Here is a 115,343-nt window from a genome sequence, read left to right as displayed (position 1 = left end):
GGACAGCCAAGACATTCCCTTAAAGCTGATTTACAAAGTCAAGCACAGCAAGCAGACAGTTGTCTTGCTAGATGCGATCGCAGATCCGACCTTAGCCAATGACTCGTATATTGTTCGTCAACAGCCCAAAAGTATTTTGTGCAGCCCGATTTTGCATCAAGGGAAGTTGATGGGCATTTTATATCTAGAAAATAATTTAGCAACAGGAGCATTCACGAGCGATCGCGTCGAACTTCTGAATTTACTTTGCACTCAAGCTGCTATTTCTCTAGAAAATGCCCAACTTTATGAGCGTTCTCAGGAATATGCTCAGCAACTAGAGCAATCATTTGCTGAATTGAGTGCGAGTAACTCTCGGTTTGAGAAACTTGTAGATAATGTGCCTGGAGTTGTTTATCAATACCAGATAGCTGCTGATGGTGCAATGTCTCTGGCTTACATCAGTGCAGAATGTTATGAACTCTACGAAATTACGCCAGAGCAAGCGATCGCTAATGTGCAGTTAATCTTTGAGCGAATACATCCAGATGATGTTGCCAGCTACCAAGATTCTATTGCAGATTCAATTCAAACAATGACTCCTTGGCAATGGTCAGGTCGAATTTTCACACTATCTGGAATTCCTAAATGGATTTATGGAGAAGCTCGAATAGAAAAAAAAGCTGATGGTACTTTGGTATGGGATGGATTGTTGTTGGATATTAGCGAACAGCAAGCTGCACTTCGTGAACGTCAAGTTGCTGAACTTGCTTTGCAACAAAAATCCCTTGACTTACAGCAAGCACTGCAAGACTTACAACAAGCTCAATTACAAATGATCCAAAGTGAGAAAATGTCTGCGTTAGGTAACTTAGTTGCTGGTGTGGCTCACGAAATGAATAATCCTTTGGGCTTTATTGTTGCCAGTCTCAAACAAGCTAAACCTACATTCGCTGATATTGTTGAACACTTAAAGCTTTATCAAGAAACTTTGCCCAATCAGAGCGAAGAAATTCGTGATCATGCCGAAGAAATTGACTTGGAATATAGCTTAGAAGACTTTCCTAAAATGCTTGATTCCATGACTATTGCATGTGACAGGCTGAAAAATATCAGTACCAGTTTACGTACTTTTTCTCGTGCCGATCAAGATTACAAAGTTCCATTTAATCTTCATCAAGGTCTTGATAGCACAATTTTAATTCTCAAACATCGCCTGAAAGCTAACGAACAACGTCCAGCAATTTCTGTTGTTACCAACTACGGCAATTTACCTCAAGTTGAATGTTTCCCAGGGCAATTAAATCAAGTATTTATGAACATTTTGGCTAATGCTATTGACGCTTTAGAAGAATCGAATCACAGTCGCAGCTTTGAAGAAATCAACGCTAAACAAAACCTAATTACCATTACCACTTCAGTAGAAAATAATCTCGTTAAAATTGCTATATCTGATAATGGTAAGGGGATGACTGAAGAAGTCAAACAGAAAATATTCGACCATTTATTTACGACAAAATCTGTTGGTAAAGGTACAGGTTTAGGACTGGCGATCGCGCGACAAATTGTTGTTGAACGCCATAGCGGAACTATTGAAGTCACATCAGTTTTAGGACAGGGAACAGAATTTTTAATCACATTACCTGTAAAATTTTAGCTTTCATAAGTCAAAAATAACAATCTAGATTGCTATATTGGAATATCAATTTGTCAATATTCCGAATCTTGAATTTTATCTAGGATAAACACAAGTGTAGTTACAGCAAATACATAAAACTGATAAAGGATGACTTTACCTAGTTAGTTTCAAAGGTGAAAATTTCTGACATTCATTTAGGCTCAAGCAATGGCTAAAACTACTAATATTCTTCCGGTACAATTAAAAAGGCGATCGCTCCTGCTACTCATTATCGTAATTACCTTATCTATCGTCATTGGAATCACAGCAATCACTAGTTATAAAATCTTAAGACTAATGCTCTTAGAAAGCCTGAAACAACAAGCACTATTAAAAACAGAGCAAGGTCGGAATGATATTGATAAATGGTTGGCAATTCGGAAGACAGAAATCAAAACTTTGGCCAATTCTTCAGCGGTAAAAACAATAAATTGGGATGTTGCTCAACCTTATTTGCAAGCTGAATTGCAGCGTTTACAAACGTTTTTGTTAATTGCACTAGCTCAACCTGATGGTAATTTAACTAATACTGAAGCTAGTCGTATCAATGTCAAAGATCGGGAATTTTTTCAACGCAGTATGGCTGGTGAAACCATCGCCGCTGATCCAATTACTGGACGAACAACACAACAACTACAAATTCAGATTAGTTCCCCTATTCCGGCTGCTACAGGTACAACTCCCGCTGGTGTATTAATGGGGGGAATTCCAATTGACAAAGTTGTGCAGGTAATTAGTAATTTGCATCAAGGACAAAATAGCTATGCTTTTGCTCTCAATTCTCAAGGTGTCCCCATCGCTCATCCAGATATTAATCTGATTGGTACACCGGAAAAACCAGGTCGTAGTTTTTTGAAATCCTCTAATGCTCAGTTAGCAGCCATTACAAAAAAGATGGTATCTCAGCAATCAGGTATTGAATTTCTGGAACTAGATGGTAAGTGGAATTATATTGCTTATACCCCACTGACAGAAGCGAATTGGTCTTTGGCGCTAGTTTTGCCAAAAGATAATATTGAATCACCTTTGCAGGCGCTAAATTTGTTGGCGATTGTCTTAGGAGGTTTGCTAATAGTGGCGTTGATTGGAGCAGCAAGACAAGTAAAAATGTATGAAGAAATTTGCGATCGCGCTCTTAGTTCTAGTCAGCAAGCACAGCAACTTAGTGCAACATTAAAAGAACTACAACGTACCCAGGCTAGACTTTTACAAACCGAAAAAATGTCTAGCTTAGGACAACTAGTAGCTGGAATAGCTCACGAAATTAATAATCCTGTTAACTTTATTCATGGCAACTTGACTCATGTCAGCGAATACAGTGAAGGTATCCTCAATTTGCTAGAGCTATATCAACAAACATATCCCAATCCAACACCCCAAATTAGCTATCAAATTGAAGAACTAGATATTGAGTTTCTAGCTAAAGATTTGCCTCATCTCATAGATTCTATGAAACAGGGAACTACTCGCATCCGTGAGATTGTCTTGTCTCTCCGCAATTTTGCACGTCTTGATGAAGCAGAAATAAAATTTGTAGATATTCATGAAGGTTTAGATAATACACTCATGATTTTGAATAGTCGCTTGCAAGCCATACCCAGTCAACCAAAAATTGATATCATTAAAGAATACGGTAACTTACCATTAGTGGGATGCTATGCAGGACAAATAAATCAAGTATTTATGAATATTTTAAACAATGCTATTGATGCTCTGAATGAGGCAGAGCAATCTGCACCGACAATTACACTTCGGACATTTATTAAAGATAACGAATCAATTAATATCTCAATTGCTGACAATGGAATTGGGATTATAGAAGAAAATCGACGACGAATTTTTGACCCTTTTTTTACTACAAAACCTGTAGGTAAAGGAACAGGATTGGGATTAGCGATCGCTTATCAAATAATTGTAGAACAACATACAGGTATGATTGAAGTAAATTCTAGTTCAGGTCAGGGAACTGAATTTTCAATTATACTTCCTGTCAAAGCGAATATTTAGTATTAACAGCCAAAAGTAAAATTATGGTCAAACAATTTTGGATTTTAGATTTAATCCAAAATTTAAAATTCGGAGGGTCAAGGAATAATAGCATCAGTTGCAATAATTCTGACTTCTGAATTCTGATTCAAGAGAACTCTTGTGTAAATTTTTGCGCAGATTTATAAAAAACTTAACATAACTGGGAAAACTAAATCTGTAAATCGTCAGGATTTAGCAGTATGGTTAGCACAAGAGTTAGTATTCCCGGATATCACATAACTGAAGAACTCTACAACGGTTCCAGAACCCAGGTTTATCGGGGGTATCGAGAAACTGACTCATTACCTGTAGTCATCAAACTGTTAAAAAACCCTTACCCCAGTTTTACTGAACTGATACAGTTTCGTAACCAGTACACCATAGCCAAAAACCTCAACTCACCCTTAATTATCCAAACCTATAGCCTAGAACCTTATCAAAATGGCTATGCGCTGGTGATGGAAGACTTTGGGGGAATTTCCCTCAAGGAATGGGGAGTAAATAATAGAAAGTGGGGAATGGGAGGAACCTTACAATCTCTACAGGAATTTTTAGAAATAGCGATCGCTCTCTGCAACGCCTTAGAAATACTTTACCGCGATCGGATTATTCATAAAGATATCAAACCCAGCAATATTTTAATTAACCCAGAAACAAAACAAGTTAAATTAATTGACTTTAGTATTGCATCTTTACTGCCACGAGAAACCCAAACTCTCATCAGCCCCAATGTCTTAGAAGGGACGCTTGCTTATCTTTCTCCAGAACAAACAGGAAGGATGAATCGGGGTATTGACTACCGGACTGACTTTTATTCTTTAGGTGTGACTTTTTACGAATTACTCACAGGAGAATTACCTTTTCAATCAAATGATCCGATGGAGTTGGTGCATTGTCATATTGCGAAAATTCCTCCAGAATTAGGGAACAGGGAACAGATTCCGCAAGTTATTTCAGATATCGTCATGAAATTGATGGCGAAGAATGCGGAAGATAGATATCAAAGTGCCTTGGGCTTGAAATATGATTTAGCAAAATGTTTAACTCAAATTCAGGAAATTGGTGAAATTCAGCATTTTAAAATTGCTGAAAGAGATGTGTGCGATCGCTTCATCATTCCCGATAAACTTTATGGACGAACAGCAGAAGTAGACACTCTCCTACAAGCATTTGCCAGAGTTAGTTTAGGTGCCACAGAAATGATGCTGATATCAGGCTTTTCTGGTATTGGTAAAACTGCTGTGATTAACGAAGTTCACAAGCCTATTGTTAAACAACATGGTTATTTTATTAAAGGCAAATTTGACCAATTTAATCGGAATATGCCTTTTTCAGCATTTGTCCAAGCCTTCCGCGATTTAATGGGACAGTTATTAACAGAAAGTGATGTTCAAATCCAGCAGTGGAAAACTAAGATATTAGATGCTGTGGGTGACAATGGGCAAGTAATGATTGAGGTAATTCCTGAATTAGCAGGCATTATTGGTAAACAACCAGTAGTACCAGAACTATCAGGAACAGCCGCACAAACTAGATTTAATTTAATATTTCAAAAATTCACAAAAGTCTTTGCTAGTGCCTCTCATCCATTAGTAATATTTTTAGATGATTTGCAATGGGCAGATGCAGCATCATTAAAATTAATGCAGTTATTAATGGCTGATACAAGCTATCTGTTGTTAATCGGTGCCTATCGGGATAACGAAGTCACACCGATACATCCATTGATGTTAACTTTGGGTGAAATTGAAAAAACACCAGCAACTATTAATAAAATTAATTTGTTACCGCTGAGTCAAGTGCAAATAAATCTGTTAGTTGCAGACACACTGAAATGTACAGAAGATTTGGCATTTCCTCTTTCTATATTAATATTCCAGAAAACTCAGGGTAACCCATTTTTCGCTACACAGTTTCTCAAGGCATTACACCAAGATAAATTAATTCAATTTACCCCCCCAACCCCCCCTTACCAAGGAGGGGGGTGGGAATGTGACATGACGCAAGTGACTCAGCAAGCAGTTACAGATGATGTTGTAGCTTTTATGGCATTTCAATTACAAAGACTGCCATCATCAACTCAAAATATATTACAGTTAGCAGCTTGTATTGGTAATCAATTTGATTTGGCAACTTTAGCTATTGTTTCGGAAGCATCAGAAATCGAAACAGCCGCTGATTTATGGAAAGCATTACAGGAAGGGTTAGTTTTACCAATTACTGATATTTATAAGTTTTACCAAGGAGATACTAACGATAAATTAGTCAGTAAAAATGAGAATCATCAACAATCAGCTAAATACAAATTTTTACACGATCGCGTCCAACAAGCTGCTTATTCTTTAATTCCCGATCGCCAAAAACAAAATACTCATTACCACATCGGAAAACTACTTTTACAAAAGATTTCATCCGCAGCTAGAGTTGACCGCATTTTTGAAATAGTCAATCAATTAAATCATGGAACTTGTTTAATTACCCAACAAACAGAACGAGACGAACTCGCTCAACTTAACCTCATCGCTTGTCGCAAAGCTAAAGCTGCCACTGCCTATCAAACGGCTTGTGAATATGTCACAGTAGGATTATCTTTGTTGGATGAACAAGCTTGGCAACAGCAGTATGAAATGACTCTTGCCCTACACGAATTAGCGGCTGAAGTGGCAATGCTATGCGGCGATTTTGAGGCGATGGAACAGTTCATTCATATTGTTATTCAACAAGCACACTCCTTACCCGAACAAGTCAATGTTTACCGCCTGAAAATTCAATCTCATGTCTCCCGCAGTCAATTTTTTGAAGCGATCGCGATCGCCCAAACCATCCTGCAACAGCTTGGCGTTACCTTTCCCGAAACACCTACACCCACAGATATTCAACAAGAATTTCAAGCCCTCGCCCAATTAATTGCAGACAAAGAAATTGAAGATTTAGTTCACCTACCTGTGATGACAGATGAGGTAAAACTGGCAATTGTCCAAATTGCCACTAGCATTATCTCAGCCGTGCATATTATTAGCTCTCCCTTACTGCCATTGCTGGTTGCGTTGTCAGTTAAACTCTCCATTCAACATGGCAACACATCAGTTTCAGCTTTTAACTATGCAATGTATGGCATCATTTTGTGCAATATGCTCAAAGATGTAAACACAGCAGTCAAGTTTGGTCAGTTAGCACTCCAGGTTGTCTACAAACTAGATGCTAAAGATATTAAATCTGAAGTGTTAGCTGCGTTGACAGCATTTATCCAGCACCGCAACTCCCATATCAAAGAAACACTATCACTCGCGCACGAGGGTTATATAACTGGACTAGAAGTAGGAAACATCGAGTTCGCTGGCAATAATGCCATTAATTTTTGTCTTAATTCTTTTTGGTGCTTTCAACCTTTGGCTACCTTAGAGCAAGAAACTCGCACTTACAGCCATAATTTAGAGCAATTGCACCATGTAACAGCAGCTAATCGCTGTCGCATCATTTGGCAATCTACATTAAATTTGTTGGGTTTTGTAGAACAGCCCTGGATTTTGTCGGGTGAAGCTCTCGAAGAAACAGAATTTCTCTCACAGTTGCTATCTGCCAATGATTTGTGTGGAGTCTATTGTTTTTATATGTATAAGCTGGCGCTGTGCTTCTGGTTTGGTGAAGTTGAGCAAGCAATAAATTATGCAATTGAAGCTAGACGCTATTTAATTGCTGGTGTTGGATTTGTCAATGAACTTGCTTTTTATTTTTACGATTCTCTGAGCGTTTTAGCACAGTTGAGTCAACCGTTAGATGAAACATCAGAAGCATTTCAACGTCTGGCTGAAAACCAAACACAACTACAGCATTGGGCGCAGTATGCTCCCATGAATCACCAGCACAAAGTTGATTTGCTAGAAGCAGAAAAACATCGCGTATTCGGAAAGTACTATGAAGCAGGAGATTGGTACGATCGCGCCATCTCTTTTGCTAAAGCTAACGGTTACATCCAAGAAGAAGCTTTAGCTAACGAACTAGCAGCTAAATTTTACCTTGACTGGGGTAAAGAGAAAGTTGCAGCAGGTTATATGCAAGAAGCCTATTACTGTTATGCCCGTTGGGGTGCTAAAGCTAAAATTAACGACTTGGAAAACCGCTATCCCCAACTGCTGCAATTAATTCTGCAACAGCAAAAAATTAATCTCAACCCCCTAGAAACTATTGCTGTTCATCGGATTCCTTCATCCACTCGCACTGCTACTACCGACAGCACTGGTTATTCTGAAATTCTGGATTTTACCTCTGTTCTCAAAGCGGCTCAAGCAATTTCCAGTTCTCTGAAATTAGATGAACTCATGACCAGTTTGCTCCAAATTATCTTGGAAAACTCTGGCGCGAAAAAAGCTGTTTTGCTACTTCCTCAAGAAAATACTTGGCAAATTCAAGCAATTGCTTCGATTGAGCATGGGAAATTACACACTATTCTTCAGCCACAATTACTAGACACTTGCCACGATATTCCCATAAAAATTAGCCATTACGTTATAAATACCCAACAAACAGTTGTTATAGATAATTGCAAAACAGATATACCTGGGGTAATTGGGGAATATATGCTCCTGCATCAACCCCAGAGTGTACTTTGTACCCCGATAATTAATCAAGGGCATTTGGTAGGTATACTCTACCTAGAAAATAAGTTAACTTCTGGGGTATTTACTAGCGATCGCCTTGGGGTTTTAAATTTCCTCTGCACACAAGCCGCAATTGCTTTGGAAAATGCTCAACTATATCATCATCTCCAAGAGCGAGAAAAGTTTCTCAGTAGTATTTACGAAGGTGTTGGCTGCTCTATTTTTGTGGCTGATGTCCGAGATGATGGCAGGTTTAAGTACACAGGCTGGAGCAAATCTTGCGAACTTGCAACTGGTATACCTGCTTCGGACGTTTTGGGTAAAACTCCGCAGGAATTGCTAGGTGCTGATCAAGGTACGACACCATATCAAAAATATCTGCATTGTTGCCAAACTGGAACACCCTTCACCTATGAAGAATGTGTAAATTTGAATGGACTAGAAACTTGGTGGTTAACTACACTCAGTCCATTAAAAGACGATACGGGTAAAGTTTATCGTATAGTCGGAACAACTATTAATATTAGCGATCGCCGACAAGCTGAGAACGCAGTTACAGAAAAATCTCAAGCCCTCGCCGCAGCTTTAGAAGATTTACAAAATGCACAATTACAAATGGTGCAAAGTGAAAAAATGTCTGCATTGGGTAATTTAGTTGCAGGTGTCGCCCATGAAATGAATAATCCTTTGGGCTTTATTGCTGCCAGCCTGAAACAAACTCAACCGACAATTGCTGATATTGTTGAACACTTAAAACTTTATCAAGAAAGTTTACCTCATCCTAGTGAGGAAATTAAAGACCATGCGGTCGAAATCGACTTGGAATATACCTTAGAAGACTTACCCAAAGTCATCGATGCGATGATTATTGCTTGCGATCGCCTGAAAAATATCAGCACTAGTCTGCGCACTTTCTCCCGTGCAGATAAAGATTATAAAGTGCCATTTAATATCCATGAAGGTATCAATAGCACTATTTTAATTCTCAAGCATCGCCTCAAAGCTAATGAACAACGTCCAGCAATCGAAGTAATCACGCAGTATGGGGATTTACCTTTAATTGAATGCTTTCCTGGACAATTAAATCAAGTATTTATGAATATCCTTTCTAATGCTATTGATGCTTTAGATGAATTCACTTTTGGACAAAGTTATGAAGAAAATCAAGCAATTCCAAGTCGAATCAACATTCAAACATCTGTGCAGAATAAATATGTTGAAGTCAAAATTGCTGATAATGGAATTGGCATGAATGAATCAGTCAAGCAAAAAATATTTGACAATTTATTTACTACAAAAGCTGTAGGCAAAGGTACAGGTTTAGGACTGGCGATCGCCCGTCAAATTATCGTAGAAAAACATGGCGGTTCGATCCAATGCAACTCTTCTCCAGGGCAAGGTACAGAATTTGTCATCTTAATTCCCATTCGACAATAAATAAGAGGAAAATTCATGAACAACGCAGCCCTCGAACAGCAAATTGCTTTGCTAAGTCAACAAAACGCTGAATTACAGCAACAGTTAGCACAATACAGTGCCACAATCACCCAACTAAAACAGGAACTAAGAGAATCTCAAGAACTCTTACAAAGCACTTATCAAGCAGAACTAGATATCAAAGCTTCGCAAGCAGAATTACTGGCATTGTTCAACGCCATACAAGATGTAATTATCATCCTAGATGCAGAAGGACGATACTTGAAAATTGCCCCTAGTAGTGCGCCTTCACTGTACCAACCACCAGCAGAACTATTAGGCAAAACTATGCACGAAGTTTTACCTTCTGTTTTTGCTGACTCTTTTCTCAACTGTATTCAGCAGGTACTAACCACCAGAAAAACCGTGAAATTAGAATACAACTTGCCCATTGGTGAGCAAGAAATTTGGTTTGAGGCGGCTATTGCACCCATGAGTGGGAACACTGTTGTTTGTGTAGCCAGAGATATTAGCGATCGCAAAGCAGCTGAGACAGCCTTAAGTCAACAAGAAGCCCAATATCGCAGTATTTTCGAGACGGTGAGTGATGGCATTAGTGTTGTTGATTTAGATACGGGTAAGATTGTCGCTGCTAATCCGGCTTTTTGTCAGATGCATGGCTATTCTCAAGCAGAATTTTCCGACTTAAGTCCTACAGACTTTATTCATCCTAATTCTTTTGGGCAATTTGCAGAATTTATCAACACCATCAAGATGGGAGGTGAATTTTATACTCAGGCTGTAGACATCCGCAAAGATGGTACTTCTTTTGATATAGAAGTCACAGGAAAACTCTTAAACTATAATGGCAAACCTCATGCACTTTCGGTAGTGCGCGATATTAGCGAGCGTAAACAAGCAGAACAAGAGCAAAGCAGACTACTAGCAATTTTAGAAGCAACCACAGATATAGTTGGTATGGCTGATGCAGCCGGAATTAATTGCTATCTCAACCAAGCAGGTCAAAATATTTTAGGCTTTTCACCAGCCGATGCCAACAATTTTCATATCAGTGAGGTTTTGGCACCTTCAATGTTGGATAAATTTCAGACTGAGAGGCTACCTATTGTCATTCAGAAGGGTATTTGGTCTGGAGAATCGATATTTCGTAGTCGTGATGGATCAGAAATTCCGGTTTCCCAGGTGATTATTGCTCATAAAAATGAACAAGGCGAAGTCGAGTTTTTATCAACTATCGCCCGTGATATTCGCGATCGCCAACAAATTGAAGCTCAACTTAGACAACAGTCAGAAAATTTAGCCCAAACTCTAGAAGAACTGCAACGCACCCAAGCACAAATGATTCAAGCTGAAAAAATGTCCAGTCTGGGTCAATTGGTGGCTGGAGTTGCCCATGAAATTAACAATCCTGTGAATTTTATTCACGGTAATCTCAGCCATCTTGAGGAACATACTCAAGATTTATTACGGTTAATTCACTTGTATCAACCGATTAACCAGCCTGAATTTCAGGCTTTATCTGAGGAAATTGACTTAGATTACATTCAGCAAGATTTACCCAAAATCTTGAGTTCTATGAAAGTCGGAACTCAACGCATCCGTCAAATTGTGTTATCACTGCGTACCTTCTCACGCATGGATGAAGCTGAATTTAAAGCAGTAGATATTCACGAAGGCATAGATAGTACTTTAATGATTTTGCAATATCGTCTCAAAGAAAAGCCAAAATTTCCAGAAATCCATGTGGTTAAAGACTACGGCAGCTTACCTTTAGTCGAATGCTACGCTGGACAACTCAATCAGGTGTTTATGAATATTTTGGCAAATGCCATTGATGCTTTAGAAATGGGAGTGGGGAGTTGGGAATTGGGAATGGATCAAGAACAACTGCCTACGATTACGATTCGTACCTGGGTAATTGATTCTCATTGGGTAAAAATTGCGATCGCCGACAATGGTATCGGAATGCCAGAACAAATTCAAAAACAAATTTTCAATCCCTTCTTTACCACCAAACCTGTGGGTAAAGGCACAGGTATGGGAATGTCGATTAGCTATCAAATTATTACTGAAAAACATGCTGGCAAATTGGAGTGTTACTCCCAACCAGGAAAAGGAACAGAGTTTGTGATTACAATTCCCATTCAGCAGTAAATATTGTCAATAACTTTGCTTGAACTATTTAGAACAAATGGCAATGTATCTCTAGGGACTGTTGCACTTTTTAATTGACTTGTTATTTTGTATCAAATGCAACTACATTATCGGGCGATTAGTTGATAAATAAGTCTCACAGTAGATGGAATTGATATTTATGAGCTAAAGTCTCCCCCCTGTGGAGCAAACTGGTTATAATTATTTTCCGTCTATCTCAGAAATCAAAATTATATCCTCACAGTATTTATATGGAGCGCTATCGTTCTAAATCTGACCTACCTACAAAAATCTGCCCTGTATGTCAACGTCCCTTCGCTTGGCGGAAGAAGTGGCAAGATTGCTGGGATGAGGTGAAATACTGCTCAGAACGTTGCCGCCGTCGCCGTTCTGAGGCGAAAACAGAGTAAGGGGTGAAGTATGAAGTGTGAAGTATGAAGTGTGAATTGTAAAATCAACTTTAACTCAGACGCAAATAGCGCAAAAAATTATAGATGCAGGTACAGGTGGTGCAACCAAAATTAATTATTCATGGAGGGGCTGGTAGTTCTCTCCACGGCAAAGGAGGATTAGAGACGGTACGTCGATCGCTCCAAGCAGTCATAGAAGAAGTTTATGCTTTGTTATTATCAGGGGCAAACGCTTCCACCGCAGTGCTGCGGGGTTGCCAATTATTGGAAGATGACCCCCGCTTTAATGCTGGTACTGGTTCGGTGCTGCAATCTGACGGTCAAATCCGGATGAGTGCTTCTTTGATGGATGGGATGTTAGGGCGTTTTAGTGGTGTAATTAATGTCTCGCGGGTAAAAAATCCCATTGAGTTAGCATATTTCTTACAAACTTCGCCTGATCGAGTGTTGTCAGATTACGGTTCCGCTGAATTAGCACGAGAGTTACAAGTACCAAGCTACAATGCTTTAACTGAATTACGCTTGCAAGAATGGATTCAGGAACGTCAAGATAATTTTAAAAGGACAATGGCTGGGGTGGTAGCCGAGCCAGAGTTACTAGAAACCAGCAATGCCGGACGTGGGACAATTGGTGTAGTTGCATTAGATGCTCATGGTGGAATAGCAGCAGGTACATCCACAGGCGGCAAAGGTTTTGAGCGGATTGGTCGGGTAAGTGATTCGGCAATGCCGGCTGGGAATTATGCCACTGGTCATGCGGCTGTTAGCTGTACTGGGATTGGCGAAGACATTATCGATGAGTGTTTAGCACCAAGAATTGTGGTGCGCGTTACTGATGGGATGACTCTCAAAGATGCAATGCAACGCTCCTTTGCCGAAGCCCACGAACACAAAAGAGATTTAGGGGCGATCGCATTAGATGCCAGTGGGGCGATCGCTTGGGGTAAAACTAGCCAAGTCTTACTTGCCGCCTACCACGACGGCGAAAAAATTGGCGACACCCTAGAAATGCCCGTTGGTACACAAATCGGCTGTATTCAAGTCTGAAGTGTGAAGTGTGAAGTGTGAAAATAAATTTCATACTTCATACTTCAGCCTTCATACTTTCTTCCGCCACCCTTGTTTGACGACCTGACGGCTACGAGCAATGACTAAACTATCGTTGGGGACATCTTCGGTGACTGTGGAACCCGCTGCAACATAGACATCATCACCCAAGGTAACTGGTGCTACTAATACGCTATTAGAACCTGTTTTGGTGCGATCGCCAATTCTTGTCCTGTGTTTTTTTACACCGTCATAATTAGCTGTAATTGTGCCTGCACCAATATTCACTTGAGTACCCGCAGTTGTATCTCCCAAATAAGATAGATGCGCTACGTTAGTTTTTTCGCCTAACTGTGTATTTTTTAACTCTACAAAGTTGCCTATGCGGCAATTAGTACCTACTTGGACATGACCGCGCAAATGAGAGTATGGGCCAATCCGAGTTCCTGCTTGCACAATACTGTCTGTGACAACAGAATATTGCACTGTAACGTTTTCACCCAACTGACTATTTTCAATCAAACTTCCCGGCCCGATGCGGCTACCAGTTTTAATTGTGGTCTTTCCGCGCAGGTGAGTTTGGGGTTCAATAATGACATCTGGTTGTAGTTCTACATTGTCGTCAATTGTAATGCTATTAGGGTCAACGAGTGTCACACCTGCAACCATCCATTTTTCTTTGATGCGCTGTTGTAAAATCTCGTAGGCTGTGGCTAATTGTAGGCGATCGTTAATTCCTAAAATTTCTTGATAATCTGCTACATCTACAGCCATGACTTGCCCAACTTGAGTAACAGCATCGGTGAGGTAGTATTCTTTTTGGGCGTTGTTGGCTTCTAAATGCGGTAAAACTTTGGCTAAGTTCGGCCAGCGAAAGCAGTAAACCCCAGCGTTAATCCGTTGGTTTTGTCGTTGAGCAGGAGTACAATCTTTGTCTTCCACCATTTGTTGGACGATATTTTCACCATCACAGAAAACTCGCCCATAGCCTTTGGGGTCTGGTAACTGTGCAGTTAGGATGGTAGCAGCGTTGTGATTTTGTTGGTGAGTGAGCAATAGCTGTTTCAGGGTTTCGGTGCGTAACAGTGGGACATCACCGTTGAGGACTAATAAATCTCCCGTGTAGTCTTCAAGATAAGGCAGTAATTGCTGGATAGCGTGACCTGTTCCTAGTTGAACGGTCTGTTCTACAAACTCCAAGCTGGAGTTTGACTGCAAAGCGGCTTTCACTTCTTGGGCTTGATACCCGACAATCACCATGCGTCGTGAAGGTGAAAGCGGTTCTACACTTTCTAAAACTTTCTCTACTAGCGATCGCCCCCCTAAAGAATGTAAAACTTTAGGTAAGCTTGATTTCATCCTTGTGCCGCGTCCCGCCGCTAGAATTGCTACAACTACCATAATCAGAAATATAAAGTATGTTCGCCCTTGGCTTTGCCAAAGGTAGTATAAAGTATAAAGTATAAAATTCCGCCTCTAGCCTAGCGCGAGGCAAGCCTGGACTCTATTCTGCAAAAACAACTTTGCCAACCTACAATATTTCAGCCTTCATACTTGCAGCGAGTTAGAATTAAGCTCATAAGCGCGAACAAAATTAGTAAACTGCTGCATTAGTTCAGGGTTACGCCAACCTGCTTCGGTTTCTTCCTGCATTATAGATAAAGCTTCCTCTGAGGTAAAAGCTCTTTTATAAGGTCTTTCACTAGTCAAAGCATCATAAATATCAATAAATTGGAAAACTTGCGCCAGAAAAGGAATTTCATTGCCTTTGAGTCCATCTGGATAGCCTGAACCATTCCAGCGCTCGTGGTGATGGCGAATAATGGGAATGACACCCCGCATACTGCGTAAAGGTTGGCAAATTTTTTCCCCGATTAAAACATGCTGCTGCATAATCTGCCAATCTTCTAAGGTGAGTTGTCCATTCTTGAGTAGAACTGCATCGGGAATGCCAACTTTACCGATATCGTGAAGATAACCTCCCCACATCAAATCTCGCAGCTGAGAGCGAGAAAGATTGAGATATTCACCAAATGCTTGTCCTAGCTTGACTAACCGTTCGCAGTGATCTCCTGTATTAGGATCACGGCTTTCAATCGCTCTAGCAATGGAAAACAGGACTTGTTCTGCGTGGTCTAAATCTTCGTTTAAGCGCTTTTGCCGTACTAAGGACTTCACCCGCGCTGCTAGTTCTACACGGTCAAAAGGTTTGGTGAGAAAATCATCTGCGCCAACTTCAATTCCCCGAATGCGCGATCGCCTGTCGTTTAATGCTGTAATAAAAATTACTGGGATTAATCTAGTGTGTTCGTCTTGCTTGAGTAATTGGCATACTTCAAATCCATCCATGCCTGGCATCATCACATCCAGCAAAATTAGATCGGGCTGTTTTTGCGTTACCAACACCACAGCAGTAGCACCACTGTCTGCTTCAATCACTTCGTAACCTTCCATTGCCAACAAGGCCGCAGCTGTCATTCGACTAGCTGCATGGTCGTCAACTACTAAAATTTTTGGTGCTTCAGCATCAAAGATGCAATTCACTTTGGAGCCTTTGGCTTGTAAACTTTTAGATAATAATGAATTGTACCCAGAATTCATCTCAGGTTTGCTCCAAGAAGAATCTGCTTGCCCTTGTTCAGTCATTACTTCTTGCTGAGATAAGTTTAGTGGATAGTCTTCTAAGTCTTCCCATATCATCTCATGATTGGCATTTCCACTATTTACTTTTTTTCTGGTATTAGACCCACTAAGACTTTGTTGATTAGAGTTTGTGTACCTAGCACTCCAGTGAATCACAAATACACCCCATTTTTTTAATTAACAGTTTCTGTCTGCAAAAATCAAGTTTAGCGCTGTGACTATACTTTATTTTGGATTTTTACAAGCTTGCCGCACTATTATTAGGCTGCTTGTTTTTATTGTGCAAAGAATATTTTTCTTTATAAAAATAGAATCTTGCTAAGAGAAATTTGCTGTAAACATCCCAAATGCTTATTCTAGTATCATAAATTCGCCCAAATGTTAAATCAGGTTTTTTACGGAGATTTCTTAATATTCAGGGCATAAGAGAGGGTTTTACTCGTTCAATCTATCTCAAATTAGGATGTTTTTATTTTAAAGTTTTTATTCAAAATTTAAAAATGTTAAGTATTTTTTTCCAGAAATTTTTATAAATTATCATAATTAAAAATATACTTAATTTAACGTTAATTAACATACTTGATGTACGGTGATCACAATTTTCAACTCGATTCAGAACTAATTTCAATAGACTCAGTTTCTTGGTTTTTCTGCATCCAACGTTTTCGCCAACGGGAAGTAGGTTCCAATGAACAGGCTTGTTGTTCTTGTTGTCGCCGCATAATAATTACATCAGGCGGATCATTCAATTGCGGATCACGGTAAGGAATTGCAGCACGAGTTAACAAATGTTCTTGTTCTGCTGGGGAGAGGGGAGGAAGTGATAAGTTACTCAAGTGAGAATAACCTGCAACTGTACCAGGCGATCGCCTCCCGACTGGTGAAGTAGAACCTATCTGTAACCCAGCCAACATTAGCGCTGTACGTACAGATGCAGCACAAGAATAAGTCGCCAGCAAGCCGTTTTCCTGTAAGCACTTTGAGACTTGTCGCAGAAATTCTACAGTCCATAAGTGGGGACACTGAGGCGGGGAAAAAGGATCTAAAAAAACTGCATCTGCGCAGAAACCAGATTGATTTACCTCTTGAATTGCAACTCTAGCATCGCCAATGAGTAACTTTGCTTGCAGGAGTTTTGTTTGCACTTGCTGCTCAAAAGCAAGTTGGGTCAAAATAGGCGTGTATTCGTAGTCCCAGTGAGCAAATAAATTATTAGCGATCGCAGCTTGTGGTACAGCAGGATTTAGTTCTAAACCAATTAATTCTACATGACAACTTGGATTTACTGCCCAAATTGTCTGTAAAGCGGCGGCTGTGTTGTATCCTAGTCCGTAGCAAATATCCAATAAACGCACAACTGGTTTAAGCGCAACTTGAGTTAGTTGCGTTGGTTCCACAAACTTAAAATAACTTTCCTGTTTAGCGCCGAAATGACTATGAAATGCTTCACTAAACTCTTGAGAGAAAAAAGTGAAAGAACCGTCTGCTGTTGCTTGTGGGACAAAGTTATCAAATTCTGACATTAGACTTTTCCACTAAAGTTCATAGTCAATAGTTTAAAAAAGCTTGAATAGTTATAACTGATAATAAATCCAGTATTATTGGGACATTGATCAATCCAATATTCTCCTGATTCTCTAACTATTGTGAATTCTGAATTCAGACTCCTGAATTCTTGTATTTATGGTTGATACCCAACTTTTTGTTTCGCCAGCGTGGCTTGTTGAACACCTCAACGACCCAGAAGTTATAATTGTCGATTGTCGTTTTTCGCTGGCTGATCCACAACTAGGACAAAAACAATATCAAACAAGTCACATCCCAGGTTCATATTATCTGGATTTAAATCAGGATCTTTCTAGTCCTGTAGGTAAGCATGGCGGTAGACATCCTTTACCTGACACTAACAATCTAGCTAAGAAGTTAGCAGCAATTGGGGTAAATTCTCAAAAAACTTTGGTTGTGGCTTATGATGATTCCCGCTTGGCTTTTGCGTCTCGTCTATGGTGGTTACTTCGTTATCTCGGACATGAGTCAGTAGTAGTCATGAATGGCGGCTTTAGTGCATGGCAACAAGCTGGATATCTAGTGACAGATATGATCCCACAACCCCAACCAGGAAACTTTACCCCTGAGATTCAAACTGAACTGGTAGTAGATAGAGAAGCTGTCAAAAGTCGCAAAGATTTACCACAGGTAGTATTAGTAGATTCAAGAGAAAGCGATCGCTATCGCGGTGAAAGAGAACCAATTGATAAAATTGCTGGACATATTCCCGGTGCAGTTAACTATCCTTGGCAAGAAGTTACAGACTCATCAGGCCATTTACTTTCCCAACCCCAGCAACGTCAAAGATGGGAAAACATAGAAACAGCCAAAGAAATTTTAGTTTACTGCGGTTCTGGTGTAACTGCTTGTGTGAATTTACTTTCTTTAGAATTAGCAGGCATTCATACAGGTAAACTTTATGCGGGTAGTTGGAGTGATTGGATTAGTTATTAGTCAATAGTCAATGGTCAATGGTCAATGGTCAAAAAGTCAATTCAACTATGGACTGTTGATATTGGACTTTGGGCTAATTTTAAAATTCACCTATTCTCAAATTGTAATAAACACTCAAGAACCAGCCATCAAAATCAATATTTCTATCTGTAGAATCTCCAAAGCTAAAGCCACTCTGCAAATTTAAACTACTAAAGTCAGATACCCGGTAAACAACATGACCAAATATCCGGTGATACTGGTCGTCTCGTTGTCGTTGCGTAAAATCGGAAAGATTTAATTGATAGTTAATGCCAACTTGTAAAGGATTTTGGATGTAATAATTTAAAGAAAGCCAAAAAGAATTAATTAACCGACTACGATTATTGGGTTCAGCAAAACTAGCACTAAATTCGTAGAAACTATCTAGTGTTAACCTGGAATTAAGCTGATCTCGTCTTCCCAAAGACAGCCGTACTGAATTTTCATCTAAAAAGCGATCGCCTGCTTGAAAGCGATTTGTGCTATTAGCATAAAAAAACTGTTGATTATTAAAATCTATTTCTGCATACATCCGTGGCGAGAGTTGTTGATAAATCCCGACGTTAAAACTTAGTTGGTTATAGTTAAATCTTGATTGATCCATATAACGAATCAAATTACCATTAATTGAACCATTAATATAAGTTTTAGACCCCAAAGGAAAATATGCAGAAGCAAGGCTGAGACCATAAAAGAATAAGCCATCTTCTCTGGGGAACAGCGCCGAAGAAAAAATATTATTCGTATGAAAATAACCTACATTAGCTTGTAAGAAACCTATAGGTTTAAACTTAGCTACTGGTAAGGGTGGTTTTGCTTGTGGCAAAGGTCGTGGCCGCACCCGTAGCTCAAGTTCCTGAATACCATTAGCCTCAGATGTTGGCTGTTGTTGTGGCAAAGGTCGTTGTCTAACTCGTAGTTCTAATTCTCGATTAATATTGGTTTCCGGCTTTGGTTTTTGTCTTTGTTGCAAAAGCCGCCTTAGCCTTTCTAACTGCTCAGTTCTATCTACTGAGGGTTTGTCCAACAATTCTTCTATGATCATTGGCGAAGGCTGAGGAAAATCTCTTGGCTGTTCTAGTTGTGGTGGCTCATTTGAAGGTTGAGTATCGCTAGGAGAATTTTGCGGTTGGGGTAATGGTTCATTATCAGGTTGTGTTGCAGGATTGGATTGGGCTGTGAGTATGTTTTGCCACATCACATTTGATGGTATATTTTCTGCTCCTGCTGAATTCAATAACTGAGGCTGCTGTAAATTAAAATTAGTTGCCTTGAACTGACTCTTCTGGTAAAACTGATGACTTAGCTGGGTGTATGTAAAATATTTTATGTTTGGCTTGGGTTGACTACTAAGGTCATCTATCTTGGCAGCCAATGCTACATCTGTCCTAATGCAACACTTATTTGCACCAATCAAAGCTAATAAAGTTGCAAATAACAATTTTGTCCAGCTTTTAGGTTGCATCAACATTTATGTTTTATAGACAAAAAATATAATCATTCAGCTTTATCATTAAAAACAAAATTTGTTAACTTATTAAAATAAATTACTTAATCTTAATATTTTCTGATAATTTTCATTACATTGAATTATGACAAAATTTCGCTAAGACTTTCAATAAATACACTGAAAGTTGAGTTATAAAATTAACCAAATTATCAGTAATCCTAAGATTTCAGTATCTCTATTTACTTGGGTTGCTTTCAGTTAAATTATCCAGCGTTAAAACTATGCCTTTAAAATTTATTCCCTTTTTGATGATTGGTTTATGGGGAGTGATATTGATGCCTTTACCCAGGGCAAATGCTGCTACTCCTCTGACTCGTGCTGAGATTCAAAACCTGAAAAATCTGGTGCAACTGCTTCCCAGAAATAACAAAAAGCGCCCAGCACGCAAATTAGATCCGATAATTCCAGGTGATGGGTTGTCTACAGGCAGATCATCTTTGGCTGACTTGCGTTTTAACGATGGTTCTTTAGCACGGGTTGGAGAACGGGCAATATTTCAATTCTTACCCAAGACGCGGAATTTCCGGTTATCAAACGGGACGGTGCTGTTACTGATTCCACCAGGAAAAGGACAGACACGTATACAAACACCAAGTGCAGCTGCTGCTATTCGTGGTTCAGCGTTGTTTGTCCGCTACGATCAGCAAACAGATACAACAATTGTTGGGGCGCTGACAAATAGCGGTATTGAGGTATTTAATCAAGCAGCTTCTCAAAATCAAGTTTTAGAAGCGGGACAATTGATGGTGATAGTCAAAGGTGAGTTTCGGGGTTTATACGATTTTGATCTGAAGACTTTCTATGAAACAAGTGATTTAGTACAGGGATTAAATTTAACCAAGCAAAATAGTACATCTAACCCAGACCCTGCGATCGCCAGTGTTCAAGCAGAAATTGCCGCAGCTTTAGCAACACAAACGCCTGTAGTCGGTCAAGGCGTAATTGAAAACCCATCTTTTATGGAGTTATCTGTTAATTCCTCTAACTCGGTTGAACAAGGTGCTGTCTTAAATGATTCTCCAGTGAATACCTTGGTACAAACAGGAGAAGCAATATCAGATACTACTCGTAACGCGGGAAATAATGAAAACGTCAACACCATAATTCCAAATCAACCAAGCAATGGAATTGAACCTGGCAATTCTATAGGTCGCGGCAACCCAGGCGGTAACCCAGTCCGTAACCCAGGGGGCAACCCAGGTGGTATGACTCCAGGGGGCAACCCAGGTGGTATGACTCCTGGTGGTAACCCAGGTGGTGGTATGACTCCAGGCGGTAACCCAGGTGGTATGACTCCTGGTGGTAACCCAGGTGGTATGACTCCTGGTGGTAACCCAGGTGGTATGACTCCAGGCGGTAACCCAGGTGGTATGACTCCAGGCGGTAACCCAGGTGGTATGACTCCAGGCGGTAACCCAGGTGGTATGACTCCAGGCGGTAACCCAGGTGGTATGACTCCTGGTGATCACCCAGGTGAAGGTGGTATGAATCCAGGTGGTAACCCAGGCGGTGGTATGACTCCTGGTGATCACCCAGGCGGTGGTGATATGAATCCTGGTGATCACCCAGGCGGTGGTGATATGAATCCTGGTGATCACCCAGGCGGTGGTATGACTCCAGGTGGTAACCCAGGCGGTGGTGATATGAATCCTGGTGATCACCCAGGTGGTAATTCAGGTGGTGAACTTCCAGACAGCGAATACCCTGCTCCTTAAAGCTCTTCAGAAATACTAAATATATTAAGTTAGGAGTTATGAATCTTTCGCGTCTGACTCCTAGCTTCAGATACCATACTCCTCAATAATTACAGCCTTGCAATACATTTATCTTCACGGTTTTGCTTCTAGCCCTAAATCTACCAAAGCCCAGGCTATGAGCGATCGCTTTACTAAAATTCAAATACCGCTAAATATTCCTGATCTCAATGCTGGTGACTTTTCCCAGTTAACAATCACGCGTCAACTAAATCAAGTAGCCGCAGAATTCACCAATAATTCTAAACCAGTTACGTTAATAGGCTCTAGTTTAGGCGGTTTGACATCTGCTCATTTGGCACAACAATACCAACAAGTGCAACGCTTAATTTTGTTAGCACCTGCTTTTAGATTTTTATATCACTGGTTGCCTAAACTGGGAGATGAAGCGATTAAGCGTTGGCAACAACAAAAGTATCTCATGGTTTACCACTATGGGGAAGGGCGATCGCTACCTCTAAGTTACGATTTCGTAACAGATGCCGAGCAATACCAAGAGGATATGTTGCAACGTCCCGTTCCAACGCTGATTTTGCATGGCATAGAAGATGAAGTGATTCCAATTACAGCTAGTCGCCACTTTGCGCGATCACGTCCTTGGGTAGAGTTAGTAGAACTTGATAGCGATCATGCTTTAGGCAATGTCACAGCAGAAATTTGGCAAGCAATTCGCCTCTTCTGTCAGTTACCGTAAAGCGGTAAAATATGAGACCTGCCAACAAGCAATTTTCTCAGTTATTTGTTTTATTGACCAAAGATTATTAACTAAAAATTATGCTTCCTTTTATCCGGTCAGATTTAGCTCAATTTACAGCTTACAAACCTCACCCCAGCAGTAATACAGCAGAACCAGTCGCTACACAGTTTGATCGACTGGATACAAATGAAAGTCCTTATGATTTACCACCTGAACTCAAAGAAAAGTTAGCCTGGACATATCAGCAAGTTATAGAAACAAATCGCTATCCTGATGGTGGACATGAGCAACTCAAAGATGCGATCGCAGAGTATGTGAATGAATCAGCTAATCTCTCTTTGTCTTTGTTTACTGCTGCCAATATTTCTGTTGGTAATGGTTCAGATGAACTAATCCGCTCTTTATTAATTGCTACCTGTCTAAGAGGAGAAGGTTCAATTCTCGTTGCTAACCCCACTTTTTCTATGTACGGGATTTTAGCCCAAACCTTGGGTATAGAAGTGGTGACAGTAGGCAGAAATGAAACAAACTTTGAAATAGACTTAAACGCTGCACAGACAGCCATTGCCCAAACTCACAATCCACCAATACGGGTAGTTTTTGTAGTACACCCCAATTCTCCAACGGCCAATCCACTCACAACAGCAGAATTAACATGGCTAAGAAGTTTGCCGGAGCAAATTTTAGTAGTAATTGATGAAGCTTACTTTGAATTTAGCCGAAATACTTTAGTAGGTGAATTGGCACAGCATCCTAATTGGATCATTTTAAGAACTTTTTCTAAAGCTTTCCGTTTAGCGGCACTACGGGTGGGTTATTGTATTGCTCATCCAGAAGCGATCGCCATTCTAGAGAAAGTCCGCCTGCCTTACAATCTTCCTAGCTTTTCACTGGCCGCAGCCTTAATTGCTTTGCAAAACCGTCAACTATTACTTAGCTCAATTTTACAAATAGTTAATGAGCGTGACAAACTCATAGCAACTTTGTCGCAACATCCAACATTACAAGTGACAGACAGCGCTGCTAACTTTCTATATCTACGCCTCAAACCAAATAATTCTTATGCACAAGGCGCAGCTTTACAAAGCCTACACCAACAACTCAGAAGTTCCGGCACTCTTGTAAGACTACTTAAGGGAGGATTACGAATTACTATTGGAACGGCTGAAGAAAATTCCCGTACATTGGAAAGACTACAAACAGCTATAGTAAATTTTGAATCTTAACTAGACTATTATAAAAAAGTGCTGCGCAATAAAGATTCACATCTCATCTGTTATTTATGTGTTTTGGCGTATGCAGTTTTTAATAGCTAGTAATTAAATCTGCTATCAACTTCACTGCCCAAACGACGTACTATCCCTACAGTTTGTGGTAAAACACCCACTAACAGCGCAAAAGCTTCATCCGGCAACTCAGCCACCATTTCTGATGGAAAATACTGTTCAAACTGATCTAAAATCTTTTGAACTCGCTGTTGAGGCACTGGGTTTTCGGTAATTTGTTTAATCAACCGAATCCATTGCCGTCGAATCAAGTATGCTTTCTGGCGCTCCTCATATGATTCTGGAGTTAATAAAGATAAATTACCGATAGGTAGAGCTATCTGGCAATCGCTATCGTAATCACCGCCAACTGCTGCTCCTGGGCCAGCAAATTCTGCATGGTAGCGTTTAAAAAGTATTAACCCATTCCGCTTCCGACTATTGACAATAAAAACCTTTCCACTGTGTAACAGTGTCAGGATATCCGAGCCGCATGATTGCTCAGTTCCATCTGGCATGACAAGATGGTCAAGAAAACTGGTGTCGGGGTAGTAAGTTGATACCATAGCGGTTTGATAGCGTAAGTGCTTTTCGCTATCCATGTTTTCTAGAACTTTTGAATAATTTGGTAGTTTTATGCACGTCAAGCGGTAACTTGGTGTTAAATCAAATTAGATTTTTTGCTTTTCTTACTATCAAGAACTTTTTGTTCAATTTAATAATAGAGATGAATTAGTCGCCACTCAGTAATTATGTAACCATATTTTATGAGATCTACCTGGATTTGTCTTCAAACTAAACTATAAAAAAATTAAAGTTTTTATAAAGATAAATAAATTAAATACAAAGTTATTATGAGGTACTTTTTATTTAGCGTAATTTCACCGATGGCTTCATCATCTTAGATATTATATATTGAGAAATTTTTGTGATTTTGTTATTAAATAAAGTATGAGCATTTTTTTATGTAAATAAAGAATATATATAGCATTATGTAACGACTCTTACCTCAGAGTAATTTATAAATCAAATAGAATTCCTATATAAGATATATATTTATGGCTATTTATGTAAAGATGACTTTAGGCTAATTTAAAAATTAAATGAAACCTAGGTTAATTTGCTGTGAGGTAGTTTAGGCAATAACGAAAAAACTCACTTAGACTTAAACCAGAGGTTAAAAAACTTAGGTGTTTTACACTAGCTAGACTAAAAACTATTCATTTAAATTTACTCTCATATTGCGATCGCAATATCATCTTTTGCTTCCATAACATAAAATTCAAGCCTGAGAATCAATGCTCAAGTGCTTGTGTAAGAAGATTTGACGAGAGCGTTTGAGAAAGAATAAATTCCAATTAGATTCTACTTTATGCATCCTGTAGCCTAGTTTGAAGTATAACTGGCGTGCCTGATAATTATCTTCTAAAACATGGAGATATAAGTCTTTAAAGCCCCATTCCTGGCAAAGTTTTTCGCAACTAAGCAGTAACTGCGAAGCCACACCATTTCGGCGATATTTTTGGTCAACAGCTAAATTAGACAGATAAGGGAAACTTCTGCCATTTTGTTTCCAGGAATCATGGAAACGTAAGCCCAGTTCTACAGTTCCCACTAAATTATTAGCACCACCAGTAATAGTAGTATCAACAGCAACCAAACAAACATGATGGGGTGCAGGTGATAACAAACGATTTCTGAAGTCTTCGTAAATACCCAAACGTAGCAACGGAAAAGCCCATCCCCAGAAACCATTTTGAGAATGAAAGCTTTCAGCAATAATCTGGGAAATACCAGTCAAATCGTTAGGTGTAGCCGCACGAATTTGGAATTGTTGAGAAGCTGGATGAGCGGCAGAGGTAAGTGGTTGTTGGTGGGATGAGTCAAAAGGCCAGGATGTCAAGGCTAGTTTATTATTAAATGCTTTTTACAAAAATTTTCTCAAATATCCTAAAGCACCGTTTGCTGCTGTAAATACAATTGTTTTATGTATTTTAGTTTCAAGGCATGATTTAAGTATTTTAGGTTCTTCTGTAAGTTAATAACACACTCAGCATCCTTTTGGGGAATCTACAACATCAATTGTCATAACCAATAACATAATCGCAGCAATTTTGCTCCATAAACACTTTTGGTGTTAACTGTTGAGTCTTGACTGTTGACTGTTGATGGTTAACTGAATAACAGAAGTTAAAATTAGTTATTCACCGTATAAATACGGTAAAAAAACTTCAAAATATTTTTGATATAACAGTGTACTTATTTGTTGATTGCCTAAATAACCTAAGTACACACTGTAATAGTTAAAGCATAATTAATCTGTGACGGCCCCATGCCACTTGCCTAGCTGATGGTTATGATTGCTAAATTGGAAAAACAATTAGTCTAATAGTATACTTTGCATTTAATACTCATCGTTGTGACATAGCTCACTCTCACATGACCAGCATAAATAAAATTTACCTACAAATGTTAGTACAACTGCAACAAAGGGCAAACTTAATATGCAGCTTCAGTTAGCTTTTTTCCGTCAGACTTGAATGCTGTATTTAGTAATCGAAAGTTTTCACTGGAGGTGAAACAAGACTTGAAAACCAAGCATCTACTCTATAGTGCAAAACTGACCGTCCAATCAACTCCGCAATATCAGAGCAAGTGGCCAACATTACAAGCTATTGAGGCTAATTACTGTGAGTAGATACTCTTACACCCAGCATTTGTGTAGCCATACAACCCAACTGGGCAAAATGCTCTGCTCTTACCTGACTCAGAAAAATTCCTTCCTGATCAGACTATTCTTTATTCAACTGCTGTTGCAGCAGGAAAGCGGTGCATGAAATCTCAAGTAAACAGTAAGCCGAAAATTTTGGTTGTTGATGACGAACCAGACAACCTTGATTTGCTTTACCGTACCTTTTATCGTGATTATAAAGTGTTGAGGGCAACTTCTGGCCCTGCGGCACTAGAACTGTTGGCAGAAGAAGGAGAGGTCGCAGTCATCATCTCCGACCAACGAATGCCAATCATGAGTGGTACGGAATTTTTGAGCCTGACAGCAACTCAATATCCAGATATTATCCGGATTATTTTAACTGGCTACACTGATGTCGAAGATTTAGTGGAAGCCATCAACGCTGGTAAGGTATTTAAATATGTCACCAAACCGTGGGAAGCTGAAGAACTCAAAGCTGTGGTACGCCAAGCCTTGGATACCCACAATGTTCTGAAAGCTCGCACCCGCGAACTAACCCGCACACTCCGTCAAGAATCGCTACTGAATACTGTTACCAATACAATTCGCAGTGCTTTAGACTATCGGCAAATTTTGCAAGCAATTGTCGATACAGTCGGTCACATGTTAGAGGTTGATGTTTGCCTGTTACGTCCTTTTCAAGACGATCAGTTAGTAGATGAAGGATTTATCTACCAAAAACTTCCACAAGAGCAAACAGAGAAAGTATTAGAAATTCAAGCAGATAGGCAAGCTACTGCTTTCTTGCCTTCTTTGTTAGCCCAAACTGTATGGGAAACCCGTGAAGTTCAAGTAATTTACGATGTCGCTACTGATGAGCGAATTCAAGGAGAAAGTCTAGAACTACAGCAAAGAGCCACAGCTTTTGCTGATGCTAATATTTGCTCTAGCTTGGTTGTACCGCTAATTTGTCAACAAGAGTTGTTAGCAGTATTAGCACTACACCAGTGTTCTCAATCTCGCTTTTGGGCGACTGAGGAAATACAGTTAGTAACAATGGTGGCAGATCAGGCAGCTTTAGCTTTATCTCAAGCTTATGCCTATGAACAGGTACGTGCTTTAGCTAAGCGAGAAGCGCTAATTAATACAATTACAACCGCCATTCGCTCTAGCTTAGACCCACAAGATATTTTTGCTGCTATCACACACAAATTAGGACAAGCCTTACAAGTCGATGGTTGTGCGCTGTCTTTATGGACAGAAGAAGATGAAGTTGTTCAGTGTGTGGGTTTATATGATAGTTTTCAATATTCTGAACATTCGCTGAAGCTAGACCAAAATCATAATATAAATACTAATTTTGACTTAATATCTCAAAATTTCCCTTACTCGTCACAAGCTCCTATTAAAGATAATCCTTTGTTACAAGAAATTTTGCGAACACAGGAGCCTATATTAATTTCCGATATGAGCATCTGTCCCTTGGAACTGAAGGGGTTGGATTTGCCTTTGAAAAAGCCAGCACGATCGCTGATGGCTGTGCCTTTATTAGCTGATGGCAAATGTATTGGTAGTATTACCTTGCGGGAAGGGCGGAAAGTGCGTCGATGGGTATCATCTGATATTGAACTCGCCAAAGCCGTGGCAGCGCAAGCCGCGATCGCCGTACAACAGTCACGTCTGTATCAAAAAACCCGTGAGCAAGCCGAACGCTTATTGGAACTAGATAAACAAAAAACTGAATTTTTCCAAAATATCTCCCACGAATTTCGTACACCAATCACCTTGATTCAAGGGCCACTAGAATCGGCGGTAGCAGCTGGTGAAGGATTATCCCACGCCCAAAGTGCGATCGCCTTGCGTAACTCTCGCCGTTTGTTGCGCTTAGTCAACCAATTACTCGACTTACAACGCTTAGATGCAGGCCGGATGCAGCCCAGCTTTCGTCCCTGCGATTTGGTGGAATTTGTCAGCCAAATTGTTGAGTCATTTCGCCCTTACTGCGAGAAAAAACAACTGCATCTAGTGACTAATTTCGGTATGTGTCCCAAGGTTTATTTGGATATGGAAAAGTTTGACAAGGTGGTTTACAACCTCTTATCAAATGCCATGAAGTTTACACCTGAAGATGGCACAATCAGCGTGAAACTGCAACATCAAGACGATTACTGCATCTTACAAGTAAAAGATACAGGAATAGGTATTGTTCAAGAACAGATTCCTCTATTATTTGAGCGATTCCGCCAAGCTGAAGGTTCAGAAAACCGTTCCTATGAAGGTAGCGGTCTTGGTTTAGCTTTAGTCAAAGAATTGGTGGAACTGCACGGAGGTAAAGTCACTGTAGACTCAGTGTACGGTGAAGGAACTACTTTTACCTTATGGCTGCTTACTGGGAATGAGCACTTACCAGTCAACCAAATACTAGAAACACCTGCGGAATTAAATACCAACCGCGCCAGTGTTGAATTAGCTGATTTAGAACTCATAGAACCAACTATTGAAAAGTTGGAACATATGACAAAAGATTTATCAGCTATTGGTCATACTCACAATTCAGCACTCAGCAACGGCAGTTCGCTCACACCAGCACAGCCATCTACGGGTGTGAATTCTCGTCATTCTATCTTAGTTGTAGACGACAACCCAGATTTACGAACCTACGTATCAGATATTATCCGTCGCAATGGCTATCAAGTCCACACGGCTCGTAATGGTTATGAAGGATTTGGTATTGTTCAAGAAATTGTACCCAGTTTAATTGTTACAGACTTAATGATGCCTTTGGTAACTGGGTTGGAAATGATTCAGATGATTCGCTCCGACGAGAAACTCAAAGGTATTCCGATCATTTTGCTCACAGCAAAAGTGGATGAAGAAACCCGCATTGAAAGCACAGAACACGGTGCAGATGCTTATTTAGCAAAACCATTTAACGACCGGGAACTTCTAGCAGAGGTCAGAAATCTCTTAGCTTTGAAGGAAAATGAACGCCGGGTTGTGGAACTCAATACTTATTTGACAGAATCGGTACTCAAGCGCTTTTTGCCAACGGTATTAGTGCAGAAAGCCGCTGCGGGAGATTTGACTTTAGATTTACGTCCAGAACCGCGTTTGATTACAGTTTTGTTTAGTGACATTGTAGGTTTTACTCAGTTAGCCAATACTCTGAGATCTCGACGGGTGGCAGAATTACTGAATGAATATTTAGAATGTATGACCAAAGTTGTATTTGACAATGGCGGTACTGTGGATAAATTTATGGGAGATGCGATTTTGGCTTTATACGGAGCGCCAGAAGAACTGACGCCTAATGAACAGGTACGTCGAGCCGTCAATACAGCTAGAGCAATGCATCGTTCACTATCACAGTTGAACCAACGTTGGCGAGAGCAAGGTGTATTTGAAAGCGATGGACGTTCTGGCGTACAGTTTCGCTGTGGTATTCACCAAGGTACAGCAGTGGTGGGTATGTTTGGTAGTGCAGAACGTGCCGACTATACTGCTATTGGGCCAAGTGTGAATATTGCTGCCAGATTGCAAGCGGCCGCTGTTCCCGGTACAATCTTGGTTTCTGCTGCTGTAGCAGATTATTTACAGGATGAAGAAATTACCAAAGGTAGTCCGCTGAAACTTAAAGGTGTAGATGAAACTGTTCTAACTTTTGCTGTTTCGTCAGATCTAGTAGTTAATCGCTAAGATCCAAACGGAGTCTTTTAGCATTGCTCAAGACTCTGAATTATATTTGGCTTCGGTGATATGACAACGCCTGTTGCAGACAAAACTCCTATTTCACCCAAAATTTGGAGACGACATAGCGATCCTCCAAGTTTGTGGATTTTTGTTGCTTTTAGTTCAGTTTCCCTGCATTTGTTGGTTTTCTGGCTGATGCGACCTGCTAGTGGGTTTGGACTGTGGTTTCCACAGCAAAGTCAAGCTGATATACCCATTGAGTTTGTGGAGATTTCTCCCACAGCAAAATCAAAATTACCTGCAACAACAGTCTCACCAAAACCAAACATCTCATCTCAAAAGCCTGAATCAAAGCCTGTACCAGAAACAGCAAAAATTCCACCCAGAAATCAGGATTCTGATACTAGCATTCTGGATAAGAAGGAAGTTGTTGTTTCCCAAAAAAACACCAACCCATTGGTCAAAACAGCAGTTTCCCCGCCTAAACCCACACCAACAACGACACCGCAACCCAATTTCACACCTCCATTTACTCAATCTACGCCAACACCCAGACCTACACCCACAATTCCTGTTGGTAATCTTCCTTGGAACCGCCGACAAAGAATTGTTTTAGGAAAAGCAAGTCCATTACCTACAGGTTTTCCATCAGAACAGCCCACTAATTCGGAAACTGAAACAAAGAACAATTTCTCCACTCCTACAGGAAGTCCGTCTCCAGGTTCCACGGAGAAAACTTCCAGCACCCCTATTCCTACGAGAAATACTTCTCAAACCCCTACAAACACAACTTCACCTACTCCTCAAACCCCTACAGATAAAAATCCTAACTCTTCTGAACAAGCTGGCTCGATAGTAAAAATAGTGCCTTTAGCTGAACAGGAAATGCGTCTATTAAGTAAAGATTTACCGGATGTTCTGGCTAAATATCAGGGAAGCAGTACCAAAAAATTAGCTGCAAACTCCCTCAATGGTGAAATTGGACTCGCACCTGCACAACTTTTAGCAAGCTTCGTAATTGATCAAAATGGTAATTTTCAACAGGCTGTAGTCTTAGAAATAACACCACCCAGGCTTCAAGGTGAAAAAGGTATGTACCAACAAGCCATCAACGAACTTTTCACCAACGAGAAGTTTACTCCAGCCTACAATCAAGATGGGAGCAAACCAGACTTTAGTAATTTCTTTGTCAGAATAACAATTCAGCCTGGTAATTTTAATTAGATATTTGAATTTTCTGGAAAATAGTGTTATTGTATTAAAGTTGGAAATTTGCGGGCGTAGTTTAGTGGTAAAACTATAGCCTTCCAAGCTATTAATGCGGGTTCGATTCCCGCCGCCCGCTTAAAAGCTAAAACCCTTGTAAGACATAGCTTAAAAGGATTTGTTTTATTTATAGAAAAGTTTTTTATAGTATTTTTGTACTAAAAATATACAATAATTTGGGGTAGTTTAGGGTACTTTGGGTGTAAACTTAGGTACAAAAGTACTACTAATTATATGTACACCAAAACATCTACAGGTAAAGAAAGAACCCAAGGGAAGTGTCTCTATCATTGATTCCAATAGCCGATTACAACTACGGTTTCGTTATGGAGGTAAAAGATACTATCTATCTCTTGGTTTACCTGATACCAAAATAAACCGTAAAGCCGCAGAAGCCAAGAAAAATCAGATTGAGTTGGATATTGCTTCAGGAAATTTTGATCCAACTCTGAACAAGTACAAACCTCAATCAGTACTTAGCACCGCTGAACCTGAGATTACACCCAAAGTTACACCCAAAATCTTAGAACTTTGGGAAGGTTATATAAATTACAAATCATCAAGCCTTAAGGAAACTACCAAGGGATACCACAATAGCTTTACCAAACTGTTCCAACGTTTAGGTGATATACCACTAATGGATGCTCTTAAAGTGAAAGCAGAATTGGAAAAGATAACTACGGTAGGGCAGACTAAGCGAGCATTGACTCAACTTAATGCAGCTTGCAACTGGGCTGTGAAACATAAGTTGGTTGACTCTAACCCTTATGTGGGAATGGCTAACGAGATGCCAAAGTACCGTTATCAATTGGAACCTAAACCCAATGCTTTTTCAGAAGAAGAAAGACAAAAAATTATTAAAGCATTTAAAGAGCATCGGGGAAATTGGAACGGTAGAGGTTATACAGCAGAAACGTTGAATGTTGATATAAAACTTTACATTGTTGATTATACTAAGTCCACAAAGAGTGAAAATGTCAACATGACATCATCTCCTCAAACCAATGAACATAACTGATTTTCTGACACATACAAGATTGTAAATAGCGGAATTTATCTAATAATGTATATCCCCATTGTTCGGGAATAGATAATATCTGTAAAATGAGATAAGCTATCAAGCTCACGTAAATTTGTATAGTAAGACCATTGACATTTTTAGTAATTAATTTATCCAGTTTTAAGTGCATTTTTAAAAATTTCCATAACAATTCAACACCCCAACGCAATCGATAAATCTCCCGGATTTCCTCATCACTAACTGCGGCTTCTCCATCTGCTGGTAAATTAGTAACTAACCGAAATTCAGTTCGGGTTTCTAAATCACAAAAATTCACCACTCTATAAGCTTGAGCGTCTTCAGAAGCACCAATTTTTATTAGTCCAGTTGCTGCTTGAAATTCTAACTTCCAATTATTTTTTATCCGGAGGACAAAATATTGTTTTTGTTGTACTAAATCTTGGATAAATTTTAATCCGGCAAAACCTCTGTCCATTACCCCTACAGCATCTTCTGGTAAATTAGACATCATTCTTGAACCAAATTTATAATCATGGTTATGCCCAAAGTTTATGAAGTTATCTTCTGGATTTCCTGTGGTCAGATTCAAGGAACTAAAAAGTTTTACCTGATGATACTCTAGTACCCATAACAACTTACTTGTCAAAGTAATAATTGTTGAATCTATTGGACAAATATCGTATTTATTCTGTAATTTTTTCTGATTTCTCTGCTTTACTAACTCATTCAGTTTTTGATAAATTTTTTGAAAAGGCTTTTGACTTCGATGTAGATTAGCTTTAGAGAAAGTAGAAATATCTATCGCAAACCCTGTATTATTCAATCTTTTAAATAAGTCTCGCATACTTGTGAGGCTGTTATCCATGACATAAGATAGCCAACACTCAAAGAACAGACGGCTGTTCAAGACTGGATAATCATTTTTTGGTAGTTCTTTCAGGATACCTTTGACAATCTTAGGAAACGATTTTATAATCATCTTCAAACAGATATATTTTTATTCTTTGTCCAAACTCTACTAGATTTTGGGCTATTTTTATCAGGCTTTTCTTAGCATTCAACATTTCTGCGATAAGCTAATTTACTTGTTAGCAAAAAAATCGATTTGTTCTATTTATATTTTGGTCAAGTTTTGCACTTATGAAAATGATTTTGAAATCCTTATTAGTTTTTGTTAGGAAATAAGGTGCGTTTTCCCTGGGTAGAAAACTAGAAACTAGGAATTTAGGACAACTTGCTGAGATTGCTAGTCAATTGCAATCTGAGGGTAGAGGAGTTTACTTCGTTGTGAATGGCTGTGGACATAAGGATGCAGATATAACCCAGTGTCGAGCGGTTTTTTTTGAACATGACGATTTAGATAAAGAAGTACAGAGGGAATTATGGCGATCGCTTGGACTACCAGAACCTAGTTTGCAAATAGATACTGGTGGCAGGTCTATACATAGCTATTGGATTTTTGACCAATCCATTGACCCTCAGCGGTGGCAAAGTCTGCAATCTGACTTACTGGAGTATGCAGATGCAGATCGCTCATTAAAGAACCCATCAAGGGTGATGAGGCTGGCAGGCTGTTGGCACTTTTCACCAAATAACGTAGCCAATGGACAGACTCAAATCATCCTTAATACTGGCAACCGCTATACCTACAGTAGTTTGAGAGAATTAATTCCATCCTATGAAGCAGAATTAACAAGCAATCCACCTGTTACTGTAAACCTGGAGGCCGTAAGAACTGGATAACTTGTAAGTGTCCCGTTCATGGTGGAGAAAGTAACGATAGTCTACACATCAATGAGCATACAGGAAAGTTTCATTGCCATAAAAACTGTGACACCAAAGAAATTTTTAGAGTCACTGTAGACATCGCTAGATCAAAAGGTTATTTCGTACCAGAGAAACGCCAACAGGCGAGCGCCAAACCATCAAAAGTTCTCTTTCATCCTATTGCTACCATTCCATACGATGATATTAAAGCTGATCCCTCTTTTGTTACTTTAGGAGAAGAAAAAACAATAAGAGATTCAACTAGCAACAGGGAAACTGATAGGAGAAGCGCGAAAATCATTCATAAAGTCGATTAATTTCAGAAAGCAGCGTTTCATGCCAGGAATGTGAAATACTGTGAGCCAAGGTTGAATAAAACAGTAAAAAATATAGGGTTGAATAATTAATCTCAGGTTATTTAAGGCACTCTTCCATGTTGTACCATGCTCCCAATTAGGATGTTGACTATGTTGAAAACTATTAAAGTCTATTGATGAAGGTAATTCTGAACTAGATGTTAATGGAGTTTGGGCATGAAGCTGAAAATAAGTAGCCTGAATGCTAACGAGCAAGTAAGCACTAAAAATGATGTAGTGTTTGGCTATCTTTTAATCCTACTGTTTTAGCTATTAAGGGTAGGGTTTTTCGAGGGATTTCTGAAAGTATCCCCAAATGTAAGAATTTGAATGCTTCAAAATGCCTCACGTCCTCAAACAATGAATAATAGTGTTGGCAATAATTATCTATGAATGCTACTGTGCTTACTGGCTGTCTGCGCGGTGTACCCATCCCTTTACTTACTGTTTACGGTTTTCTTTCTGATTCTACTTTCCCCGTATTAACAAAAGAGGGATCATACCAATTTAATATGAAGCTGCATAGAATAGAGCTTCTAGAATAAAGTTATAAGAAGAAATAGAAATTACTTGGTCAAATGTAAGTTGGTCAAATATTTCTTGGATGCGCTCGCGTAAAGCTTGTAACGAAGAGAAAAGTTGATTTTTGAGGGGTTTCTTGAGAAACTGCCAAAGTCTCTCAATCGGATTGAGTTCAGGTGCTGATGCTGGTTGAAACAGAGGAATAATATTCTCCGGCCAATGAATTGCTGAACTTGTATGCGCCGATGCTTGATCAATCTGTAAAATAGCGTAATCGCTACCTAATTGCACAGATAGCCAGTCTAAAAATTGTTGAAAACACTCGCCATCTAGTTTTGGGTACTCGTAATGTTGTGATCTCCAGTTAATGGTTCAATTGCACCATAAATCCAAAAATTTTCCCTTTGCCATTTCACCTCAACAGTAGGTTTAACACCGGAAGCGGTAATTAGCTTCCCTGTAAGAGTTTTAAGTCCAACTCTAGTTTCATCCTGGCAGAGGTAGCGAACACACTTGTTTTGTGCTAAAAGTTGTTTCAAGGTTACTAGAATTATGCCGAGTTTTTTTTAAATTCTGATATCAACTCTTCGTCCTGCTCTTGGCTTTGAGGACGTGGGACTTTCAGTTTTGCTTTCAATCTATATCTCACCCAAGCATAAACTGTCGCGTACTCTATATCCAGCCCATGTTGGCGTTTTAACCATTCGACTATTTCACCGTAACTCTCAAACCCTTTCCCTGTTTCCAGTTCTTTCTTGAGGGCAGCGAGGGCCTCATCATTAATTTTGCGGTTTGCTCCGGGTGCTTTCTTTATTTCTAGCAAGCCAGACAGCCCACTGGCTCTATACTTTTGCAACCATCTTGTCACCGTTGATGTATCTCTACCTAAACGTTGCCCTATTTCTTGCTGTTGCTTAACTTGACCACTCACCAGCCACCACAACATTTGTAATACCAATTCAAAAAATGTTTGATTTTTATAATTATTACTATGTAAAAAAGCAAATTATACTATGTATACAAATAAGAAACTAGATTATCAAATTCTGCTATTCTAAATATTTTTGCCTGATTTATCAAAAAAGTATCATCAAATGTACCATTCAAAAATTCAAAATAGAGATTGATTTCTGAAGCTTCTATTAAATTCACTACCCAATCACGATAATTTTGAGCTAGTAAACTTGTATAGCCATGATATCTAAAAACGACGGTATCACCCACTTTTACACCGCACATCATTTCGTTATCTGTACCTTTAGCACTAAAATCCATATCTATTAGATATCGACCTTTATCAAGATTAATAGGAGATTCTAAACTAATTAAGTTATCAATATTAGTGAAATCTTGCTGTGTTAAACTAGTTATTTCATAAAAACTGAATGGGGGTCTGTAGAGAGTTTCCGATAATCTCTCTTGATGAACGTAAAGGTTATTACGTATAGCAACACCATCAGGATAGTCATTAAAACTTTTAACTTCATGATAGTTATTTAAGTCTATAGCAACATATCCTTTCTCCCTTAATAAATTAAGGCACTGAGTATCCTGTGGTTGTGTTTCTAATATTAAGTGCGGCTTGACATTCACAAGTGTATTTAACATACCTTGAATAGCATCAAATTCTGCTCCTTCTATATCCATCTTGATTAAATTGGGTACTAAACCTGTAAAATAGATAAAGTCATCAAGAGCCAGTGTTGAAACATTAAAAGCTGCTACGTCTGTATCCCTAGATGAATAAATACTGTCATTAAGATGACCACCTAAGTAAATGGGTACTTTTTCGTTAGACTTACTATAGACGGCAACATGATAAATTTGTACATTATTGCACCCATTTAACACTAAATTTCGTTGACATTTATCTATAATTCTTGGACTTGCTTCAAAAGCACATACAACACCTTTTGGCCCTACCATTCGTGACATGACAGTTGTTAATCCACCAAAGTTAGCACCCACATCAAAAACTACATCACCTGGTTTACAAAGGTCTCGTAATGCAATTTGAACAGTAGGCTCCCATAAGTTACCTTCATACCAGTAAGAAGTACCAAATAAACCTTGATCATTTCTAGAGACTGCATTATTAAGCTGATTAATAGAATTTTCTAATGCTGGAATGGACAAAGTAAATTTATTATTGAGTTGATTAACAGAATCTTCTAATATTTCAATATTTAAACTATTACGAAGTTTATTCTTTAGCCAATTTTTTAGAATTTTCATAAGTTTGAAGTTTTCTAAGCGAATTTTGTAGTGGCCATTTATCGACAACTAGCAGTTACTTGTATTAGTAAATAGCTGAAAAATATTCAATTTTCATACCTCAGTCAACCACAAAAAGGCATGTTGTTCGTGACGATTATCATTAAAGATTTTATACATAGGTGCAATATTCTGATGCTGTTGTTCAATTTCTTTAATTACATGATTTGTGCGAATCACCGTATTCACAGGTGAGAGTTTAGAAAGCTGAGGTAGCCAATCTAATTTTCTGTAAGCATCCAGTAAGCTTTTAGTTCCTGGCAAGTATTTGATAATTGCTGAGTCTGGGAACTTTTGTTGTATAAAACGCCCTACATTGTAGGCATATTCTACATCTGTACTCCAGTGCTGACAGTATGATTTGCGATATTTTAAACAGCTATAGAACAATTCCTCAACTTCTTGAGGGTCATGATTTGCAAAAGCATATTCGACTCCAGCTAAAGTTCGATGCAAATACCAAGCGCGTAAATCTTCTATCTCTGCTCTAGGATGTTGTGTAGTACGCTCATCTGGATAGTTACGAAAAACACCTAAAGTTTGCGGAATCGCTTTTGTTTTAATGAATGGCAATACACGACTTTTAAATTCTGTGTCTCCCGCAGCTCTGAAGGTAGCATCATAAAAACCAAATCGGTTATGAATCGAGCGACGATACAGCCCACCTACCCACGATAAGTAACAGGTTTCTAGGTAAACAAGACCTTGTTTATAACCTTTGCGGTCATAACACATAATATCGTTCACCCATAAACCATTTTGATCCACATTTGTCACTAAACTATTTGCTTGTACCCAATCTAGGGTGGGATCTGCATCGAGTTCTGCGGCTAATATTTCCAGACATTCCGGTAGTATGGTTTCATCAACACCCAAAAATGTCAAATATGGTGAACGCGCCAGATCAATACCACAATTCCAAGCACTTTGTATGGTTTCACGCTTAGGACATCGAGCATAGAGAATCGGGATATCCAGAGATGTCATCACCTGTTTAAAGACACTATATTCATCAGCCGGAGAACCGCTATCAACTAGAATTACCTCAGCAACACCAGCTTGAATCAATGTTTGGAGGGTGAGTGTTTGCAAAAATAAAGGTAGCTTGGCAGCAGCATTATACAGTGAAACTATGATGGAAACTCGATAGTCGGAGGCAGTCCGTCGGTCATCGAGAAATTCGTACTCCCACTTTTGATTAAGTTTATTGTCTGCTAGAGCTTGATTAATAATACTTTGACAACGTTCATGTTGATCTGGCAAATTGCCATACATAGCTTCCGCCGCTAATGCTTCTCGACTAAAGCCATTGTTCTGGAGTATGGATACCACGTTTGGCAGCTCGCTAAAATAATCATAACCTAGCGATCGCATACATCTTATTTGATAAGTAGCCGCAACAATATCATTACCTCTAAGCATCTCCAATCTGGCTAACTCCCTCCAGAGTCTCACGCGATCAATACGATATTCAGAGGCTAAATTCCAACAATTACTCACCTTACCACTTAGTTCTTGAGTGTTACTTTCGCCTAAGTTAAAAATATATTGATATTTATCTACTAAGGATAAGGCTTTTATCCCTTGGTCAACTATTTTTAAGTTTTCGTAATTATCCTTGCTTAAAAAACCACGAATTTTTTTTCTGATGAAATCTTTAGGATTGATCCTTAATGAATTCAAATTTCTTAAAACTTGTTTTACTTCTGGTTGAAGTTGTTTTTTAAGCCTGCGTACAACATTGTTTTTGATAGATTTATAAGCCAGTAGATTTTTTCTGCTATTTATTTCTTGAAACCTAATTAACTGAGCATACCAGTACTCAGTTTTGCGTCGCATATCTTGTTCATAAACTGGCTGTGTTTCATATATAGATTCTATAGGTAATCCATATATTTCTGGCTGAGTTTGTGAGAGATATTCCACTAAGTTATAACGATAATCGTCGTAAGTATCTAATATTGAAATTATCGAACTAATACATGAATAAATATTATTTTTATCTATAGTAATCAATGGTAAATTAGGATAAGTTTCCTTAAGGAATTTTACTACTCCTGCACCAGTGCCTATAACCGTGGGACAGCCGGAGAATAAAGATTCCAGTGCAGTTAAATTAAATGTGTCATATTTAGAAGGTAGTAAAGTTATAGATTTACTAGCAAATACCTGCTCAAATAATTGTTCGTGACTCATAGATGGCAATAATTTAATATCATCTTTGAGTCTGTTATTAATCATTTGATAAAGTAGTAGCCCTGAACCTAATTGTCCTTTATAGTCAAAACTATCAGGGCCAATAATATTAGCTGTTTTAAATTTAGAACGAGGTAGCCACCAAGTTAACTCGACAAAACTATCTGGACCTTTACGTCTTTCAGTTCTTCCCACAAAATTGAGATCAGGTAATTCGTCTGAATTTATAGCTAACTTTGGCTTAGGTAATGATATAACTGATAAAGGATTTAAATAATAAGATTTTAAATCTACAATTTCCTGCCATTCATCTAAATATGTTTGACTGATACCATAGCGCGTATCGACCACACTATATTGAAATTTTTCCTGCCAAATTAAAGTTTGGTCAACTTTTCCACCATAAAACCAGTCCATCTGAATAGATGTAGATATATTACCGTGCATTGACAAGGCAATACGTTCAAAATCTACATTATGATGTTGCAGTGCAGGTCTGAGCATAGTACCAAATTGTTCATAATCTGGTATGTCTACAACGTCAAAACACTGTCCAGCCACTGAAGCTGCTATATTACTAGCCTGAATAAATGCCCTATACATCCATTTGGGTGGTGTTAAATCAAGAAAAACAGCATAATTAGCAAGATGATATTTTTCCTGATAAACAATAGCATGGGAGTTATTGGGACGAAAATCTTCTAAATTTTCAGAAACTATAAAGTAATAAAAATCAAGATGAGGATTTTTTTCAATTAGGCTACGATAGAATGTCTGCCCACCACCAATCTTTTTAAATAAGTCAAAATCAACAATTAAAACTTTCATATACTTATTTGATTTAATAAATTGTGTATTTTTTAAGAAAAAATTATTTGTGACCCTGGCGCGTTTATTTTTGCTGTTAATATTTGATAGCTTGCAAAAATCAGTTCTAATTTTTTATGAAATTCTGGAGAGGAAAAAAATAACATAAACCCGCCGGCTCCTGCTCCCAACAACTTACCACCCCAAGCTCCTGCCTCCATTCCCATCTGATAAATATTGTCAATTTCAGGATTAGAAATAACACCTTCAAGACTGCGTTTAGCTAACCACGCGCGATGCAATAATGTACCAAATTCGGATAACGGTCTATTGCTAGTTAAAATGTCCCAACCTTCATCAACCATGTATCGCATTTCCTTCAACGTAGCTGTGTTATCGACCACCTTCTGTAACTGCTGCGCTACAACATCAGCAGCTTTGCGTCTAATACCTGTAAACACAATAAAAAGATGCTGTTCAAATTCTTGTAAGCGTTGTGGAGATATGGGTAAACGGTTAACGATAATGTCGTCTTCTGCTCTAAATTCCACTAAATTAAATCCACCTACCGCAGCTAAAACCTGATCTTGGCATCCTACTTTGTCTTTAACTAAGTTGCGTTCTACATAAATTGCTTCATAGGCTAATTCCAGTGGTTTGATAAATTCACCTTTAAAACTATGAAGTGCTTGTAACAAAGAAACAGTAAATGCAGAGGAAGAACCTAAGCCAGTAAATGCAGGTAAATCCGCTACATTATGTAATTCAATATCTTTATCTAACCCGCAAAACTTCAAACACTCTCGAAAAACACGATGTTCAATTTCATCCAAGTTTTTAACTAGTTCGACTTTCCGATACGACAATCGAATTGAGTAATCAAATAAGCGGCTGAGAAATGTGTTAGCAGTAATGTAGGAAAACTTATCAATAGCTGTAGCTAATACAGCGCCTCCATGCTGGAGAAAATATTCTGGATAGTCAGTTCCACCACCAAAAAAACTGATACGAACAGGAGCGCGAGATATTAGCATAAGTTTATTGTTACTAAATTGATTTTTAACCTTGTAATATTTAACTATTATTCAGAACTTGAAAAAAGAAATTTTTACTTAACTACATAGATGCTTTATTAAGTAGCTCTTCGATTTAGTTTTGAATCCTAAAACTAAATCCATAACGCGCACATCCATAATTTGCTGCTGTTTCTTTTAATTCAAATGTTTCTGGAGCAAATTCATTTTTTAACTTGTTGATAAATTTCTTCACAAGTCAAACAAATATCTATATAGAAGTTATAAAATCTACATCTTTATATATTTCAAAGATGAATATCTTAACATATCAAAGATAATTTATCTAAATTTTTTAATATAAATGATTCAGCTTGTGGCAAAGATTCGGGAGTGCCTATATCCAAAAAATTAGCATTAGTAATAGCTACTTTTAACCAGAAATTCTTGCTCAGTAATAAAGGAAATATTTCATTTTCAAAACTCAAAGGTAATGTATTCGGAAATTCTTTGATCAAAGAATTTTTTAATAAATATACTCCTGCACTTATTATTCCAGACCCTAGACATTTTTCTGCAAATTTTTCTAGTTTACCTGATTGATTACATACTAGTGAACCATATCTGGAAGTATCATTCACTGATAAGCCAAGAATTACACCACTAGTTTTATTACTAGAAAGATGATGACTAAGTAATGCCAAATTAGCAAAAACTAGAGAGTCACCATTAACAACTAACCAAGCATTAGGCGATTCTCCACTTTGATGTACAGCATTTAAAAAACCCCCAGCAGTGCCTAGGGGGTTGGTTTCTCGACAGCAAATAGTCTGAATACCATCAACAGGTTGTGTTTGGAAATGTTTTTCTATAACTTCTCCTAAATAACCTGTGGAAATAATGGCTTTTGTAATACCTTGTGTTTTTAGATAAAGTACAACCCACTCAATAAAAGGTTTACCTGCAACTGAAACCATAGGTTTTGGCACATCATCTAATAGGTGTTTGATGCGTGTGCCGTAACCACCAGCTAAAATTACAGCTATGACCTCATTTGAGGGAAATGACATAAGCTCACCTACTAGACGTTAGAATACAAGCTGTTGCGTAAGATTGTATAACCTTTAATTAACTCTTGAATGCCTCGGCTTAAAGACCAATCTGGTTCAAAGCCAGTATTTAAAATTCTGGTGTTAGAAACTATGTAATCGCGCTTATCAGGATCTTCTCCAATGGGAGCTTCTAGATAGACAAAATTGGGCAGGTGTTTTTTAATTTCAGAACAAAGTTCTAATTTTGATAAATTGGCATCTTCTAAGCCCACATTGTAGGGTTTACCCTTCATAGTTTCAAAATTAGTAATGCCATGCAAAAATACTTTAGCTACATCGCGGATATGAATATAATTTCTCTTAAAATGCCCCTCAAACACTAGTAATGCTCGGTCATGGACAGCCCGATACACGAAGTCATTGACTAATAAATCAATTCTCATCCGAGGTGACATACCAAAGACAGTTGCTAGTCTGAAAGTGATGCTATTTTCTCTTTCTAAAACTGCTGTTTCGGCTTCTACTTTTGTAATCCCATACAGTGAAATCGGGCGTAAAGGAGTTTCTTCTGTACAAAATTTGCCAGATTCACCAATGCCATAACCACTATTTGTCACTGGCATAAGAATTCGCTGTTCATTACTAGCCAAGCGACATAACATTTTGACGGCATCTGAGTTGATTGTTTGTGTACCAATCGTGTCATTTTTACACAAGGGCGCACCAACTAATGCTGCTAAAGGAATAATGACATCGGCATCTTTGAGCAAAAATTTAATAGTATTTTCATCTCTGCAATCACCCCTCACAACTTGAAACCCGTCATATTGACAGCAATCGGCCAAGCTATTTTGGTGAAACATGAAGTTATCTAATACAGTCACCTCATAACCATGAGCTAGTAAAGTTGGTGTCAGTATCGACCCAATATAGCCAGCTCCTCCAGTAATTAGTATTTTCATTGTCTGTCCTTACCTACTCTGGTTGAGATTTTACAGGTAAGCTTGACTTTATCCAAAATTAAGAACTCAGTTTTTGTATTTGGCAAAAATCATGGCTTTTTGGCAAATACTTTTTCTACGTCACTAAGTATGGATCAAGTTCAAAAACTAAAACTAGCATCCAACCTGGGTTTTAGGGATAGCGATCGCGTCACCACAAAAATAGATAAAGTTGAGGTAAGAGGATGTTTGGAAAGTCAAAAAAAGCTCAAGTAACGATATTCTGTCAGTAGATAAAAATACAACAGTTTTACTATTGGTGTCATCGATTGAGTAAGGACTACGAAACTTTACCGCAGACCCATGAAACCTTTGTGCAGATCGCTATGATTCGGTTAATGCACCAGAAGACTTGCTTAATTGAGTGGTTTAATACTTTCCCAACATCCTCTGAGTATATTAATTTTAGGTATTTATATGTTTTTGGTAACAGGAGCAACGGGAGGAATTGGTCGTCGTGTTGTGCGACTGCTATGCCAACAGGAACAATCAGTCAGGGCATTTGTGCGTCTTACCTCACGTTATAGCGAGTTAGAACACCGAGGTGCAGAAATCTTCATCGGTGATTTACGCGAAGCAAGAGATATAGAAAAAGCTACTCAAGGTGTCAAATATATTATCAGCGCTCACGGTTCTGCTGGAGATGTTTTATCCCTTGACTATCGTGCCAATATAGAACTGATTGACCAAGCAAAACTTAATCAAGTCCAGCATTTTGTCTTTGTCTCTGTATTAGGAGCCGATCGCGGTTATGAAGATGCTCCCGTATTTAAAGCCAAAAGCGCAGTAGAGCGATATTTGATAGATAGTGGCTTAAATTACACTATTTTACGCCCATCTGGACTAGCATCAAATTTGCTGCCACTGGCAGAACAGTTCCGAGAAACAGGGTTATATTTACTGATTGGCGACCCCAAAAACCGTAGCTCAATTGTGAGTACAGACGATTTGGCAAGAATGATAGTTGATTCTGTAAAAGTTCCAGAAGCACGTAACCAAATATTACCAGTTGGGGGGCCAGAAATTTTGCTAAGAGAAGATATTCCTCGAATATTTGGTCGGATTTTTAACAAACAACCGATAGTCATTAATCCGCCAGTATTTGTTCTTGATGGGTTAAGAAATGTTATCGGTTTATTAAATCCGCAAACACAAAAAGCTTTGGGGACTTATCGGACATTGCTATCTAATGAATTTTTCTGTAAAAAAGAGGAAATAGCTAACTTAGAGAGAATTTTCAATTTTCAATTGGAAACCTTGGAAAGTTTTTTACGACGCTATTTAGCAGTTTGAAGTATAGCAAAGTGTTGAGTCCTGTACACTGAGCGAAGCCGAAGTGTGAGTGCTGAGTATAGATTCAGTCAATACAAAGCTTTGAGCAATCAACACAGTCTAAGTGACTACGGCTATAAATATTAGTCCTTGGTCATTAGCATCCGGACACAGGACTAATAAATAAGGACAAATGACAAAGAACAAATAACATTAAGATTTTATGACCTCTCCCCTAGTTGCAAATGCTGCTCAAGCGCGTCAGACAAAACAGCGATTCGCCAAGCCAGAGGATCAACTGTCTTATGAATTAGGTAAGGCAGTTCAAGAATTGCCACCGCTGTACACTAGATTGTTAGCAGGAAGTATTAGTTTAGCTTTATTTGGCACGATCGCCTGGGCGCATTTCTCGGAAATTGATGAAGTGGCGATCGCACAAGGGGAATTAATTGCTTCGACGCAAGTAAGACCAGTTACATCTCTGGGAAATGGGATGATTATGGCGGTGAAAGTCACAGAAGGCGATCGCGTTACCAGAAATCAAGTGTTAATTCAACGCGATCCCGACTTCCAAAAAACAGACGTAAACCGCCTGACAGAATCCAGCAAGTTGATTAAGGATGACTTAGAGCGTTTGGATGTAGAACGCATTGGTGGTAAAAGTACTGGCGAAAAACTCCAAGATGAACTGTTAACTGCACGTTTGCGCGATTATCAAGCACGTCAAGCCAGTGCAGAAGCCGAAGCCAACCGCCAACGCGCCATTCTTGACCAAGCAAAAGTGCGCCTAGCTCGCTTGCGAGAAAATTTAGATACTGCCAAAACTGGGTTAGTTAATGCCAAAGCTAACTTAGCTAATGCGAAAAATATCCGTGAAAAAGTGAAAGAAGCATTAGCGATCGCCCAAAATCGAGAAGAAAAACTCCGCACCTTAATTACTCCTGGTGCTGTTCCCAGAGTGGATTACTTGGAAGCTCAAGAAAGATTAAATCGTGCCAACACAGAAGTTACTAGATCAGAAGACGAAGTAACTAACGCCAACAATAAAGTTACAGAAGCACAAGATCGAGTTGTATCCCTAGAAAAAGATATTGCAGCCCAAGTGCAAGAAATCCGCCAAGCTGAGGAAGCTTTTCAAGCAGCGCGGAATCAAGCACAGCGTGTCTCATCTGAGCGCCAAAGCGAAATTTTAACTCAGATGAATAAGCGTAAAGAAGAATTGACTACCGTTTCTGGTCAATTAGCCCAGGCGAAAAAGCAACAAGACGGAGAAACCATCAAAGCTCCTGTTGCTGGCACAATCTACAGAATCAAGGCCACCAAAGGCCCTGTACAAGCAGGTGAAGAATTACTTTCCATCCTGCCAGATGGGGAAGAGTTGCAACTAGAGGTGAAAGTTCTCAACCGCGATATTGGGTTCATTCATCCAGGCATGAAGACAAAGGTAAAAATGGCTACTTTTCCTTTCCAGGAATTCGGCACTATTGATGGCACAGTAGTACAAGTTAGCCCCAATGCTGTGGTGGATAAAGATTTAGGCTTAGTTTTTCCCACCAGAGTTCAGTTGAGTAAACATTCCATCAATGTACGGGGTAAAGAAGTAGTATTTACTCCCGGTATGGCTGCTACAGGCGAAATTGTCACTCGCAAGAAATCAATTTTAACTTTCATTATCGAACCTGTAACTCGCAGATTTAGCGAAGCTTTTTCTGTGAGGTAATACCATTTTGGATTTTAGATCTTGGATTGTAAAACAGTTTTGATATGACCTTTTGAACAATTCATTTTTTGACATCATTATTATTCTTCAATTGGTATGAGATACCCGACTTTTTTAAAAAAGTCGGGTATCTCGTTACTCAAGAATGATTTTTATATTCAGCTAATCCCAAAGCTTACCCAAAGCAGCCAATTGGTCGCGGTATTCAATGCGAATTACCCAATCTTCTGGCCATACAGCCATTCCCAAATATGCCCCAGCAAAAGCACCTGCCAAACAAGCAATAGAGTCAGAATCGCCTGCTGTGAGTACAGCGCGTCGCAGTGCGGCTAATGGTTCTTCTGGAAAGAATAAAAAGCACAACAAACCTGTGGCAAAGGCTTCTTCTGCTACCCAACCGTCACCTATTGCTAAACAAGGGTCGATGTCGCGGTTGGGGTTGACTAAAGCCGCATCCAGACGGTCAAGCACTGCTAAACACTCATCCCAGCCACGACTAATAAATTCTTCTGGTGTAGCAATGCCTGGCCGTTGCCATAAAGAACCCAGCCAATCAGCATGGTAGACTAAGCGCTGACTTAAAGCATAGTTTCTCAGTTGAGCAGGCAATTTTTGCGGTTCGCCGCCCTTGACAAGGTAAGTAATTGCTGCTGCGGTTAAATCTGAGGCGGCCAGGGCGGTAGGATGACCGTGAGTTAATACTGCTTGGAATTGGGCAACTGCCGCACGAGTTGTATCATCCTTTGGCAGTAGACCTACAGGCGCAACACGCATATTTGCACCACACCCTTTAGAGTTTGGTCTGGTTGCTTGCAGCCAAGGCAAACCAACTTCTAGATATTCACAAGCCTGCAAACAAGTCATTCCAGGGGCGCGATTATTGTCTGGACTGTGTAACCATTCAATAAACTTACGTCTGAGTACAGGTTCTAAACTAGCTACTGTCAAGTTCGCTGCACCTACTTCAACCAGGGCTTGCCCTACTGCTAATGTCATCTGTGTGTCGTCGGTTACGCGTGCGGGGTTGCCGACAATTTCTTGCGGCCCATTTGGCGGAAAGCGACGGCGAATTTCTTCAACATTTAAAAATTCTGTAGCAGCCCCCAAGGCATCACCACAGGCCAGCCCAAATAAACATCCAGAGGCACGACGCATAACTAGCATTTTTTAATTACATTTTTAATACATAAACGCTACAAAATCTACCCTTGACTAAGTTAGGACTTACGCCCGGTTGTCCGTTGAGATTGGGTGTGAGGGTGTAAGGGTATAGGGTGTGAAAGTTTTGAACATCTACACCCACGCACCCCTACACCCTTCCTTCTCCAAACCCTTGATTTTTCGTTTTCATGCGTAACTCCTATTAAGTATCCGCGTTTTAACTGAATTTGTCTGGCAAAGGCTCCTTTTATAGCTCATTTGTTCTCTGTACCTTTGGAATTAATGTTGTTTAAAGACGGCAAACACCACATTACGATTACGGTTCACCCTAATTACTCAATGTATTAATTCTCATAAATTAGACGAAGTGAAAGCAAATTAATCCATGAACCAACTAAACAAATCTTTAAAATTAACCGTCCTATCTCAGGTTCGGGAAACCACCCTTCATGGACTGGCTATACAAGCTCAGTATATATATCAGCAGAACTTGGGGCTATAACCCCAGCCAAACCGAGCCAAAGGTTATTAATGCTGAAATAACTGCTTTCATAAACCAGTTGGTTCAAGATTTAGTCCTTTATATTCCCATTCATTTGTAGTTATACGGAGCCAGCACCTAAAATGGCAAAAGTAGTTGGAATTGACTTAGGTACAACTAACTCCTGCGTCGCAGTAATGGAAGGTGGTAAACCCACGGTTATTGCTAACGCAGAAGGTTTTCGGACAACACCATCAGTAGTAGCGTTTGCTAAAAATGGCGACACCTTGGTAGGGCAAATTGCCAAGCGCCAAGCGGTGATGAACCCAGAAAACACTTTTTATTCAGTTAAGCGCTTTATTGGTCGTCGCTTTGATGAAGTGACTAATGAAGCTACAGAAGTGTCTTATAAAGTGTTGAGCAGTGGCGGTAACGTCAAGCTAGACTCTCCTGGCGCTGGTAAGCAGTTTGCTCCCGAAGAAATTTCGGCTAAAGTTCTGCGTAAATTAGTTGAAGACGCAAGCAAATATCTAGGTGAAACTGTTACCCAAGCAGTAATCACCGTTCCGGCATACTTCAACGACTCTCAACGCCAAGCTACCAAAGACGCTGGTAAAATCGCTGGTATTGAAGTTCTACGGATTATCAACGAACCTACCGCCGCTTCTCTGGCTTACGGTTTCGATAAGAAGAGCAACGAAACCATCCTGGTATTTGACTTAGGTGGTGGTACATTCGACGTATCCGTACTGGAAGTAGGCGACGGCGTATTTGAAGTATTAGCAACTTCTGGTGATACCCACTTGGGTGGTGACGACTTCGATAAAAAAATTGTTGATTTCTTAGCAGAACAATTCCGCAAAGATGAAGGTATCGACCTCCGCAAAGACAGACAAGCACTGCAACGTTTAACAGAAGCGGCAGAAAAAGCTAAGATTGAGCTTTCCAGTGTTACCCAAGCGGAAATCAACCTACCATTCATCACAGCTACCCAGGACGGGCCTAAGCACCTGGATATGACGCTGACTCGCGCTAAGTTTGAAGAACTTTGCTCTGACTTAATCGACCGTTGCCGTATTCCTGTGGAGAATGCGCTCCGCGATGCCAAGTTAAGCAAAAATGATATCGATGAAGTGGTGCTAGTTGGTGGTTCTACCCGTATTCCCGCAGTCCAAGAATTGGTGAAGCGAGCGTTGGGTAAAGATCCTAACCAAAGCGTTAACCCTGATGAAGTGGTAGCAGTTGGTGCAGCAATTCAAGCTGGTGTATTGGCTGGTGACGTAACAGGTATCTTGTTGTTAGACGTAACACCATTGTCTCTGGGTGTAGAAACCTTGGGCGGTGTCATGACCAAGATTATCCCTCGCAACACCACAATTCCAACCAAGAAATCCGAGGTATTTTCTACCGCTGTTGATGGTCAAACCAACGTAGAAATTCACGTCCTCCAAGGTGAACGGGAATTTGCTAACGACAACAAGAGTTTGGGAACCTTCCGCCTCGATGGTATTCCTCCCGCACCCCGTGGCGTACCTCAAATTGAAGTAACCTTCGACATCGACGCTAATGGTATCCTCAACGTTACTGCTAAGGACAAAGGTACCGGTAAGGAACAGTCAATCAGCATTACTGGTGCTTCTACCTTAGATAAAAATGATGTTGACCGGATGGTGCGCGAAGCAGAACAAAACGCCTCTGCTGATAAAGAACGTCGTGAGAAAATTGAGCGCAAGAACCAAGCTGATTCCTTGGCATACCAAGCTGAGAAGCAACTGCAAGAATTAGGTGATAAAGTTCCTGCGGCTGATAAGACCAAAGTTGAAGGTTTGGTAAAAGACCTGCGGGAAGCTGTTGCTAAGGAAGACGATGAGCAAATCACCAAGCTGATGCCAGAATTGCAACAAGCACTATTTGCAGTTGGTAGCAATATCTATCAACAAGCTGGCGGTGGTGCTGCACCCGGTGCTGAACCTCAAGATGGTGGTGCTTCTACTTCTTCTGGTAGCGGTGATGATGTAATTGATGCAGATTTCACTGAAAGCAAGTAATTCCTCCAATGATGTAGGGAAAGTGAGAAATTCCCTACTCAATATTTCCCATCCACGCATTCGCCTGGGTGGGAATTTTTTTATACGGTGATTCTAAGCAATTCTGTTCCTCGGTCTTCTCAAAAACCAAGGTCTTGCTAGGAAAAAATTGTTCCATTCTTCAGCATAAATTTATCGTCAGCTTTAATACAGCAATCTGGTTTTGGGAATAATAAGCCTGCGGTTGAGAAAATTCCAGAGATATATGTTGAATGTAGTGGTTGGCCATAGTAATGATCCAGACTCTTTAGCAGCAATTACTGAAGTTATAGAGCAATGTCAAGATCAACTAGATGGTAAACTTCCGCAAGCTGGCGTTTTGTTTGCTGCAATTGACTTTGATTATGCACTCATCTTGCAAGAAATTGTGCAAGCTTTCCCAGGAATTGAGTTAATTGGTGGGACAACCGATGCCGAAATTTCCTCATTATTACAATTTCAGCAAGATTCAATTGCTTTAATGCTATTTTGTGCTGATGAACTTGAAATTTATGCAGGTTTGGGTAGAGAACTATCAAAAGACCCGATTTTAGCAACTAAACAAGCTGTAGAACAAGCAAAATCCAAACTTAAAAATCAAGCTTCGTCTCAATTATGCTTGACTTTACCTGAAAGTTTAACAGTTGATGGTGTTGCGATTGTAGAAGGCTTAAAACTAGCACTAGGTAAAGATATTCCTATTTTTGGTGGGTTAACTGCTGACCAATGGAAATTTCAAAAAACCTATCAATTTTTTCAAACTGAAATTCTTACCGATGCTGTGCCTGTGTTGATATTTTCCGGTAAATTCTTGTTTTCGCAAGGGGTAGCTAGTGGTTGGCATCCTTTAGGAAAAAAAGGGAAAGTTACCAAAGTTGATAAAAATATTCTTTATGAAATTGACGGCAAACCTGCATTAGATTTTTATCATCATTATTTAGGTGGTCTCCCCCCTTCTGGTGAATATCCTTTAGCCGTATTTGAGTCAGAAGCAGAAGAATTTTATATGCGTGCGCCTAGTATTCATGATATCAAAACTGGCAGCATTACTTTTTTAGGTGAAATACCAGAAAATGCGTCTGTACAAATAGCGCAAGCTAGTCGAGATGAGATTTTAGGCGCTGCTAAAACCTCAATTACAAATGCTTTAAATAATTACCCAGGTACAAAGCCAGATGCGGCTCTATTTTTTTCGTGTGCAGCTCGTCGGCTATTGCTAGGTACACGCACAATAGAAGAATATCAACTTGCTCAAGAATGTTTGACAACAGCTATTCCAGGTTGCGGTTTTTATACTCATGGTGAAATTTCACCTTTAAATGGTGGAGGCGAAACTAGATTACATCATGAAACATTCGTGACTCTTTTAATAGGAATACATTAAAAGATGATGGAATTAGAATATGAGCAAAAAATCAAGGAACTGGAAAAAGCTAATCGGATTCTTCAGAAAAAACTTGAGCGTTCTGAATCATCAAGAATTGCCTTAGAAGAAACAAATGAAAAAAAAGAGGCTTTGTTTCTGAAGGTGATTGATGAACTGCGAGAATCACAAAAAACTTTAGAAGAGCAAAGTCAAGATTTAGAAGAAACTCTAAAAAAGCTGCAAGCGATGCAAAGTAAGTTAGTCGAATCTGAAAAGATGTCAGCTTTAGGAGTTTTAGTCGCGGGTATTGCTCATGAAATTAATAATCCTGTGAATTTTATTTACGGTAATATTAACTATGTTGCTCAATATGCTGATGATATTTTAGATTTACTCCAGTGTTATCAAGAATCTTATCCAAATCCTGTTATTTCTATAGTAGAAAAAAGCAAGCAAATGGATTTGGATTTTATCAAAAAAGACTTGAACCAAGTTTTAAATTCTATGGAAATAGGGGCGGAACGCATTAGCGAAATTGTTCGCTCTTTGCGTACATTCTCCCGCTTAGATGAAGCAGAAGTGAAAAAGGTTGATATCCATGAAGGTATTGATAGCACCTTGATGATTCTCAAAAATCGCCTCAAATCCCGAATTGGTTGCCCAGAAATTACAGTTATTAAAGAATATGGCAATCTCCCGTTGGTAGAGTGTTATGCTGGTAAACTCAATCAAGTGTTGATGAATATTATTAGCAATGCTATTGATGCTTTAGAACAAAAATTAGACTGTGATCAGCCAAGTTTTTCTAAAAAAATGAGTACAGCTACACTTCAAACCTCAAGCTTTACTCCTACCATCAAAATTACTACAGAACTCGTAAATAACTGGATTTCAATTCGGATTAGTGATAATGGTATGGGAATTGATGAAAAAATAACACAACAAATATTTAATCCATTCTTTACTACTAAACCAGTTGGTAAAGGCACAGGTTTAGGACTATCTATTAGCTATCAAATTATTGTTGAAAATCATCAAGGTCAACTTGAATGCAAATCTATTCCTGGCATAGGTACGGAATTTATCATTATGATACCCCAACAACGGATGTAGCAGGTGATAGGTGCTCAAACAGAATTCAGGAGTCAGTAGTCAATATTTAGAATAAATATTGACTACTGGCTGCTGAATTCTGCAACAACCGAGCAACCTAGAGATTTCTTTATGCCGACTTCCAAGTGCCGTGGAAACTAGGGGGAATGACATTTGGTAATCCTAGTTTGCAGACTGGTTCTTCGTTTAAGCGATCGCTATCAAATACCCAAACTTGACTACTATGAGAATTACCATCGTATATCACGCTGATTATCCAAGTTTGCTCAGGGTTTTGGGTATCTTGCACAGGTAGTGGTTCGGAAGTATAAAGATTTTCTTTTAAGTTTGTTTCGCTTAGGGTTTGGGTTTGGTGATCGAAACGTGCGATCGCATTTAGTAGTTCTTTACTAATATCTGTTCCTTTTTGGAATGAGGCAAAATATGTATACCGAGAGGCTTGACCGACATTGTGCTGTTGTACAGTTGGAAACTCGCAATGTCTGTCTAGTATTTGCTCAATGTTCGTAACTTTGCCAGTTTGGGGCTGAAAATGTACTCGCGTTAGTGTACTTTGAGCAGGTGTGTGAGTCTCACCTGTAGCTACTTCTTTCAGGTACTGGTTTGTTTGAAAGTCTTTGTAACGAGCAATATCTACAATTACTGAACCGTTAGCATCTACATAACCGTTGGCAAAATGCCACTGATACCAAGGTTCGGCTTCACTACGACTTACTAAAGATAACGTCTGGCGATCGAAAACTAAAATTTGAGTTCCTAGTTGAGGTCGCCACTCTAACGCATCACTATAGTTTGTTCCGAGCAGTACAGGAAAAAAATTCAGCCGTACTGGGGGAATGCAAAATACAAGATATTGTCCTGCTAAAACAAAATCATGCACTATTGGGATGCCATCAAGGGAATATGCTGATTTTTGGATAATTTTGCCAGTAAAATCGCTTTTATAAATATTTAGTCTGGAATTTAATCCTGGAGTAATACCAAAGTTAAAAATCTCCCCTGTTTGCTCGTCGCGCTTATAGTGTGCGGAATAAGTTAATCCTTTATTTAATTCTCCTAAATCATCTTCGCCCCAAGTTTCTAAAGTTTGCAAATCTAAGGCGTAGGGTTTACCTGCTTCCCACAGTGCTAAAAGTTTATTTGGAAGTGCGATCGCCGAAGTATTCGCAGCGTTTTTCACTGGTCTGAGTAATTGATTCCAAAAAGCTCCTGGTGCAGTCATACCATAGTTACCGTAAAGCAGTTTATCTGCTGCGGCTTCTGCTTTGTAGCCTGCGGTTTGCACGTAGCGATAAACTGCGGTGGCTCCGGCATTGGTAAAATGAACAGCAAGAATTGCCCCATCTCCATCAAACCAGTGTCCCATAGGCTTACCGCCACGTTCTAGGCGTGCGGGGCCATTGCGGTAAAGTGTGCCACGTAAGCCATCGGGGATTTGACCAGAGATAATTGGCAGTTGGGTGAGAGGAAATTCTGTTCCTGGTTGGGCGATCGCACCTGCCCAAGCTTTTTTGGATGATTTTTTAGTAGTCGTAGTCATCTCAAATTTAAAATCCAGTAGTAATAGCTATGTATAGAAGCTGTTCTCCTTCTTAATTTTGCTGTATGTTTCTCAGTGAAAATGCAAAAACCCAGTTTTTTCAAAAAAACTGGGTTTTAGAATGAGTAAGTATAACTCTACAGCCAATCTCGATAAGCAGAGATTTCATTTACACTAATTTCTAACGGCGCACCTTTACCAAAAGGCGGATAAACTTTGATTTTGGCATTGGTTGTAAATCTCTCTAATCGATTACCTAACTGGGGAATATTGCTGACTATATGCCAGTAAGATACGATGTCAGGGCAATCAATTACTAACATGACTTTTGTGTCTTTATCAGTAAGATACCACTGACAATTATTGAGTAGAGCTTGAGTAATGCGATCGCAACTGTAATAAAAGCATCGCCCAATCGCTTGCTCTAACTCTAAGTGCAGCATTCCATCCTCTTTTGTTACCCCATTAGAAGGTAAATCATCGGGTGGAAGCTGGTTTAATTTAGACATAATTGCGTACCTCTTGGTTGTAGCGCTGCAAACTTTCGATGTTTTTTTGCATATCAAACGATGTCGGTTTGAGCGCTAATGTACCTAGATTCAATTCGTCCTGAAATTTTTTGATTTTGTCTCGACAAGTAATAACATCACCGATGATTGAATTTTCAATCAAATAGTCTTCGTCAAAACAAATGTTTGTGCGGTCAAATGGCTTATGGCCATTGTTGGAACTATTCTGCATTACTACTGCCGAGTTAGCTTTCATTTTTTGGCTAAATTGGCGGATAAAAGGCATTGCTTCGTTAATAGCGGCTTCGTTGGTTTGTCCCACAAAAAAGAAGCGTGCTAACACAAAATTATCTGCACCACTAGGATTAATATCTCGATATTGGCTGACTGTTTTTTTCAATCTCTCTAGCGCAAAGGGTGGCCCTCCCATCAAGCTAAAGGAATTTTTTGCCGCAAATTCGATGCTTGTATCATCACCACTGGCTATATATACCGGGATTTGCTGTTGCAAAGGTTTAGGGTAAACTGTGAGGCGATCGCATTGATAATATTGCCCGTGAAATGAAACTTCCTTTTCATATAACAGCTTTTGAATCAATGCCAAGGCCTCTAGCATTCTGGCGCGAGATTCTCCCATTGAAATTGCAAAATGTTTATTTTGCTGGGGGAAAGGCCCGCCTTTGGCAACTCCAAATAATAATCTGCCATTACACAAATTATCCAAGGTAGCAATATCTTCTGCTACCCGAATCGGGTTGTGAAATGGAAGCAAAACCGCTGCGGTGCCTAAGCGAATTTTTGAGGTAGCACCCGCTAAATGTGCCATCAATAGCAGCATGGCAGAACTGAGATTGACTTCACTAAAATGATGCTCGCTCACCCAAGCTTCTTCAAAGTTTAAGCTTTCGGCTTGTCTGACTAAAGCGACTTGCTCAAAAATAGCACGGCGGGCATTTTGGTGATGATTTTCGTAATTGCAGAAAAGTCCAATTTTCATTGTTTGCTATTCTTAGGTTGCTACCATTTGCAACTCCAACCACAGGCGTGGATCGGTATCTTTTAGCTTCGATTTGGGATCTCTCACCAAGCGTTTAGCGTTCATACAAACTACTTGTACTAATCCCATATTGTCGGCTATGTCTCTGAGGATTTTTTGGTGTTCTCTGACATAGGGCAGCATTTCCTCAGAGCAATAAATACCTATGTATTGCAAGCGTCTTGGCGGTCTTCCCCAAAAACAGGTGATAACTTTCACATAACACCCGTCTAGTAGTTCCCCAACTTTTGGATAATACTCGCTGACGATTCTTTTGTATTCTTTAGCGATGATATCTTCAGTAATCATTTTAACTGATATTTCTGTAGCGTTCATCACGCTATTTAATATAACATATATTTGTTAATTAAGCATGATGTAAAGTGTGATTTATATTGCTTTTTAGTGTTAAATAATATATAGAAAATATGATTTTATAAAAGCCAAGAGAGACCAAGAACCCCAACTTCTCTGAGAAGTCGGGGTTCTGAGCTTCTTCGATATTTTCTGAATAATCAGTCCTCAATCGGTTTCTTATCGAGATTTTCGCTCTGCCACTAATACTTCAGCAACCATTTCAGGTAAATCACAAAAGTCTGAAAATCCCTCTTTTCCACTGATAGGAGAAATAAAGGTATAACTTGGGTCGCATTCTCCTGTATCGTAAACTTGAATAAACCATCGATCAGGAAAGCCTTCTACACCCAACTCGACAATGTACCAACTCTCGCCAACCAAACGAGATTTTATAATAGTAAACCACTCTCTATATTCGTCACGAATATTCCAGTCTGCTAAGAGAAACTCTAACGCTATATGTCCAGCATCAGTTGCCGTCAGTAGCATGATTACTCCTTATTAGGCACTTCAGATTTTGCAGCTTCGGAATTGTTAAAATCGGGATATAAGCCTAATTGTTTAGCAAGCTCGCGGGCTAAAAAAAACAAAAATTGAGCGCCATCTTGATTACCTTCGTGAGCAAACATTGTGGCAACTCTAGCCATAGATTCTACTAAATTAGCGTCAATTAATTCTGAATGTGCTTCTAGAACTTCTGGTTCTTGACCATTAGGACATTGTAGTAATTTATCGATTAAATCAAAATATTGGGCTTGCCGTTCTTCAGTCATAATATTTTGTAATTGTGGAGCGTGAATGGATTATTGTTCGATACTTTGTTGCCAAAGTCTTTCTAGCATTTCTACTTGTTCTTGAAATACGGCAGCGCGATGAGCTAGATACCTGTCGTATACAAGAATTCCTAACCCGATACAAACTGGGGTTAGCAAGATAAACCATTGCAGAATAACGGCAACTTTATATACAAAATCAGTAGTTAGCGGTTGGTTCACGACGTTGCGATCGCAGTAATTAACACCAGCCGTTACCGGAGGATATAAGGCTTGATTTACTTTGTTAAGCTTATTAACTTCACAAGTTAAATTCTGTGCCTTAACTAACTCTCCATGTTTTTCCCAAACTACTCTCAGGACTACCATCGCTGGAGAAATTACTATTAATGTTACTAGGCAAACTGTGAGAACATTTAAAAGTTTAACTTTCATCCTTCAGGTAGAGGCTAGGGACTAGATAAGAAATTTAGTTGGACAAAATTAGTAGGCTTTAGATCCCTGACTTCTTTGAGAAGATGGGGATATTATTCTTTACAGTTATTAGTTAGTTAATAATTACTTAGTTTTCTAAAACTTCACTTTCAAAGAATGATGATAACAAATGGATTGGTAGAAGATAGACGCAAGAAAACAATTCCCAATCCAAAATCTAAAATCCAAAATGGTATAAGAAGTCCCCCCTAGTTCACTAGCAAGCTAGAGAATTTCGGGGGGTAGAGGGGAATCTCTGCGTAAATCCTATATGTTTTATATCAGCCGACTTTCAGGGTAGCTGTTTAGTTGACGTGGATTAAGTTTATTAAATTGATTAAAGTTGTACTCAAAACCTAAAACAATTGCTATACAAGCTTTTAAAATTTATTTAGGGTAGAGGGACTAGTATTTTTGGGCAAAGGTACTAGTATTGCTTAGGTGGGGTTCGGGAATTTTTGCACTCAGGCTCAAAGCTAGACAGGCTATAGTTAGAAACGATTTTTTTTTGATAAGTTTTGATGAAGAATTTTTGTACTCAAGGTAAAGAATTCATATTTGAGCTAACTAGAATTAATCAAAAAATCAATTAAAGAAAGGGGAAATATCAAGATTTGAACACTTAATAATCTTGCTGTATTTAACTTACATTTTAGAGCTTGATATATAGAAATTTAGATATTTGATCAAACTGTTAAATAAGCTGTTGATTTCGTTGGGAGTATCTTGAAAAATATGAAGGGAATTTTTATCATCCTGCTTTGTTAGACAGAAGGTAAGCTAAATAAGTTTCAACAAACAAGCTGATGTTTAGTATCTAAGAATGCTTAAATATTGCAATTGTTAGTTAATGGTATTAGAAAATACGAATTTAGGAGTCAATTAACCAAAATTATTTCTTGGTGTTACATATTTATGCTTTAGTGAAATTAAATAGTTTTGGCGATCGCTCACCTCAGCCGTTGCCCAAACATGATTGTTATAAGTAAATATGCTGCTTTAAAATTAAAGGTTTCGGAGTTAATTTATGCGAATTGCTAAAGATGTTACAGAACTGATTGGTAGAACTCCCTTAGTTCAACTAAATAAAATTCCCCAAGCCGAAGGAGCAGTCGCTCGAATAGTTGCCAAACTAGAAGGGATGAACCCAGCCGCTTCTGTTAAAGACCGGATTGGCGTGAGTATGATCAATTCAGCCGAAGCCGAGGGTTTAATCAAACCAGGTAAAACAGTTTTAGTTGAGCCAACTTCTGGAAATACCGGAATCGCCTTGGCAATGGTAGCAGCAGCACGTGGTTACAGTCTAATTTTGACTATGCCAGAAACCATGAGCCAAGAGCGGCGCTCGATGCTTCGCGCTTATGGTGCAAAACTAGAATTGACACCAGGCCCAGAAGGAATGCGAGGCGCAATTCGCAAAGCCGAAGAAATCGTGGCGAATACACCCGACGCATATATGCTGCAACAGTTCCGCAACCCAGCTAACCCGAAAATTCACCGCGAAACCACCGCCGAAGAAATTTGGGAAGATACAGACGGCGAAGTAGATATTGTGATTGCTGGGGTAGGTACTGGCGGGACAATTACCGGAATTGCCGAAGTATTAAAACAACGTAAACCTAGTTTACAGGCGATCGCAGTTGAACCAAGCAATAGCCCTGTCCTCTCTGGTGGTGAAGCAGGCCCCCATAAAATACAAGGTATTGGCGCAGGCTTTGTCCCCGATGTACTGCGCTTGGAATTGGTGGATGAAGTTATCCGAGTTAGCGATGACCAAGCCATGATGTACGGACGCAGGTTAGCCAAAGAAGAAGGCTTATTATCAGGTATTTCTTCAGGTGCGGCTTTGTGTGCTGCATTGCAAGTAGCAAAACGACCAGAAAATGCTGGTCGTTTGATTGTGATGATTCAGCCTTCCTTCGGTGAACGTTACCTCAGCACAGCAATGTTTCAAGATTTGAGCATTAGTTAAGAAGTCAAAAGTTAAAAGGAAAAAGTAAAATTAACCCCTCTCCAAACCTCTCTCCTTTTAGGGGAGAGGCTTAAAAAGCTGATTATTACCTTGCTCCTCCCTCTCCTGACGGAGACGCTTCGCGAACGCCTTGTAGGAGAGGGAGGCTGGGAGGGAGAGGTACTTATTTAATGTTTGCAATTACCATGACTGTGGCCATGTTCATGGTCATGATGGTGATTACCGCCGTGAGCGCAGCCTTGTAAATCTTTACTCATGAGGTCTTCACTCATAGCTTGGAAAGATTCGTCTACAGGTTTTAAGCCAATCCAAGCGTCAAGTTTTTCGACTTCAAAACCAACTTCGCGGCGATCGCCTACTTGAATTAAAGGGCGGCGAATTAATAGCGGATCACGCAACATCTGTACCAAGGCGGTTTCCGCGTCGATATTTTCGGGAATAATCTCGCCTGATTTTACCTTGGGTGCAGCCCGATTAAACCATTCAGATACAGGGCGATTACCAAAAAATGACCGTAAACGCTCAATTGTCCAAGGTTCGGTTAATAAGTTGTATGAAATCACTTCATGACCAGCCGCAGTCAGCAAAACTTTTTGCCGAGTACCATTTTTACAGCCTGGTTTTTCATAAAAAATTACTCTTGCCATTGTGCTTGCTCCCAATCCACTTAATGGTTTAGGACTTACACAGAGAACCCTCTAGAAAGTGCTGAGTGCTGAGTTGAAAGTGCTGAGTAATGCCTTTCTTAGTGTGTAGTCACTTAGGCTAGGAAAGTGGTGATTGTTCCAAGGCTTAAAGCTACTGATTTTATACTCAGCACTTAGCACTTTACTCAAATTAAAACTTTCGTGCAGTTTGGGTAACTAAATCAAACTCAAATCTTTGTTTTGGATCAGTTTCCCCATAAATATTGAAAGTCACAGTTGGTTCATCACCGACTGCTTGCACGTTGTGAATTGCATCGGGAGTGAAGCTAACAATATCTCCAGCCGATAAAGTTATTTCTCCCGTTTGTTCAATTTGTCCTGGGGATTTTGAGTTGTAATTGCGTCGCCAAACAGTGTTTTTTTCTTGACCTTTTAATACCGCTACAACTCCCCAAGTGCCATGATTATGAATGGTTGAAGTTGTCCCTGGTGCAAAAGTTACTGTTTGGACAGTCAACGGAAAACCCAATTCATCATATAAGAGAAGAACAGAAGTACCTGTTTTGGGACAAGGCTCTAAATGTTGACTTCTGACCCAGTAGGAATTGGCAATTAAGCGCCTCACCAACATCCTAATTTCTGGTAGGCGGCTAGATTCATCCTCAACACCATTGAGAACATCTTCCACCTCAGTCAAAAAACGATAGAGGCGATAATTTTCTCGCAATAAATCCCATGCTCTTACAGATTTACAGATTTGATACTGACCGTCTCCAGTAAGTAGCCAATCCCTACCTTGCATAAATTTTAGAATCTAAATTGAGAAGTTGAAGGCATGACAATTACTGGTGCGGCATACCAAGGAGAATTAGTATCAGGAAGAGTCACAGGAGATAAGGGAACAGTATTTGGAAGGGGATTTTCTGGCAGGGTAAATGTGGAAAGAGGTCGAGCAAAATAAAAATTGTTCATCATGGTTTGTAAATTTTGACTGTTGAGTGTTGGCAAATATTTGTCCATAGTCATTAGTCAATGGTCAATTGTCAAATTACTCTTGAATATTGACAATTGACTCTTGACTATTCAATCTTCTTCCTCGGCTGGACGTGTCAAAATATCCAGGAGGATACCAGCACCATAATCATTTTTAGGGTCAATTTCTTGAACCCTGATGCTGATTTCTTTGGCTTGTTCTATGTCTCCTAATTTAGCTAAAACCAAACCAGTGGCAGAGTATGCATTTAAGTACAACCTGATTTGGTTTTCTTCCCTCCGATTGATGAGTATGGGTTTTAGCTGTTCCCAATTTTCAGGAAAATTTTCTGCTTTCTTAATTTTATCTAATAATTTCGATGTTGTTTGCAAGGCGAGAGAATAATTATTTTTGTAGTAAAAATATCTATATGCTGAAACTAAAATGTCTGTATTGTCTCCGGCTTCCGTGATAGCTTGTTGCATATATTTCTCGGATTCAGAATTATTATGCCAAGTATCGGCTGCTAGAATTAGTAATTTTTTGACATTTTCTGGTACTTGAAACCAAGAAAATCTGTTGGTATCGACCATAAAAATTCTGAAGTGTGAAGTATGAAGTAACGCATCTAAATAATTGGTGCGTTACGGCAAAAATAATTATTTTCGTTTCACTTAATCACTTTGTGCCGTAACACACCCTACTCATTACTTAAAACTGTGTGAGAATGTACAACAAAGAAAAGAGAACAATCCAAATGATGTCTACGAAGTGCCAGTAAATTTCTGCCATTTCGATGCCGGTGTGTTTGGTTGCTGAGTAATGACCGGGACGCTGCGATCGCTTTAATACTCCTAAAATCAATAACAGTCCCACAAATACATGCAAACCGTGGAAGCCTGTCATGATATAGAAGCAGTTGGCAAAGATATTGGCTGTCATGCCATATCCCAAGGTTAGGTATTCATACACTTGACCTAACAAGAACAGCGCACCCATGATGGCGGTAATTTTATACCATCGTTGCATTCCGGCGACGTTATTCTTTTTAATCGCTACATCACCAAAGTGAATGACGAAGCTGCTAGACACCAGAATGATGGTGTTAATTGTGGGTACGAGTAATTCTACTTCTGTTCCTTCTGGTGGCCATACTGGTGTAGTGCCGCGAAAGAACAAGTAAGTAGCAAAGAATCCGCCAAACATTAGGGATTCTGAGATGAGGAAGGTTAGTAATCCCGGAACTCGCAAATCAGGATGATGTTCGGCATCATGTCCGTGATGTTCGCTGGGCGTGGCGACTGTCATATTTTTACCATTTGAATTTCTAACAAGGGTGAGATTTGACCTCTCCCCTAACCCCTCTCCTCATAGGAGAGGGGAATTTGTCTAACTCCCCCTTCCCTCGTAGGGAAGGGGGTTGGGGGGTTAGGTTTTTAACTAAGCACTAACTTCAGGTGTTGCGGTTGGTTGTGCTTCTACCGTAATATTTTGACCTCTCCCCTAACCCCTCTCCTATGAGGAGAGGGGAATCTTTCTTACTCCCCCTTCCCTCGTAGGGAAGGGGGTTGGGGGGTTAGGTTTTAACTAAGCACTAACTTCAGGTGTTGCGGTTGGTTGCGCTTCTACACTATGGCCGTAGTCGTAGGGGCCGTGAGTTACTACTGGTAGGACTTCCCAGTTTTCAATCAATGGAGGTGAACTGGTTGTCCATTCTAGGGTCAAAGCGTGCCAAGGATTATCACCTGCTACTTCGCCTTTACTCCAACTCCAAAGAATATTGATGGTAAAGGGGATGACTGATAAGCCTAAGATAAATGCGCCGATGGTACAAATCTCATTCAAGCTAGTGAATTGGGGGTCATACATTGCGACTCGTCGGGGCATTCCTTGCAAACCTAATTCGTGCATAGGTAAGAAGGTGAGGTTTGTCCCGATGAAGGTGAGGGCAAAGTGAATGCGTCCCAAGGTTTCGTTTAGCTTGTGTCCGGTCATTTTGGGGAACCAGTGATATATACCTGCGTAAATACCAAATACGGAACCGCCAAATAAGACGTAGTGGAAATGTCCGACTACATAGTAGGTATCGTGAACGTGAACGTCAAAGGGGGCTGTTCCCATTGTCACGCCGCTTAAACCACCCATGACGAACATTGACAACAAGCCAATGGCAAATAGCATGGCGCTGGTGAAGCGGATTTTTCCACCCCAGAGGGTAGCAACCCATCCAAAAATCTTCACGCCTGTAGGAACGGCAACGATAAGGGTGGAGATGGTGAAGAACATCCGCATCCAACCGGGTGTACCACTGGTAAACATATGGTGTACCCAGACGAACAAACCGACGACGCAAATTGCCAAGCTGGAATAAGCGATCGCTTTATATCCGAAAATTGGTTTACGTGCGTGGACGGGAATCACTTCGGACATGATGCCGAAGATGGGCAGAATCATCAGATATACTGCCGGGTGAGAATAGAACCAGAAAAGGTGTTGATAGATAACGACGTTACCGCCAGCATCTGGTTTAAAGAAGGATGTGCCGAAGTTGATATCAAACAACAGCAGCACTAAACCCGCAGCTAACACAGGTGTGGAAAGAAGCGCTAGTACGGAGGTAGCTAAGATTGCCCAGCAGAATAAGGGTAATTGATCCCATTTCATACTGGGGACTTTCATCATCAGGATGGTGATGACAAAGTTTAGCGAACCCAAAATTGAGGAGGTTCCCACTAAGACAATCGCCAAAATCCATAAGGATTGGGCAATTGGTGCGGTGACTAAACTTAGAGGTGGGTACGCTGTCCAACCAGATTGCGAACCACCGAAAAAGAAACTTGCTAATAGCAACAATCCAGCCGGTGGGTTTAACCAAAAGGCGATCGCATTCAGTTTCGGGAATGCCATATCCCTAGCACCAACCATCAACGGTACTAGATAGTTGCCAAATCCCCCAATCGCACTCGGAACAATCCATAAGAAAATCATGATTGTTCCGTGATTGGTCATGAAGGCGTTATACAGATTGGGATCTAATACATCCGCGTCTGGTGTGGCGAGTTCCGCGCGAATGGCGATCGCCATTAATCCACCGATGAGGTAAAACAAAAACGCCGTGACTAGATATTGAATCCCAATCACCTTATGGTCAATGTTGAAGGTGAAGTAGTCGTACCATTTCCACGCCTTGGGATGTGCGGTGTGGGCAACTGTCACTTTGGGATTCTTATCGGGTGGCGTGTTCCGAGGTAATTCTGTTTGTGTCATAAATTTGTCCTTTGTCATTGGTCATTAGACTTCTGGCACGAATATTGGAGAACAAGAATTTTATGCCTCACGCAAAGGCGCAAAGGCGCAAAGAAAAGTTCGCAAATAACAACTTTTGCAAGAGGTCTATTGACCATTGACTATTGACCCTTGACTCTTGACTATTGACTGGATAGTTTCTGTACTTACGCCCAGGTGTTGGATGTGGGGTGCAAGGAACTCGGAGGTGGATAAGTCGGCGGGATTAATTGCGATTGCTTGTTGCAAATCGGGCTTTTGGGCGAGTTGGCTTTCTTTTAGCCAACTATCGTATTCTGCGGGTGTGTGGACGATGACTTGCGATCGCATGGAACCGTGATAGCCTCCGCACAGTTCCGCACAGACGACAGGATATGTACCTGTTTTTGTGGCGGTGAATCGCAGTTCGGTGGGGATACCGGGAAGCGCGTCTTGTTTCAACCGGAATTGTGGAACCCAAAAGGCGTGAATTACATCCTGTGCTGACAAGTTCAGCTGCACATCAGCACCAACAGGAACGTGCAATTCGCCAGTGGTAACGCCACTGTTGGGATACTCGAATATCCAAGCAAACTGCATTCCGGTAACGTTCACTACTAAATCAGCAGGTTTGCTTTGGCTGTTTTTTGCACCAATGCCTATGCTTGGGGCTGAGGTTGTTTCTGCGGTATTATTAAGGGTAGCCGCAAGAGCAGTTCCAGAAGTATGGGCAACATGAGCCGGAGAATGGGTATGACTTCCTGGCTCAAAACCTCCCATCTGATTAAAAACATCTACGCTATAGATGCCTAAGCCAATTACAATCACCGATGGGATAGCTGTCCAAAAAATTTCTAAGGGAACATTGCCCTCTACTGGTAAGCCATCAGTATCGTCCCCGCGACGGCGACGGTACTTTACTAAAAAAATCAGAATGGTTCCTTCTACAACCAGAAATAAAGCGATCGCAATGGTAAACATGATATTAAAAAATCCGTCTACCAAAGGTGCTTGTTGTGATGCTTGTTCTGGTAGTAGAGCGTGGTTGTGACCAATCCAAACACTTACTGCTGTAACTACTATGCCAGCAACTAGCGTCCATAGTGAAACAGGAATTTGTTGCATAAAAGCTCCTGTAAGTATGAAGTGTGAAGTGTGAAGTATGAAATTTTATAGTTAATGCTTCTATTTTTATACTTCAGCAGCATCAAGAACCTCATCATTTAAAACAGTACAAAAGCTTATAATCAAATTCTTCTGGTTTTTGATTTTTAACTTTTGACTTCTACTTATTAACGTTGTATCTTACTCCCTATAAAAATTGGGGGAATTTTCCAGATCTCTTCAGATCCTTCCCCCAAAAACTTAACAATATTTCTAATGACTATGGAAAGTGCGCCTTCTAGTTCTACAACAGTTAGTTGTTATAAGAGGGTGCTATTAGTTCTAATATTGAACAGTAAAATTAGCAGCAAGTATGATTTAGTTAATAATTAACAATTTCAAATTTACGCATTTGTTTACCATGAACTTTTTAACTAGTTCTAGTAAATATATAAATCCCCTCTATTTACCTTGCTTTCTACCCCCTTATCAAAACAAACACTGTGAATAGTCACAAAATATTTAGTTGTTTAATTCAGCATGGGTGTAGCAGTTCTTAGGACAAATCCGGGCGCAAGCTACGCAACCAATGCAGTTCTCTGGATGAGCAACTACCATGACTTTGCGCTCGATTTCATCATCTTCTTCATCATCTACAAATTCGCCTTCTTCATTGAGTGCTTTTAAATCTAGCACGCTATATCCACAAACTTTAATGCATCTGCCACAGCCGATACATTTATCTTTGTCAATTTCCTGGGCAAATTTAGGTGTCCAGGTCTTACCTCCAAATGTCAATCCTGTTAGTGTTGCCATGAATAAACCTTCGGCGATTTTGCCTATCTAATCGTTTGTACTTAATTTCATACTAACTTAATCTAATTGTTTTGTTTTGTTGTGAAACGATTAATTTTCCTTTCATTAAAATTTGATGACTTTTAGCCTACTTTTAAAATTTAGCCTCATTAATAAATGAGATTTTATAGCAATAATTATTAGGCATTTTTTATAAAAATGGCAGCTTTAAATTGTGCATGAACAACAATATCCCCGACTTCTTAAAGATGTCGGCGTTCTGAGCCACACCTACTAAGCTAAATAATTTACTTACCAGTTAATTACTACCTATATTAATAGTGCAATTATTTTGCAGTTTTTAGTTTCGCCAATAAAACTAGTAATTCGCTATACACAACATATGTTATTTAGTTACAAAACTATATTTTCAATTTGTATTAGCAAAGTATTGTTAATTAGTAAGAAAGATGCACGAATTATGATAATAGAGAAGAATTTAGGCATTTCAAGTAAAAATGTGACTTTTATAGCAGTTAGCTTGATATTAAATATTAAAATTATTAATAAACGATATTTTTAGAAATAATTGTGTATACAAATATTCGGCAAAAAACCTTAGGTTAAGCTTTTGAAGTCAAAAACAAAAGGTTAAGAATTAAAAAAACATGAAAGCTTAAGAAAATTTCCTAGGCTCATGATGAACAAAATCATCTAAATATTTATGAAATTTATAGTTAATGAAGAATAAATATCCGGCTCGGCTGAAAAGCCTGACAGAGCCTCTACTTGGATACTAAGTCTGAATATGGATGTGGGCAATTATCGCAGCAAGTAAATTTACTTCTTGCTAGGTAATTAATGTGGTTGACTTTTCATGTCATGTGAAAAAGCTAACTCTAAAACCTAACCCCCCAGCCCCCTTCCCTACGAGGGAATGGGGAGAAATCAAAGCCTCTCTCCTATGAGGAGAGAGGTTTGAAGAGAGGTTTTTTAGATACTGGGAAAAGTCAAACTAATGTGGTTGCGAGTGATGAATAAACAGGACACATCCAGGGGGAGACTTGAGCCAAACATCTCAACGATTAGGTGGGAAGAAGTTTTATGCCGTATACAATTCCTAACAACAGTTGCGTTGGATGTGATAACTGCCGTCCCCAATGTCCTACGGGTGCGATTCAGTTAGAAGACGATGAATATTGGATTGATCCTTGTCTTTGTAACAATTGTGAGGGGTATTATCCAGAACCGCAATGTGTAATAGCTTGTCCGACAAATTCTCCCATACCGTGGCAGGCAAAAAAGGGGAGATGTAAAGTCGAACCGCGAGACGCTACCAGCCCGGATTTATTTTCTAATGGGAAAAATAATCCTTTTGCTTCTGCGATCGCAATTTGGGAAGCGTGTAATGTATTGGCTCAACGCACATCCTTAAATTGGGAACAAGACGCAGAAGGATATCTATGTTACAGCCGCCAAGTCAGCCAAGGCAAGGGAGCGATCGCCTTTCACATTCAACATCCTTTTCAAGTTAGCGATCGCATCACTAATTTAGAAGCGATTGAGACAATGGATATTAGGGCAGCTTGTATCCATTTAATATTTGCCGCCTATGCTACAACCTTAGAACAACCTTGGGAGCAAGAATTTTCTGTAGATGAACGGCAAATCGAGAAATACTTGGGGCTAGAAAAACGCAAAGACCTGAGTAAAACTGCCAAACTCACCTTAATGAAAAATCTTGTCCAACAAGCTTGTTCGCTGTTAATTTCCATTGACTGGCCGCAGCAAGGCAAAGTCAAAGGATTTTCAGTTACCAAATCTCGCTTGTGGCACTTAGTCCATATTCAACACCACTTCCAAGAAGATGACATAGGATGCAAATACCTAGTTGGGCTAACTTTCAAAATTAGAGCCGGAGTCTGGGCGCAGTATTTCTTAAACAAACAAGCCTGTAAAGAACGCACCGCCTTTTATCAGTATGGTAGTTTGCCAAAAACCTTGTTAACCACCGTCATGAGTATTTGGCAGCAACACGAAGGCGCAGTCCGACTTATGCTGTGGTTACTCTTTAAAACCAAGATGGGTAGAGAACAACGCATCACAGTTCCTACCTTACTACGCATTGCATACGGAGAAGAAAAAGTTACCTTAGCCTCCCGACAGCGAGAAGAACGCAAACGACTGCTGCGAACATTTGAAAATGACTTAGAAGTGCTGAATCATTTGGGAATCAAACCCATGTTTGACCCCGTAACTTACCCACCAGAAATTCAACCATTGTGGGCGAAGTTAATGGGCATACCCGAAGATCCAGACGAAGCCTTAGAATTTTGGATTAATGACGGTGGTGGCGAAACCCGCTTGACAGATTCCGGCCCGCGCGGCAAATGGAACCTGCTGATGAATGCGCGGATTTTGTCATTTGAACTACCGCCAGAATGGGAACAGCAAATCTCTGACTCTGAAAAAAAGCAACGCCGCACCCTCAAGAACAGAAGACGAGTCAGAATTACAGGCGATTTAGTTGGCGAACAGATTTTAGAAGCCCGCAAAAATTTAAATCTTTCCCAACGGGAATTAGCCAAACTCACCGGCAAAAGCCAAAGCTGGATTCGAGATGTTGAAAATGGTCGCCTCAAAGCCAAAATCGAAGACCAAGCACTGTTACGCAAGGTGTTGAATCTCGCTTAACGCAGAGATATATAAATAAACACAGGTGACAATGTGCATCTGTGTTTTTATGTTTGGTGTTGCTGACGAGATGATTTTTGTCTCACGCAAAGGCGCAAAGACGCAAAGGTGAGGGTAGGCGTAGGTTGCCCTCTCATCCATAATTAAGCCCACTGAGTATCAAAGGCATCTTGGCCAGTTCCATAAACTAAATCGCCATATTGTTGCCACTTAGCTACTTCTTCAGGGGAGAGTGGCGGAGTGTGCAGAATTTTGAGGTTTTCTTTTAATTGCTGCTGAGTTTTTGGGGCGGTAAGTGCTAGGCTTACTGCTGGATTACGTAGTACATAACGGTAGCAGTCTGCTGCTGTCGGTGGTTGCATTTGCCAGTTGGGATGCTTGGTAAGTAGTGAACCCCAGCGTGTACAAGTAAATGCAACTAAAGGAATACCCGCTTTGTAGGCGTTAGGTAAAACATCTGCTTCGGCTTTGCGGTGTGCCATATTATAACGATGCATTAACACATCACACTGCTGGTACTGTATCATCTCTAACGCGATCGCTCGATTATGGGTGGTAACTCCTACATAGCGTATTCTTCCTTTTTGCTGTTGCGATCGCAATTCCTCAAGCACTGCCTGAATTTGTTTGCTATCATCACCAGGAAAAACATATTCCACAAAAAACACATCTACGCTATCAACATCAAGACGCTGGCGCACAGAGTCGAGGTAACGGCGTAAAGAATTGATATCTCTATTTTCGCTGCCGGTGGCAACTAAAACCTGTTCGCGGTTGGCTGCTAGGAGGGGTTTGAGTCCATTGAGGAAGTTGTCATACTCTAGACTATAAAAGAAAAAATAATTAATTCCGGCTGCAAAAGCTATTGAAATAGAAGTAAAGTCTAGCTGCGGTTGTGCTGCTAAACCGAGAATACTGGCTTTTTGCCCTTGACGAGTGACTAATTCCACGGTTAACTTCCTCCACTCCCTAATTTCACTATATGGGGAAGATGAAAGTTATACCATTTTGGATTTTAGATTTTGGATTTTGGATTGAGAAAGAGTTGATTGGTTAGCTTTTCAGCAATTCATTTGTCGCATTCATAGATTTTGATTTCGCATTTGGTGCTTTTGCGAAATTATTTTCTATTGCAGCAATCACATTCATAGATTTTGATTTCGCATTTGTTACTTTTGCGAAATTATTTTCTATTGCAGCAATCACATTCATAGATTTTGATTTCGCATTTGTTGCTTTTGCGAAATTATTTTCTATTGCAGCGATCGCATTCATAGGTTTTGATTTCGCATTTGTTACTTTTGCAGAATTATTTTCTATTTCAGCGATCACATTTGTAATTTTGGCGATCGCACAATACGGTGCTGTAGCAATTACGAGATATAAAAATCTTCAAGTGAATTGCTTCTATTATCGTTAGTAGCTTGGATTCCGTACATTGCTGCATATCGGCCATCCATCTGCATTAGTTCTGCGTGATTACCCTGTTCGATAATTTGACCATTTTCTATATAGAGAATTAGGTCTGCTTGTTGTGTTGTTTTCAAATTGTGGGACACTAAAAAAGTTGTGCGTCCGTAGGTGAGCCTTTGTAATGCTTCGCTCACAGCGCGTTCATTTTCGTTGTCAAGCCCTGTAGTAGGCTCATCTAAAATGATGATGGGAGCATGACGGATGGCAGCACGAGCGATCGCAATTCTTTGGCGTTGTCCACCAGAAAGTGTAGCTCCCCGTTCACCTAAAATCGTTGCATAGCCTTGGGGCAACGCCATAATAAAATCGTGAGCGTTGGCAAGTTGAGCAGCCCATTCAATTTCTTGGAAGCTTGCACCTAAACGACCATAGCTGATGTTATCTTTAACACTACCACTAAATAAAATACTGTCTTGTAAAACTATACTAATTTGCCGTCGCAGGGATTGTAATTTGTATTCGCGTAAATCGTGACCATCAATTAAAATCCTGCCTGTAATTGGATCGTATAATCTTAATAGCAAACTCACCAATGTAGATTTGCCGCCTCCAGATGGGCCGACTAAGGCTACCTGCTGACCTGGTTTAGCTTCAAAGCTAATGTTTTTTAAGATACCTTGCTCTAAAGTGTAAGCAAAGCTGACATTATCAAAGCGAATTGCCCCCCGCAAGGGTGGTGCTTCTATCGCTCCGCGTGAATCTTGAATGTCTGGGACTGTGTTCAAAATATCTAAAACACGTTCACCAGAGGCGGTTGCTTTGGCAATTTGCCCTGTGTATTTGGCAAGCTGACGCATTGGTTTGAAGGCAATTCGCAAGTAGTTGACAAACACCAGTAAATCTCCTGGCGTTACAGTTCTGTCTAATACCAGATATACGCCTCGCCATAATACCAGAGCCGTTGCTACTCCTACCAGCAATTCCACCATTCGTTCTAAAGCCGCAGAGAGTTGTTGTGCTTTGTTACTAGCTCGTAGGCTTTTGCGATTGTAATGAAAAAACACGCGCTCCAACATTTCGTGCAAGGAGAGTGCTTTGACAACTTTAATCGCACTGATAGATTCTGCGGCGGTAGCTGCCATTGCTCCCTCGCCTTGACGTTGCATTTTAACCACGCGACGAATTTTGTGTGTCAGCCGCACTGTTGAAAATAGGAACCAAGGAAAAATAGCGATCGCAATCAACGCTAATTCCCAATTCATCCAAAACATGACTAAAATCATGCCTACCAGAGTTAGAGAATTTGCCAGTAAGGGCAACACAGCCATCACTGACACTTCTCGCAGGCGTTCAATATCGGAGGTGACGCGGGTAATTAAATCACCCGTCTTGGCTTTGTTGTGGAAGGCTAATGATAACCGTTGGAGATGGCTGTATAAATCTGTACGAATCTCTGTGAGCATATTAGTAGCTGCCAGTGCCATCCCAACAACACTAAAGTAGGCAGCCGCAGCCCCTAACCCAGCGATCGCTATGATACTCACAACTAAACTGGTCAACAATACAGATGGACTCAGTTGTGAAAATGCCGCCACAAAGGGTAGATGATGTGATTTATGGCTGGTATCTGGCAGTAAAATGTAGTCAAAAATGAATTTGAGGGGCCAAGGTTCCAGCAAATGCAGAACAATTTCTGCAAGCAAAGCCCCAAAGGATAAAATTAATAGCCATTTTTGCTTGCGAAGCTGGGGGGCAAAATGTTTCAAGATTCGCCCTAATCCTGGTAAGGCGGCGCGAATGCTTTTAGAATCTGAACGGCTCATGATGTTTACTGTTTACTTTTGCCTTGTTGTACGAGTTCCCGTTCAGTGATTGCCATCGGCGATCGTGTAAAATCTTTGATTTGCGGTGATATCTTACCTTGCGAATGAGCTTTGGCATAACGACTTGTCAACAGCCGATTAAAATGACGTTCAATAGCGATCGCTTGTTGTTCTAGCCAAGGTGAATCTCCAAATGGGAGACGACGCAATAACGGTTTGAGGAAAGCATTATGTCTGCGATGACCAAGTCGTTTATACCGCTTCTTAAAATACTTGTCTTGTTTTGTCAGGTTCCACTTTTGCAAAAAGTGTTCTAAACTAGCCAATTCCCATTCATCACTCCAGCGTAAGCAGAAAAAGAAAATATCTGCCCAGTTGAAAGGTAACTCTGGCACATAAGTAACAACAGATTTAGGTTCGCAATAAACTGTCCCGCCTGCATTAGTTACGCTCATGCAAAAGTCAATGTGTTCGCGGGTATTCAGCAAACCTTCATCTAATAAACCAATTTGGTCAAAGATACTAGTGCGAACCAACATACAATGAAACTCAGCAAACTCACATTGCTGACGACGCAACTCTTCGCGGACATCAGCAACAGGACGATTCACAAAATAATGTTTTTCATGAACTTTGCGCTTAATTCCTGTTTCTGTTTCTTCTGACAAAATCCTAGCTTCTCCACCTGCTAGGTGAATGGTTTCATGAAGTGGGTTGCCAATACAAGTTAAAGGACAAACAATTGTTGCTCTTGTTTGCTGGGCGCATTCTAATAAATAATCCAACCAATTGGGGCTGACAATTACATCATTGTCCAGAAATAACAAATACTCTGTGTCTACATGAGGAATAGCCAGATTTCTAGCTTGGTTGGGAGATAAATATTGCTCTGTACGAATCAGTTTAAAGTTTTTTTCTTGCGCTTGAGCTTCTAAATACTTTTTTACTTTATTAGGTGATCCACCATCGACGTAAATTAGCGAAAAGGGTAAGTCTGTATATTTATAAATACTTTCTAAATTTTGGCAAGTTAAGCTAAATCGCTCACGCGGAGTTACAACAATAGTAATTTTTGGTAGTTTCATGGCTTATTTTAGATTAAACAATGCTTATTTCTGATATATGAATTGAGGAAATTGGAGATAAAAATTGCTGATAAATATTGTGCCATTTCTCGCTTTCAATTACAGGTGTTAATTCCTGCAATACTTTTTGTTTTGCACCTTTACCTAACTGTTGTCGCAGTTGTGGATTGGTTGCTAGTTTTCTTAAGGCATTGGCTAAATCCTCACTATTACCCGGTTCTACAAGTAAACCGGCTGTTCCATCTGCGAGAATTTCCGCGATCGCATCTACTTTTGTACCGACAATGGCGCAACCTGCTAACATAGCTTCGAGCAGGGCATTAGGGCAACCATCATGTAGTGAAGGTATGGCGAAAATATCTATGTGTGGTAGATATGCTAGTGCTTTTTCTCGGCTGAGAATACCCGTAATATGTAAGCGATCGCCCAAACCACAATTGCGAATTTCTTGTTGCCAATATGCTTGCTCTCGCTCAATAAAATCACCAATTAGTAATAGTGTTATGTTTACTTCTTGACCTATTTCTGCACAGGCATCTAAAAGATATTCAATTCCTTTTTTATCTCGAAATCTTCCTGTAGAACCAATAATAATTCCTGATAAGTTTTGAATTAGAGGTGGTGTTGTGAATTGTGCAAAATCAATGGGTTGAATAGAGTTCCAAAAAGCTGAGGATTTGAATTGAATGCTAGGAGCGATCGCCACTGCTCTTTGTTGCAATTCTCGACTCACAAATGTTACCCATGCGGAGTTTTCTAATATCCAAACTGCCTGTCCATGAGTTTTAGGATTAAAAATATGTTTATGCAAATCGCTACCCCGGATACTATTAATTACCGGGATATTATTTTCCTTAGCTAATTCTCTGGAGTTAAATTGTCTGGATGAATAGCACTCAAGACTCCTAATTTTGCCAGTTGTTCTGCCCGAATCCATTGTTCTTGCGATGGTTTATTTCTGGGTACTACGACTGCTGGCTTACCGACTGAAAGAATTTCACAAGTTGTGTTGTAACCACCCATTGTGACTACGGCATCTGCGGCGGCAATATAGCTAATTAGATCGTCTGTAAATTCGCCCATCTGTACTTTTGGATATAACGCGGCTTTTTTGTGTAGTGCGGCTTGTTCTTCCAAGGGCATTTCAGGGCCACAAATAATTAAGCTACGTAGCTGATGAGATGTAGGGAATAATGCCAAACTCGATAAATAAGTATCGATTAATCTGTAACCATCTTCACCACCTCCAGGTGTAACTAGAATCAATTTTTCTTCTGGACTGACTTGCAACTCATTGAGGATCAGGTTTGGCGTTTTACGTCCTAGTTGTTTGCGGATGTAGCCACAAAACTGCACTTTACTGGCAACTTTTAGCGGTAGTTGATATTCCTGACAGATATCAAATATTTCTGGAGTACCGAGGACAAGCACGCGATCGTAAAATTTGTGGATGGCTTCGTAATAACCGTGCTTTTGCCATTCTTTAACTGTTACATCTGGATGGTCTAAGATATCGCGCAGTAGCAAAATTAAGGCTGTTTCTGGTAATTCTTTTCTGAGATATTCGATAGTTGTTTTTAATTCATCACGGATGCCGTAGGGTTTTTTATCTACTAGAAATACATCTGGTTTGAAATGGGCGATCGCTGATAAAATTAACTCTGACCTAAGTTGCACTGTTTCATCAACTGCCATACCAAGATATTTAGCAGATAACTCCCCCGATTTTCCTCGATTCAGGCAAGGTAACTTAATATAATCTAGTCTTTTCGGTAAACGAAAGCCATGCAGCATTGGAGAACCAGAAATGACTAAAATAGAAATTCCCTCAATTGAATCTAGTAAGTGAATACAGATTGCCAACATTCCTAAAATATTGCCAAGACCAAACCCATCGTGAGAATATACCATTAGTCTCATGGCTAAATATTCCTAGGAGAGGAATTTCCAGGCTGCATGAAAGCAAGTTTTTCTACCTTGTCATCAATAATATAACTAATATAGTTACAGGCTCTTATGACTAAACTTATATATCCCTTATTTGTAATAGATGCACACATATATAAATTTTCCTAAATAACTATTTCTTCAGCAATATATTTTTAATTATGAAAGCTTATCTAATCTTAAAATTAAAATTAATTAAAGTTTTAGAAATATAAAAAATGATATTTTTATTAGTTAAAATCTTTTTTATTACCTTCCTAAACACCAGTAATCAACAGATAGCCTCCCATGCTTGAAAGTCTATCATTTTACATTGCTAATCAGCAAGTTGAAGTAGACACTATTAGCCAGGAGGCAGTTCTCTGAAGTTTTCAGAATGTGAGTTTTATCACCCACGCAAAAAAAATACCAGAAAGGCTTGCAAATTCAAACTAACCCATCGGCAGATTTGTGCGGAATATTGACTATTCTTGGAGAAGGAAGATAATTATACAGTTTTGAGCAGTAGCAAGGTCAACAGTGATTAGATAAAGTTCTAGAAAGAACCTAAAAAATAGTTACTTTCTTCTACCCGCATAACTTCACATTGATAAACTCGTTACTTTTTCCGTCAGCCAATTGTACCAACTATCTAAACCCTCACCAGTCATTGCAGATACTTGAAAAACCTGAATGTGCGGGTTCACTTGTTTAGCATATTCAATACAACGTTCCACATCAAACTGCACATAGGGCAATAAATCAATCTTAGTAAGAATCATCATCTCACTAGCGCGGAACATATGGGGATATTTTATTGGCTTATCTTCTCCCTCCGTGACAGACAAAATTACAACTTTGAGGTGTTCTCCCAAATCAAATAAAGCAGGACAAACTAAATTACCTACATTCTCAATCATCACCAGTGAATTTATTGGCGGGTTGAGTTGTTGTAAGCCTCTTTCTATCATCGACGCATCTAAATGACAGCCTGTACCCGTGTTGATTTGGACAACTTTACAGCCTGTCTCTTTGATTTTTTGAGCATCGTTAGTTGTTTCTTGGTCGCCTTCAATTACACTAATTGGTAATTGCTGTTTTAAATCGTTAATAGTACGGGTTAATAATGTTGTTTTCCCTGCACCAGGAGAACTCATTAAATTTAAGGCAAGAATATTCCGACCTTTAAACCATCCACGGTTTTGGGCTGCTAATAAATTATTTTTTGCTAAGATATCTTGTTCTAAAGATATGGTTGTGCCGTGAATTTTGGCATGAATTTGTGATGCGTCATCATGATGGTGGGAATGGGTAATTACAGTCCCATCGGGTAAAGTATGGGTGTGGGTATGATGGTCATGGTGGTGATTAACTTCACCTGTTTCGAGATTTGTAATTTTGCCCTCAGCATCATCAGAACAACCGCAAGTTACACACATATTTCCTCTATCTCTATTTCTTTAATTTTGAGTTCTTCACCAGTTATTAAATCAAGTTGCACACTACCACAGGTGCAAACACCAAATGGTTTATCTATGGCAATTTCTGCACCACATTGGTGGCATTTTGCCAAGCCTGGTATTTCGATAATTTCTAATAGGGAATCTTCTAAAAGTGTACCTTTTGAGCAAATATCAAAACAAAATTTGATAGCATCAGGCATAATGGCTGAAAGTTTGCCAATTTCTAAGACTACTTTTTGCACTTTCATGCCTTTGGCGTGTTCGGTGACGATGGCTACTATATTTTGAGTTATTCCTAGTTCGTGCATACTAACAAATAATTTTTTGATCTCACGCAAAGGTGCAAAGAAGGGTGCAAGAATGTGTTCTTAACTAATGAAAGTCTTTATATTTAATTATTGTCAACCTTCTGCCTCCTATTTAACAAATTCTTGGTAATTGGTCACCTACTAACATATCTACGATACGTTCAGCACCAAAGGCTGTTTTGAGAAAGACAACGCCAGGAGGTGAGGCGATAACTTCACCAACTATACAAGCATCTTTGCCAGCAGGATGAGTTTTCATTACTGATAAAACTTTGTCGGCTTTATCTTGTTTTACTACTACTACTAATTTACCTTCGTTGGCTAAGTACAATGGGTCTAAACCTAAAATTTCGCAAACTCCTTTGACTTCTTCTCTAATAGGAATTGATTCTTCATACAGGCGAATTCCGACATTAGATGTCATGGCAAATTCATTTAATACTGTGGCTAAACCGCCGCGTGTTGCATCCCGCATGGCATGAATTTCGGGGCAACCGTTGAGGATGGTTTCTACTAAACTATGTAAGGGCTGACAATCACTTGTAATATCGCTTTCTAATGCTAATTCACCACGGGCAATTAAAATTGCAGTACCATGATTACCTAATTCACCATTAATAATAATGGCATCTCCCGGTTGAATATTGTGTGCTGAAATATTTACGCCTATGGGAATTACCCCAATACCAGCAGTATTAATAAATAATTTATCGACAGCACCACGATGAACTACTTTTGTGTCGCCTGTGACAATTTGCACGCCTGCATTTTTTGCTGCGGCTTGCATACTTGCGACTACACGGCGTAAGGTTTCTACAGGTAATCCTTCTTCTAAAATGACGCTACAGGTGAGATATAAAGGTTTTGCGCCGCTAACTGCTAAATCATTAATTGTGCCATTAATTGCTAATTCTCCAATATCACTACCAGGGAAAAATAACGGGTCTACTACATAAGAATCTGTGGTGAATGCGAGTCTATCTCCCTGTTGTAAAAGATTAGCTAAATTAAAGCTGGCTTGGTCTTCTAATTGAGAAAGTATAGGATTATCAAAGCTACGAACAAAGATATCATCAATTAAATCACGCATGGCTTTACCGCCACTACCATGTGCGAGAGTTATGTGAGTATCTCGAATTTTAGGTTGGCGACGGCGGACTTGTTCTATTTTTTGAAACAAAGGATTTTGTAGTTGGTTTGATGTTAAATCCATATAGACTTAATTAAAATAATTTATGATAAATAGGTAAACAGGTGACAGGAGATAGAGATAAAAAGTTGTTTATTAAAAAACTATTAATATCTCCTAATTCCTGAGTCCTGCCTCCTGTCTTCTAACTAGTTTTATCTGCCTGTTTCGTCGTGTCTACCACGATGTCTGTCGCAGTGTAAGATACCATTAACAGCCCAATTTTCACGTTCAAATTCATCAATGTGAATGGTTATCCACTCTGGTTTAGTATCTAAAGATGTGACTAGGGCGTTAGTAATGGCTTCAACTAGATGCCGTTTTTTTTCGATGGAATGACCACGGGCAATTTTGACTGTAACAAAAGGCATAAATTCCTACTCCAATCCTAAAATTTTTGTCTTGTAGAGTTCGGATTGCTCACTTTTATATTAGGTTATGAAGTTAGGGTTGCCGTTTGTTTTGCAGATAATTTTTTATGGTTAAAATTAGAGAAGCGTCCGTATTTGTAATAAGCTGCACAAGCGCCTTCCGAAGAAACCATGCAAGTACCTATGGGTGTTTCTGGTGTGCAAGCTGTACCAAATACTTTACACTCCCAAGGTTTTAAAACACCTTTGAGAATTTCCCCACATTTGCAAGCTTTATGATCTGCGACTTGCTGATTAGGAATGGTAAATTTTACTTCAGCATCAAATTGGCTATATTCAGTCCGAATTTTTAAGCCGGAATAGGGTAATTCACCTAAACCACGCCACTCAAAAGTTTCCCGCACTTCAAAAACTTCATTCATGGCTTTAAGTGCTATTTGATTCCCAGCTTTTTGCACGAGTCGGTTATATTGATTTTCGACTTCGCAACGATTTTCAACTAGTTGTTTTAATAGCATCCAAACTGACTGGAGAATATCTAATGGTTCAAAGCCAGAAACGACTATTGGCTTATGATATTGTTGGGCAATAAATTGATATGGGTCAGTACCAATTACAATGCTGACATGACCAGGGCCGACAAATCCATCTAGTTGCAAATCAGGGTTGTCTAGTAAGGCTTTGAGGGCAGGAATAACTAATACATGATTACAAAACATACTAAAGTTACGTATGTTTTCTGCGTCTGCTTGCAGGATGGTAAAAGCAGTGCTGGGGACTGTGGTTTCAAAGCCGAGGGCGAAGAAGACTACTTCTTTGTCGGGGTTATCTTTGGCGAGTTGCAAGCTATCTAAGGGCGAGTACACCATGCGGATATCTGCGCCTTTGGCTTTGGCTTGCAGTAGGCTGTCTTTGGAACCGGGAACACGCATGGTGTCGCCAAATGTGGCCAAAATAACGTTAGGATGTTGGGACATAGCGATCGCATCATCTAATCTCCCTCTTGGCATCACACAAACTGGACAACCAGGCCCGTGTATTAATTCAATATTATTCGGCAATATTTCTTCAATACCGTATTTAAAAATAGAGTGAGTATGCCCGCCGCATACTTCCATAATTTTGATATGTTTATTTAGCTGCTGGCTGATTTTTTCAATTTCTTTTCGTAAAGCTTCAGCCTTATCCGGTTCCCGAAATTCATCAACGTATTTCATAAAAAACTCTGCGTGACTTTGCGTTTACCTTTGCGCCCCTCTGCATTAAAAAAATTAACTCATAGCCGCAATTTCCTCTAATAGCTTTAAAGTCTCGGCCGCTTCTTCTTCATTAATTCTATTCATCGCAAAACCAACGTGAACTAATACCCAATCTCCCAAACAAGCTTCGGGTGGATGTTGTTCATCGACAATACAAGCAATGTTAACTTGACGTTTAACGCCAGCAACATTAACAATGGCTAATTTTTTTTGAGTATCGGTTATTTCAACAATTTGTCCGGGAATTCCTAAGCACATTTGTATTTTCCTTTTATAACGAACCACAGAGAGGAAGGGGTTAATAATTATTGATTAATTTAGCTGCGGTAATAATGGCTTGTCCTAGAGATAAACCGCCGTCGTTAGCAGGAACTAGGCTGTGAGTTAGTACGTTAATGCCAGATGTTTGTAAATGTTTACTAACTAACTGGAATAAAATAGAGTTTTGAAATACTCCTCCTGTTAAAACGACCTGATGAATTTGATATTCTTGACACAGATGATTAACCATCTTGACTACGATATCGGCTAAACTTTTGTGAAATTTAGCAGCTATAACTGGTTGAAGAATTCGTTGCTGCAAATCACTGAGTAATGCTGCCCACATTGGTGCTGAGTCTATACAATAGATATTATCGGAAAAGCTAAATTTAAAGGGATAAATTAGGTTTTCTTCATTATTATTTAAGATGTTAACATCGACGATCGCTTCTAAGGCGATCGCAGCTTGTCCTTCATAGCTACATTCTTCTGTGCAGATACCAATAGCGGCTGCTACAGCATCAAATAATCTGCCTACTGATGAGGCTAGAGGCGAGTTAATGCCTTTTTCTATAAGTTGATTGAGTAAATTTAATGGCTTTTTATGGAGAAAGTTTAATATTTCCAAATCAGTATATTGTTGTTGGCATTTATCCCAAAGGTTGGCTGATATTAAGTGGGCGTAGGTGTTACGCCAAGGTTGATAAATCGCTTGTTCACCACCAATCATAGGGACTGGTTTAAATGTCGCTAGTCGCTGAAATTTACAGTAATCAGCTAAGAGAAATTCTCCACCCCAAAGTGTACCATCTTCACCGTAACCCAAACCATCAAAAGCAATACCTAAAACTGGTGATGTATTTAAAGAAATACCATTTTCTGCCATACAAGCAGCGATGTGGGCGTGATGATGTTGAATTTCATACAGGGGAATTTGATTTGCAGAGGCGAGTTCTTTACCAAGTTTGCTAGAAAGATATTCAGGGTGTTTATCAATGGCGATCGCTTCTGGTTTATGCTCAAATAAATTCAAGTATAAATTCAGCGTATCGTGATAAGCATTAAACGCAGCCACATTTTCTAAATAACCTAAATGTTGCGATAAAATAGCCTCACCATCCCGCAACAAGCAAAAGGTATTTTTTAACTCACTACCCATTGCTAAAATTGGCGGTATTTTATCAAATCCTGGGGGTAAATTAATGGGTGCTGGTGAGTATCCTCTAGCACGACGAAGTATTTGGATTTTCTCACAAACAACCCGCACAACTGAATCATCGACTCGGTTAATAATATCCCGATTATGTAATATAAAATAATCAGCAATCTTGCCTAACTTTTCTCGCGCCTCATCATTATCAATACACTGCGGTTCATCTGAAATATTGCCACTTGTTAACACAATTGGTCGATTCATCCGCCGCAAAATTAAATTATGTAAAGGCGTATAAGGTAACATGAATCCCAGAGTATTTTGCCCTGGTGCAACTGATTCTGCGATAAAGTGCTGAGTGCTGAGTGCTGAGTGCTGAGTATTTTTAGAAAAGTGCTGAGTGCTGAGTACTGAGTGCTGAGTGTTTTTAAAAAAGTGCTGAGTATTATTATTATTTAGTAGTTTTTTCTGTAATAAAACAATTGGTGCGGCGGGGCTGGTTAATAGTTCTTTTTCTCTCGCATTAACAATACAATACTCTTCAATTACTGTTAAATCTCTTGCCATTAAAGCGAAGGGTTTATGATAGCGTTTCTTTCGCTGACGGAGTTTTTGCACAGCCGCTTTATTTGTCGCATCACAAGCTAAATGAAATCCACCTATACCTTTAATTGCTACAATTTCACCCTTTTGCAACAATGTACAAACTGCATCCACATCATCCATCATCGAAAACATAGAAGCAGTAACAGGTTTACCATCAGCACGTTCTAACCAAGCAGTGGGGCCGCAAGTATGGCAAGCTGTAGGTTGGGCGTGAAATCTGCGGTTTTCGACATTGTGGTATTCCTTTGCACATTCAGGACACATAACAAACGCAGACATACTGGTATTGCATCTGTCATAAGGAATGGCGCGAATAATACTCAGACGGGGGCCGCAATGAGTACAGTTAGTAAAAGGGTAACGGTAAAACCGACTAAAGGGGTCGAAGATTTCTTTTTGACATTGGGGACAAGTAGCCGCATCTGGAGTGATTTCGGTTTTGATTTTGTTGCTGACACTCTGCGAAATTACAAAATCATCAAAGTTACACTCTTCTATGCAAGGAGTTCTGATTAATTCTTGAATTTTTGCCAAAGGTGGACATTCTTGCTGTAACCTTGCAACAAACTCTGCCAAGGCTTCTTCACTCCCAGAGGCGCGAATTAATACACCTTGTCCGTCGTTACAAACGTCCCCTTGCAACCCGCAAGCTTTAGCCAGACGATAGACAGTCGGACGAAACCCCACCCCCTGAACAGTACCCCGAACTCTGATTTCTTCACTCGCCATAGTTAAACCGCCACAGCAAAATTCGGTTATTTCCAGAATCAGCAATTACCGCTGTTTTGCCACAAATTTTGACTCCATAAGCCCAATTCAAACTATCGCGCGTCGGGAGTCCATAATTGCGGTTTTCACTTTTGCTTTCAAAGCTGTTTTGTCCAATGATTGCAGAAGCGATCGCACCCTGCAATGATAATATTGACTCTGGCTGCTTCCATCCTAGCAACCGAGAATTAGCAGTATCTGCAACTACCAACCATTCCCCAGCCGCCGCCACTCCATAAGGCATACTTAAACTACTTGCACTCGGCCAATAAATTCCTTGATTCATTTCTACAGAATCGAAGCTTTTTTGTCCTAACACCACCGCACAAGGGGCATTATTTTCTGTTGGTATACCTTGCCAAATCATCACGCGATGATTACCAGCATCAGCGACAACTAAATTATCATTCCAAATAGCAATATCATGACACCAGCGCATACTCGCCGCCGTTGCAGAAGCACCGCCATTTTCATTACGAGAAATCATATCTGGTTGTCCCAGAACTAAATCGGCAGGTTGACCATTTTCTGTTGGCAACTCTCGCCAAATTAGCAACCTTCTATTACCTGTATCTGCAACAAATAGCTTTCCTTGATGATAGAAAATACCATAAGGCCAGTGCATTGTATTTGCATCTGCTTCCTGAGTACCGCGATTTGGTTCATTGTCAACAAAATTAGTTTGTCCTAATACCAAATCGGCTGGAACATTGCTATCTTGTGGTAAATTTTTCCAAATTAAAATTCTGTGATTCCAAGCATCAGCTACCGCTAAACCTTGACCACAAACACAAATCCCCGTAGGTACACTAACCGTTGTCCTACCTGGCGTACCTTTAGCATTTTGTCCTTCGTGATAAAAGTCTGGTTGTCCAATTACCCAGTCCGCTGGTTGGTTATCTACTGTAGGTAAATTTCGCCATCCTAATAAGCGATGATGTCCTGTATCTGATACCCACAATGACCCGGTTTCTGATACTAAACAAGCACCACGGGGGCCAAACATTGTAATTGAACTAGGTGCTATCGGTATAGCTAATTGTTGCGGTTCAATACTGTTACCTAAAATCACCTCTGCACCGTTAGGTGATAAAGGCAAATTTGGTAATTTTGCTACAGAATTATTAATATTAGGAATAGACATGAACCGCAGATAAACGCTAATTTTTATTTAAAATCATCGGCGTATATCGACGTGTATCGGCGGTTGCATTTTCAGAAATAATCCGCCTATTTTTGATTCCCTACATATTGAATACGATAAATGCGGTTATTAGCTTCTTCTGTTACTAACAAACTACCATCAGGTAAAACTAATAAACCAACAGGTCGCCCCCAAGTAGTTGGAATAGTTGGATCTAACAAAAATCCTGTGAGAAAATCTTCGTAATAACCTTGTGGTCGTCCTTTTGTATCAAAAGGGACAAATACAACTTTATAACCAGTACCGCGATCGCGGTTCCAAGAACCCCGAAAAGCTACAAAAGAGCCATTTTTATATTTTTCTGGAAAAGTATGACCGTCGTAAAATTGCACACCTAATGCTGCTGAATGGGCTTGAAATAGAACATCAGGAGTACGAGTCCGGGCTACTAAATCTGGGCGTTTACTTTTGCCATTCGTCTTTTGGCGGGGGTCAAGGTTATTTGGTGTCAAGTAAGCATAAGGCCAGCCATAGAATTCTCCCTGCTGAATTCGAGTTAAATAATCAGGAACCAAATCATCACCAATACCATCCCGTTCATTTACAGTGGTGTATAACTCCTTAGTCACCGGATGAAAATCCAAACCCACAGGATTTCGCAAACCGTAGGCGAAAGTCTGCTGTTCGGAACCATCCAAATTCATCACTTGCACTGAAGCCCTTGGTAAAGCTTCCTCATCTGCATTAGAACGAGAACCAACAGAAACATACAACTTTTTGCCATCTGGTGCAGCCACCACATTCCTTGTCCAATGTTGGTTGTAACCACCACCAGGAAGATCTGCAATTTTCTCTCCAGTCCCCAATAGTTCCTTTTGACCTTTGCTGTAGGGAAACCGTAAAACTGCATCGGTGTTACCCAAAAAGAAATAATTTCCAGCAAACGCCATCCCAAAGGGAATGTTTAAGCCGTTGTCTGCATTAGCAAATGTCTGACCGACATCAGCCACACCATCGCCATTACTATCTCGCAATAGGCGAATGCGGTTTTGTCGAGTTTCTGTCACCAGCACATCACCATTGGGAGTTAAAGCCAACCAACGCGGTGCTTCTAAACCTTCAGCAAAGATGTTTACCTTAAATCCTGGTGGTACGCGTAGCACTGGATTTTGGGGAATTGCTACTACTTCCGGTCGCTTCGAGGCACTTTTGGTAGCAAAAGGTGCTGGTAAATTTTGCAAGTTGATGCGAATTGGTTGTGACGAAAGCGGTTCAGTGCGAATGATATTTTTCGACTGTGTAGAATTCTGTGCTAACAGGGGCGCAGATGAAGATTCTTGCTTGATGGCATTATCGGAAAAAGCACGAGTTTGGTTACAGCCTGCTGTTACGAATAACAAAGCCAACCACAAGAAACGCCCAGAGAAGTTCATGGCAGTGTGAAGTTATACACAACTTTTGTAGTCTAGACGAGAGCTTGATTTTTGCCGCCTGTCTCTAGTTTGATTTTATCAGCGGTTGTCTGCTGCCATCTGCGGTTAATTTAATCTAATTTTTCTGGTAAAAATAAAGTCGTCTCTAGATAATTCCGTAAATTAGGAGAAATATCAGCCGCACTGTTGAGACAATCTAAAAGTAATTTAGTAGCATCCCAGTACTGCTGTATATCCTGCAAATCTTGTTGATTGAACTGCCAATTATGACCAATTTGGCGAGTAGTAATCATCAAATTTCTTAATGCTTCTGTCCAATTTTCGCCATTTCCTTGCCACCAAATTTTTAAAACATCTCTACCTAGGCTTGGAGAAGGTAGCTGATTTTTTAGTTCTTGTAATGAGGTTTGTAAACTTGGTTCATTTGCCAACAAATGCTTGAGGTCAAGGGCTAAACTCAAAGCGGAAAATCTTGGTAAAAAAATCTCAGCAGTTATACCTAAACTAACAGTCAACCCATGAATCAGGGCTAAATCTAGTGCCAAATCTTCTGCTAAATTTCCTGCAAGCTGATGATCTAAAAGTATGGCTAGTTCTTGATTGTGAGCTAAAGTATATTCTGAAGGTAGGGCAATAGTAAAGTAAAATGCACGCACACTAGCGGCATGATAACAGGTATTAACTGCGGCAGATTTTTTCTCTAACCAAGTTAGAAAATTATGTAATTTTGAATTTTGTGTGGCTAAGTTATCAATTTTTTTCTTCATTGATGTTAAAAATTCATCAGCAGCTTTTAACATACCTACACTCAATAAGAAAACTTCTCGCCAACTTTTTTCACTCAAGTGATTCATCAATTCTGGCAGTGTTTGAGTATTGATGCTAGAGACTATTTCTCTAGCAGTGAGATATTGTTGCAAACTGAGATGAGAAAAAGCATAAATGCCTCGCGCTTTTTGGATTAATAATCCATGTTGGGCTTCAATTGCTTTTAACACGGATACACTTTCTAGTTCTAAAGCGGCAGCATCACTGGGTGTATTGAGATGGTGAGTAAGGTAATTAGTAATCAGTTGACATAGATTAGCTTCAGACTGAAAGTAATTGTTTTGCGTAAAGGTGATTGCAGCTATATGACTCAGCAATTTAATTTTGTGCAACAAGGATAAATCAGGATAAATTTCATTTCTTTTAATACCTCTGGCTTCATCCCAACGGATTAGTAGTATATCCAGTATTTGTTTATAAAATTCAGCACGGTTCACCGGGAAATCTTCGGTACATTGAAATACTAAGCAAATAAAATTGAGTAAAAGTGGCGTAGCTGCTAAATCTAAAATTGGTAGATTTTCGATTAATTCCAACTTCTGCACAAACCGACTGGCTAAGTCTTGTGCTGTGGCTGGAGGATGCTTAGCAACTGTGCGAAACCACTTTTGGGCAAAGTTGGCTATTTGCGGTTTCCGAAAATCTGCAATTTCTACTTCAGTAAAGCCATGAAATTGATAATTTTGCGCCCCTAGCCGACAAGTAATAATTATTTTATTTTTGTAGTATTTCTCAGTAAATTGACGAATTTTGTTGATAATTTTATCAGAATCATTACCAACTACTTCATCTAAGCCATCTAATAAAATTAAAGCTCTCCCATGAGTAAAGACTGTCATTAATTCTTGTTCATGAATACCAAAATTCATGAACGATTCATGCAGATATTGATATAGACTCATTTGATGATGTCCTTGAATATCTTCTGCAAAGTCTTTTAACCGGACGAAGATTGGTAAATAATCAGGCTGAAATAGCCCTAGATTACAATTATTGGCGATCGCTTGCAAAAATGTAGTTTTACCCGAACCTGGCTTGCCTAGTACCATCAGTTTGGTATATTTGCTGACTGCTTCCACTCCCGAAACTCTAGTTGGAGGCGAGTCAGCTACACCCAAGCCATGATTTTCATTTACCCATACCTTGGGTAAATTGTTAATTACTAGCCATCTACGACTAGTAATTTCTTCCAGGATTTCAACATCAATATAAATATCGCTGAATTGGATCGGTTGAGCAACATCCAAGATTTGCACAGTACCACACTGGACTTGAATGTGTTCCTGATAAACAGACCGCAGTTTTTGTACTACTGTCTCAATCTCTAGTGAAATATCTCCAGGGATGTCTGACCAACCAGATTCATCATCGGGGAAAGGTTGGACAATTTCTGAAATGTCGAGTTCAAGGGCAAAGCAAATGTCGTTGAACACATGGCGGTCTATCCGCTTCCCAGTGAAAAACTTCCAAATGGCTTGGCGAGTCTCTAAACCTACCTCAGCTGCTAGATATTCTTGTGTCCAGCCTTTGCGCTTAAAGGCTTGTTTTGCTTTTTTGATACCTTCAGCTGATGCTTGGAGCGATCGCTTTGCCATACTCTACCACCACAATTATGTATAAAAATGCTTGTTTGTATACAACTTATACAAGTTATACGCTAAGTTCAACAAAAACCCCAACATCAATTCATACATCGGGTAGACATAATAGTATTCGAGTCAGCCAAATCTACATACCCAACTAGCTGAAGGCATTGCCCAGACAAGCTAACGCTTTTTGAGCGATGCCCAAGCTTTTATTAAGTGCTGAGTTAAAAATTTTAAGTGCTAAGTAAAATAGTGTAGACAGTTCATGATGGTTATTTCAGCCTTACCCTTCACTTTTAACTTGTCTACTAGCTAAGTCTTCGGTCACTTTTAGCTTTGTGTTGATTGGTAACGACACATAAGGTATACCATTACTCGTAGATGCTTCCTGAACGCTACACGGAAGAGTAACGGTGACAATCGTTTTTTCGTAGGGTTTACTTTCGACTTTGAGTGAACCACCGTGTAATTCTGCTAATCTTTTGGCGATAATTAAGCCTAATCCTGAGCCTTGTTGTTCGTGGAGTTTACGCTCAAATTGCCGATAAGCACCTAACTCTGCAATTTGGTCGGCGCTCATACCTCGGCCGCGATCGCTAAAAGATAAACTCAAAGTATTATTAGTAGCCTTAGCTGTAATTTTAATCGGTGAACCACAAGGCGAGAATTTTAAAGCGTTATCAAATAATTCTTCAAATATTTTAGTCAGCTTTTTTGCAGAAATATTTACATAACACGGGAAAAAATCTAATTGAATGTCTGCTTCTCTGCCAGCATTTTTGGCTATTTCAGCAACTAAATTAGTGAGTTCCCGTGTGGGAAACTCCGTTGACTGGCTTTGAATTTCTTGGACACGCTGCGGGTCTGTAGCAATAATTTCTATTTCTGCATATAGCAAAAATTTTTGAATTAAATGGAATAACCTTTGACTTGATTGGTAAATGAATTCTGCCATTTCTTTGATAGATTGTGCATCTAGCAACTCACTTTCTTCCATCAAAATTTGTGAGAAGCCTAAGATGCCATTTAAGGGCGTTCGCAATTCGTGGGGCAGTGACAGAGTAATGCTATTACGCAATTTATCTAATTTTTCTTGAGTTTGTTGATAAATTGCTGTTTGTTTTTCTAATCGACAGGCAATAGCAGCTAATAATTCGGCCCGAGAAAAAGGTTTGATGAGGTAGTCGTCAGCACCTAAATTCATTCCCTTACGGAAGTCATTTTTTTCGGATTTAGCAGTTAAAAAAATTAAAGGAATAATTGCTGTGAGAGGATTTTGACGTAGTTTTTTCAGGACTTCATAACCGTCTAATTCTGGCATCATCACATCGCAAATTACCAAGTCGGGAATTTCGGCTTGTGCTAACTGTAAACCAATGTAACCATTTTCAGCAGTGATAACGTTAAAATTTTCAGCAGAAAGTAGATCTGCAAGATTTTGCCGTACATTTATATCATCTTCAATAACCAAAATTTTATTCATAATATTTGATTGAATGTAAATAAATATAAAATTTAAAAAATATAGTTTAGATAAATTTTATAAATTAAGATATTTTATAAGACTTGAATATTAGCACCCGATTTACTCCTAATTAATCACTTGAATTATATAGTTAGAATTCCTGAGGAAATACAAAAATTTCATGTAGTCAAAAACCTTTATGTTAAAATTTACATAAATTTATATATATAAATGTCTATTACTCCACAAAAAGTTTTCAAATTCTGCTGCTGGTAATGGACGACTAAATAAAAAACCTTGCATAGAATCACAGTGATAATGACGCAAAAAATGCAATTCTTCTTCTGTTTCCACCCCTTCAGCAACTACTCGCATATTTAAGTTATGAGCCATTTCAATTAAAGCTTTGGTGATTGCAGATTTTTGATTATCTCTGCCTACATTATGAATAAAATAACGGTCTATTTTTAAAGTATTAATTGGTAAGTTTTTGAGATAAATTAGCGAAGAATAACCAGTACCGAAATCATCAATAGCAATTTTTAGCCCTAAGGACTGTAGTTTATTCATAGTAGCGATCGCACTATTGATATCTTGCATGATCATACTTTCAGTAAGTTCTATTTCTAAATATTGTGGCTCTAGTTGATTTTTTTCTAAGTAATCAGTAATTTTTTTGATCAAGTCTGGCTGATGAAATTCAATCACTGATAAGTTAACTGTCATCGTCAAGTAAGAAATGCCGACATCATGCCAAATCTTAATTTGTTGACAAACATTTTGTAATACCCATTGATCAATAGGTATAATTAAACCTGTAGATTCAGCAATTGGAATGAATTCTGTGGGATTCACCAAACCTAATTCCGGACTTTGCCAACGTAATAAACTTTCCGCTGCGATTATTTGCCCAGAGGCAATATCAACTATCGGTTGATAATAAACTTCAAATTCTTGAAATTTTTGTTGTTGAACAACTCGTTGCAAACTAATTTCTAATAACTGAGTTTTCGGTGATATAGGTTTAGTTACTATCTGATTAGACAAATATTTTTTTAAAGTAGCCTGCCTTTCTAGACGGTTCATAATGGCACTTAATAACTCAGCCCGCGTAAACGGCTTAGTGAGATAGTCATCTGCACCCATATCCATACCTTGGCGGAAATCAGATTTAGCAGATTTAGCCGTCAGAAAAATAAATGGAATTGTGGCAGTTGATGGGTCTTGCCGTAATGCACTCAAGACTCCATAACCATCAACTTCCGGCATCATCATGTCGCATAAAATTAAGTCTGGAGCCTCAGTAAATGCTAAATCTACACCTATCCTGCCATTAGCAGCAGCAACCGTCTCAAAATCCTCTGCCTCTAGCAAATCTAAAAGGTTTTCCCTCACTGATTCTTCGTCTTCAATCACCAAAATCTTAACCATTTTCTTCCTCGATTTGCATTGCGTTATTTAATGGCAGAGTTACAGTAAAGGTGGTACCAACTCCCAGCGCACTGGTAACAGCAATGTTACCTTTGTGTATATCTATACACTTTTTGACAATTGCCAGCCCTAATCCAGTTCCTAGGATATTTCCCACATTCCTAGCGCGGTGAAAAGACTCAAACAAATGTGGTAAGTCTTCTGGAGGAATGCCAATTCCTCGGTCTTGTATTTCTAATACTGCTTGTCCATTTTCACAAGTAAGTTTGACGTTAACAGTACTTCCTTCCAGAGAATATTTAATCGCATTCGAGAGTAAATTATTCAGAATATGTCCTAGTAATTTATCATCCATACAGCATGAGATGGATGAATATTGACTAGTAAAAGAAATTAAGCAGCGGTGATTTTGATTAATTTGCGCTTCTTCAATGATATGAGAACAATAGGTAACCAAATCAAAAGTAGTAGGTTTGTAGTCAAGTTTTCCTGCTTCTGCCTTACCAATAACTAAAACATCATTTAACATTTCATTTATGCGTTTCACTGCTGCTTGAATCCGGTGCAGATGAGTAATTTGTTTTTCTTCCGGCCATTTATAACGATAATGTTCCAGTAACTCTGAAGAAGAAAGAATCGTACTCAGCGGTGTGCGAAATTCATGGGAAGTCATGGAAACAAAGCGAGATTTCAGTTCGTTGAGTTCTTTTTCTTTCTCTAAAGCTACTCTGAGTTCGTGTTCTAGTTGCTTGCGTTCTGTAATATCTGCCAAGTAACCAACTAGTTCTACTGGGTTTCCGGCATCATCTTGGACTAGTTTACCTTGGTCGGATACCCAGCGGTAAGTCCCATTTCTGTGGAGAAAGCGGTATTCTAAGCTGTAATGTTCTTGCTGCAAAATTTTGCCGAGTTCGTCCAACACATTCAGTACATCTTCTGGGTGGATATGGCTAGTCCAAAAGCTGGCATCTTCTGTAAAATCTTGTGGTTGATAACCAGTGATGGTGCTAATGTTGTCGCTGACAAAGGTAGCGCCCAAATCTTCGCCAACTTTACTAGTGTAGATAACAGCAGGACTGGATGAGAGTAGGTATTGTAATCGCTGTTGACTAACCAGTAAGGCTGTTTCTGTTTGTTTACGCTCAGTAATATCTGTTTGAATACCAATGTAATGAGTGAGTACACCATCAGCATCATACACAGGTGAAATATTGAGTTCGTTCCACCACAGACTGCCATTTTTACGGTAATTCCGCAGAGTTACAGTGCAAACTCTGCCGACTTGCATGGCCGCACTCAGTTCTTGTAAACCAGATTGTTCGATGTCTGCACGTTGGAACAACCGAAAGCTTGTCCCGATGACTTCGGCTGCACTGTAGCCTGTCATACGTTCAAAGGCCGGATTAACATAAATAATAGGGCCGTTGGGAATGCTGGCATCTGCAATGATAATGCCATTACTGCTGGCGGCGATCGCGCGATCGCGCAATCTTAAACTCTCTTCTGCTTGTTTACGGGGTGTAATATCAGTATGAATACCAACAAACCCCGTAATTCTACCAGTTGGATCTTTAATGGCATTAGCACGTAAATAAACTTGTAAAAGCCGACCATTACTGGTTTTCATTGTCACTTCGCCACACCATGACTCACCACTTTGAATAGCGGCTATTACTTTGTTGAACTCTGCTGTGTGTTTGAAGATACTAACGGCTGCCCCAGCAGCCTGAAATTCTGCTAAAGTGTACCCATAGATTTCCGTAAACCCTGAATTAACGTAAGTCACTTTACCTGTAGTGTCTGCCATGCAGATAGCATCACTGGTACTATCGATGGCTTTATGAAAGCGAATCAAAGACTCTTCGGCTAATTTGCGATCAGTAATATCTGTGGAAATACCACAGACAGCATAAGGCACACCATTAGCATCTTTTAAGGGAAACTTAACAGAAAAGTAGGTATGTAACCCATCTTCAAAGGGGACAACTTCTTCAACTTTGATGGCAATACCATTAGCAATTACCTGACGGTTATTGCTCACAAACCCATCGGCAATCTCTTGACTCCACAAATCATACATGCTTTTACCGATGAGTTGCTCTTGATTCATGTTGAGAAGTTGTTCAATATAACGATTAACCAAGACAAATCTATTCTCACTATCTACTACATAAATCGCTGCCGCAGAGTGATCTAAAATTGCCTGTAGTTGCTGTTGAGTGTCTCGTAATGTAGTCTCAGCTTGTTTGCGTTCAGTAATGTCTCGATTTGTACCCCGATAGCCCATGAATTTGCCATCTTGATCAAAGATTGGCACACCACTGGTTTCTAAAAGTACCAAATGTCCATCCTGATGAACTTGGATGTTTTCTAAGCATTGAAATGGTTGTGGTGCTGCCAAAATTGCAGCAAAACCTGGAGCTAGGGTTTCATGTAATTCTGGTGGCATGAAATCAAGGGGCGTTTTCCCTAACACTGCTTCTGGTTCGTAGCCCAAAATATCGCGGATTTTGGGGCTGACGTAAGTATAAGCACAGTTTTGGTCAACTTCCCAGATGATATCGTAGCTAGATTCAACTAAGTTGCGGAAACGTTGTTCGCTATGTTTTAGTGCAAGTTCAGCTGTAACACGGTCATGAATGTCAGTATTTGTAGCAAACCAAGCAGTGATTTTACCTTCTTGATCACACCAAGGTATAGCACGCGCTAAATGCCAGCGATAAGTTTGATCAGAACTTCTGAGCCAGCGAAATTCTCCTTCAAATGGTTTACCTGTGGCTAAAGATACTCGCCAATCTGCTAAACACTGGGTTAAATCATCTGGATGTAGCAATTGCTCCCATGCCCAATCACTCAATTGTTCTTGAGTGCAATTAAAATAGTCCAGAGTCCTTTGGTTAACATATTCGATGTTGCCATTAGCATTAGCAATCCACACTTGTTGGGGAATGGATTCTGCCAAGAAGCGAAATCTTTCTTCGCTTTTTTCTAAAGCTTCTCGTGCTTGTTGGCGTTCGGTAATATCTTCAACTGTATCCAGGACACCAACTACATTACCTGCGGTATCATGCAGTGGAATTTTACTAATTTCTAACCAAATTTGTTTACCATTGATTAGTCGTAGAGAGGCAATTAGGTGATATTCAGGTTTATTTATCTGGATGACTCTAGCATCACACTTGCGGTGAAAGTCTGCTTCTGACTTGTCGGAAAGAAAACTATTGGCTGTTTTACCAATAATATCTTCTGGTTTTTCGACACCGATTAATTTAGCAAAGTTACGATTACAACCCAAAATCACAGAATTGCGATCCTTCCAGAGGATGCCTTGGGGAATAGTATCCATGACTAATTGCAACATTTGTTGAGATTGCCGCAATTGCTCTTCTACTATCTGGCGTTCGGCAATTTCAGTTAATAATTGCTGATTTGTCTGCTTTAGGGCAGTGGTGCGTTCAGAAACTCGCTTTTCTAATTCTTGGTTAACTTTTTTAAGTTTAGCTTGTGTTTGCTTCAGTTCGGTAATATCTCGACCTTCGCTAATTAACAGTATGGTTTTGCCTGTTTCATTTTTGAGGGGTTTTAGGGAAAAATCTATGGTGCGAACTGTTTGATTAGCACCAAGAATATCGACTTCGTAACGGATAAATTCACCCCTAGCAGCGATCGCAATTGCTTGTTTTAATTGATTTTGGGTTGCTGGCGAAATCATCCACCATTGGGTTTCCCAAAATAATCTTCCGACAATATCTTGTGGTTGCAGTCCAGCAAATTCGAGTAATGTCTGGTTCGCTTCTAGTAATTTGCCTTCTGGTGTAAGTAAGCCAGAAAATTGAAATGTTCCATTGAAAATGGCATGGAATCGTCTTTCACTTTCGTGCATTGCCGCTTGGGCTTGGATGCGGTCAGTCACATCTACATCTATAGCGACGAAGCGATAAATTTGTCCATGATCATTTTTTACCGGAAAGATGGTGCTAGAAATCCAGCGTTGCTTACCATCGGGGTGAACAATTTTGTATCTTTCAGAAACAGACTGGTCTGTCAACAACTGCTGCACAGATGCAACTACGCGATCGCGGTCTTGGGGATGAATAGCGGCAAAATATGATTGGGGATTTTCGATGAGGCGATCGCGGCTTCTACCCCAAATTTTTTCATAAGCTGGACTCACATAATGCAGTTGCTGCTGATTCGCATCCCAGACATAAAACACATGGGGGAGATTTTCGGTTAATTGTCGGAATATTTCTTCACTCCACTGTAATGCCTCTTCTGCCAGTTTTCGTTCTGTGATGTTGCGATGAATAGCTACAAAGTGAGTGATGCGTTCTTCACAGTCTTTAATGGGAACTAAGTTCATGTCCACCCAATATGTTGAGCCATCCTTGCGATAGCTAAGCAACTCTGTTCTAATGGGTAAGCCAGCTTGCACTGAAGCGAAAAGTTTATTCAGTTGGATAGGACAAGTTTTTTCCCCATGTGAAAACCGGGGTGTTTGACCAATTACTTCCTCCAGGGTGTAACCAGTCATCTGTGTAAATGCCTGATTGGCATAGACTATCCGAGGTTCTATTCTGCCATTGGAGACATAGGCTTCTGTGATTAAAATTGAGTCGTTGGCATTGACTACTGCTGACTCTAATAAACGTAGTCGCTCGGAATTTTCTGCATCTTCAATTCTAGTGTTCTCAATTGTTGAGTTGAGTGCTTGACAAATACTTTCAGGCGTAACCGTACCAATTAGTTGACCTGCTTCATCAACAATTGGCAAAATATTCAATTGATGCTGATGCAACAGTGAAATTACCGTTGTTAAATTTTGAAATTCTGATATCTTCAGTGTAATTACTGAAGTTGGCATTACCTCAGAAATTTTAGTAGTTTTGCAGTCAATACCTGAAGCTAAGAGCTTGACTACATCTTTTGCTGTCAGCCACCCCACTACAGCTGAATCTGACACTACCAAAGCATCGACACCATAATTTGCCATCAGTAAGATTACCTCTGACACAGTTACTTCCGGCTGAACCGTTAGTGGCGAAAAGTTAATCACTGCCTCTAAGCTTTGTAGCCAGAGAAATTGTCGTCGAGTATACATAGATAATCACGATAGCTATCATAAATTAATAGTTATCTCAACTTATGCTATTCCAGTATGTTCTTGGATTTCGGGGGTAAATTAATAATATTATCCTAATGAAAAATACTGTGAGTGTAATGTAAATTTTGTATGAAGAAACACAAAATTAAGTTTTATAAACCCCGCAAGTTAACGGGGTAATGCAGAAAATAAATATACAAAATAATCCATAGTCAAAAAAAAATGGTTATTTGTGCTTTCCTTTACTTGTAAAACTTACGTATAAAACCGAAAAATCAAGAGTTTGGTCAAACAATTTTAGATTTTGGATTTTAGATGTTAGATTGACCCTTCGACTACGTTCAGTAACCCCCTGCGGTCTATTTGTAGAGAACTTAAAGTGAAAGGGTATTACAATCTTTGTGCCTAAGTCATGAGTTACTTACGTAATTGCGATCGCCTTTCACCATAACGTAATAGTCTTTCGATTGTTGCCAGCCGATTTTCCCAAACTTTGACTTGATAAGGGTTATTTGTGGCAGCTTCGCGCATCCAAATGCGAAATTGCGACTGGAATCGAGTTAAAGAAGCTTTTGCTGTCAGTAATTTACTTGGAGAAGGTGAAGCAGCCAGTTGATTTAAAGCTTTTTCTAAAACTTCTATCTGGTTGTTAAAATCAACTGTTTTGATGGTAGGTATTTGCAGTTGCTCATTTTGGATGACAAACTGCCATTCCCGTTTCAACAATTCATAACGAACAACGGCAGTTTTAAAAGGCTGACGCAGAGGAATCGGTTCATTAGCAACAGGTTGTACGTTACCTTGAGTACTAGTAAAGATTTTCAGCAAATCGCTGTTAAAATTCTCAGCAGCAAAGAGTGCGTAACCACTAGCTTGCAAGTCTCTAATCAGTTGTAATTGGTCAAATGCTGCCAAATTCGGTAAAGACAGCAACCGAATTCCTGGTATTAATAAAGTCGAACCCAACTGAGAAGAAGCTATCCAAGGTTGGGCGAGGCGTTGGAAACGAGCTGTATCTTGAGCGTAAGTCATGGGGACAATCACATCTATATCTCCGCGCCTTGCCCAAACTTCCCAGTGTTGTTGTAATTTCTGAATACGTTCTCGTTCTGGTAAAGGAAATACCGCCACTGACAAAATCAAATTCTCCCGCTTTTGGCGCAACATTTTGGAGACATCGGCCACAAAGCTATCAACTTGCTGGGTACGAAATTCTGTCCACTTTTGCCATAATTCTCCTTGGCTAGGTGAAATAGTCAAAGGATCAACACCAGTCAACTGTTGAAATTGCGCTCTTGCGGCTTTGCCATAGCCGTAAGTCCGACCTGCGAACGGATCTTGAAAGGGATAGCGAATGTAATCTAGCTGTAAACCATCTACTTGATATTTGGTGACAATTTCTTCAAACAGCTTCAGGAGATATTGTCGCAATTGGGGGTTAGCTGGATCAAAAAACGGTTTGGTTTGACCAGGAGGAATTGTATTGCCTTTGTTATCGTAGTTTGCCCAATCAGGATGAGCCGCCAGTACTGCCCCTGGGTAATCAGGATGAACATTAATGATTTGGTTGTGGCGTTGGTTCCCGGCGGCAAAAGTCCACACCCAGGCGTGTAACTCCATACCTCGCTCATGAGCTAATTTCACCGCAACAGCTAAAGGATCCCAGCCACGAATTAAGGGGTTTTGTTGTGGTGCAACTTGACTGGGGTAAATGGGATAACTGGCGTTGAGCGTTTCAAAAAAAACGGTGTTAATTCCAGACTGTGCCAAGCGGTCAAAAAGTTCGGCTAATTTTTTCTCACCACCAGATCTGACAATTGTGCCTCTATCTAACCAGACTGCGCGAATTTCCGCTGGGGCTAAGCGGCGATTGATCGGAAAATGTTTCCATAAATTCGTTCTGGTTGCTAACCACTGCTGACGCACCAGGGCATAGTTTTTATTGGCTACTAGCTGGGGAATACTTTTCGCTACTAGCTGTGCCTGGGCAATAGCTTGTTCTTTACTGGTGCTAGATAATCCTGGTCTAGTGGAGGCGACGCGTGTTTCTTCTTCTTTGAGAGACTGGGGGTTGCTGGTAATGGCTGCATCAGTATTAGCAGCATAAACTGAGGCAGCTAAATGGGCGCTTTCTACCCGACTAATCAAATTTTCTAACTCTTGCTGGAGTGCGATCGCTTCTTTTTCGTCAATTGGCTGATTGGAGTTGGGTTCCACATTCCAACGCACTGTTTGTTCCAGTTGATCAATCGCCTCTTGGGGAGATGAACGGGGGGTGCGCTGAACTATTTGAGGCTGGGGTACGACGGTCGTCATCAAAGATGGGGAAGGTGCAGAATTAGGGGAAGCTGTAGCAATTGTCGTTGAGCAAGTTGAGTTAGCCCCAGGAATTTTCTGCTGGCCTCCGGATGGTGCTGTCAGGTAGCGGTTAATGGCAGCTTTTAACCAAGCATTATCTAACTCGAATGTTGAGGCGGCATCGTTTCCCCAGCGCCAGCCTAATAAGGTAGACCATTCAGTGCTGACGACGGCGGCTGGATGATCTTGGGCATTCCAGACTGCGGTGGCTTGGCTAGTTCCCCCATCAGGAATAATCACACCGCCACGTACTTGCCCAAACAGTTCGCTTTGGTTAGCCCATCCCTGGGGCTTAGTTTTGGCTGGTTTGAGTTGTTGTGTCTCATCCAAACCAAATCCCCAATAACTGCCGAGGAGCGATCGCAATAACTGCCGTACTCCCGGTGCTGATAAACTACCAAAAGGGCCACTGGCGATGATTTTGCCACCTTTGCTCACCCATTGTTCTAACGCGATCGCTTGGGCTGGTGTTAATGTCTCGACGTTGGGCAAAAATAAGACGCGGCGATCGCCCCAATCGGCAGTACTTCTCACAGCCGCTAAGGGAATTACGCAATAATTGACTCCAATAGCTTGCAAGCGCTTAGTAATTCCTGTCCATTGTTGCTTGTTTTCTGTACTCTGGACTACGCTCAATACAGGTTCTTCATTGGCCGCCTGGACTGGTAAGATATTAAAACTAGTTAAACAATTAACAACAAAAAAGTTAAAACTAAAAATGAAGAATCCAGATTTTTTGGTGACTTTGATTGCAGTTCCCTGATTCTTCACTTTTAACCCTCACTTTATTTAGTATTAGACAGTACTTATTATTTATTATTCAGCATATCAATAAACTACCTCCGAAAAACAACTGATGTTTTTATATTTAAGCTGCAACTTGTTCATTAATACAGGTAGTGATTAATTCTTCTACTCCTGATACTGGAAAAATTTTGGTATTTAATTGTCTGGCTAAATCCTCAACTCTGACATCATCTAAAAAGACTAATTCCCCATGTTTGAGCATGACATTTGGCAGCAAAATTCCATCGCCTAAATCTTTTTCTTTGAGATTTAAAAGTAAATCATGTCCTGTTAGTAATCCGGTGACACTAATAGTTTGCCCCCAGTAATCACTAGCTAAAGCCTGCATATTTACTTCTAAACCTTCAACAGAATTCAGGCGTTGCAATATTGGTTGAAATGCTTTTTCAACGGCGTTACCTACGACCCAAGTAAATTTTCTTGGAGGAGAAATTTTTGTTGGGAGTAATTCAGCCGCAGCAGATGCAAATTGCTTGAGAAATAACTGAATAGAACCGACACCGTTATCAATTTGGGGATAGTCTTCGTATTCCGCTTCTGTTGGTAAGTCTTCCCCCGCAATTAAAAACCATTCATCGGCTAACCAGACAACATTCGAGCCAAATTGCTGGCGAAATTGCTGTGCGAGCGATCGCACTTGGGCAATCACTTCTTGCGCTTTTTCTCTAGTTACAGGTATCAGTTCGTCTTCTTGGGGACGAAACCGCGTTAAACCCACTGGCACGACTGCCACCGATGCTACAGCAGGTACATCACCAGTATAAAATGACGCTAAATCCTTTAATGTTTGTTCCAAGTGTTTGCCATCATTGATACCGGGGCAAACCACTACTTGGGCATGAATTTGCAATCTTCTTTTTTGGAACCAGCGCAATTGTTCCATAATTTTTCCCGCCCGCTGATTTTTCAGCAGACGGATTCTCACTTCAGGTTCAGTAGCGTGAACCGACACAAACAAGGGAGACAAGCGCATTTGTTCAATCCGCTGCCATTCCCGTTCTGGTAAGTTGGTTAATGTCAGGTAAGAACCATACAAAAAACTCAAACGATAATCATCGTCTTTTAAATACAAGCTTGAGCGCTTACCTGGGGGTTGTTGGTCAATAAAGCAAAACGGACAGCGATTATTGCACTGAATTAAAGCATCAAATAAAGCAGTTTCAAATTCCAACCCTAAATCATCGTCATAGTCTTTTTCAATTTCGACGTGATGAGTTTTGCCAGCAGTATCTAAAACTTCGAGTTCTAAAAATTCATCCGCACAGAGAAATTGATAATCAATTAAATCGCGGGGACGTGTACCGTTAATAGCAACGATCGCATCCCCCACCTCAAAACCAATTTCAGCGGCGATGGAGTTGGGTAGTACCTTGGTAATTTTGGCAGGACGAAGGTTAGTCATGAGTCAAAAGTCAATGGTCAATAGTCAATGGTGAGCCAGTGCGTTGGGGAGACAGTGCGTTGCGGAGGTTCCCTCCGTTGTCGCAACTGGCGTCGGGTTTCCCGACTCCCTCACTGGCGAACCCGAAGGATCAATAGTCAAAGTCATTACTACAAACTCTGCACTATTGACTATGTTAGTCATGAGTCAACACTCAATTATTACTATGGACTCTGGACTATTGACTTTTAACTATTAACTATTTTTCAACATTCCCGCACCAATGGCACTCAAGATGGCTACGCCAAATGCTAGGCGATACCAAATGAATACCCAAGTGCTTTTGGTTTTGAGGAAGCGGAGTAAGCCAGCGATGGATATGTAGGAAAAAATCGTCGCAGAAATCACCCCAACAATTAAGGGGACTATTCCCGTACCGCTAATATCTGCTAAAACGTCTTTTAACTCTACTAACCCTGCTAGGGTAATGGCGGGAATGCCGAGTAAAAAGGAAAATCTCGCGGCTGTTTCCCGTTGTAAGGTCATAAATAACCCGGCTGTCAGGGTAGAACCAGAACGGGATACTCCAGGAATTAACGCCAAAGATTGCGCTAAACCCATTAATAGCCCATCATTCATGGTCAGTTGTTCAAAGTCCCGTTGCCGCTTGCCGAGTTTTTCTGCTACTCCCAGCAATAGGGACATTCCTATTGAGGCGATCGCGATCGCGCCGATGCTTCTAATGGGCGAATTGTCATAATCTGGAATAAATCTTTTGATTAACAAGCCAAAAAAGACAATTGGCAAAGTTCCTAAAGCAATTCCTAATGACAAGCGCAAGTCATAATCAGCATAATCTTTTTGGGCGATCGCTCTGAATGCTCCGGTGGCAATTCGCGTCAAATCTCCCCAGAAATACCACAGTACAGCGGCAATACTACCAAGCTGAATCACCGCCGTAAACGCCACTCCCGGATCGCCCCAACCGAGAATTACCGGCACAACTTTTAAATGGGCTGTACTACTAATAGGCAAGAATTCGGTCATTCCTTGCACAAAGCCTAAAACAATTGCTTGCAAAATATTCATTTGTTGCACTCCACCAGCCCCTGGGTTGGGTGGACTACTCAGGACTTGCAACGGAAATACTGCAACTGCAAAAATTGCCGATGCAGCACTTATAAGCATGAAACATTGACGTTTTGATAAAGCCATCAGTTTACCTGCGATCGCTGTGATTACAACCAATTACACAAACATCTATCTAGGCTAAATTCCAGGACAATTACCCAATCAAGCACAGGACTTATGCAAAAAGTTTATCTGTTGAGACTGGATGTAAGGGTGTAAGGGTTTTGAAAATCTACACCCCTACACCCATTTTTCATATCCCCACACAAGAGAAGAATCCAGAATCCAGGATACAGAATTCTGAATTATTTAGACTTTTTTCTGGGCGACTTAAAACTTACGTAAAATCTAAGTAGAATAAATATGCCCCCAGGGTGGATTTTTTAGGTATGTTATCTTAAATAAGATAAAGTTTAGTTACAATTATTAAAACTTTGGTTAATAATACATTGTTTAGTTACAAAGCTTCTACCGCCGCTATAGATAAGGAATTACCCGTAAAGAACGCTGGGCAGCTAGGTATAGAAGAATTAGAATCTACACTTTCTGCATCACCATCTTTACCATTATTAATATCGTCCCGACAAACTTGGTTAGTGTTGGCGGCGGCAGTGTTTTTAGTATCAGTACCAGTATTTATTGAAGCACCACTGGTGCGATCGCTACCCAGTCTCAGTTTAGGGATGACCGGATTTTGGGTGTGGTTGAGTTTTCGCTTAATGTCACGTCCTGCAACTTACCTGTGGGGGGATTTGCTTTTAGGCTTTAGCTGGAGTTGGTTAGCAGGATCAATTTACTGGGGTTGGTTGCGTTGGGAACCTGTATGGCATTTACCAGTAGAATCTATCGGCTTACCATTCGCTTGTTGGTGTCTAGTCAAAAATTGGTGCAAAATTGGTAACTGGTTTTATTTAGGTTCCTTGTTCGGTACAGTCTTAACAGATGTATATTTCTACATAGTTGATTTAATGCCCTATTGGCGGCAAATTATGCAAGTTGAACCTGATGCAGTGTCGCCTATTTTACAAGCTGCTGTCACTCAAGTTCAAACACCTTGGGGGCAAGCTTGGGCAATAACCCTTGCATTAGTGCTATTAACAGCTGGGATTTTACCTTTAAGTTACCAGCAACGACACTGGTATGCTTTTGGCGGTGCAGTTTTAAGTACTATTTTGGTAGACGGCTTATTTTTGTTAGCTGCCAGTATTGCTTGAAGTGCTGAGTGCTGAGTGCGTTGGGTAGATCCGCCGACTCCCTCACTGGCATTGCGGAGTAAAAAGAGCATCCCCTAGCCCCTATGCCTCTCGCCCCTGTTTTGACAAGTAAATATTGTTGATATTAATACGCTGTATATTAGTTTCTGATGACTGCTGTGTGTTGATTGAGCTATCAGTTCTGAGTTAACAGTTGAGAGTCCAGAGTCATAAAATATGCCTCAAAGATTATAAACTGTTGACAGCTGTCAGCTTAAAGCCATTATTCAGTTTGATGGAAAGAGGTAAAAAAGTCGTGAAAAGATTGGTGCGTTTATTAACAGTATTTAGTTTGTTGCTTGGTTGTTGGGGATGGTTAGGTACAACTGAGATAGCCCAAGCTGCTGGTATCAACAGTCTGGCGCTGCCACAAGTGCCTGTTTTGGCAGTAGAGTTCCGAAACAAAGCAGATGCTAAATTAGCAACGGAATTTGGTAAAAAAATTGATTTGAATAACACCAACGTCCGCGCTTTCCAAAATTACCCCGGTCTGTATCCTACCCTGGCTAAGAAAATCATCAAAAATGCTCCTTATCAAAAGGTAGAAGATGTTTTAGAACTGCCAGGATTGAGCGATCGCCAAAAACAAATCCTACAAGCTAATTTCGATAACTTCACCGTTACCGAACAAGAATCTGTCTTCAACGAAGGAGACGATCGCTTTAACAACGGTATCTACAGATAATCTCAATTATCGTTAATGTAGAAAAAAGTAGTCCACTCCCAATTGTAGGGAGTGGTTCTCTTGTAGCTGAGTGCTGAGTGCTTTACATTGAGAGACTTGTACCGAGCGAAGTCGAAGTAAGCCGAAGTGTGAGTGCTGAGTGCTAAGTTTTTAAAGAAATATCCTAAAACCTCCCCCTGTTTCTCACCTTGTCTGAAATAGAAATTCCTCGCCAATTTGATGTTATAGTGGTCGGCGCTGGAGCCGCTGGACTGTACACAGCACTGTGTTTGCCAGAGTCTTTGCAAGTCGGCTTGATTACCAAAGAAACAGTTTCTTTGTCTGCTAGTGATTGGGCGCAAGGTGGTATTGCTGCTGCGATCGCTCCCGAAGATTCTCCACAGTTACACATTGAAGATACAATCCAAGCGGGTGCAGGTTTGTGCGATCGGCAAGCGGTGGAATTCCTCGCGCAACAAGCCCCTAGTTGCATTCAATCTTTAGTAAATTTGGGCGTAGCTTTTGACCGTCACCGTAACACCTTAGCTTTAACTTTAGAAGCTGCCCATTCTCGCCACCGCGTTCTCCATGCTGCTGACACCACAGGTAGAGAAGTCACAACCACCTTAACAGCGCAAGTGTTACGCCGCAAAAATATTCAAGTTATCCAGCAAGCTTTAGCTTTGAGTCTGTGGCTGGAACCGCAAACAGGGCGCTGTCAAGGAGTTAGCCTGTTTTATCAAGGCGAAATTACTTGGGTGAAAGCCAAAGCTGTGGTTTTAGCAACTGGCGGTGGTGGTCAAGTATTTGCCCAAACTACTAACCCTGCTGTGAGTACAGGTGATGGCGTGGCGATCGCTTGGCGGGCTGGGGCTATTTTGCGAGATTTGGAATTTGTGCAATTTCACCCCACAGCTTTGACCAAACCAGAGGCTGATCGCTTTTTAATTAGTGAAGCTGTCAGGGGCGAAGGCGCACATCTGGTTGATCATACTGGGCGACGATTTGCTTTTGACTATCACCCAGCGGGGGAACTTGCACCCAGAGATGTAGTTAGCCGAGCAATTTTTAGCCATCTCCAACGTACTGCGGTTGATCCAGCTACAGCTCATGTGTGGTTGGATATGCGTCCTATTCCCCCCGACAAAATTCGGCATCGCTTTCCCAATATCATCAAAGTTTGTCAGCGTTGGGGAATTGATGTCTTTAATGAGCCAATTCCGGTGGCTCCTGCTGCGCATTATTGGATGGGTGGGATTGTGGCAGATTTACAAAATCGCACTAACATTCCGGGTTTATACGCTGTGGGAGAAACCGCCAGCACTGGAGTACATGGGGCCAACCGTCTAGCAAGTAACTCTTTGCTGGAATGTATTGTGTTTGGCGCACAGATGGCAAATATGCAACTAACAGATATTAAACTGGAAGCGGATATCTCAGAGTTACCCTTGCGTGAATTTAGTTTAGATGTGAGTGATTGGCAAATTAAGCAAGCACAGATAGAAGCATTGCGAGAGAAATTACCGCGTATAGTTTGGCAAAGTGCTGGCATTTGTCGAGAACAATCACGATTAGATGAGGCGATCGCAACTGTAGAATCTTGGCAACAAGATTTTGCTATTTTACCTTTGAGTCAATTCTTACTTTCCTTACGCCCCAATGAAACTGTCAAGTTCAAACTACCAGATATAGAACGACAATTAAGACTTTGGGCAGAAACACGCAATTTACTAGATGTAGCTTATTTAATTCTCAAAAGTGCTGCTTTTCGGAAAGAGAGCCGGGGCGGACACTACCGCATCGATTATCCAGAACCAGATCCTAATTGGCAAATACACACACTTGTACAAAAACTCCACTGGAGTAAATCTCTGCCTTTAAGCTAATTACTTATAGCGAAGTGCTGAGTGCTGAGTGCTGAGTAAAAACTCAGTATTTACCCTACGAGAAGCCGCTCCACGTCTACATAGGTTTCAGCAATCAATATAGTCCTAACATCTGCTTTGACTGCCATATCAGCAAAACTCCTTACCTCTTTGTGTCGCTAATTAATATAAAACTAGCGTGTACCGCTACCATGCTCACTGTCGGGAACGCCATAGTTGGGCGGAACATAGACATCTTGTAACCCAGACTGAGAATTCACATTGGATGTCATTAAGTTATTGCTGTCTGTATTCGTCAAACCATTAGCCACTAAATCGCTGAGATTGGCTCTAGCATCAGCAATTTTAGGAATTACCAGACAGGCGCTTACACACAATATTAAAATGCTCGTGATTCTTAAGTTCATAACCATAAAGCTTTTATCCAGTTCCTGCATTCTGATTACACCCGATACTTTTTTTACCTACAGTTGATTCGGTCTTGGTTTCTGAAAAATTTAAGCTTTAGTAAATTTTTTATTTCTAAAGATAATTATTTGAGTGTAAAGCTGTGACCATGAAACCTGCTCAACACTTAAGAAATATACCTAAATCTCCTTTATAGACATCAGTCTAAAGTTAGAACTCATCACAACCCAAGGTGCTAGAAGTTCATCAATTACCTCTAAAGTAATGCTCTAGAATATAAAGATTTAATGATTTCTTTATTTTTGTACGGTTTAAACCTCTCTTGACTCGTAAAAAAAAATACAATACTGCTCAGTATTTACGTGGTAAATTTGACACTCCTCAGCAAATCTCAGGAAAGTAATGGGGAAAATTGATTATTTTTTGATTTTTTTATGAAAATTTAATTTATAAAACTCAGTATAAATCAAAATTACTCTAAGTACTGTTACTCATATACAAAATTTTCAGCACTCTGAAGTAAGACTTGCTAGAATTTCATACTGCTCATTTTTTATAGTACAATTGTATCATAAAAGTACCTATGCATACATCTTCAGCCATTTTGAACAATGGCTCATTTGTCCCCAATTTTAATTAGGGGGTATAGAACTGTTGCTTCCCCATCGTGCTGGAAATCGCCTTCAGGCGACACTTCTGCGTCGCTAACGTGAAAGACGGTAATTTGACTCACCAAGACGAGGGTTGGTTTCAACTGTTCCCTGTTAATAATCAAGCCAACTCATAACGGTTTTTACCTAAGTGTTTGGCACGGTACATAGCTGCATCTGCTTGTTTTATCAATGTTTCCATATCTTGGCTGTTCATAGGGTAAACGCTGATACCAATACTGGCAGAAATTTTCGTAGTGTATCCTGACAAAACAATTGGTTCAGTAATGCTGGCTAAAATTTTTTCTGCGACTCTAGCAGCCACTTGTACATCAGGAATTGCCCGTAAAATGACAGTAAATTCATCACCACCCAAACGGGACACAGTATCGCTACCACGTAAACAGTTGCTAAGTCTCTGGGAGACAATTACTAGCAGGCGATCGCCCATATCATGCCCCAAGGTATCATTAATTTGTTTAAACCCATCCAAGTCAATAAACAATAGTCCCAGCAATAAATTATTTTTTTGCGACCACTGCAACGACTCATGAAGTTGTTCAACAAAGAATTTACGATTAGATAAACCTGTCAGGGGATCATGATAAGCCAGATATCGTAAGTGGTCTTCTTTGAGTTTTAATTCTGTATTAGAGCGAAATAACTCAGCAGCTGTACGCCTGAGTTCTTCTTCCATCAGCTTGCGCTGAGTAATATCTCGAATTACACCAACTAAAAAGAAATTGCCCGCAGCATCTTTGTGGAGCGATCGCTTTGTTGCAATTAGATGTGTTTTACCTTTTGCATCAGTAAATTGCTCTTCATTTTCTCGCGGCTTTTGTGTTAGAAAAACCAGATTGTCTTCTTGTCGAAAAATATCAGCTTCATGTCGGGGAAAAAATTCATAATATGACTTTTCTAATAACAAACTATCAGGATAGCCAATAAATTGACAGTAAGCTTCATTTAAAACAATCCATTGATGTTTTTCATTTTTTACAAAAACTGGATCAGGAATAGAATTAATTAATTGATGTAAAAATTCTTTGGAACGTTTCAACTCTTCTTGCATGTAAGCAATATGAAAGAGCATCCAAATAGATGCGCTGCTAAATGTTAGCAGTCCTGGAATAAAAGGTAGCCACCAACCATACAAGAAAGCTATATAGCTACTACAACATAGGATTAATAAAGATAGTAAAAGCCTAGGAATACTTTTACTGAAAGATTTAATCCGCCAAATTATTGCTGATCCCAGATAAGACCAGGCAAAAATCCATAGGTATTCCCAGAATTTAGGCCAAACTTTTAATAAAGGTCTTCCTTCAATGGCAGAGGAGATTAATTCACTAATAAAATAAGCTTGCAATTCAATACCAGCAACTGGCTTTGCTGCACCCAGCATTTGACTAGAATGGGGAATAAAGACAAAATCTTGCAGACTGGCAGCAGTTGAACCAATCAATACAATGCGATCGCGTATCCAACTAATTGGAACTCTGCCATCAAGTACATCACTCATCGATACTTGACGATAACTACAGAATTCGCCAGAAGCTTTGTAACATGAAGGTTTGGGAAAGTTAGCTAAAATTTGATAGCCTTTATCATCAGCCCTGACATAACCACCATCATTAGCTCTAAAAGGAGTAAATACAGCCTTACCTAAACGTAAATAGTCAAGGTCTTTAGCAGCTTTTTGCGGTGTAATTTTCTCTGCTTGTAAATACAATAAAGCTAACTTCAGAGCAAAACTTTCGTAGTGTTGATTGCCAATATGTAAGTACAACAAATTACGCCGTACTTTGCCATCGGGGTCGTACAGTACATTATTAAAACCTACTTGCTTTGAATTCAGTTTTGGTGGGGGTAAAACACGCGTATTTTGGTTCTGTGTTAATAGTTGAATGCCAATTAAATTGGGCATTGAGCGATAAACATCAACTAAATCCTGGTGTCCTGGATTTACAGGCAAATCTCGATAAATATCTAAGCCAATAGCACGAGGTTGATTAACTTGCAGTTTCTGCAATAACTGAGCAATAACACCATCAGGAATCGGCCAAGCGCCCACTCGACGCAAAGAATCTTCATCAATCGCTACAATCGTGATGCGATCGTCTGGTTGTTCGTTTGGACGTAAGCGAAAAAATTGATCTAACCCTGCTAATTCTAGGGATTGAAACATTCCTACTGAGCGCAAAAGTAAAATGCAGGCTGCAATGCTACAAGCGACGACTAATTCTCTATTTTTTCGACCTAGCGGTTGTTTCAGGTGCAAGATTAACCTGACAAAACGCTTGCCTAGCTGCTTACTCATTCCCATTACCTAGTGGGGAGAAAAACTTTTAATTGGTACAGTTATTAATCAGCAATCAAATACTCAGTAATTATGCTTTGTATATCAATGTGTTCATTGTTCAAAACACTTACCAGTACGGTTATGTTCCAACAAATAATTTGAAATAGTGTTAACAAATTAGGATTCATGATGACTGATAATTAAGCAAAAATTACGTACCGATGAGGAACGGGTTCGGTATAAATATTGATTGCTAATAACAAAAGTATATTTTCGTTGCCTAAAAAATGACAAATATTTTATTTGGGTAATTAGACTGAAAAAATAAACATTTTGATATAGCAAAAAGCACAGATGATAGAAAATTCTGAAAGCATGAATGCCAGGAATATTAATATTTTTACCTCCCGCATCCTGCTATAGTTTTGTTGTAACTTATACTAACTTTAGCAATCACATTGGCAAAAAAATAAGCCAACTGGGAACATATTGTTACATTCAGCCAGTTGACTACTGTAGGTAATCTCTAATTCTTACTGACAGCGATTACTTAAAATATTTGAAATTTGTTGGGCCTGTATAACCAGTAATCTTTGCCAGTTCTGTTAAATTTTGGACTCCACTATAAGTTTGACCATTGATGATCCAAGTAGGGAAGGCTCGGATTTTTGCTGCTTGGCATAATTCTGGTTTCCCTTTAGGACTATCAGCAGCACACTCTACTTTAATATTATCGTTAATGATTTGGTAAGCTTCTTTACCAAAAATCAGCTTTTGTTCGTGGCAATGAGGACACCAGTAGGCAACATATTCTTTAGCACCTGCTTTCACTAGATGTTTTGCTAAGGCAATTTCTGCCTCACCAGAAGTTGTGGTAATTTCCCAACCAAATTCTGGGTTAGGAGGTTGTGCAGGTGTAAAAGTAATTTTTTCTTGTCCAGGTGTTGAACCGGGTATAGTACTTGATTGGTTCACACCAGCATATACACCTAAAGTACCAATCAGTGTCACCATCCCCACAATAATGGCGGTAAATAAAATTTGTCCAATATCTTCCCAAGTACGGCCAATAATTGTGAGAACTAACAAACTAACGGAGAACAAAGCCGAAGCTATACAGTAAGGACACAATGCTTTGATGTGGAAAGCCAGCACATACATTAAGTAGCCGCTGAAAACAGACATTGCGATCGCTCCCACCAACAACAGCAACCATGTCAAGTTTTCTATCTGTTTACGTTGGTTGTTTTTCTCAGATTTCAATACCAAGGGAGCCAAAGCCAAGATCACCATACCGATGTATGCCAAAAATCCAAACAAAGCTAGTGGCTGACCGAAAACTGTAGCCCAAGCACTAGAAAGTACATCGTTACAGCCTTTAGTACCAGCTTGTGCTACACAAGCTGCACTACCTCCTGTGAGTTTTTCTATGGTGAGATAGCCTGTAACCAAAGCACCACATCCGGCGATCGCGGCAATTATTGGGCGCGACCATTTATGAATCCAAGGAGTAGAACGGCGGCGAATCATAACTGCAAAGTATGAAGTATGAAGTACGAAATATGTAGACACCCTTTGGGTGGCTTCCCGGAGGGTAGTATGAAGTGTGAAGTACAAAAGCCTTGCAGGTTTCATGCTTTAGTCTTTAGCCTTCCCACTTCCAACTCTCTACAGTTTAAGAATGTAATTTTATTTGTTCCGCTGATTTGCTTGTGCTTTTGGAGTTCCAACTGCGACGTGCAGCTTCGACAAATTGACTGACGCGAATCGGATCAATTGGTTGCTCAATCCGACCATGACGTTTTAAGGAACTGGAAACTATCACACCATCTGCTGCCTGCAACAGTGTAGCAATATTTTCCCAACTAGCTCCACTACCGATAAATACAGGTGTACCGTTGGCTGCACCACAAGCTATTTCCAAATCTTCCTGATTAGGCGGACTACCTGTAGCCCAACCAGATAAAATTACTGCGTCTGCTAAACCTCTTTCAATGGTGTCTTTAACGGCGACTGTCAGATTCGGAGAACTTAAAGGCCGGGCGTGCTTAACTAAGACATCAGCCATGATTTTGACATCCGAACCCAATTCTCGGCGATAACGCAGCAATTGATGGGCTTCGCCTTCTATTAATCCTTGATCAGTTGCCATTACTCCAGTTAGCACGTTAACGCGGATAAATTGGGCCTGCACACTACTGGCGATCGCGATCGCACTTTTGGCATCATTCCGCAACACATTTAAACCAAGAGGCAAAGTTACTAAATTTTGTATTCTTTGCACCACCACAGTCATGGCGCTCACAACAGCCGGATCAACCTGGTTTTTTGTAAATGGTGCATCGAAAAAATTCTCTACAATAATGCCATCTACCCCTCCACTGGCTAAGGCTGTGGCTTCTTGTTCGGCACGGTCAATTACTGCTTTGAGGCTACCTCCCCAGCGGGGCGAGGTGGGTAATGGCAGTAGGTGAACTACGCCAATAATTGGTGTACGAGTTTTAAAGATCTGATATAAGTCCACGTCTTCAAATATTATTCAGGGATTAGGGATTAGGGATGGAGCATTAGGGATTAAAATTCACCTAGCTCTTATTTTCTCGTCTCTCGTCCCTAGTTCCTTCATTAGGATAAATGGGTTTCTGGTATCTGTTTTACTACCTCCACCCGCAGATGGAATTTGGCATAAAACGTTCCATAAGATATGTTAAGATAAAACCTGGCTACAAGAGGAGTTTGCCACTCACAAGACGCAAGGCAGCTTCCCGTAGTTTAGGCATCTTGCCTAAGCATTAGGGTAGCATTACTGCTTGATTAGGCGTAGTCGCAAGCGCGATTTCCCTGAGGGTAGCGACTTCTCACAACCAGCCTTTTGGGCGGCTTCCCGACGGGTAAATTAACAACGCATACGCTGCGATAGTGTAAAATACTAACAAGCGAATTGTTAAAAAATATTACAAGTGTCCAAAATATTCAAAGACACTGCGATTTACCCTGGGAAACAGACTAATAGTAGACATATCATAGCATGACCTCAATTTCTCTAGGTCATAGAAAGACAGTTACTGGTAGTGGAAAAATCCACCTGGGCATTGTCAACGAAAAGGCGTGCATCACAAAGAGCAAAGTCATTGCACTTTGTGTGACCAGAAGAAAAAACCTCTAGATTAAAGTATGGGTGAAAAGCCAACAATAGCAATATCTCATTTGGGCTGCGAGAAAAATCGAATTGATACAGAACATATGCTAGGACTGCTGGTAGAAGCAGGCTATGGTGTAGATACAAATGAAGAGTTAGCAGATTACGTTATCGTTAATACTTGTAGTTTTATTGAAGCAGCAAGAGAAGAATCTGTCAGAACTTTAGTAGAATTGGCAGAGGCTAATAAAAAAATCGTAATAACAGGCTGCATGGCGCAGCACTTTCAAGAGCAATTATTGGAAGAGTTGCCAGAAGCAGTAGCCGTGGTGGGTACAGGCGACTATCACAAAATCGTCAATGTCATCGAGCGGGCAGAACAAGGAGAGCGCGTTAAACAAATTAGCGCCGAACCAACTTACATCGCTGATGAAACCACACCACGTTACCGCACAACAACAGAGGGTGTGGCCTACCTGAGAGTGGCTGAAGGATGCGATTATCGGTGTGCGTTTTGTATTATTCCTTATCTGCGAGGTAATCAGCGATCGCGTACCATTGAATCGATTGTGGCGGAAGCTGAGCAGTTAGCCAGCCAAGGCGTAAAAGAAATCATTCTGATTTCTCAAATCACGACTAACTACGGATTGGATATTTACGGCAAGCCCAAATTAGCCGAATTACTCCGAGCCTTAGGGAAAGTGGATATACCTTGGATTAGAATGCATTATGCCTATCCCACAGGATTGACCCCAGATGTAATTGCGGCAATCCAAGAAACCCCCAACGTATTACCTTACTTGGATTTGCCTTTGCAACACTCTCATCCTGAGATTCTGCGCTCCATGAACCGTCCTTGGCAAGGACGGGTGAATAATGAAATTATTGAGCGCATCAAAACTGCACTACCAACAGCAGTATTGCGGACAACATTTATTGTTGGTTTCCCAGGAGAAACCGAAGAGCATTTTGAGCATCTACTCAACTTCGTGCAGCAGCATGAATTTGACCATGTTGGTGTTTTTACCTTTTCACCAGAAGAAGGAACCCCCGCTTACAGTCTGCCCAATCAGTTACCTCAAGAAATCATGGACGAGCGGCGGCAAAGACTCATGGCACTTCAGCAGCCCATTTCTTGGCGGAAAAATCAACAGGAAGTCGGCAAAGTAGTTGATGTCCTGATTGAGCAGGAAAATCCTGAAAGTGGGGAATTAATTGGTCGTTCAAGCAGAAGTTCGCCAGAAGTTGATGGTCTGGTGTATGTCACAGGCGCAGCGAAATTAGGAACTATCGTACCAGTAGAAATTCGCAGTGCTGATACATACGACCTCTACGGTCAAGTTGCCCACAGTTACAAATAGATTTCGATTTCCAGTCTAAAAGTCTAAAAACAAAATCTAGGAGAATTGATGACTCTTTCGTTTATTGAACTAGGAATTTCACAAGAACGCGCAGAACTATTAGAAAAAATTGGTTTTACCGCACCTACTAACATTCAAAACCAAGCCATTCCTCAATTGTTGGCAGGTCGAGATGTAGTAGGACAGTCTCAAACAGGCACAGGCAAAACGGCCGCTTTTTCCCTACCAATTTTAGAACGGCTGGATGTGAGCCAAAGAGCAGTACAAGCTCTAGTGTTAACACCAACCCGTGAATTAGCTATTCAAGTTCATGATGCTGTTAGCCAATTTATTGGTAACAGTGGCTTACGGGCTTTAGCAATTTATGGTGGTCAATCAATTGACCGTCAAATTATGCAACTCAAGCGGGGCGTTCACATCGTTGTCGGTACTCCCGGACGAGTGATTGATTTGCTAGAGCGCGGTAGCTTGAAATTAGATCAAGTGAAGTGGTTTGTGTTAGATGAAGCCGATGAAATGTTGAGCATGGGCTTTATCGATGATGTGGAGAGAATTTTGTCACAAGCACCCCAAGAACGGCAAACAGCATTGTTCTCCGCCACAATGCCCCCGTCAATTCGGATGTTGGTGAACAAGTTTTTGCGATCGCCTGTTACAGTCACCGTTGAACAGCCAAAAGCTGCACCCAACAAAATCAATCAAGTTGCTTACCTGATTCCCCGCCACTGGACAAAAGCCAAAGCTTTACAGCCAATTCTGGAAATGGAAGATCCAGAAACAGCCTTAATCTTTGTGCGTACCAGAAGAACTGCGGCAGAACTTACCAACCAACTGCAAGCAGCTGGTCACAGCGTAGATGAATATCACGGTGATTTGTCTCAGCAAGCCAGAGAACGTTTATTAACTCGCTTCCGCAATCGCCAAGTGCGCTGGGTAGTAGCAACTGACATTGCTGCACGCGGTTTAGATGTTGACCAACTATCTCACGTAATTAACTACGACTTACCTGATAGCGTGGAAACCTACGTGCATCGCATCGGTCGGACTGGTCGTGCTGGTAAAGAAGGTACAGCCATCACCTTAGTTCAGCCCTTTGAGCGTCGCAAACAGCAAATCTTTGAACGTCATATCCGCCAAAGCTGGCAATTACTGTCGATTCCCACACGGGCGCAAATTGAAGCACGGCACATCAATAAATTGCAGGAGCAAATCAGAGAAGCCTTAACTGGTGAGCGGTTAGCTTCGTTCTTACCCATTGTCAGCGAATTGATTGAACAGTATGATGCTCATGCGATCGCTGCTGCTGCACTGCAACTTGCTTATGATGAAACCCGTCCCGCTTGGTTAAGCTCAGAGGTGGAAATTCCAGAGGAAGTTCCTGTTGCTAAACCCAAAATTGTGAAACAGCGTCGGGAATTTTCCGGCGACAGAAACCGTTCTTGGAACAAATCAGACGCTAACAACGGTGACGAAGACAGACGTTCTACTCCCAAACCCAAGCTGCGTCGCCGTGAAACTCCTGTTTCTGCCAATCAAAAGCTAGGTTCATCTACAGCTAGAGAATCAGCTTCTTAGTCAAGAGTCATTAGTCAATGGTCAATAGTTATAAGTGACTGACTGTTGATCATTAGCTTTGACTGCTAACAGTTTCTATCAGCTTGTAGGAACATAGACAAAGATGTTTTTTCCATAGTCTTATGTTCACTATTGCAGACTGAGAGCAGCTACAAGCTGAATATTTACCATTTAAGAGTTAATTCAACCAAGGACGAGTAACTTTTTCTATTTCTGCGATTTCATCGTTGTTTAATTTCCAGCCTAAAGCACCAGCATTTTGTTTTACTTGTTCGGCTGTTTTTACCCCAGCGATAGGAATAACATTACCTTGAGCAATTAACCAGTTGAGTGCGACTTGGGCAGGAGTGCGATCGCGTTTTTCTCCAATCTCACGCAATAAAGATATCACTGGTGCAATTTTTTGCAAGCCTTCTTTACCAAATTTTGGATCTAGTTTTCTACCACCGCTTAGTATTTCGAGATTTTCCGGCGTATATTTGCCTGTGAGTAATCCTTGGGCTAAAGGACTGTAAGCTAAAATTGTTACACCAAGCTCACGGGCAGTTGCGATAATACCCTTACTTTCTACTTGGCGAGTCAGTAAAGAATAACGTACTTGGTTTACTGCTAAAGGAACACCCCTAGCTGCTAAGATTTGATGGGCTTCTCGCATTTGGGCGGCTGAGTAATTACTGACACCGACTGCGGCAATTCTCCCTCGCTTCACTTCATCCGCTAAGGTGTTCATCAGTGTTTCTTGACTTAAAAAGAAAGCAAACGGCCAATGCACTTGATACAGTTGAATTTTTTCTAGTTGCAGACGCTTGAAGCTTTCTGTTAACGCATCACTCACAGATTGTCCGGTAAATCGCCAAGGTAGAGGGCCGAATTTTGTGGCAACTTGCACAGGTTGTTGCGTCTGTTTGATGAATTGTCCTAAAAATTGTTCAGACAGTCCCATTCCGTAAACTTCTGCGGTGTCAAAAAAAGTAACACCCGCTTCTAAAGCTGCTGTAAAGGCTGCTTGTAATTGTTCTTGTCCGTAGTCACTGCCATAATTCCAAAACAGTTTATCACCCCAAGCCCAAGTACCAATACATAGGGGTGGAACAGTCGGGCCATTTTTGCCTAAT

The 115,343-nt window shown here is 40.0% G+C and carries 85 protein-coding genes, 1 tRNA gene and 1 pseudogene (2 of these 87 only partly in view); 28 read left to right on the top strand and 59 right to left on the bottom strand.

Features of this window, described 5'->3' with window-relative positions; genetic code table 11:
* From ACMX3D_RS27725 to ACMX3D_RS27700, 6 genes are all read left to right on the top strand, one after another.
* Positions 1-1,636, top strand: partial view of a trifunctional serine/threonine-protein kinase/ATP-binding protein/sensor histidine kinase gene (locus ACMX3D_RS27725; protein ID WP_482748985.1) — the 3' end only. It extends 4,271 nt beyond the left edge of the window; only the last 1,636 of its 5,907 coding nucleotides appear in the window; its start codon lies off the left edge, out of view; the stop codon is at positions 1,634-1,636.
* Positions 1,637-1,825: 189 nt separating this feature from the next.
* Positions 1,826-3,664 (top strand): sensor histidine kinase, encoded by a 1,839-nt coding sequence (locus tag ACMX3D_RS27720; RefSeq protein ID WP_482748984.1) that lies wholly within the window; start codon positions 1,826-1,828, stop codon positions 3,662-3,664.
* 221 nt (positions 3,665-3,885) lie between these two features.
* A complete protein-coding gene (locus ACMX3D_RS27715) occupies positions 3,886-9,720 on the top strand; it encodes an ATP-binding sensor histidine kinase (RefSeq protein ID WP_482748983.1) in 5,835 nt (1,944 codons plus the stop codon).
* A 15-nt stretch (positions 9,721-9,735) separates the two neighbouring features.
* Positions 9,736-11,874 carry a PAS domain S-box protein gene (locus ACMX3D_RS27710; protein ID WP_482748982.1) on the top strand — a complete coding sequence of 713 codons (2,139 nt, stop codon included), beginning with the start codon at positions 9,736-9,738 and terminating at the stop codon, positions 11,872-11,874.
* Positions 11,875-12,125: 251 nt separating this feature from the next.
* Positions 12,126-12,284, top strand: coding sequence for a DUF2256 domain-containing protein (locus ACMX3D_RS27705; RefSeq protein ID WP_482748981.1), 159 nt, complete (start codon positions 12,126-12,128; stop codon positions 12,282-12,284).
* An 84-nt stretch (positions 12,285-12,368) separates the two neighbouring features.
* Positions 12,369-13,331 (top strand): isoaspartyl peptidase/L-asparaginase, encoded by a 963-nt coding sequence (locus tag ACMX3D_RS27700; protein WP_482748980.1) that lies wholly within the window; start codon positions 12,369-12,371, stop codon positions 13,329-13,331.
* Between the two features lie 51 nt (positions 13,332-13,382).
* On the opposite strand, the gene glmU is transcribed toward ACMX3D_RS27700, so the two are convergent.
* The 3 genes from glmU to ACMX3D_RS27685 all read right to left on the bottom strand — a co-directional run bounded on the left by glmU (position 13,383) and on the right by ACMX3D_RS27685 (position 17,497).
* Positions 13,383-14,732, bottom strand: coding sequence for a bifunctional UDP-N-acetylglucosamine diphosphorylase/glucosamine-1-phosphate N-acetyltransferase GlmU (gene glmU / locus ACMX3D_RS27695; RefSeq protein ID WP_482748979.1), 1,350 nt, complete (start codon positions 14,730-14,732; stop codon positions 13,383-13,385).
* A gap of 147 nt (positions 14,733-14,879) precedes the next feature.
* On the bottom strand, positions 14,880-16,130 hold the full coding sequence (locus ACMX3D_RS27690) for a response regulator (RefSeq protein WP_482748978.1): 1,251 nt from the start codon (positions 16,128-16,130) through the stop codon (positions 14,880-14,882).
* 446 nt (positions 16,131-16,576) lie between these two features.
* Positions 16,577-17,497 (bottom strand): tRNA (5-methylaminomethyl-2-thiouridine)(34)-methyltransferase MnmD, encoded by a 921-nt coding sequence (locus ACMX3D_RS27685; RefSeq protein WP_482748977.1) that lies wholly within the window; start codon positions 17,495-17,497, stop codon positions 16,577-16,579.
* Between the two features lie 160 nt (positions 17,498-17,657).
* Here ACMX3D_RS27685 and ACMX3D_RS27680 point away from each other — a divergent pair, with 160 nt between their 5' ends.
* The gene (locus ACMX3D_RS27680) at positions 17,658-18,476 is read left to right on the top strand and encodes a sulfurtransferase (protein ID WP_482748976.1); all 819 of its coding nucleotides are present in this window, start codon (positions 17,658-17,660) and stop codon (positions 18,474-18,476) included.
* A 79-nt stretch (positions 18,477-18,555) separates the two neighbouring features.
* Here the strand turns inward: ACMX3D_RS27680 and ACMX3D_RS27675 are convergent, their stop codons facing one another.
* A complete protein-coding gene (locus ACMX3D_RS27675; protein ID WP_482748975.1) occupies positions 18,556-19,968 on the bottom strand; it encodes a hypothetical protein in 1,413 nt (470 codons plus the stop codon).
* 260 nt (positions 19,969-20,228) lie between these two features.
* Between ACMX3D_RS27675 and ACMX3D_RS27670 the strand changes: the two genes are divergently transcribed.
* From ACMX3D_RS27670 to ACMX3D_RS27660, 3 genes are all read left to right on the top strand, one after another.
* Positions 20,229-21,722 carry a FecR domain-containing protein gene (locus ACMX3D_RS27670; RefSeq protein WP_482748974.1) on the top strand — a complete coding sequence of 498 codons (1,494 nt, stop codon included), beginning with the start codon at positions 20,229-20,231 and terminating at the stop codon, positions 21,720-21,722.
* A 97-nt stretch (positions 21,723-21,819) separates the two neighbouring features.
* Entirely contained in the window at positions 21,820-22,455 is a 636-nt protein-coding gene (locus ACMX3D_RS27665) for a YqiA/YcfP family alpha/beta fold hydrolase (protein ID WP_482748973.1), read from the top strand.
* Between the two features lie 80 nt (positions 22,456-22,535).
* Positions 22,536-23,684, top strand: a complete 1,149-nt coding sequence (locus ACMX3D_RS27660; protein WP_482748972.1) for a histidinol-phosphate transaminase — start codon at positions 22,536-22,538, stop codon at positions 23,682-23,684.
* A gap of 86 nt (positions 23,685-23,770) precedes the next feature.
* On the opposite strand, the gene ACMX3D_RS27655 is transcribed toward ACMX3D_RS27660, so the two are convergent.
* Both ACMX3D_RS27655 and ACMX3D_RS27650 read right to left on the bottom strand, forming a co-directional pair.
* Positions 23,771-24,325, bottom strand: coding sequence for a hypothetical protein (locus tag ACMX3D_RS27655; protein WP_482748971.1), 555 nt, complete (start codon positions 24,323-24,325; stop codon positions 23,771-23,773).
* 680 nt (positions 24,326-25,005) lie between these two features.
* On the bottom strand, positions 25,006-25,626 hold the full coding sequence (locus ACMX3D_RS27650) for a GNAT family N-acetyltransferase (RefSeq protein ID WP_482748970.1): 621 nt from the start codon (positions 25,624-25,626) through the stop codon (positions 25,006-25,008).
* Positions 25,627-26,556: 930 nt separating this feature from the next.
* Between ACMX3D_RS27650 and ACMX3D_RS27645 the strand changes: the two genes are divergently transcribed.
* The 4 genes from ACMX3D_RS27645 (at position 26,557) to ACMX3D_RS27630 (ending at position 32,389) form a co-directional block, all read left to right on the top strand.
* Positions 26,557-30,111 (top strand): response regulator, encoded by a 3,555-nt coding sequence (locus ACMX3D_RS27645; RefSeq protein WP_482748969.1) that lies wholly within the window; start codon positions 26,557-26,559, stop codon positions 30,109-30,111.
* Between the two features lie 60 nt (positions 30,112-30,171).
* Positions 30,172-31,329, top strand: a complete 1,158-nt coding sequence (locus tag ACMX3D_RS27640; RefSeq protein WP_482748968.1) for a hypothetical protein — start codon at positions 30,172-30,174, stop codon at positions 31,327-31,329.
* A 50-nt stretch (positions 31,330-31,379) separates the two neighbouring features.
* Positions 31,380-31,450: transfer RNA gene (locus ACMX3D_RS27635), tRNA-Gly, on the top strand.
* Positions 31,451-31,567: 117 nt separating this feature from the next.
* The gene (locus ACMX3D_RS27630) at positions 31,568-32,389 is read left to right on the top strand and encodes an Arm DNA-binding domain-containing protein (protein ID WP_482748967.1); all 822 of its coding nucleotides are present in this window, start codon (positions 31,568-31,570) and stop codon (positions 32,387-32,389) included.
* Here the strand turns inward: ACMX3D_RS27630 and ACMX3D_RS27625 are convergent.
* On the bottom strand, positions 32,349-33,371 hold the full coding sequence (locus ACMX3D_RS27625) for an IS4 family transposase (RefSeq protein ID WP_482748966.1): 1,023 nt from the start codon (positions 33,369-33,371) through the stop codon (positions 32,349-32,351). The genes ACMX3D_RS27630 and ACMX3D_RS27625 overlap by 41 nt on opposite strands.
* A 275-nt stretch (positions 33,372-33,646) precedes the next feature.
* Here ACMX3D_RS27625 and ACMX3D_RS27620 point away from each other — a divergent pair, with 275 nt between their 5' ends.
* Positions 33,647-34,135 (top strand): hypothetical protein, encoded by a 489-nt coding sequence (locus ACMX3D_RS27620; RefSeq protein WP_482748965.1) that lies wholly within the window; start codon positions 33,647-33,649, stop codon positions 34,133-34,135.
* A gap of 281 nt (positions 34,136-34,416) precedes the next feature.
* Here ACMX3D_RS27620 and ACMX3D_RS27615 read toward each other — a convergent pair whose 3' ends face one another.
* The 8 genes from ACMX3D_RS27615 to ACMX3D_RS27580 all read right to left on the bottom strand — a co-directional run bounded on the left by ACMX3D_RS27615 (position 34,417) and on the right by ACMX3D_RS27580 (position 43,341).
* Positions 34,417-34,731 (bottom strand): hypothetical protein, encoded by a 315-nt coding sequence (locus ACMX3D_RS27615; protein WP_482748964.1) that lies wholly within the window; start codon positions 34,729-34,731, stop codon positions 34,417-34,419.
* A gap of 291 nt (positions 34,732-35,022) precedes the next feature.
* Entirely contained in the window at positions 35,023-35,406 is a 384-nt protein-coding gene (locus ACMX3D_RS27610) for a transposase (protein WP_482752443.1), read from the bottom strand.
* Between the two features lie 181 nt (positions 35,407-35,587).
* Positions 35,588-35,983, bottom strand: a complete 396-nt coding sequence (locus tag ACMX3D_RS27605; RefSeq protein ID WP_482748963.1) for a helix-turn-helix domain-containing protein — start codon at positions 35,981-35,983, stop codon at positions 35,588-35,590.
* A 65-nt stretch (positions 35,984-36,048) separates the two neighbouring features.
* Positions 36,049-37,272: an FkbM family methyltransferase gene (locus ACMX3D_RS27600; RefSeq protein ID WP_482748962.1), complete on the bottom strand. Its 1,224-nt coding sequence runs from the start codon at positions 37,270-37,272 to the stop codon at positions 36,049-36,051.
* A 93-nt stretch (positions 37,273-37,365) separates the two neighbouring features.
* The gene (locus ACMX3D_RS27595) at positions 37,366-40,335 is read right to left on the bottom strand and encodes a glycosyltransferase (RefSeq protein WP_482748961.1); all 2,970 of its coding nucleotides are present in this window, start codon (positions 40,333-40,335) and stop codon (positions 37,366-37,368) included.
* 32 nt (positions 40,336-40,367) lie between these two features.
* On the bottom strand, positions 40,368-41,348 hold the full coding sequence (locus ACMX3D_RS27590) for a GHMP family kinase ATP-binding protein (RefSeq protein ID WP_482748960.1): 981 nt from the start codon (positions 41,346-41,348) through the stop codon (positions 40,368-40,370).
* Positions 41,349-41,650: 302 nt separating this feature from the next.
* Positions 41,651-42,397, bottom strand: a complete 747-nt coding sequence (locus ACMX3D_RS27585; RefSeq protein ID WP_482748959.1) for a sugar phosphate nucleotidyltransferase — start codon at positions 42,395-42,397, stop codon at positions 41,651-41,653.
* Positions 42,398-42,408: 11 nt separating this feature from the next.
* Positions 42,409-43,341, bottom strand: coding sequence for an NAD-dependent epimerase/dehydratase family protein (locus tag ACMX3D_RS27580; protein WP_482748958.1), 933 nt, complete (start codon positions 43,339-43,341; stop codon positions 42,409-42,411).
* 129 nt (positions 43,342-43,470) lie between these two features.
* Here ACMX3D_RS27580 and ACMX3D_RS27575 point away from each other — a divergent pair, with 129 nt between their 5' ends.
* From ACMX3D_RS27575 to ACMX3D_RS27565, 3 genes are all read left to right on the top strand, one after another.
* Complete coding sequence (locus ACMX3D_RS27575; RefSeq protein WP_482748957.1) at positions 43,471-43,596, top strand: hypothetical protein; 126 nt, start codon at positions 43,471-43,473, stop codon at positions 43,594-43,596.
* 201 nt (positions 43,597-43,797) lie between these two features.
* Positions 43,798-44,673: an SDR family oxidoreductase gene (locus ACMX3D_RS27570; RefSeq protein ID WP_482752442.1), complete on the top strand. Its 876-nt coding sequence runs from the start codon at positions 43,798-43,800 to the stop codon at positions 44,671-44,673.
* 202 nt (positions 44,674-44,875) lie between these two features.
* Positions 44,876-46,372: a beta-barrel domain-containing protein gene (locus ACMX3D_RS27565; protein WP_482748956.1), complete on the top strand. Its 1,497-nt coding sequence runs from the start codon at positions 44,876-44,878 to the stop codon at positions 46,370-46,372.
* Positions 46,373-46,534: 162 nt separating this feature from the next.
* On the opposite strand, the gene ACMX3D_RS27560 is transcribed toward ACMX3D_RS27565, so the two are convergent.
* Positions 46,535-47,527 (bottom strand): ADP-ribosylglycohydrolase family protein, encoded by a 993-nt coding sequence (locus ACMX3D_RS27560; RefSeq protein ID WP_482748955.1) that lies wholly within the window; start codon positions 47,525-47,527, stop codon positions 46,535-46,537.
* Positions 47,528-48,157: 630 nt separating this feature from the next.
* Between ACMX3D_RS27560 and dnaK the strand changes: the two genes are divergently transcribed.
* The 3 genes from dnaK to ACMX3D_RS27545 all read left to right on the top strand — a co-directional run bounded on the left by dnaK (position 48,158) and on the right by ACMX3D_RS27545 (position 52,559).
* Positions 48,158-50,062, top strand: a complete 1,905-nt coding sequence (dnaK, locus tag ACMX3D_RS27555; RefSeq protein WP_482748954.1) for a molecular chaperone DnaK — start codon at positions 48,158-48,160, stop codon at positions 50,060-50,062.
* Positions 50,063-50,306: 244 nt separating this feature from the next.
* The gene (locus ACMX3D_RS27550; RefSeq protein WP_482748953.1) at positions 50,307-51,464 is read left to right on the top strand and encodes an FIST signal transduction protein; all 1,158 of its coding nucleotides are present in this window, start codon (positions 50,307-50,309) and stop codon (positions 51,462-51,464) included.
* A gap of 3 nt (positions 51,465-51,467) precedes the next feature.
* On the top strand, positions 51,468-52,559 hold the full coding sequence (locus ACMX3D_RS27545; protein WP_482748952.1) for a sensor histidine kinase: 1,092 nt from the start codon (positions 51,468-51,470) through the stop codon (positions 52,557-52,559).
* A gap of 109 nt (positions 52,560-52,668) precedes the next feature.
* Here ACMX3D_RS27545 and ACMX3D_RS27540 read toward each other — a convergent pair whose 3' ends face one another.
* The 7 genes from ACMX3D_RS27540 to ACMX3D_RS27510 form a co-directional block, all read right to left on the bottom strand.
* A complete protein-coding gene (locus tag ACMX3D_RS27540; protein WP_482748951.1) occupies positions 52,669-54,099 on the bottom strand; it encodes a carotenoid oxygenase family protein in 1,431 nt (476 codons plus the stop codon).
* A 137-nt stretch (positions 54,100-54,236) separates the two neighbouring features.
* The gene (locus ACMX3D_RS27535) at positions 54,237-54,608 is read right to left on the bottom strand and encodes a hypothetical protein (protein WP_482748950.1); all 372 of its coding nucleotides are present in this window, start codon (positions 54,606-54,608) and stop codon (positions 54,237-54,239) included.
* The gene (locus ACMX3D_RS27530; protein WP_482748949.1) at positions 54,601-55,605 is read right to left on the bottom strand and encodes an LLM class flavin-dependent oxidoreductase; all 1,005 of its coding nucleotides are present in this window, start codon (positions 55,603-55,605) and stop codon (positions 54,601-54,603) included. Before ACMX3D_RS27530 ends, ACMX3D_RS27535 begins: the two co-directional genes overlap by 8 nt.
* Before the next feature lie 12 nt (positions 55,606-55,617).
* The gene (locus ACMX3D_RS27525; protein ID WP_482748948.1) at positions 55,618-55,980 is read right to left on the bottom strand and encodes a hypothetical protein; all 363 of its coding nucleotides are present in this window, start codon (positions 55,978-55,980) and stop codon (positions 55,618-55,620) included.
* 198 nt (positions 55,981-56,178) lie between these two features.
* Positions 56,179-56,490: a hypothetical protein gene (locus ACMX3D_RS27520; RefSeq protein WP_482748947.1), complete on the bottom strand. Its 312-nt coding sequence runs from the start codon at positions 56,488-56,490 to the stop codon at positions 56,179-56,181.
* A 2-nt stretch (positions 56,491-56,492) separates the two neighbouring features.
* Positions 56,493-56,774: a hypothetical protein gene (locus tag ACMX3D_RS27515; RefSeq protein ID WP_482748946.1), complete on the bottom strand. Its 282-nt coding sequence runs from the start codon at positions 56,772-56,774 to the stop codon at positions 56,493-56,495.
* 30 nt (positions 56,775-56,804) lie between these two features.
* Positions 56,805-57,209, bottom strand: coding sequence for a hypothetical protein (locus tag ACMX3D_RS27510; RefSeq protein WP_482748945.1), 405 nt, complete (start codon positions 57,207-57,209; stop codon positions 56,805-56,807).
* Between the two features lie 1,066 nt (positions 57,210-58,275).
* Between ACMX3D_RS27510 and cysK the strand changes: the two genes are divergently transcribed.
* Positions 58,276-59,220, top strand: coding sequence for a cysteine synthase A (gene cysK / locus ACMX3D_RS27505; protein WP_482748944.1), 945 nt, complete (start codon positions 58,276-58,278; stop codon positions 59,218-59,220).
* A 167-nt stretch (positions 59,221-59,387) separates the two neighbouring features.
* Here cysK and ACMX3D_RS27500 read toward each other — a convergent pair whose 3' ends face one another.
* The 8 genes from ACMX3D_RS27500 to fdxB all read right to left on the bottom strand — a co-directional run bounded on the left by ACMX3D_RS27500 (position 59,388) and on the right by fdxB (position 66,024).
* The gene (locus ACMX3D_RS27500; protein WP_482748943.1) at positions 59,388-59,867 is read right to left on the bottom strand and encodes an ArsC/Spx/MgsR family protein; all 480 of its coding nucleotides are present in this window, start codon (positions 59,865-59,867) and stop codon (positions 59,388-59,390) included.
* Positions 59,868-60,057: 190 nt separating this feature from the next.
* Positions 60,058-60,669, bottom strand: a complete 612-nt coding sequence (locus ACMX3D_RS27495) for a cysteine dioxygenase family protein (RefSeq protein ID WP_482748942.1) — start codon at positions 60,667-60,669, stop codon at positions 60,058-60,060.
* Positions 60,670-60,674: 5 nt separating this feature from the next.
* Positions 60,675-60,893, bottom strand: a complete 219-nt coding sequence (locus tag ACMX3D_RS27490) for a hypothetical protein (protein ID WP_482748941.1) — start codon at positions 60,891-60,893, stop codon at positions 60,675-60,677.
* A gap of 57 nt (positions 60,894-60,950) precedes the next feature.
* Positions 60,951-61,433, bottom strand: coding sequence for a hypothetical protein (locus tag ACMX3D_RS27485; RefSeq protein ID WP_482748940.1), 483 nt, complete (start codon positions 61,431-61,433; stop codon positions 60,951-60,953).
* A gap of 118 nt (positions 61,434-61,551) precedes the next feature.
* The gene (locus tag ACMX3D_RS27480) at positions 61,552-62,148 is read right to left on the bottom strand and encodes a cytochrome c oxidase subunit 3 (protein WP_482748939.1); all 597 of its coding nucleotides are present in this window, start codon (positions 62,146-62,148) and stop codon (positions 61,552-61,554) included.
* Between the two features lie 279 nt (positions 62,149-62,427).
* On the bottom strand, positions 62,428-64,107 hold the full coding sequence (gene ctaD / locus ACMX3D_RS27475; protein ID WP_482748938.1) for a cytochrome c oxidase subunit I: 1,680 nt from the start codon (positions 64,105-64,107) through the stop codon (positions 62,428-62,430).
* Positions 64,108-64,233: 126 nt separating this feature from the next.
* The gene (locus tag ACMX3D_RS27470) at positions 64,234-65,229 is read right to left on the bottom strand and encodes a cytochrome c oxidase subunit II (protein WP_482748937.1); all 996 of its coding nucleotides are present in this window, start codon (positions 65,227-65,229) and stop codon (positions 64,234-64,236) included.
* Positions 65,230-65,730: 501 nt separating this feature from the next.
* Positions 65,731-66,024: a ferredoxin III, nif-specific gene (gene fdxB / locus ACMX3D_RS27465; protein ID WP_482748936.1), complete on the bottom strand. Its 294-nt coding sequence runs from the start codon at positions 66,022-66,024 to the stop codon at positions 65,731-65,733.
* 1,083 nt (positions 66,025-67,107) lie between these two features.
* Here fdxB and ACMX3D_RS27460 point away from each other — a divergent pair.
* Positions 67,108-68,697 (top strand): helix-turn-helix domain-containing protein, encoded by a 1,590-nt coding sequence (locus ACMX3D_RS27460; RefSeq protein WP_482748935.1) that lies wholly within the window; start codon positions 67,108-67,110, stop codon positions 68,695-68,697.
* 143 nt (positions 68,698-68,840) lie between these two features.
* On the opposite strand, the gene ACMX3D_RS27455 is transcribed toward ACMX3D_RS27460, so the two are convergent.
* The 23 genes and pseudogenes from ACMX3D_RS27455 to ACMX3D_RS27345 all read right to left on the bottom strand — a co-directional run bounded on the left by ACMX3D_RS27455 (position 68,841) and on the right by ACMX3D_RS27345 (position 101,074).
* The gene (locus ACMX3D_RS27455; RefSeq protein WP_482748934.1) at positions 68,841-69,647 is read right to left on the bottom strand and encodes an aldo/keto reductase; all 807 of its coding nucleotides are present in this window, start codon (positions 69,645-69,647) and stop codon (positions 68,841-68,843) included.
* A gap of 103 nt (positions 69,648-69,750) precedes the next feature.
* Positions 69,751-70,029: a hypothetical protein gene (locus ACMX3D_RS27450; protein WP_482748933.1), complete on the bottom strand. Its 279-nt coding sequence runs from the start codon at positions 70,027-70,029 to the stop codon at positions 69,751-69,753.
* A 41-nt stretch (positions 70,030-70,070) separates the two neighbouring features.
* Positions 70,071-71,933 carry an ABC transporter ATP-binding protein gene (locus tag ACMX3D_RS27445; protein ID WP_482748932.1) on the bottom strand — a complete coding sequence of 621 codons (1,863 nt, stop codon included), beginning with the start codon at positions 71,931-71,933 and terminating at the stop codon, positions 70,071-70,073.
* A gap of 5 nt (positions 71,934-71,938) precedes the next feature.
* The gene (locus tag ACMX3D_RS27440) at positions 71,939-73,018 is read right to left on the bottom strand and encodes a glycosyltransferase family 2 protein (protein WP_482748931.1); all 1,080 of its coding nucleotides are present in this window, start codon (positions 73,016-73,018) and stop codon (positions 71,939-71,941) included.
* A 13-nt stretch (positions 73,019-73,031) separates the two neighbouring features.
* On the bottom strand, positions 73,032-73,955 hold the full coding sequence (locus tag ACMX3D_RS27435; RefSeq protein WP_482748930.1) for a glycosyltransferase: 924 nt from the start codon (positions 73,953-73,955) through the stop codon (positions 73,032-73,034).
* Positions 73,877-74,938: a glycosyltransferase family protein gene (locus ACMX3D_RS27430; protein ID WP_482748929.1), complete on the bottom strand. Its 1,062-nt coding sequence runs from the start codon at positions 74,936-74,938 to the stop codon at positions 73,877-73,879. The genes ACMX3D_RS27435 and ACMX3D_RS27430 overlap by 79 nt, the downstream gene beginning before the upstream one ends.
* A gap of 608 nt (positions 74,939-75,546) precedes the next feature.
* On the bottom strand, positions 75,547-76,383 hold the full coding sequence (gene hypB / locus ACMX3D_RS27425; protein WP_482748928.1) for a hydrogenase nickel incorporation protein HypB: 837 nt from the start codon (positions 76,381-76,383) through the stop codon (positions 75,547-75,549).
* On the bottom strand, positions 76,374-76,715 hold the full coding sequence (locus tag ACMX3D_RS27420; RefSeq protein WP_482748927.1) for a hydrogenase maturation nickel metallochaperone HypA/HybF: 342 nt from the start codon (positions 76,713-76,715) through the stop codon (positions 76,374-76,376). The genes hypB and ACMX3D_RS27420 overlap by 10 nt, the downstream gene beginning before the upstream one ends.
* Before the next feature lie 112 nt (positions 76,716-76,827).
* Positions 76,828-77,928 carry a hydrogenase expression/formation protein HypE gene (gene hypE, locus ACMX3D_RS27415; protein WP_482748926.1) on the bottom strand — a complete coding sequence of 367 codons (1,101 nt, stop codon included), beginning with the start codon at positions 77,926-77,928 and terminating at the stop codon, positions 76,828-76,830.
* Between the two features lie 131 nt (positions 77,929-78,059).
* Positions 78,060-78,275: a tautomerase family protein gene (locus ACMX3D_RS27410; protein WP_015111665.1), complete on the bottom strand. Its 216-nt coding sequence runs from the start codon at positions 78,273-78,275 to the stop codon at positions 78,060-78,062.
* Between the two features lie 65 nt (positions 78,276-78,340).
* On the bottom strand, positions 78,341-79,492 hold the full coding sequence (gene hypD / locus ACMX3D_RS27405; RefSeq protein WP_482748925.1) for a hydrogenase formation protein HypD: 1,152 nt from the start codon (positions 79,490-79,492) through the stop codon (positions 78,341-78,343).
* Positions 79,493-79,546: 54 nt separating this feature from the next.
* A complete protein-coding gene (locus tag ACMX3D_RS27400; protein WP_482748924.1) occupies positions 79,547-79,792 on the bottom strand; it encodes a HypC/HybG/HupF family hydrogenase formation chaperone in 246 nt (81 codons plus the stop codon).
* Positions 79,793-79,832: 40 nt separating this feature from the next.
* Complete coding sequence (locus tag ACMX3D_RS27395) at positions 79,833-82,283, bottom strand: carbamoyltransferase HypF (RefSeq protein ID WP_482748923.1); 2,451 nt, start codon at positions 82,281-82,283, stop codon at positions 79,833-79,835.
* Positions 82,273-83,466, bottom strand: a complete 1,194-nt coding sequence (locus ACMX3D_RS27390; RefSeq protein WP_482748922.1) for an NHL repeat-containing protein — start codon at positions 83,464-83,466, stop codon at positions 82,273-82,275. Before ACMX3D_RS27390 ends, ACMX3D_RS27395 begins: the two co-directional genes overlap by 11 nt.
* Before the next feature lie 86 nt (positions 83,467-83,552).
* Complete coding sequence (locus tag ACMX3D_RS27385) at positions 83,553-84,899, bottom strand: PQQ-dependent sugar dehydrogenase (RefSeq protein WP_482748921.1); 1,347 nt, start codon at positions 84,897-84,899, stop codon at positions 83,553-83,555.
* A gap of 110 nt (positions 84,900-85,009) precedes the next feature.
* Positions 85,010-87,322: an NACHT domain-containing protein gene (locus ACMX3D_RS27380; protein ID WP_482748920.1), complete on the bottom strand. Its 2,313-nt coding sequence runs from the start codon at positions 87,320-87,322 to the stop codon at positions 85,010-85,012.
* Between the two features lie 274 nt (positions 87,323-87,596).
* On the bottom strand, positions 87,597-88,796 hold the full coding sequence (locus ACMX3D_RS27375) for a hybrid sensor histidine kinase/response regulator (protein ID WP_482748919.1): 1,200 nt from the start codon (positions 88,794-88,796) through the stop codon (positions 87,597-87,599).
* Between the two features lie 201 nt (positions 88,797-88,997).
* Positions 88,998-90,209, bottom strand: coding sequence for an EAL domain-containing response regulator (locus ACMX3D_RS27370; RefSeq protein ID WP_482748918.1), 1,212 nt, complete (start codon positions 90,207-90,209; stop codon positions 88,998-89,000).
* Entirely contained in the window at positions 90,202-93,570 is a 3,369-nt protein-coding gene (locus ACMX3D_RS27365; RefSeq protein WP_482752441.1) for a PAS domain S-box protein, read from the bottom strand. Before ACMX3D_RS27365 ends, ACMX3D_RS27370 begins: the two co-directional genes overlap by 8 nt.
* Before the next feature lie 144 nt (positions 93,571-93,714).
* Positions 93,715-95,310 (bottom strand): annotated as a pseudogene (locus tag ACMX3D_RS27360) (PAS domain S-box protein); the annotation flags it as partial.
* A gap of 420 nt (positions 95,311-95,730) precedes the next feature.
* Positions 95,731-98,442 (bottom strand): family 10 glycosylhydrolase, encoded by a 2,712-nt coding sequence (locus ACMX3D_RS27355; protein WP_482748917.1) that lies wholly within the window; start codon positions 98,440-98,442, stop codon positions 95,731-95,733.
* Positions 98,443-98,539: 97 nt separating this feature from the next.
* Positions 98,540-99,880 (bottom strand): TIGR03279 family radical SAM protein, encoded by a 1,341-nt coding sequence (locus tag ACMX3D_RS27350; RefSeq protein WP_482748916.1) that lies wholly within the window; start codon positions 99,878-99,880, stop codon positions 98,540-98,542.
* A 234-nt stretch (positions 99,881-100,114) separates the two neighbouring features.
* Positions 100,115-101,074, bottom strand: coding sequence for an undecaprenyl-diphosphate phosphatase (locus tag ACMX3D_RS27345; protein WP_482752440.1), 960 nt, complete (start codon positions 101,072-101,074; stop codon positions 100,115-100,117).
* Between the two features lie 350 nt (positions 101,075-101,424).
* Between ACMX3D_RS27345 and ACMX3D_RS27340 the strand changes: the two genes are divergently transcribed.
* From ACMX3D_RS27340 to nadB, 3 genes are all read left to right on the top strand, one after another.
* Complete coding sequence (locus ACMX3D_RS27340; RefSeq protein WP_482748915.1) at positions 101,425-102,204, top strand: DUF3120 domain-containing protein; 780 nt, start codon at positions 101,425-101,427, stop codon at positions 102,202-102,204.
* A 295-nt stretch (positions 102,205-102,499) separates the two neighbouring features.
* Entirely contained in the window at positions 102,500-102,928 is a 429-nt protein-coding gene (psbU, locus tag ACMX3D_RS27335; protein WP_482748914.1) for a photosystem II complex extrinsic protein PsbU, read from the top strand.
* Between the two features lie 188 nt (positions 102,929-103,116).
* Entirely contained in the window at positions 103,117-104,793 is a 1,677-nt protein-coding gene (gene nadB, locus ACMX3D_RS27330; protein ID WP_482748913.1) for an L-aspartate oxidase, read from the top strand.
* Between the two features lie 173 nt (positions 104,794-104,966).
* Here the strand turns inward: nadB and ACMX3D_RS27325 are convergent, their stop codons facing one another.
* From ACMX3D_RS27325 to btpA, 4 genes are all read right to left on the bottom strand, one after another.
* Positions 104,967-105,206, bottom strand: coding sequence for a hypothetical protein (locus ACMX3D_RS27325; RefSeq protein WP_482748912.1), 240 nt, complete (start codon positions 105,204-105,206; stop codon positions 104,967-104,969).
* A 766-nt stretch (positions 105,207-105,972) separates the two neighbouring features.
* On the bottom strand, positions 105,973-108,171 hold the full coding sequence (locus ACMX3D_RS27320; RefSeq protein WP_482748911.1) for a CHASE2 domain-containing protein: 2,199 nt from the start codon (positions 108,169-108,171) through the stop codon (positions 105,973-105,975).
* 528 nt (positions 108,172-108,699) lie between these two features.
* Positions 108,700-109,683, bottom strand: a complete 984-nt coding sequence (locus tag ACMX3D_RS27315) for a vitamin K epoxide reductase family protein (RefSeq protein ID WP_482752439.1) — start codon at positions 109,681-109,683, stop codon at positions 108,700-108,702.
* Between the two features lie 145 nt (positions 109,684-109,828).
* Positions 109,829-110,677 carry a photosystem I biogenesis protein BtpA gene (btpA, locus tag ACMX3D_RS27310; protein WP_482748910.1) on the bottom strand — a complete coding sequence of 283 codons (849 nt, stop codon included), beginning with the start codon at positions 110,675-110,677 and terminating at the stop codon, positions 109,829-109,831.
* Between the two features lie 650 nt (positions 110,678-111,327).
* Here btpA and rimO point away from each other — a divergent pair.
* Together rimO and ACMX3D_RS27300 are read left to right on the top strand one after the other, a co-directional pair.
* On the top strand, positions 111,328-112,653 hold the full coding sequence (gene rimO, locus ACMX3D_RS27305) for a 30S ribosomal protein S12 methylthiotransferase RimO (protein WP_482748909.1): 1,326 nt from the start codon (positions 111,328-111,330) through the stop codon (positions 112,651-112,653).
* Positions 112,654-112,701: 48 nt separating this feature from the next.
* On the top strand, positions 112,702-114,228 hold the full coding sequence (locus ACMX3D_RS27300; protein WP_482748908.1) for a DEAD/DEAH box helicase: 1,527 nt from the start codon (positions 112,702-112,704) through the stop codon (positions 114,226-114,228).
* Between the two features lie 178 nt (positions 114,229-114,406).
* Here the strand turns inward: ACMX3D_RS27300 and ACMX3D_RS27295 are convergent, their stop codons facing one another.
* On the bottom strand, positions 114,407-115,343 hold the 3' portion of the coding sequence (locus ACMX3D_RS27295) for an aldo/keto reductase (RefSeq protein WP_482752438.1). Its footprint extends 14 nt past the window's final position; only the last 937 of its 951 coding nucleotides appear in the window; its start codon lies beyond the right edge, outside the window; its stop codon occupies positions 114,407-114,409.

This window comes from Anabaena sp. TISTR 8404, from assembly GCF_056847745.1.
This window is presented reverse-complemented; position numbering and strand designations above follow the sequence as displayed.

Coding starts and splice junctions, on each gene's coding strand:
- ACMX3D_RS27720 (WP_482748984.1), top strand. CDS start 1,826: ATGGCTAAAACTACTAATATTCTTCCGGTACAATTAAAAAGGCGATCG.
- ACMX3D_RS27715 (WP_482748983.1), top strand. CDS start 3,886: ATGGTTAGCACAAGAGTTAGTATTCCCGGATATCACATAACTGAAGAA.
- ACMX3D_RS27710 (WP_482748982.1), top strand. CDS start 9,736: ATGAACAACGCAGCCCTCGAACAGCAAATTGCTTTGCTAAGTCAACAA.
- ACMX3D_RS27705 (WP_482748981.1), top strand. CDS start 12,126: ATGGAGCGCTATCGTTCTAAATCTGACCTACCTACAAAAATCTGCCCT.
- ACMX3D_RS27700 (WP_482748980.1), top strand. CDS start 12,369: ATGCAGGTACAGGTGGTGCAACCAAAATTAATTATTCATGGAGGGGCT.
- glmU (WP_482748979.1), bottom strand. CDS start 14,732: ATGGTAGTTGTAGCAATTCTAGCGGCGGGACGCGGCACAAGGATGAAA.
- ACMX3D_RS27685 (WP_482748977.1), bottom strand. CDS start 17,497: ATGTCAGAATTTGATAACTTTGTCCCACAAGCAACAGCAGACGGTTCT.
- ACMX3D_RS27680 (WP_482748976.1), top strand. CDS start 17,658: ATGGTTGATACCCAACTTTTTGTTTCGCCAGCGTGGCTTGTTGAACAC.
- ACMX3D_RS27675 (WP_482748975.1), bottom strand. CDS start 19,968: ATGTTGATGCAACCTAAAAGCTGGACAAAATTGTTATTTGCAACTTTA.
- ACMX3D_RS27670 (WP_482748974.1), top strand. CDS start 20,229: ATGCCTTTAAAATTTATTCCCTTTTTGATGATTGGTTTATGGGGAGTG.
- ACMX3D_RS27660 (WP_482748972.1), top strand. CDS start 22,536: ATGCTTCCTTTTATCCGGTCAGATTTAGCTCAATTTACAGCTTACAAA.
- ACMX3D_RS27655 (WP_482748971.1), bottom strand. CDS start 24,325: ATGGATAGCGAAAAGCACTTACGCTATCAAACCGCTATGGTATCAACT.
- ACMX3D_RS27645 (WP_482748969.1), top strand. CDS start 26,557: ATGAAATCTCAAGTAAACAGTAAGCCGAAAATTTTGGTTGTTGATGAC.
- ACMX3D_RS27640 (WP_482748968.1), top strand. CDS start 30,172: ATGACAACGCCTGTTGCAGACAAAACTCCTATTTCACCCAAAATTTGG.
- ACMX3D_RS27625 (WP_482748966.1), bottom strand. CDS start 33,371: ATGATTATAAAATCGTTTCCTAAGATTGTCAAAGGTATCCTGAAAGAA.
- ACMX3D_RS27605 (WP_482748963.1), bottom strand. CDS start 35,983: ATGTTGTGGTGGCTGGTGAGTGGTCAAGTTAAGCAACAGCAAGAAATA.
- ACMX3D_RS27600 (WP_482748962.1), bottom strand. CDS start 37,272: ATGAAAATTCTAAAAAATTGGCTAAAGAATAAACTTCGTAATAGTTTA.
- ACMX3D_RS27595 (WP_482748961.1), bottom strand. CDS start 40,335: ATGAAAGTTTTAATTGTTGATTTTGACTTATTTAAAAAGATTGGTGGT.
- ACMX3D_RS27590 (WP_482748960.1), bottom strand. CDS start 41,348: ATGCTAATATCTCGCGCTCCTGTTCGTATCAGTTTTTTTGGTGGTGGA.
- ACMX3D_RS27585 (WP_482748959.1), bottom strand. CDS start 42,397: ATGTCATTTCCCTCAAATGAGGTCATAGCTGTAATTTTAGCTGGTGGT.
- ACMX3D_RS27580 (WP_482748958.1), bottom strand. CDS start 43,341: ATGAAAATACTAATTACTGGAGGAGCTGGCTATATTGGGTCGATACTG.
- ACMX3D_RS27575 (WP_482748957.1), top strand. CDS start 43,471: ATGGATCAAGTTCAAAAACTAAAACTAGCATCCAACCTGGGTTTTAGG.
- ACMX3D_RS27570 (WP_482752442.1), top strand. CDS start 43,798: ATGTTTTTGGTAACAGGAGCAACGGGAGGAATTGGTCGTCGTGTTGTG.
- ACMX3D_RS27565 (WP_482748956.1), top strand. CDS start 44,876: ATGACCTCTCCCCTAGTTGCAAATGCTGCTCAAGCGCGTCAGACAAAA.
- ACMX3D_RS27560 (WP_482748955.1), bottom strand. CDS start 47,527: ATGCGTCGTGCCTCTGGATGTTTATTTGGGCTGGCCTGTGGTGATGCC.
- dnaK (WP_482748954.1), top strand. CDS start 48,158: ATGGCAAAAGTAGTTGGAATTGACTTAGGTACAACTAACTCCTGCGTC.
- ACMX3D_RS27550 (WP_482748953.1), top strand. CDS start 50,307: ATGTTGAATGTAGTGGTTGGCCATAGTAATGATCCAGACTCTTTAGCA.
- ACMX3D_RS27545 (WP_482748952.1), top strand. CDS start 51,468: ATGATGGAATTAGAATATGAGCAAAAAATCAAGGAACTGGAAAAAGCT.
- ACMX3D_RS27540 (WP_482748951.1), bottom strand. CDS start 54,099: ATGACTACGACTACTAAAAAATCATCCAAAAAAGCTTGGGCAGGTGCG.
- ACMX3D_RS27535 (WP_482748950.1), bottom strand. CDS start 54,608: ATGTCTAAATTAAACCAGCTTCCACCCGATGATTTACCTTCTAATGGG.
- ACMX3D_RS27530 (WP_482748949.1), bottom strand. CDS start 55,605: ATGAAAATTGGACTTTTCTGCAATTACGAAAATCATCACCAAAATGCC.
- ACMX3D_RS27525 (WP_482748948.1), bottom strand. CDS start 55,980: ATGAACGCTACAGAAATATCAGTTAAAATGATTACTGAAGATATCATC.
- ACMX3D_RS27520 (WP_482748947.1), bottom strand. CDS start 56,490: ATGCTACTGACGGCAACTGATGCTGGACATATAGCGTTAGAGTTTCTC.
- ACMX3D_RS27515 (WP_482748946.1), bottom strand. CDS start 56,774: ATGACTGAAGAACGGCAAGCCCAATATTTTGATTTAATCGATAAATTA.
- ACMX3D_RS27510 (WP_482748945.1), bottom strand. CDS start 57,209: ATGAAAGTTAAACTTTTAAATGTTCTCACAGTTTGCCTAGTAACATTA.
- cysK (WP_482748944.1), top strand. CDS start 58,276: ATGCGAATTGCTAAAGATGTTACAGAACTGATTGGTAGAACTCCCTTA.
- ACMX3D_RS27500 (WP_482748943.1), bottom strand. CDS start 59,867: ATGGCAAGAGTAATTTTTTATGAAAAACCAGGCTGTAAAAATGGTACT.
- ACMX3D_RS27495 (WP_482748942.1), bottom strand. CDS start 60,669: ATGCAAGGTAGGGATTGGCTACTTACTGGAGACGGTCAGTATCAAATC.
- ACMX3D_RS27490 (WP_482748941.1), bottom strand. CDS start 60,893: ATGACTATGGACAAATATTTGCCAACACTCAACAGTCAAAATTTACAA.
- ACMX3D_RS27485 (WP_482748940.1), bottom strand. CDS start 61,433: ATGGTCGATACCAACAGATTTTCTTGGTTTCAAGTACCAGAAAATGTC.
- ACMX3D_RS27480 (WP_482748939.1), bottom strand. CDS start 62,148: ATGACAGTCGCCACGCCCAGCGAACATCACGGACATGATGCCGAACAT.
- ctaD (WP_482748938.1), bottom strand. CDS start 64,107: ATGACACAAACAGAATTACCTCGGAACACGCCACCCGATAAGAATCCC.
- ACMX3D_RS27470 (WP_482748937.1), bottom strand. CDS start 65,229: ATGCAACAAATTCCTGTTTCACTATGGACGCTAGTTGCTGGCATAGTA.
- fdxB (WP_482748936.1), bottom strand. CDS start 66,024: ATGGCAACACTAACAGGATTGACATTTGGAGGTAAGACCTGGACACCT.
- ACMX3D_RS27460 (WP_482748935.1), top strand. CDS start 67,108: ATGCCGTATACAATTCCTAACAACAGTTGCGTTGGATGTGATAACTGC.
- ACMX3D_RS27445 (WP_482748932.1), bottom strand. CDS start 71,933: ATGAGCCGTTCAGATTCTAAAAGCATTCGCGCCGCCTTACCAGGATTA.
- ACMX3D_RS27440 (WP_482748931.1), bottom strand. CDS start 73,018: ATGAAACTACCAAAAATTACTATTGTTGTAACTCCGCGTGAGCGATTT.
- ACMX3D_RS27435 (WP_482748930.1), bottom strand. CDS start 73,955: ATGGATTCGGGCAGAACAACTGGCAAAATTAGGAGTCTTGAGTGCTAT.
- ACMX3D_RS27430 (WP_482748929.1), bottom strand. CDS start 74,938: ATGAGACTAATGGTATATTCTCACGATGGGTTTGGTCTTGGCAATATT.
- hypB (WP_482748928.1), bottom strand. CDS start 76,383: ATGTGTGTAACTTGCGGTTGTTCTGATGATGCTGAGGGCAAAATTACA.
- ACMX3D_RS27420 (WP_482748927.1), bottom strand. CDS start 76,715: ATGCACGAACTAGGAATAACTCAAAATATAGTAGCCATCGTCACCGAA.
- hypE (WP_482748926.1), bottom strand. CDS start 77,928: ATGGATTTAACATCAAACCAACTACAAAATCCTTTGTTTCAAAAAATA.
- ACMX3D_RS27410 (WP_015111665.1), bottom strand. CDS start 78,275: ATGCCTTTTGTTACAGTCAAAATTGCCCGTGGTCATTCCATCGAAAAA.
- hypD (WP_482748925.1), bottom strand. CDS start 79,492: ATGAAATACGTTGATGAATTTCGGGAACCGGATAAGGCTGAAGCTTTA.
- ACMX3D_RS27400 (WP_482748924.1), bottom strand. CDS start 79,792: ATGTGCTTAGGAATTCCCGGACAAATTGTTGAAATAACCGATACTCAA.
- ACMX3D_RS27395 (WP_482748923.1), bottom strand. CDS start 82,283: ATGGCGAGTGAAGAAATCAGAGTTCGGGGTACTGTTCAGGGGGTGGGG.
- ACMX3D_RS27390 (WP_482748922.1), bottom strand. CDS start 83,466: ATGTCTATTCCTAATATTAATAATTCTGTAGCAAAATTACCAAATTTG.
- ACMX3D_RS27385 (WP_482748921.1), bottom strand. CDS start 84,899: ATGAACTTCTCTGGGCGTTTCTTGTGGTTGGCTTTGTTATTCGTAACA.
- ACMX3D_RS27380 (WP_482748920.1), bottom strand. CDS start 87,322: ATGGCAAAGCGATCGCTCCAAGCATCAGCTGAAGGTATCAAAAAAGCA.
- ACMX3D_RS27375 (WP_482748919.1), bottom strand. CDS start 88,796: ATGAATAAAATTTTGGTTATTGAAGATGATATAAATGTACGGCAAAAT.
- ACMX3D_RS27370 (WP_482748918.1), bottom strand. CDS start 90,209: ATGGTTAAGATTTTGGTGATTGAAGACGAAGAATCAGTGAGGGAAAAC.
- ACMX3D_RS27365 (WP_482752441.1), bottom strand. CDS start 93,570: ATGTTGCAATTAGTCATGGATACTATTCCCCAAGGCATCCTCTGGAAG.
- ACMX3D_RS27350 (WP_482748916.1), bottom strand. CDS start 99,880: ATGACTAACCTTCGTCCTGCCAAAATTACCAAGGTACTACCCAACTCC.
- ACMX3D_RS27345 (WP_482752440.1), bottom strand. CDS start 101,074: ATGGCTTTATCAAAACGTCAATGTTTCATGCTTATAAGTGCTGCATCG.
- ACMX3D_RS27325 (WP_482748912.1), bottom strand. CDS start 105,206: ATGGTTATGAACTTAAGAATCACGAGCATTTTAATATTGTGTGTAAGC.
- ACMX3D_RS27320 (WP_482748911.1), bottom strand. CDS start 108,171: ATGAGTAAGCAGCTAGGCAAGCGTTTTGTCAGGTTAATCTTGCACCTG.
- ACMX3D_RS27315 (WP_482752439.1), bottom strand. CDS start 109,683: ATGATTCGCCGCCGTTCTACTCCTTGGATTCATAAATGGTCGCGCCCA.
- rimO (WP_482748909.1), top strand. CDS start 111,328: ATGGGTGAAAAGCCAACAATAGCAATATCTCATTTGGGCTGCGAGAAA.
- ACMX3D_RS27300 (WP_482748908.1), top strand. CDS start 112,702: ATGACTCTTTCGTTTATTGAACTAGGAATTTCACAAGAACGCGCAGAA.